105 protein-coding genes (1 of these 105 only partly in view) are annotated in these 115,343 nt (G+C 37.5%); 61 read left to right on the forward strand and 44 right to left on the reverse strand.

The window, feature by feature from the left end; translation table 11 throughout:
• A protein-coding gene (gene tilS / locus OW492_RS05905; RefSeq protein WP_290039008.1) for a tRNA lysidine(34) synthetase TilS crosses the window boundary here: on the forward strand, positions 1-553 show its 3' end. It extends 809 nt beyond the left edge of the window; 553 of the gene's 1,362 nt are visible here — the last part of the coding sequence; its start codon lies beyond the left edge, outside the window; the stop codon is at positions 551-553.
• Here tilS and OW492_RS05910 read toward each other — a convergent pair.
• Complete coding sequence (locus OW492_RS05910) at positions 533-1,426, reverse strand: GGDEF domain-containing protein (RefSeq protein ID WP_290039009.1); 894 nt, start codon at positions 1,424-1,426, stop codon at positions 533-535. The two genes, tilS and OW492_RS05910, sit on opposite strands and share 21 nt — an antisense overlap.
• A gap of 297 nt (positions 1,427-1,723) precedes the next feature.
• Here OW492_RS05910 and frsA point away from each other — a divergent pair, with 297 nt between their 5' ends.
• The 4 genes from frsA (at position 1,724) to OW492_RS05930 (ending at position 6,207) form a co-directional block, all read left to right on the forward strand.
• Positions 1,724-2,983, forward strand: a complete 1,260-nt coding sequence (gene frsA, locus OW492_RS05915) for an esterase FrsA (RefSeq protein WP_290039010.1) — start codon at positions 1,724-1,726, stop codon at positions 2,981-2,983.
• A 55-nt stretch (positions 2,984-3,038) separates the two neighbouring features.
• Positions 3,039-3,410, forward strand: coding sequence for a sigma factor-binding protein Crl (gene crl, locus OW492_RS05920; RefSeq protein WP_290039011.1), 372 nt, complete (start codon positions 3,039-3,041; stop codon positions 3,408-3,410).
• Between the two features lie 401 nt (positions 3,411-3,811).
• Positions 3,812-4,921 carry a glutamate 5-kinase gene (proB, locus tag OW492_RS05925; RefSeq protein ID WP_290039012.1) on the forward strand — a complete coding sequence of 370 codons (1,110 nt, stop codon included), beginning with the start codon at positions 3,812-3,814 and terminating at the stop codon, positions 4,919-4,921.
• Positions 4,922-4,959: 38 nt separating this feature from the next.
• Entirely contained in the window at positions 4,960-6,207 is a 1,248-nt protein-coding gene (locus OW492_RS05930; RefSeq protein WP_290039013.1) for a glutamate-5-semialdehyde dehydrogenase, read from the forward strand.
• 85 nt (positions 6,208-6,292) lie between these two features.
• Here the strand turns inward: OW492_RS05930 and xseA are convergent, their stop codons facing one another.
• Positions 6,293-7,621 carry an exodeoxyribonuclease VII large subunit gene (gene xseA, locus OW492_RS05935; protein WP_290039014.1) on the reverse strand — a complete coding sequence of 443 codons (1,329 nt, stop codon included), beginning with the start codon at positions 7,619-7,621 and terminating at the stop codon, positions 6,293-6,295.
• A gap of 178 nt (positions 7,622-7,799) precedes the next feature.
• Between xseA and guaB the strand changes: the two genes are divergently transcribed.
• The 3 genes from guaB to ampD all read left to right on the forward strand — a co-directional run bounded on the left by guaB (position 7,800) and on the right by ampD (position 11,663).
• Positions 7,800-9,266 (forward strand): IMP dehydrogenase, encoded by a 1,467-nt coding sequence (gene guaB / locus OW492_RS05940; protein WP_290039015.1) that lies wholly within the window; start codon positions 7,800-7,802, stop codon positions 9,264-9,266.
• Between the two features lie 167 nt (positions 9,267-9,433).
• Complete coding sequence (gene guaA / locus OW492_RS05945) at positions 9,434-11,014, forward strand: glutamine-hydrolyzing GMP synthase (RefSeq protein ID WP_290039016.1); 1,581 nt, start codon at positions 9,434-9,436, stop codon at positions 11,012-11,014.
• Positions 11,015-11,129: 115 nt separating this feature from the next.
• Entirely contained in the window at positions 11,130-11,663 is a 534-nt protein-coding gene (gene ampD / locus OW492_RS05950) for a 1,6-anhydro-N-acetylmuramyl-L-alanine amidase AmpD (RefSeq protein WP_290039116.1), read from the forward strand.
• 50 nt (positions 11,664-11,713) lie between these two features.
• Here the strand turns inward: ampD and OW492_RS05955 are convergent, their stop codons facing one another.
• Together OW492_RS05955 and OW492_RS05960 are read right to left on the reverse strand one after the other, a co-directional pair.
• Positions 11,714-12,634, reverse strand: a complete 921-nt coding sequence (locus OW492_RS05955) for an aminoimidazole riboside kinase (protein ID WP_290039017.1) — start codon at positions 12,632-12,634, stop codon at positions 11,714-11,716.
• Between the two features lie 52 nt (positions 12,635-12,686).
• The gene (locus tag OW492_RS05960) at positions 12,687-14,120 is read right to left on the reverse strand and encodes a sucrose-specific PTS transporter subunit IIBC (protein WP_290039018.1); all 1,434 of its coding nucleotides are present in this window, start codon (positions 14,118-14,120) and stop codon (positions 12,687-12,689) included.
• 203 nt (positions 14,121-14,323) lie between these two features.
• Between OW492_RS05960 and OW492_RS05965 the strand changes: the two genes are divergently transcribed.
• The 8 genes from OW492_RS05965 (at position 14,324) to OW492_RS06000 (ending at position 26,178) form a co-directional block, all read left to right on the forward strand.
• On the forward strand, positions 14,324-15,313 hold the full coding sequence (locus OW492_RS05965) for a LacI family DNA-binding transcriptional regulator (protein WP_290039019.1): 990 nt from the start codon (positions 14,324-14,326) through the stop codon (positions 15,311-15,313).
• Between the two features lie 131 nt (positions 15,314-15,444).
• A complete protein-coding gene (locus tag OW492_RS05970) occupies positions 15,445-17,094 on the forward strand; it encodes a glycoside hydrolase family 32 protein (protein ID WP_290039020.1) in 1,650 nt (549 codons plus the stop codon).
• Between the two features lie 408 nt (positions 17,095-17,502).
• Positions 17,503-18,252: a pyruvate dehydrogenase complex transcriptional repressor PdhR gene (gene pdhR, locus OW492_RS05975; RefSeq protein ID WP_113818860.1), complete on the forward strand. Its 750-nt coding sequence runs from the start codon at positions 17,503-17,505 to the stop codon at positions 18,250-18,252.
• Between the two features lie 193 nt (positions 18,253-18,445).
• Positions 18,446-21,106, forward strand: coding sequence for a pyruvate dehydrogenase (acetyl-transferring), homodimeric type (aceE, locus tag OW492_RS05980; protein ID WP_290039021.1), 2,661 nt, complete (start codon positions 18,446-18,448; stop codon positions 21,104-21,106).
• 57 nt (positions 21,107-21,163) lie between these two features.
• Positions 21,164-22,708 (forward strand): dihydrolipoyllysine-residue acetyltransferase, encoded by a 1,545-nt coding sequence (aceF, locus tag OW492_RS05985; RefSeq protein WP_290039022.1) that lies wholly within the window; start codon positions 21,164-21,166, stop codon positions 22,706-22,708.
• A 106-nt stretch (positions 22,709-22,814) separates the two neighbouring features.
• The gene (lpdA, locus tag OW492_RS05990; RefSeq protein ID WP_113818857.1) at positions 22,815-24,245 is read left to right on the forward strand and encodes a dihydrolipoyl dehydrogenase; all 1,431 of its coding nucleotides are present in this window, start codon (positions 22,815-22,817) and stop codon (positions 24,243-24,245) included.
• Positions 24,246-24,830: 585 nt separating this feature from the next.
• A complete protein-coding gene (locus OW492_RS05995) occupies positions 24,831-25,661 on the forward strand; it encodes a winged helix-turn-helix domain-containing protein (protein ID WP_290039023.1) in 831 nt (276 codons plus the stop codon).
• Between the two features lie 154 nt (positions 25,662-25,815).
• Complete coding sequence (locus OW492_RS06000) at positions 25,816-26,178, forward strand: YacL family protein (RefSeq protein ID WP_290039024.1); 363 nt, start codon at positions 25,816-25,818, stop codon at positions 26,176-26,178.
• A gap of 84 nt (positions 26,179-26,262) precedes the next feature.
• Here the strand turns inward: OW492_RS06000 and mgtE are convergent, their stop codons facing one another.
• The 9 genes from mgtE to kdsC form a co-directional block, all read right to left on the reverse strand.
• Positions 26,263-27,624, reverse strand: coding sequence for a magnesium transporter (mgtE, locus tag OW492_RS06005; RefSeq protein ID WP_290039025.1), 1,362 nt, complete (start codon positions 27,622-27,624; stop codon positions 26,263-26,265).
• Positions 27,625-27,638: 14 nt separating this feature from the next.
• Positions 27,639-27,914 (reverse strand): HPr family phosphocarrier protein, encoded by a 276-nt coding sequence (locus OW492_RS06010; protein ID WP_290039026.1) that lies wholly within the window; start codon positions 27,912-27,914, stop codon positions 27,639-27,641.
• A gap of 6 nt (positions 27,915-27,920) precedes the next feature.
• The gene (gene rapZ / locus OW492_RS06015) at positions 27,921-28,763 is read right to left on the reverse strand and encodes an RNase adapter RapZ (protein ID WP_290039027.1); all 843 of its coding nucleotides are present in this window, start codon (positions 28,761-28,763) and stop codon (positions 27,921-27,923) included.
• Positions 28,764-28,779: 16 nt separating this feature from the next.
• Positions 28,780-29,223: a PTS sugar transporter subunit IIA gene (locus OW492_RS06020; RefSeq protein ID WP_290039028.1), complete on the reverse strand. Its 444-nt coding sequence runs from the start codon at positions 29,221-29,223 to the stop codon at positions 28,780-28,782.
• A gap of 95 nt (positions 29,224-29,318) precedes the next feature.
• Positions 29,319-30,764 carry an RNA polymerase factor sigma-54 gene (locus tag OW492_RS06025; RefSeq protein ID WP_290039029.1) on the reverse strand — a complete coding sequence of 482 codons (1,446 nt, stop codon included), beginning with the start codon at positions 30,762-30,764 and terminating at the stop codon, positions 29,319-29,321.
• 33 nt (positions 30,765-30,797) lie between these two features.
• Positions 30,798-31,529, reverse strand: a complete 732-nt coding sequence (lptB, locus tag OW492_RS06030; RefSeq protein WP_290039117.1) for an LPS export ABC transporter ATP-binding protein — start codon at positions 31,527-31,529, stop codon at positions 30,798-30,800.
• Positions 31,526-32,065, reverse strand: a complete 540-nt coding sequence (gene lptA, locus OW492_RS06035; protein ID WP_290039030.1) for a lipopolysaccharide transport periplasmic protein LptA — start codon at positions 32,063-32,065, stop codon at positions 31,526-31,528. Before lptA ends, lptB begins: the two co-directional genes overlap by 4 nt.
• Positions 32,052-32,615: an LPS export ABC transporter periplasmic protein LptC gene (gene lptC, locus OW492_RS06040; RefSeq protein WP_290039031.1), complete on the reverse strand. Its 564-nt coding sequence runs from the start codon at positions 32,613-32,615 to the stop codon at positions 32,052-32,054. Before lptC ends, lptA begins: the two co-directional genes overlap by 14 nt.
• Positions 32,616-33,164 carry a 3-deoxy-manno-octulosonate-8-phosphatase KdsC gene (gene kdsC / locus OW492_RS06045; protein ID WP_290039032.1) on the reverse strand — a complete coding sequence of 183 codons (549 nt, stop codon included), beginning with the start codon at positions 33,162-33,164 and terminating at the stop codon, positions 32,616-32,618. It lies immediately after the preceding gene.
• Positions 33,165-33,534: 370 nt separating this feature from the next.
• On the opposite strand from kdsC, the gene OW492_RS06050 reads away from it, so the two are divergent.
• Genes OW492_RS06050 through murA form a run of 7 tightly spaced genes read left to right on the forward strand, consistent with a single transcriptional unit; the run spans position 33,535 to position 38,002 of the window.
• The gene (locus OW492_RS06050; RefSeq protein WP_290039033.1) at positions 33,535-34,341 is read left to right on the forward strand and encodes an ATP-binding cassette domain-containing protein; all 807 of its coding nucleotides are present in this window, start codon (positions 33,535-33,537) and stop codon (positions 34,339-34,341) included.
• Positions 34,341-35,117 carry a lipid asymmetry maintenance ABC transporter permease subunit MlaE gene (gene mlaE / locus OW492_RS06055; RefSeq protein ID WP_290039034.1) on the forward strand — a complete coding sequence of 259 codons (777 nt, stop codon included), beginning with the start codon at positions 34,341-34,343 and terminating at the stop codon, positions 35,115-35,117. Before OW492_RS06050 ends, mlaE begins: the two co-directional genes overlap by 1 nt.
• Before the next feature lies 1 nt (position 35,118).
• Positions 35,119-35,589, forward strand: a complete 471-nt coding sequence (mlaD, locus tag OW492_RS06060) for an outer membrane lipid asymmetry maintenance protein MlaD (RefSeq protein ID WP_290039035.1) — start codon at positions 35,119-35,121, stop codon at positions 35,587-35,589.
• Between the two features lies 1 nt (position 35,590).
• Positions 35,591-36,217, forward strand: coding sequence for an ABC transporter substrate-binding protein (locus OW492_RS06065; protein WP_290039036.1), 627 nt, complete (start codon positions 35,591-35,593; stop codon positions 36,215-36,217).
• A complete protein-coding gene (locus OW492_RS06070; RefSeq protein ID WP_290039037.1) occupies positions 36,214-36,465 on the forward strand; it encodes a hypothetical protein in 252 nt (83 codons plus the stop codon). The genes OW492_RS06065 and OW492_RS06070 overlap by 4 nt, the downstream gene beginning before the upstream one ends.
• 9 nt (positions 36,466-36,474) lie before the next feature.
• Positions 36,475-36,723 (forward strand): BolA/IbaG family iron-sulfur metabolism protein, encoded by a 249-nt coding sequence (locus tag OW492_RS06075; protein WP_290039038.1) that lies wholly within the window; start codon positions 36,475-36,477, stop codon positions 36,721-36,723.
• A gap of 19 nt (positions 36,724-36,742) precedes the next feature.
• Entirely contained in the window at positions 36,743-38,002 is a 1,260-nt protein-coding gene (gene murA / locus OW492_RS06080; RefSeq protein WP_290039039.1) for a UDP-N-acetylglucosamine 1-carboxyvinyltransferase, read from the forward strand.
• 78 nt (positions 38,003-38,080) lie between these two features.
• Here the strand turns inward: murA and degS are convergent, their stop codons facing one another.
• The 3 genes from degS to OW492_RS06095 form a co-directional block, all read right to left on the reverse strand.
• A complete protein-coding gene (gene degS / locus OW492_RS06085; RefSeq protein WP_290039040.1) occupies positions 38,081-39,145 on the reverse strand; it encodes an outer membrane-stress sensor serine endopeptidase DegS in 1,065 nt (354 codons plus the stop codon).
• 190 nt (positions 39,146-39,335) lie between these two features.
• Positions 39,336-40,745 carry a pyruvate kinase PykF gene (gene pykF / locus OW492_RS06090; protein ID WP_290039041.1) on the reverse strand — a complete coding sequence of 470 codons (1,410 nt, stop codon included), beginning with the start codon at positions 40,743-40,745 and terminating at the stop codon, positions 39,336-39,338.
• A gap of 181 nt (positions 40,746-40,926) precedes the next feature.
• Complete coding sequence (locus OW492_RS06095) at positions 40,927-42,264, reverse strand: Do family serine endopeptidase (protein WP_290039042.1); 1,338 nt, start codon at positions 42,262-42,264, stop codon at positions 40,927-40,929.
• Positions 42,265-42,502: 238 nt separating this feature from the next.
• On the opposite strand from OW492_RS06095, the gene zapE reads away from it, so the two are divergent.
• The 6 genes from zapE to OW492_RS06125 all read left to right on the forward strand — a co-directional run bounded on the left by zapE (position 42,503) and on the right by OW492_RS06125 (position 46,802).
• Positions 42,503-43,612, forward strand: coding sequence for a cell division protein ZapE (gene zapE / locus OW492_RS06100; RefSeq protein ID WP_290039043.1), 1,110 nt, complete (start codon positions 42,503-42,505; stop codon positions 43,610-43,612).
• A 286-nt stretch (positions 43,613-43,898) separates the two neighbouring features.
• On the forward strand, positions 43,899-44,327 hold the full coding sequence (rplM, locus tag OW492_RS06105) for a 50S ribosomal protein L13 (protein WP_290039044.1): 429 nt from the start codon (positions 43,899-43,901) through the stop codon (positions 44,325-44,327).
• 15 nt (positions 44,328-44,342) lie between these two features.
• Positions 44,343-44,732: a 30S ribosomal protein S9 gene (gene rpsI / locus OW492_RS06110; protein WP_113820310.1), complete on the forward strand. Its 390-nt coding sequence runs from the start codon at positions 44,343-44,345 to the stop codon at positions 44,730-44,732.
• 111 nt (positions 44,733-44,843) lie between these two features.
• Positions 44,844-45,368 (forward strand): non-heme ferritin, encoded by a 525-nt coding sequence (gene ftnA / locus OW492_RS06115; RefSeq protein ID WP_290039045.1) that lies wholly within the window; start codon positions 44,844-44,846, stop codon positions 45,366-45,368.
• 353 nt (positions 45,369-45,721) lie between these two features.
• Positions 45,722-46,357, forward strand: a complete 636-nt coding sequence (gene sspA, locus OW492_RS06120) for a stringent starvation protein SspA (RefSeq protein WP_290039046.1) — start codon at positions 45,722-45,724, stop codon at positions 46,355-46,357.
• Positions 46,358-46,391: 34 nt separating this feature from the next.
• On the forward strand, positions 46,392-46,802 hold the full coding sequence (locus OW492_RS06125) for a ClpXP protease specificity-enhancing factor (RefSeq protein ID WP_290039118.1): 411 nt from the start codon (positions 46,392-46,394) through the stop codon (positions 46,800-46,802).
• Between the two features lie 220 nt (positions 46,803-47,022).
• On the opposite strand, the gene OW492_RS06130 is transcribed toward OW492_RS06125, so the two are convergent.
• The 8 genes from OW492_RS06130 to miaB form a co-directional block, all read right to left on the reverse strand.
• A complete protein-coding gene (locus tag OW492_RS06130) occupies positions 47,023-47,991 on the reverse strand; it encodes an alpha-L-glutamate ligase-like protein (protein WP_290039047.1) in 969 nt (322 codons plus the stop codon).
• Between the two features lie 3 nt (positions 47,992-47,994).
• Entirely contained in the window at positions 47,995-49,533 is a 1,539-nt protein-coding gene (locus OW492_RS06135) for an inactive transglutaminase family protein (RefSeq protein WP_290039048.1), read from the reverse strand.
• An 11-nt stretch (positions 49,534-49,544) separates the two neighbouring features.
• A complete protein-coding gene (locus tag OW492_RS06140) occupies positions 49,545-50,318 on the reverse strand; it encodes a RimK/LysX family protein (protein ID WP_290039049.1) in 774 nt (257 codons plus the stop codon).
• A gap of 484 nt (positions 50,319-50,802) precedes the next feature.
• Positions 50,803-52,377, reverse strand: coding sequence for an apolipoprotein N-acyltransferase (gene lnt, locus OW492_RS06145; protein WP_290039050.1), 1,575 nt, complete (start codon positions 52,375-52,377; stop codon positions 50,803-50,805).
• Positions 52,378-52,385: 8 nt separating this feature from the next.
• Positions 52,386-53,258, reverse strand: coding sequence for a transporter associated domain-containing protein (locus OW492_RS06150; RefSeq protein WP_290039051.1), 873 nt, complete (start codon positions 53,256-53,258; stop codon positions 52,386-52,388).
• A gap of 9 nt (positions 53,259-53,267) precedes the next feature.
• Positions 53,268-53,744, reverse strand: coding sequence for an rRNA maturation RNase YbeY (gene ybeY / locus OW492_RS06155; protein WP_290039052.1), 477 nt, complete (start codon positions 53,742-53,744; stop codon positions 53,268-53,270).
• A complete protein-coding gene (locus tag OW492_RS06160; protein ID WP_290039053.1) occupies positions 53,744-54,778 on the reverse strand; it encodes a PhoH family protein in 1,035 nt (344 codons plus the stop codon). The genes ybeY and OW492_RS06160 overlap by 1 nt, the downstream gene beginning before the upstream one ends.
• 15 nt (positions 54,779-54,793) lie before the next feature.
• Positions 54,794-56,215 (reverse strand): tRNA (N6-isopentenyl adenosine(37)-C2)-methylthiotransferase MiaB, encoded by a 1,422-nt coding sequence (gene miaB, locus OW492_RS06165; RefSeq protein ID WP_290039054.1) that lies wholly within the window; start codon positions 56,213-56,215, stop codon positions 54,794-54,796.
• Between the two features lie 225 nt (positions 56,216-56,440).
• Between miaB and OW492_RS06170 the strand changes: the two genes are divergently transcribed.
• A complete protein-coding gene (locus tag OW492_RS06170) occupies positions 56,441-57,601 on the forward strand; it encodes an FAD-dependent monooxygenase (RefSeq protein WP_290039055.1) in 1,161 nt (386 codons plus the stop codon).
• A 76-nt stretch (positions 57,602-57,677) separates the two neighbouring features.
• Here OW492_RS06170 and OW492_RS06175 read toward each other — a convergent pair whose 3' ends face one another.
• Together OW492_RS06175 and OW492_RS06180 are read right to left on the reverse strand one after the other, a co-directional pair.
• A complete protein-coding gene (locus tag OW492_RS06175) occupies positions 57,678-59,363 on the reverse strand; it encodes an NAD-dependent malic enzyme (protein ID WP_290039119.1) in 1,686 nt (561 codons plus the stop codon).
• Positions 59,364-59,480: 117 nt separating this feature from the next.
• A complete protein-coding gene (locus OW492_RS06180) occupies positions 59,481-60,389 on the reverse strand; it encodes a LysR family transcriptional regulator (protein ID WP_290039056.1) in 909 nt (302 codons plus the stop codon).
• A gap of 184 nt (positions 60,390-60,573) precedes the next feature.
• Here OW492_RS06180 and OW492_RS06185 point away from each other — a divergent pair, with 184 nt between their 5' ends.
• Entirely contained in the window at positions 60,574-61,260 is a 687-nt protein-coding gene (locus tag OW492_RS06185) for a type 1 glutamine amidotransferase domain-containing protein (protein ID WP_290039057.1), read from the forward strand.
• A 59-nt stretch (positions 61,261-61,319) separates the two neighbouring features.
• Here OW492_RS06185 and OW492_RS06190 read toward each other — a convergent pair whose 3' ends face one another.
• Positions 61,320-61,508, reverse strand: a complete 189-nt coding sequence (locus OW492_RS06190; protein WP_290039058.1) for a CPXCG motif-containing cysteine-rich protein — start codon at positions 61,506-61,508, stop codon at positions 61,320-61,322.
• 239 nt (positions 61,509-61,747) lie between these two features.
• Here OW492_RS06190 and OW492_RS06195 point away from each other — a divergent pair, with 239 nt between their 5' ends.
• The 14 genes from OW492_RS06195 to thiQ all read left to right on the forward strand — a co-directional run bounded on the left by OW492_RS06195 (position 61,748) and on the right by thiQ (position 72,769).
• A complete protein-coding gene (locus OW492_RS06195) occupies positions 61,748-62,335 on the forward strand; it encodes a DJ-1/PfpI family protein (RefSeq protein WP_290039059.1) in 588 nt (195 codons plus the stop codon).
• Between the two features lie 28 nt (positions 62,336-62,363).
• On the forward strand, positions 62,364-62,999 hold the full coding sequence (locus OW492_RS06200; RefSeq protein ID WP_290039060.1) for a LysE family transporter: 636 nt from the start codon (positions 62,364-62,366) through the stop codon (positions 62,997-62,999).
• A gap of 556 nt (positions 63,000-63,555) precedes the next feature.
• Positions 63,556-64,035, forward strand: coding sequence for a MarR family transcriptional regulator (locus tag OW492_RS06205; RefSeq protein WP_290039061.1), 480 nt, complete (start codon positions 63,556-63,558; stop codon positions 64,033-64,035).
• Between the two features lie 3 nt (positions 64,036-64,038).
• The gene (locus OW492_RS06210; protein WP_290039062.1) at positions 64,039-65,103 is read left to right on the forward strand and encodes an HlyD family secretion protein; all 1,065 of its coding nucleotides are present in this window, start codon (positions 64,039-64,041) and stop codon (positions 65,101-65,103) included.
• A gap of 10 nt (positions 65,104-65,113) precedes the next feature.
• Positions 65,114-66,166 (forward strand): DUF2955 domain-containing protein, encoded by a 1,053-nt coding sequence (locus OW492_RS06215; protein WP_290039063.1) that lies wholly within the window; start codon positions 65,114-65,116, stop codon positions 66,164-66,166.
• Between the two features lie 74 nt (positions 66,167-66,240).
• Positions 66,241-66,702, forward strand: a complete 462-nt coding sequence (locus OW492_RS06220) for a DUF3465 domain-containing protein (protein WP_290039064.1) — start codon at positions 66,241-66,243, stop codon at positions 66,700-66,702.
• Positions 66,703-66,768: 66 nt separating this feature from the next.
• Positions 66,769-67,173, forward strand: a complete 405-nt coding sequence (locus OW492_RS06225; protein WP_290039065.1) for a GFA family protein — start codon at positions 66,769-66,771, stop codon at positions 67,171-67,173.
• A gap of 390 nt (positions 67,174-67,563) precedes the next feature.
• Complete coding sequence (locus OW492_RS06230; RefSeq protein WP_290039066.1) at positions 67,564-68,007, forward strand: hypothetical protein; 444 nt, start codon at positions 67,564-67,566, stop codon at positions 68,005-68,007.
• Between the two features lie 49 nt (positions 68,008-68,056).
• The gene (locus tag OW492_RS06235; protein ID WP_290039067.1) at positions 68,057-68,269 is read left to right on the forward strand and encodes a hypothetical protein; all 213 of its coding nucleotides are present in this window, start codon (positions 68,057-68,059) and stop codon (positions 68,267-68,269) included.
• Positions 68,266-68,769, forward strand: a complete 504-nt coding sequence (gene sodN, locus OW492_RS06240; protein WP_290039068.1) for a superoxide dismutase, Ni — start codon at positions 68,266-68,268, stop codon at positions 68,767-68,769. The genes OW492_RS06235 and sodN overlap by 4 nt, the downstream gene beginning before the upstream one ends.
• Before the next feature lie 31 nt (positions 68,770-68,800).
• Positions 68,801-69,094 (forward strand): S24/S26 family peptidase, encoded by a 294-nt coding sequence (locus OW492_RS06245; protein WP_290039069.1) that lies wholly within the window; start codon positions 68,801-68,803, stop codon positions 69,092-69,094.
• A 326-nt stretch (positions 69,095-69,420) separates the two neighbouring features.
• Positions 69,421-70,422: a thiamine ABC transporter substrate binding subunit gene (thiB, locus tag OW492_RS06250; protein ID WP_290039070.1), complete on the forward strand. Its 1,002-nt coding sequence runs from the start codon at positions 69,421-69,423 to the stop codon at positions 70,420-70,422.
• A gap of 21 nt (positions 70,423-70,443) precedes the next feature.
• A complete protein-coding gene (gene thiP, locus OW492_RS06255) occupies positions 70,444-72,066 on the forward strand; it encodes a thiamine/thiamine pyrophosphate ABC transporter permease (RefSeq protein WP_290039071.1) in 1,623 nt (540 codons plus the stop codon).
• The gene (thiQ, locus tag OW492_RS06260) at positions 72,059-72,769 is read left to right on the forward strand and encodes a thiamine ABC transporter ATP-binding protein (RefSeq protein WP_290039072.1); all 711 of its coding nucleotides are present in this window, start codon (positions 72,059-72,061) and stop codon (positions 72,767-72,769) included. The genes thiP and thiQ overlap by 8 nt, the downstream gene beginning before the upstream one ends.
• A gap of 13 nt (positions 72,770-72,782) precedes the next feature.
• Here thiQ and cra read toward each other — a convergent pair whose 3' ends face one another.
• On the reverse strand, positions 72,783-73,763 hold the full coding sequence (gene cra, locus OW492_RS06265) for a catabolite repressor/activator (RefSeq protein ID WP_290039073.1): 981 nt from the start codon (positions 73,761-73,763) through the stop codon (positions 72,783-72,785).
• 264 nt (positions 73,764-74,027) lie between these two features.
• Between cra and fruB the strand changes: the two genes are divergently transcribed.
• From fruB to fruA, 3 genes are read left to right on the forward strand one after another with little or no spacing between them, the layout of a single operon-like run.
• On the forward strand, positions 74,028-75,161 hold the full coding sequence (gene fruB, locus OW492_RS06270) for a fused PTS fructose transporter subunit IIA/HPr protein (protein WP_290039074.1): 1,134 nt from the start codon (positions 74,028-74,030) through the stop codon (positions 75,159-75,161).
• Positions 75,162-75,163: 2 nt separating this feature from the next.
• Positions 75,164-76,123, forward strand: coding sequence for a 1-phosphofructokinase (gene pfkB, locus OW492_RS06275; RefSeq protein WP_290039075.1), 960 nt, complete (start codon positions 75,164-75,166; stop codon positions 76,121-76,123).
• Between the two features lie 30 nt (positions 76,124-76,153).
• The gene (fruA, locus tag OW492_RS06280) at positions 76,154-77,899 is read left to right on the forward strand and encodes a PTS fructose transporter subunit IIBC (RefSeq protein ID WP_290039076.1); all 1,746 of its coding nucleotides are present in this window, start codon (positions 76,154-76,156) and stop codon (positions 77,897-77,899) included.
• Positions 77,900-78,008: 109 nt separating this feature from the next.
• Here the strand turns inward: fruA and proB (OW492_RS06285) are convergent, their stop codons facing one another.
• Positions 78,009-79,109 carry a glutamate 5-kinase gene (gene proB / locus OW492_RS06285; protein WP_290039077.1) on the reverse strand — a complete coding sequence of 367 codons (1,101 nt, stop codon included), beginning with the start codon at positions 79,107-79,109 and terminating at the stop codon, positions 78,009-78,011.
• A 582-nt stretch (positions 79,110-79,691) separates the two neighbouring features.
• Here proB (OW492_RS06285) and ahpC point away from each other — a divergent pair.
• The 3 genes from ahpC (at position 79,692) to OW492_RS06300 (ending at position 82,687) form a co-directional block, all read left to right on the forward strand.
• Positions 79,692-80,255: an alkyl hydroperoxide reductase subunit C gene (gene ahpC, locus OW492_RS06290; RefSeq protein WP_290039120.1), complete on the forward strand. Its 564-nt coding sequence runs from the start codon at positions 79,692-79,694 to the stop codon at positions 80,253-80,255.
• A gap of 196 nt (positions 80,256-80,451) precedes the next feature.
• Positions 80,452-82,047, forward strand: coding sequence for an alkyl hydroperoxide reductase subunit F (gene ahpF, locus OW492_RS06295; protein ID WP_290039078.1), 1,596 nt, complete (start codon positions 80,452-80,454; stop codon positions 82,045-82,047).
• Between the two features lie 481 nt (positions 82,048-82,528).
• On the forward strand, positions 82,529-82,687 hold the full coding sequence (locus tag OW492_RS06300) for a YqaE/Pmp3 family membrane protein (protein WP_113818064.1): 159 nt from the start codon (positions 82,529-82,531) through the stop codon (positions 82,685-82,687).
• 90 nt (positions 82,688-82,777) lie between these two features.
• On the opposite strand, the gene OW492_RS06305 is transcribed toward OW492_RS06300, so the two are convergent.
• From OW492_RS06305 to OW492_RS06325, 5 genes are all read right to left on the reverse strand, one after another.
• Complete coding sequence (locus tag OW492_RS06305; protein ID WP_290039079.1) at positions 82,778-83,188, reverse strand: hypothetical protein; 411 nt, start codon at positions 83,186-83,188, stop codon at positions 82,778-82,780.
• 79 nt (positions 83,189-83,267) lie between these two features.
• Positions 83,268-83,678 (reverse strand): hypothetical protein, encoded by a 411-nt coding sequence (locus OW492_RS06310; protein WP_290039080.1) that lies wholly within the window; start codon positions 83,676-83,678, stop codon positions 83,268-83,270.
• 316 nt (positions 83,679-83,994) lie between these two features.
• Positions 83,995-85,215 (reverse strand): DEAD/DEAH box helicase, encoded by a 1,221-nt coding sequence (locus OW492_RS06315; protein WP_290039081.1) that lies wholly within the window; start codon positions 85,213-85,215, stop codon positions 83,995-83,997.
• 116 nt (positions 85,216-85,331) lie between these two features.
• Positions 85,332-86,936 carry an ABC-F family ATPase gene (locus OW492_RS06320; protein ID WP_290039082.1) on the reverse strand — a complete coding sequence of 535 codons (1,605 nt, stop codon included), beginning with the start codon at positions 86,934-86,936 and terminating at the stop codon, positions 85,332-85,334.
• A gap of 972 nt (positions 86,937-87,908) precedes the next feature.
• Positions 87,909-90,152, reverse strand: coding sequence for a peptidase U32 family protein (locus OW492_RS06325; RefSeq protein ID WP_290039083.1), 2,244 nt, complete (start codon positions 90,150-90,152; stop codon positions 87,909-87,911).
• Positions 90,153-90,435: 283 nt separating this feature from the next.
• On the opposite strand from OW492_RS06325, the gene OW492_RS06330 reads away from it, so the two are divergent.
• The gene (locus tag OW492_RS06330) at positions 90,436-92,064 is read left to right on the forward strand and encodes a methyl-accepting chemotaxis protein (RefSeq protein WP_290039084.1); all 1,629 of its coding nucleotides are present in this window, start codon (positions 90,436-90,438) and stop codon (positions 92,062-92,064) included.
• Positions 92,065-92,207: 143 nt separating this feature from the next.
• Positions 92,208-92,681 carry a peroxiredoxin gene (locus tag OW492_RS06335; protein WP_290039085.1) on the forward strand — a complete coding sequence of 158 codons (474 nt, stop codon included), beginning with the start codon at positions 92,208-92,210 and terminating at the stop codon, positions 92,679-92,681.
• Positions 92,682-92,750: 69 nt separating this feature from the next.
• On the opposite strand, the gene sfsA is transcribed toward OW492_RS06335, so the two are convergent.
• Positions 92,751-93,440 carry a DNA/RNA nuclease SfsA gene (gene sfsA / locus OW492_RS06340; protein WP_290039086.1) on the reverse strand — a complete coding sequence of 230 codons (690 nt, stop codon included), beginning with the start codon at positions 93,438-93,440 and terminating at the stop codon, positions 92,751-92,753.
• Between the two features lie 185 nt (positions 93,441-93,625).
• On the opposite strand from sfsA, the gene OW492_RS06345 reads away from it, so the two are divergent.
• The 3 genes from OW492_RS06345 (at position 93,626) to OW492_RS06355 (ending at position 96,734) form a co-directional block, all read left to right on the forward strand.
• Positions 93,626-93,823, forward strand: coding sequence for a hypothetical protein (locus OW492_RS06345; RefSeq protein WP_290039087.1), 198 nt, complete (start codon positions 93,626-93,628; stop codon positions 93,821-93,823).
• A gap of 122 nt (positions 93,824-93,945) precedes the next feature.
• Positions 93,946-95,574 carry an NAD(P)/FAD-dependent oxidoreductase gene (locus tag OW492_RS06350; RefSeq protein ID WP_290039088.1) on the forward strand — a complete coding sequence of 543 codons (1,629 nt, stop codon included), beginning with the start codon at positions 93,946-93,948 and terminating at the stop codon, positions 95,572-95,574.
• A 233-nt stretch (positions 95,575-95,807) separates the two neighbouring features.
• Positions 95,808-96,734 carry a D-2-hydroxyacid dehydrogenase gene (locus OW492_RS06355; RefSeq protein WP_290039089.1) on the forward strand — a complete coding sequence of 309 codons (927 nt, stop codon included), beginning with the start codon at positions 95,808-95,810 and terminating at the stop codon, positions 96,732-96,734.
• A 114-nt stretch (positions 96,735-96,848) separates the two neighbouring features.
• On the opposite strand, the gene OW492_RS06360 is transcribed toward OW492_RS06355, so the two are convergent.
• The 7 genes from OW492_RS06360 to queF all read right to left on the reverse strand — a co-directional run bounded on the left by OW492_RS06360 (position 96,849) and on the right by queF (position 107,227).
• Positions 96,849-98,144 carry an NCS2 family permease gene (locus OW492_RS06360; RefSeq protein ID WP_290039090.1) on the reverse strand — a complete coding sequence of 432 codons (1,296 nt, stop codon included), beginning with the start codon at positions 98,142-98,144 and terminating at the stop codon, positions 96,849-96,851.
• 225 nt (positions 98,145-98,369) lie between these two features.
• Entirely contained in the window at positions 98,370-100,085 is a 1,716-nt protein-coding gene (locus OW492_RS06365; protein ID WP_290039091.1) for a hypothetical protein, read from the reverse strand.
• 205 nt (positions 100,086-100,290) lie between these two features.
• Positions 100,291-101,070 carry a flap endonuclease Xni gene (gene xni / locus OW492_RS06370; protein WP_290039092.1) on the reverse strand — a complete coding sequence of 260 codons (780 nt, stop codon included), beginning with the start codon at positions 101,068-101,070 and terminating at the stop codon, positions 100,291-100,293.
• A gap of 1 nt (position 101,071) precedes the next feature.
• Entirely contained in the window at positions 101,072-102,424 is a 1,353-nt protein-coding gene (gene ppnN, locus OW492_RS06375; RefSeq protein ID WP_290039093.1) for a nucleotide 5'-monophosphate nucleosidase PpnN, read from the reverse strand.
• Between the two features lie 111 nt (positions 102,425-102,535).
• Positions 102,536-104,011, reverse strand: a complete 1,476-nt coding sequence (locus tag OW492_RS06380) for a GGDEF domain-containing protein (protein ID WP_290039094.1) — start codon at positions 104,009-104,011, stop codon at positions 102,536-102,538.
• Between the two features lie 84 nt (positions 104,012-104,095).
• A complete protein-coding gene (locus OW492_RS06385; protein WP_290039095.1) occupies positions 104,096-106,297 on the reverse strand; it encodes a GGDEF domain-containing protein in 2,202 nt (733 codons plus the stop codon).
• A gap of 72 nt (positions 106,298-106,369) precedes the next feature.
• Positions 106,370-107,227, reverse strand: coding sequence for an NADPH-dependent 7-cyano-7-deazaguanine reductase QueF (queF, locus tag OW492_RS06390; protein ID WP_290039096.1), 858 nt, complete (start codon positions 107,225-107,227; stop codon positions 106,370-106,372).
• Positions 107,228-107,332: 105 nt separating this feature from the next.
• On the opposite strand from queF, the gene syd reads away from it, so the two are divergent.
• Positions 107,333-107,884: a SecY-interacting protein gene (gene syd / locus OW492_RS06395; RefSeq protein WP_290039097.1), complete on the forward strand. Its 552-nt coding sequence runs from the start codon at positions 107,333-107,335 to the stop codon at positions 107,882-107,884.
• 145 nt (positions 107,885-108,029) lie between these two features.
• Here syd and OW492_RS06400 read toward each other — a convergent pair whose 3' ends face one another.
• Complete coding sequence (locus tag OW492_RS06400; RefSeq protein ID WP_290039098.1) at positions 108,030-108,899, reverse strand: delta-class carbonic anhydrase; 870 nt, start codon at positions 108,897-108,899, stop codon at positions 108,030-108,032.
• 191 nt (positions 108,900-109,090) lie between these two features.
• Between OW492_RS06400 and OW492_RS06405 the strand changes: the two genes are divergently transcribed.
• From OW492_RS06405 to OW492_RS06420, 4 genes are all read left to right on the forward strand, one after another.
• A complete protein-coding gene (locus tag OW492_RS06405; protein ID WP_290039099.1) occupies positions 109,091-109,972 on the forward strand; it encodes a DMT family transporter in 882 nt (293 codons plus the stop codon).
• A gap of 306 nt (positions 109,973-110,278) precedes the next feature.
• Positions 110,279-111,127 (forward strand): PA4780 family RIO1-like protein kinase, encoded by an 849-nt coding sequence (locus OW492_RS06410; RefSeq protein ID WP_290039100.1) that lies wholly within the window; start codon positions 110,279-110,281, stop codon positions 111,125-111,127.
• 39 nt (positions 111,128-111,166) lie between these two features.
• Positions 111,167-112,258, forward strand: coding sequence for a GGDEF domain-containing protein (locus OW492_RS06415; RefSeq protein WP_290039101.1), 1,092 nt, complete (start codon positions 111,167-111,169; stop codon positions 112,256-112,258).
• Between the two features lie 76 nt (positions 112,259-112,334).
• Complete coding sequence (locus tag OW492_RS06420; RefSeq protein ID WP_290039102.1) at positions 112,335-112,772, forward strand: TerB family tellurite resistance protein; 438 nt, start codon at positions 112,335-112,337, stop codon at positions 112,770-112,772.
• A 122-nt stretch (positions 112,773-112,894) separates the two neighbouring features.
• Here OW492_RS06420 and OW492_RS06425 read toward each other — a convergent pair whose 3' ends face one another.
• Positions 112,895-114,985, reverse strand: coding sequence for a hypothetical protein (locus tag OW492_RS06425; RefSeq protein WP_290039103.1), 2,091 nt, complete (start codon positions 114,983-114,985; stop codon positions 112,895-112,897).
• Positions 114,986-115,343: the final 358 nt, after the last annotated feature.

Below are 115,343 nucleotides of genomic sequence, written 5' to 3' on the forward strand. Positions count from 1 at the left end.
TAACTTATTACGGCATTGGTTAAAGTCTAATGGGTTAGATTATCCAAGTAGTAAGCAGTTAACTGTATTGTGGAAAGAGGTGGCGTTAGCAGAGCAGGATAAACAACCTTGCTTACAATTAGCTGAGTATGTCATTCAACGTTATTTAGGTAACCTCTATATCGTGCCAAATCAACGCATTACACTACTTAAAGATCCCATAGTTTGGCATGGTGAGCCTCTGCTATGGATTAGCGAAGACAATAGCATTGATGAAGGAAAATTAGCTGTAGATTTTTCATTAGTGGATACTGCCTTAGCTAAACAACATACAATAACTTGCTGTTTAAGAAAGCATCTTGATAGCAAACTAATGTGCCAGCCGATTGGCCGATACAAATCGCGATCGATTAAGAAGTTATTACATGAATTTCAGGTGCCGCCGTGGCAAAGAGAACAGGTTGTGTTTATATTTATCGATGGGCAATTAGTAGAAGCTTTAGGAGTATGGCAATGTCAACTTACTCCTAAACTACAGATACCTAGATTACAGTTATCTTTGTGCTCTAGTTAGTGCTTTATTCTGGTATAAATGCTGATCAGCTTGATCAAATAGTTGAGCAGCACTGGTTCCTATTTCCCAATGGCTAAAGCCAAAGCTAGCGGAGAAATTAAGCTCTTTTAGGAGACTATTCTTTTCTATCTCTTGTTTAATGCGTTGCTGTACTTTAGCAATTGAACAAGGTGTCGAAGGTTGTAAGATAATAACAAATTCATCTCCCCCTAAACGGAATACAAAATCCGATGTACGAATGCTTTTTGTTAATACCTGTGCAAAAGCATTTAATACCTGATCACCCTTACTATGGCCATAAGTATCGTTAATAGGTTTAAATTCATTAATGTCCAATACCATCAAAGACAAACCTAAGTTAGTACGATTACTTTGTTCAATGGCATGGAAAATGGTTTCGTCGTAATAAGCACGGTTACCAATATTAGTGAGGTAATCTTTGTATACCATTGAACTTAATTCAGAAAAACGCAATGCATGCTTTAACGTTGGTTGTAGTAACTGATGTAGTTCGGTCAGCAGTTTGTCTTCATTAGAAGTAAAAGGTGTTTCACTTTGATAGGTCATGGTGCCTAGTCTTGGTGATAATCCTGATGAGTCTAAATTAAAGTTTCGAGTAAAGTTACTTTGCTGCGACTTTGACAAGCTGAAAAAACCAAAAGCGGATTGAAAGCGAATATTAAAAGGGCGGATAAAACTTGCCACTAAAGAGGCAAAATTTTCCATCATCTCTTTTAAGTCTAGGCTTTTTTGTAAAGTTTCTAAGGTGTATAACTTCTCTTTTGTGCTTAATAACGGCTCATTGGAAAATACAGTGAATAGCGGTGATTTACTACTTGCGTAGCTGTATTCTTTATTAGGGATGGTTTCCATATAATTTCCTTTTCTGCCCATTAGCGGCATTAATTTGACGTTTATTAAATCTAATGTGATTATTTTAATAAAAGCGAAATTCGTGCCATTTATTTAAACAATAAGTGGGTAATGAACTGATTTTAAAGTAACTATATGATTTTAAATTGTATTTTACTTTAATTATTATTGAATTGATGACTTTGTTTAGTGCTAGATGGTTTGAGTTAACCATTGTTGCTTAACTAGAACATGGTATTCTTTACTGGAACACCATGATTTTATCTGACAATTCACCCCGTTTTTAATGAGAAGCTTATGTCTAAAAATTTATCTGAAGTGCTCTTTTCTCAAAAAAGCAACGCAAAAGAGACATCTACATTAATAGCAAATAGCGGTTCTAAAAAGCATCAACGACTCCACCAGTCAATGTTAGATGGTCAACAAAATGTTGGTTGGTATCGCCTTCTTAAGCTATTGCAGTGGTCATGGCAGGGAATCGATATTATTGATTGTTATGAAGTCTTAGCAAAGATCAGTGCCTCTTCTAACAAACGCAGTGATCCTAACTTGTTAGATACGGTTATTGGCTTTCGTTCGGGTAATTGGAGTTACGAATGGTCTAAGAAAGCGATGAGCTATCAAAAGAAAGCCAATCACTTTATGCAAGCGGGGAAGCAACAACAAGCAAAGCATCATTATTACCTCGCATCACAATTGTATAGTGTTGCAAGCTATCCTCATTTGAAAGGTGATGAACATAGCATTCAAGCACAAACTTTGGCTGTTAGTAACTATCGTCAATCTTTTACACACGATAAGAGTGCTTTGTTAAAGGAGATTCAAATACCCTTTGAAGGTAAGCATATTACTACTTTTTTACATTTACCCAACGACGATGTTATTCATCCTGTAGTGATTGTAAGTGCGGGTATTGATTCGTTACAGTGTGATTTATTACCTTTATTCGAAAATTATTTAAAACCAGCTGGTATTGCGATGTTGACAGTGGACATGCCCGGCGTTGGTTTTTCTAACCATCTAAAATTAACCCAAGATACTTCACAACTGCATCAAGCCGTTTTGCATTATATAAATGAAATACCATGGGTCGATCAATCTCGGGTTGCTTTGATGGGAATGCGTATGGGGGGGAATGCACTCAATCGTTTAGGTTATGTTGATCCCCAACGGATTAAGGCTGTTGTCAGTGTCGGTGCAGCAGTGGCAAGTATTTTTGATGATGTACAACGGTTCGAAAAATTATCTGTGATGACTTTGGACTGTTTAGCAAGTCGTATGCAGCTACAACAATCTGATGCAAGTTATCTTTATCAGTATTGTGTTCCTTTCTCTTTAGTGAAGCAGGGGTTACTAGGCCGTAAAAAAGTAAAAACACCTTATTTGAGTATTGGTCATAGTGACGATCTCATGTGTAGTGAACAAGATCTGAAGTTAATGGCAAGAATTAGTTACGAAAGTGAAGCTAAAATCATTGACAAGTCTCCCATATTTGATTCTTATTTGAGAACTTTAGGATATTCTGCACAATGGTTAGCAAAACATTTACAAGAGTAAGTGGTATATTAAATACAGATAAATTAACTGTATGTTACTCAAGGAGCGTAAAAATATGTCTCAGACCCTAGAAAAAGGGCCATCACGTGGTCGTTTATTTAAATTGTTTACTGAAATCGGCCCGTATTTTCGTCATTTGCAATCTGATGATAAAACATTTTTTTTTGACTGTTTAGAGATATGTGTTGATATTAAAAAAGATCCTGAAAATCGAACCTTTTTAGGCTGGTGGGTAGTGGTTAATAGACAAGAAAAGCAATTTACCTATCAACGCTTTAATGGCCTTTATAACCTGCAAGGTGAATGGGAAGAAGCTAAAATAACTAAAAAGCAGATGCAACAGTTAGATCAAGCATTTCAAGTGTTCATCGGTAAACTAAGTGAATTAATCGATGTTGAAACGGGCTTTGAACTGACGCTTGAATAATTAGTATTTAACGCATTATTTATTTTGCCCATAACATTTCTTTAAAAATGTTATACTTAAAAACAGCAACTCGTTTAGTTGCTGTTTTTTTTTAAGCTCAATAATACCAATCACATTAATTAACTGATCTATTTTGCTTGTTAAATTAACTTATTGCTTCGTTGTGATTTTTGCAAAGGAAACAACCATTTTGCTTAAATTACACCTTAAACTAAGTCATTTTTCCTCCGCAAAATTTAGAGCACTTATTTAATATAATTGGTATAACGATTAAACTGAGTATGATTTTCATCGCACTAATTAAGCAATCTATATTTCAGAAAAAATGTAGTGAACTTCTTTAATGTTATCGGGATCAGATACCTTGAGCCTTTTTATTTTTTTACATGAAGCATAAATAGATGAATGCGAATAAAAAAACAATTGTAGTTAAATTGGGAACCAGTGTTTTAACCAGTGGTACAAGTAAATTAGACCGTGCACAAATGCTTGAAATTGTACGTCAATGTGCAATTTTACATCAACAAGGTCATCCCATAATAGTGGTGACATCAGGTGCAATCGCAGCTGGTAAAGAGCACCTCAATATGCCAGATATAGCACCTACTATTGCTAATAAACAGATGTTGGCAGCGGTAGGGCAAGGGCAGTTAGTGAGAGAGTGGGAAAACCTATTTAAAATATACGGTTTACATGTTGGTCAAATGTTATTAACCCGAGCTGATTTAGGCGATAAAGGACGTTTTCTTAATGCAAGAGATACCTTACATACGTTATTGAAGCATCGTATCATCCCATTGATTAATGAGAATGATGCTGTTGCAACCCGAGAGATTAAAGTCGGTGATAACGATAACCTATCAGCATTAGTGGCGTTATTAGCAGATGCGGATCAACTTATATTATTAACCGATCAGCGTGGTCTATTTACTGCTGATCCGCGTAATAATCCCGATGCCCAATTAATTACAGAGGTGAATGAAATAACAGAGGCTATTCATGATCTAGCCGGCGGTAGTGTCGGTGGTTTAGGAACCGGTGGCATGGCCACTAAGATTGAATCAGCAACCGTTGCTAATCGTGCTGGTATTGAAGTAGTGATTGCTTCAGGGCAACGTAAAAATGTTATTTTAGATGCGGCTAACAATATTTCCGTTGGTACGCGCTTTATATCTGAAAATAATCGTTTAGAAGCTAGAAAAAATTGGATATTTGCAGGGTCGCGATCTGCAGGTACGCTAGTGGTAGACCAAGGCGCTGAACACGCCATCTTAAATGGCGGAAGTAGTTTACTGGCTAAAGGTATACAGTCCGTTGAGTCTCATTTTTTGCGTGGGTATGTAGTATCCCTATGTAATCAAAAAGGTAAAGAGATAGCACGTGGTATCGTACGTTATAAAAGCGTCGATATTGATAAGATTAAAGGTCAGCACTCAGATGAAATTGAAAAAATATTAGGTTATGAACATGGTTCCGTGGTTATTCATCGCGACGACCTAGTTATTTTATAATGAGACCCTCTCGCTGTGGGTCTACAAAAGGAGTAGAAATGAATTTACAACAAATAGGTCAACAAGCAAAAGATGCAAGTTACGAGTTGGCAATCACTGATACGACGACAAAAAACGCAGCACTAGAAGCGATTGCAATTGAATTAGAAGCGAATGTTGCAGAAATCGTAGCTGCAAATAAAAAAGATATCGAAGCAGGCAAGGCTGCTGGTCTGACTGATGCATTATTAGATCGCTTATTATTAGATGAAACTCGCTTAGCCGGTGTAATTAGCGATTTACGTAGCGTTATTGGGTTAGCTGATCCGGTGGGTGAAGAATTTGACGGAAAAATTCTAGAGAATGGCTTAACACTTTCTAAACGTCGTGTGCCAGTCGGTGTACTAGGCGTTATTTACGAAGCACGTCCTAATGTAACTATTGATATTGCAGCACTAAGTTTGAAAACGGGTAATGCAAGTATTCTACGTGGTGGTAAAGAAACGATTAACTCTAACCTAGTGTTAGTTAAGTTTATTCAAGCGGCGCTTGAGAAGGTCGGCTTACCAAAGACAGCTGTGCAATACATTGAGAATACAGACCGTGCATTGGTTGGTGAGTTATTAAAACTCGATAAATACGTGGATATGATCATTCCTCGTGGTAACTCTGGTCTACAAAACTTCTGTAAAGAAAACAGCACTATTCCAGTGATTATCGGCGGTATTGGTATTTGTCATTTATTTGCAGAAAAAACAGCAAATGTAGAGAAAGCATTAGCCATTATTGAAAATGCGAAAGTACAACGTCCAAGTGTGTGTAATGCATTAGACACATTATTAGTTGAAGCTGATATTGCAGAAACCTTCTTACCGAAAGTTGCTGCACATTTATTACCATTAGGCGTGACCTTAGTAGCGGAAGAAAAAGCAAAAGCTATCTTAGGTGATGACGCAGTTGCAGCACAAGAAGGTGACTTCTCTAAAGAGTGGTTATCTCTGAATTTAGGCGTTAAAGTTGTAGCGAATTTAAGTGAAGCATTAGCGCACATTCGTGAGCATAGTTCTGCACACTCTGAAGGTATTTTGACTAACGATTTTACTATTGCTAATAAATTTATCAGTGCTGTCGATGCTGCTGCTGTGTATGTCAATACAAGTACACGTTTCACTGATGGTAGCCAATTTGGTTTAGGTGCAGAAGTAGCTGTATCAACACAAAAGCTTCATGCGCGTGGTCCAATGGGCTTACCTGAATTAACCACCTATAAATGGGTTGGTATTAGTGATCATTTAATTCGTTCGTAAAATTAAATATTCTCTACTAAAAAAGGGCTTGTTACTGCTGGTAACAAGCCCTTTTTATTTATCTTTCTGAATGTATTCCTATAAATTAAATGACTTCAGCGTTAAATTGCCCTTTATCTAAGGTCACTTGTACCTTATCCCCAACTTTTAAGTTTGCAGGATCGGTGCATACCTTATCTGAGTCGTCTTTTACAATGGCATAGCCACGCGCTAAGGTCGCCAAAGGACTATAAGCATTTAATTGTTGTATCTGGTGATGCAAGTGTTGCTCTGATTGATTAAGTTGAGCAGCCATCGCTTGAGTTAATTGACGTTTTAATTGTTGTTGTTTTTGCGCTGCAATATTAATGTAGTGCACTGGACTTGCTTGTTGAAGCCTATTTTTTAACTGCGTGCTCACGGTGGTTTGGTGTTGCATTGTTTGGTGCATTGCGTGCTGTAGGCGTAAACTTAATTCATCAAGGTGTTGTGTTTGTTGCTGCAGCTTATGTTTAGGATCGTGCTGTAGTAGGGTCTGTTTTAGTAAAAGCTGCTTATGTGTTTTATGTTGCATGGTGTTCAACATCGCTTGTTTTAAACGATTAACTAATGTGGTTAATTGAGAAGAAACAAAGGTCTTATGTTGGCTAACTAACTCAGCAGCCGCAGAAGGCGTTGCTGCACGTAGATCGGCAACAAAATCGCTAATGGTAATATCAATTTCATGACCTACTGCACTGATCACCGGTAATTGACTATGATGGATAGCGTATGCAACATCGGGCTCATTAAAGCACCATAGATCCTCTAAAGAACCACCACCACGGCCCACAATTAATACATCACACTCATTACGTGCATTGGCTAATGCAATTTGGGAAGCGACTGAAAAAGCACTTCCCTGGCCCTGTACTTGACTTGGATAGATAATAACTTGAAGGCGAGGGTCACGGCGTTTTAAAACACTGAGTATGTCATGTAAAGCTGCCCCCGTTGATGAGGTGACAATACCAACCCGTCTAATTATCTCAGGTAAAGGCTTTTTAAGTGATTCAGAAAACAGCCCCTGCGCGGCTAGCTGGCATTTTAATTCTTCAAACTGTTGCTTTAATAGCCCATCACCTTCAGGGGCCATCGTTTCCACAATTAATTGGTAATCACCACGTGCTTCATAAAGGCTTAATTTAGCTCGGACTAATACTTGTTGGCCGTGCTTAGGGGTAAAGCCAGCTCGGCTGTTATTACCACGAAACATCGCACATTTTATTTGCGCACTATGATCTTTCAGGGTGAAATACCAATGCCCTGATACTGCGATGGTCAGGTTAGATATTTCACCAGATAGCCAAATTACGCCCAAACCGGTCTCGAGTAGGGCTTTAGCTGCACGATTTAATGAGCTTACACTGTAAATATTTTTGTTTTGAGTCGCCATAGCAAGAGTTTTTACCAAAGAAATCAGGGACTAAATATTAACACAGTAAAAACTCAGTATAAAAACATAAATAGTGTTGTACTTATTCCTGATTACGATTAAAATCCCACCGCAATATCCTACCCAAGCTAGACTTGGGTAACCCTAAAATACTCCCAACTATAAGTGAGATATTGCAATGCTAAGAATAGCAAAAGATGCGTTAACATTTGACGATGTATTATTAGTACCAGCTCATTCGACTGTACTACCAAACACTGCTGACCTAACAACACAATTAACAGAAAACATCTCGTTAAATATTCCTGTCGTTTCTGCTGCAATGGATACTGTAACAGAGGCTCGCTTTGCGATAGCTCTAGCCCAAGAAGGTGGCATGGGTTTCATCCATAAAAACATGTCTATCGAGCTTCAAGCTGAGCAAGTACGTTTAGTTAAAATCCATGAAAGTGGCGTTGTTGCTACCCCAATCACAGTTTCTCCTGCTACTACATTAGGTGAAATCAAAGAATTAACTGCAAAACATGGTTTTGCTGGTTACCCTGTTGTTGAAGCATCAGGTGAGTTAGTGGGAATTATTACTGGACGAGACGTACTCTTCGAAACGGATATGAATCGCCCTGCTTCTGAAGTAATGACACCAAAGCCTGAGCTAGTAACAGCTAAATCTGACACACCACGTGATGAAATTGAAGCATTGATGCACAAGCACCGTATCGAGAAAGTGCTATTAACTGATGATAACTTTAAATTAAAAGGCATGATTACGGTTAAAGACTTCCGTAAAGCAGAACAAAAGCCAAATGCATGTAAAGACGAATTCGGTCGTTTACGCGTAGGTGCTGCTGTTGGCGCTGGCGCTGGCAATGAAGAACGTGTTGATGCACTAGTAGAAGCTGGCGTTGATGTATTATTAATTGATTCATCTCACGGTCATTCTCAAGGTGTATTAGATCGTATTAAAGCAACACGTGCTGCTCACCCTAATTTAGAAATTATCGGTGGCAACGTAGCAACAGGCGAAGGTGCAAAAGCATTGGTTGCTGCTGGTTGTAGTGCGGTTAAAGTAGGTATCGGCCCAGGTTCAATCTGTACAACACGTATTGTAACAGGTGTTGGTGTTCCACAAATTACTGCTATTTCTGATGCAGTTGATGCGTTACAAGGCACTGGTATTCCAGTTATTGCTGATGGCGGTATTCGTTTCTCTGGTGACATCGCTAAAGCATTAGCTGCAGGAGCATCATGTGTAATGATGGGGAGTATGTTCGCAGGAACTGAAGAATCTCCAGGCGAAATCATCTTGTATCAAGGGCGTTCTTACAAGTCATACCGTGGTATGGGGTCATTAGGTGCTATGTCTCAAGGTTCATCGGATCGTTACTTCCAATCTGATAATGCCGCTGACAAATTAGTACCTGAAGGTATCGAAGGTCGTGTTGCTTACAAAGGTAAAGTAAAAGAGATTATTCATCAGCAAATGGGTGGCGTGCGTTCATCAATGGGGTTAACTGGTTGTGCTACGATTAAAGAGATGAATACAAAAGCAATGTTCGTTAAAATTACTAGTGCAGGTATGGGTGAGAGCCACGTGCATGACGTTGCTATCTCTAAAGAAGCACCTAACTACCGAACTGGTGGTTAATCTGGCTATTTAGTGAGGTAGCTAAGTTTAGCCTTTTAATGACTTAACTGTTTAATTAATAAAGGCTTAATAAATACTTAGTTAAGCTTCATCACATAATTACTTAAAAGACGATTTATATCGTCTTTTATTCATTTTTAGAAACAAAAAAATTAGGACAGCATAAAATGAGTAAGAACATTCATGACCAACGTATTCTAATACTAGATTTTGGCTCTCAATACACACAGCTAATTGCACGCCGTATTCGTGAAATTGGTGTTTACTGTGAATTATGGAGCTGGGATGTTGATGAACAAGACATCAAAGAGTTCAATCCAAACGGTATTATCCTTGCTGGTGGCCCTGAAAGTGTTATCGCAGAAGGATCTCCTCGTGCCCCTGAATATGTATTTACTGCTGGCGTACCAGTATTAGGTATTTGTTACGGTATGCAGACTATGTCTCACCAATTAGGTGGCGCTGTTATTAAAGGCGAAGGTGAAGGCGAATTTGGTTACGCACAAGTTGAAGTTCAAGCTGAATCTGCTTTCTTCAAATCAATTCAGGACGCTGTTTCAGAGCAAGGCAAAACGTTATTAGACGTATGGATGAGTCACGGTGATAAAGTATCAGCTATTCCTGCTGATTTTACTACCGTCGCTAACACAGCAACTTGTAAGTTCGCTGCTATTGCCAACGAAGAAAAACGTTTTTACGGTGTTCAGTTCCATCCTGAAGTAACACACACGACTCAAGGTGAAGCAATGTTACGCAACTTTGTTGTGGACATTTGTGGTTGTGAAACATTATGGACTCCAGCATCAATCATTGATGATGCTGTTGCACGTATGAAAGAGCAAATAGGTGATGATGAAGTTATCTTAGGCTTATCTGGTGGTGTTGATTCATCTGTAGTGGCGATGCTTTTACAACGTGCCATTGGCGACAAACTAACTTGTGTATTTGTTGATAACGGCTTATTACGTTTAAACGAAGGCGCGCAAGTAATGGAGATGTTTGGCGAGAAATTTGGCCTAAACATAATTCATGTGAATGCTGAGCATCGCTTCTTAGAGCAAATGGCTGGTGAAAGTGATCCAGAAGCGAAGCGTAAAATCATTGGCCGTGTTTTTGTTGAGATCTTTGATGAAGAGTCTAAAAAGCTATCTAACGCGAAATGGCTTGCTCAAGGAACTATCTACCCAGATGTTATTGAATCTGCGGCATCTAAAAATGGTAAAGCACACGTTATTAAATCTCACCATAACGTAGGTGGATTACCTGATGATATGGCAATGGGACTAGTAGAGCCATTACGTGAATTATTTAAAGATGAAGTACGTAAAATTGGTTTAGAACTAGGTTTACCATACAACATGCTTTACCGTCATCCATTCCCAGGGCCTGGATTAGGTGTTCGTGTATTAGGTGAAGTGAAGAAAGAATACTGTGATTTATTACGTCGTGCAGATGCTATCTTCATTGAAGAGTTACATAAAGCTGACCTATACCATAAAGTAAGCCAAGCCTTTGTAGTATTCCTACCGGTTCGCTCAGTAGGTGTTATGGGCGACTGTCGTAAATATGATTGGGTTGTTTCGTTACGTTGTGTTGAAACTATCGATTTCATGACAGCGCGTTGGTCACATTTACCTTACGAGTTAATCGGTCATGTTTCTAACCGCATCATCAATGAAATTGATGGCATCTCACGAGTTGTGTACGATGTGTCAGGTAAACCACCTGCAACGATTGAATGGGAATAATTATTCCTGATTAAATACATAAACTGATATGTAATTAATTGATGAGAAGGTGGCTTATTAGCCACCTTTTTTGTAAGTTTATTTTGTCAAAGCTAAAGGAAACTCCGTGATTGATATGACTGGCTTATTACAAGATGCTGAATTTATTAAAAGCCCTTTCTTTAACGAACGTCCCGTGAATACCGATATTAGTTTATTAGTTATTCATTGTATTAGTCTGCCTGAAGGGCAGTTTGGTACCGAACATGTTAAAAATCTTTTTACTGGTGAGCTAAATTGTAAAGCACATCCTAGTTTTGCTTGTTTAGAAGGGTTAGAAGTCTCTGCTCATTGTGTGATTCGCCGCGATGGTAAAGTAGAGCAATACGTGCCATTTGATAAACGTGCTTGGCATGCTGGCATCTCTCGTTTTGATGGTGTAGAGGGCTGTAATGACTTTTCCATTGGTATTGAGTTAGAAGGGACAGATTGCACCGCTTATAGCGAAGCACAATATCGATCATTAGTGCAAGTAACCCAACAGATACAGCAAAAATATCCGCTCATTACCCAACAGCGAATTGCTGCACACAGTGATATTGCACCGGGTAGAAAAACCGATCCTGGTAGTGAATTTGATTGGCAATATTATTTCAAATTATTAAAGTAAGTTTCAACTCATAGGTAAAGAACTCGCTTATGAGTTGATTTAGAAGCTTATTATTTCAGGTAATGGGTTAATTGTTGCATATTAGGTAATGCAGTCATTGCGCCTTTTTTAGTGACTGCCAAAGCTCCACATGCATTGGCCCATTTTACCGCTGTTAGTATTTCGTTTTGAGCAAACCAATTGTTACTGGCAGATAAGTAACGAAGTAGACCACCTACAAATGCATCGCCAGCTCCCGTTGTATCAACAGGCACCGCTGCTTTTCCCTTAATGAGTTGTTGTTCATTTCCGTTAATTACTAGCGCTCCTTTAGCCCCTTGAGTAACTAATACTAGTGTATTTTTATAGGCTTTAATCTTTAATAAAGCCTCATTTAAATCGTGACTATCAGTTAAAAATAATAGTTCATCATCGGAAAATTTAACGACATCAGCAAGCTTTACTGCATCTAACACCACTTCTTTTATCTCTTCTGGCTTTGACCATACTTCATCTCTTAAATTAGGATCAAAACTAATATATCCCCCTTCTTCTTTCATCTTTTTTATTGCTAAAAATGTACTACTTCGACTTGGCTCATTAGCAAGTGCAATAGAGCAAATATGTAACCATTGATTCTTTTCAAACTCAGGAATATCTGAAGGTTGCATAAATTGGTCTGCACTAGGCTTAACCATAAAAGTGAAGGTGCGTTCACCTAATTCATCTAAGTCAACAACCACTGTGGATGTTCGTTGTTTGGTATCGATTGTGATGCTGGTAGTATCAACCGATTCTTCGGATAAAGTTTCAAGCATGAATCTCCCCATTGGGTCATGACCAATCCGACCAAAAAAAGCGCTTTCTCCTCCGAGACGTGAAATAGCAACTGCTACATTAGCTGGTGCGCCTCCAGGACATTTTAAGTATGTATCTACACCTTCAGGAATTAAATCCACAACAGCATCACCGCTAACCCAAACTTTATTCATAAATACCTCTTATATTTAACAAAAGCCAATCTATCAATTGGCTTTGTATTTGTTATGCTGACTTTAACTGTTTAGATTTAGCTCTAGAGCCAAGCAACAGGGTAAGCACAAAAGTAGTAATAAAAGCGATAAGCATGCCAATGATATATGGAGTTACATCACCTGTTCTGATAGAAATAATACCAGGTAATCCAGCTGCACCTAGCGCACTTGCTTTAACATTAAACAGTGTAATAAATGCACTTGCTGTAGCTGCACCACAAATAGCGGCAATGAATGGGTAGCGTAATTTTAAATTAACACCGAACATTGCTGGCTCTGTTATCCCTAGTAATGCAGTAATGCCTGATGGAATTGCAATACCTTTTAGTTTGATATCCTTAGTTGTAAAGCCTACTGCTAAAGCTGCACCGCCTTGAGCAATATTAGCCATTGCAGCGATTGGGAAAATGAAAGAGCCGCCTGTCACCGCAATATCAGCGAGTAGTTGGATCTCTATGGCAATAAAGCTGTGATGCATGCCTGTGATAACAAAAGGAGCATAAATAAAACCAAATAATGCACCACCAATAAAGCCAGCAGAGTCATATAACCAATTTAATCCATCGCCTAATAAAAAGCCGATATCACGAGTGAATGGACCAACGACAGTGAAAGTTAGTATGCCAGTGATAAAAATTGCTAAGAGGGGCGTTAATAAATTATCTAATACTGATGGAATAAATTTTCTTAATCCTATTTCTACTTTAGCAAGGATATAAGTAGCCACTAGAACAGGTAATACTGAACCTTGATAGCCTACTTTTTCAATTTCATAGCCAAGAATATCCCACACAGGTATATTCCCTGAAATGGCTGCACCACTAAATCCCCAACCATTTAATAGATCTGGATGTACCATTAACATGCCTAATGCAGCAGCTAAGAATGGATTCCCTCCAAATTTTTTACTGGCTGAAAAAGCAATCAAAATAGGTAAAAAAACAAAAGGAGCATTTGCAAAGGTATTGATTAAGTTTGCTAGATCTGTGATGCCTGGGTAAGCATCAACGAGAGATTTCCCTTCGATAAATAAACCAGGGGCTACTAGTATATTGAATATACCCATCAATAAACCACCTGCTACAATAGCAGGGATAATAGGAACAAATATGTCTGATAAGCCTTTAACTGCTTGCTGTACTATGTTTTGTTTTGTAGCACCAGATGCAGCTACATCTTTGGTACTCATATCACTCATGCCAGTTATCTTAGCCATTTCCGAGTACACTTGATTAACTATTCCAGAACCAAAAATGACTTGGTATTGACCCGCTACTTTAAATTGACCTTTAACACCTTCAAGTGAGTCGATCGCATTTTCATCAATTTTTGATTCATCTTCAACAGCTAGGCGCAAACGAGTTGCACAGTGAGCTAATGCTTTTATGTTCTCTTTTCCCCCCAACATCTTGACTAATTTGATAGCAACTTGCGGATAATTCATAATTTACTCCTGAAATAGGTTTGTTGGGAACGTTTGCAATAATTGGATTTTTCTGCAATTTAACTCTATTTACAAGTTTATTTATGAAGAAGTGTGACTTCGACCATTGTTGAGAGTATAAGCATATGATTATGCTTATATTGGTTGATTTTAGGATGTTTGGTATGATTCGTTTGTAAATTATAAATATTTTAAGGGAAAATATGTCTGGGTTGCATGCCGTTGCTAAATTAGCTGGCGTATCAAAATCCACTGTATCTCGGGTTATTAATAATGAGTACGGTGTAAAAAAAAGCACAAAAGCTAAAGTGTTAAAAGCAATTGATGAATGTGGTTATATGGCCAATCAAGTTGCTCGAGATTTAAAGTCACAAAAAACACACCTGATAGGCGTCATTGCTCCAAGAATTTCATCAAACGCTGTTTCCTTAGGGTTAGAAGGTATGGCAAGTGTTTTTGAAAAGGCCGGAAAACATTTATTATTAGCGAATAGCGAACAGAATAATGATAAGGAAATTGAATACATAACGCGGTTTAACCAAAGACGTGTAGAAGGTATTTTACATTTTGCCACTCATTTAGACTCATCATTAGTAGAAGCGATTCAGGCATCTGTAGTACCCGTTGTTTTAATCGGTCAAGATGGTTCTCTTTATAATATACCTAGTGTCATCCATGATGACTTACGAGTCGGCTTTAATGCGGGTATTCGGTTATTAAATGCGGGGGCTAAAGAGATTGGGTTTATTGGAGTGAATAGCCAAGATATAGCGGTTGATAATGATCGTTTCCAAGGGTTACAACAGGCGCTAATAAGATCAAACGAAAAATTACCTCTATTTCATAGTCGTGGTGAGTTTACAATCGAGTCTGGATATCAACAGACAAAAGATTTACTCATAAAGTGGCCTCAACTTGATGGTTTATTTTGTGCGACAGATAGGATTGCCATTGGTGCTATGAAGGCAATAAGCGAAGCGAATCTAAAACCTGGTGTTAACATTAAAGTGTTAGGTGTTGGTAATGATGAGCTTGGTAAAGTCTGTACCCCTAGTTTATCTACTTTCAATTACGGCTTTCAATTATCGGGTCAAAAATCGGCTCAAATGCTACTTGAGTTAATAGAAAATAAAAGTTCTGAAGTAAGTAAATTGGTCTTGAGTTTCGAAGAGGTTTCTCGAAGTAGTTGTTAAGCAAATCAGCTTAAACGTTGAGAATATATTATTTTCTGTAACAATCCTTAGACGCTTTTATGTGAGAACACTTGCAAAGTATCTTATTTCTCGTTACATTTTGCAAACGTTCCCAGTTAAGTGAGGTTGTTATGTTGTTAGCGATGCTTGAGCAATGCGGAGGTGTTGAAAATATATCTCGTATTTTGAATCCTGATTCGCGTATTATTTTAGAGATTAAAGATCAGGATTTATTAAAAGAAGACGCTGCAATAGAAAGCTACAACCCTTGTCTGAAGCATGTCACGTTTTTAATACCTTCTTCAGCAGCGGCTGCGGACGATTCAGACTCTATTAAGCAGCAGTTGCTAGAGATAGGCAGATTAATTTCTCAACAACAATTAAAAATGGCAAGTAATTACCTTACACCTGTTGATTGCCCTCATCGTCCAAAATGGCATATTTCTCCTCCTCAGGGGCTACTAAACGATCCTAACGGTTTTATTTATCATCAAGGCGAATACCATCTTTTTTATCAACTTTACCCTTATGGGTGCGAGCATAAAGATAAGCACTGGGTTCATTTAAGTAGTTTAGATTTAGTCAATTGGCATTGGAAATCATTAGTTTTGATGCCCTCAGATTATTTTGATAGCCATGGAGTCTTTTCTGGGCACGCATTAAGTTATGAGCAAGAGCTACTACTTTTTTATACTGGAAATGTACGTATTGGTGAAGATAGAGTTAGGCAAACAATGCAATGTATAGCTTCTTCTTCGAACACTACTGATTTTATAAAACATGGACCGGTTATTACAGAGCTTCCACCCAATGTCACTCCTCATTGTAGAGACCCTAAAGTTATTTTTTATAATAACAAATGGTTGATGTTATTAGGTGCGCAAAGGGAAGACGAGGTTGGTCGTTTAGCAATTTATGAATCATTAGATTTAAAAAATTGGTCTTTTGTTAGTCTGTGTGGTGATGAATTAGGTGATTTTGGTTACATGTGGGAGTGCCCTGATTTTTTCAAGCTAAATAATCAGGAGTTCATAGTGATCTGCCCGCAAGGTATCAAATCTCCTTATGCAAGCAATACTGTCAAGCATCATAATTGCATCTTAAAAGCATTTTTTGATAATGATAATAGAGTGATTATGAGTGATCCTCAAACTTTAGATCATGGTTTTGATTTCTATGCTCCACAAACTCTAGCGTCTAAAGATGGCAGAAGGATTATGTGTGGTTGGATGGGGTTACCAGATGAAGTTAATCATGAAAGTTGTGATAATGGATGGGTACATCAATTAACTGCTTTACGTGAATTGTCATACCACAATGACCGATTAATACAATTACCGCTAGCAGAGCTAAGTTCTTTACGTGAAACTAAAGTGAGCATTGAGCCGCATCAAAAAAGCATTGATCTAAAAAGTAAATCCTTTGAATTAATTGCTACATTAGAGTGGGGAAGTTGCTTATCTTTGTATTGTTCAGAGTCTAGTTGCTGTGAGATACGTTTAAATGCTGAAAAGCAAGTTTTAGAGTTAGATAGATCAAATACATTAATTCGTGAAGGAGACACATTAAGAGAGTTAGCTTTACCGGGTTTAGAGCAAGTAAAGATACAAATTCTCTCAGATAACTCATCATTAGAAATATTCATTGATGATGGCCGAGCTGTTATGTCTGCACGTGTTTTTACGCCAGAACATGCAACGGTTATTAAAACTCAAGGTAATGTCGATATTGAAAATTGTTGGTTATTAGTTGCTGCATCGCAGCCATTCTTAAACTTCTGAAGATCATTTCTTAGTGGAAACAGGTGAATAAATATTTTATCTACCCTGTTTCCTTTCCCCCTCATTTCAGGTTTACTTAAAGTATTTAGCTACTCTATTCTCTAGTCGAATCGTTCATAATTTGATGAATAAGCATTTGATTAAATGGTCATTAAATCATACATATATAAAATGTTTTTAGAGTTGATTTCTCTCCTTTTTAATTGTTCTCTATTAAACGCATAGCTGAAGGCTTTAATTCAATAACCGCCTTAATTGAAGGGACATTAAAAAAGATAAAAATCTAGACATAAATTGTTAATTTTGTTAATTTCTATAGTTAACTATTAAATTGGTAATACCATTTTACATTCAACTGTTATTTGCTCGTAACATTAGCTTGTTACGTTTATATAATTTAAGGCTGTTATGACCTACGCAAAAATTAAACAACCTAAACTTGCTGACGTGATTGAATCACAGTTAGAAAGCATGATTTTGGAAGGGCGTTTAGAATTGGGTGAGAAGTTATTACCTGAGCGTGAATTAGCAAAACAGTTCGATGTTTCAAGACCATCATTACGTGAAGCAATTCAACGCTTAGAATCAAAAGGTCTATTAACACGTCGTCAAGGCGGTGGTACTTACGTAAAAGAAGAGTTACGCAACCAATTAACAGATCCGCTATTCGAGTTACTCAATTCGCATCCGGAATCTCAATATGATTTGCTGGAATTTCGTCATGCCATTGAAGGGTTTTCTGCTTATTATGCCGCGTTAAGAGGTACTTCTGACGATTTGCATAAAATAAAAACAACTTTCAATGCTATTGATATGGCAAATTCAGCTGGTAACATCGAACTAGAAATAGAATCGGTTGCTGAATTTTACCAGGCAGTTATCGAAGCATCACATAATGTAGTGTTTTTACACCTTGCGCGTGGCATCAAGCCACTGTTGCAAAAAAACATTTCAGATAACGTGAAACAGCTTTACTTATATCCAGAAGTTGCAAAAAAAATTCATCAACATCGCTTCCAGTTAATGGAAGCTATTTTGTCTAAGCAGCCGATGAAAGCAAAAGAAGCATCGGATCAGCATCTACATTATATTGAAGAAACACGCTTGGTTATGTTGCGTGAAGAAAGTGCATTTAAACGTGAGTTAGGTGCTTTTTAAAACGACCTCCGCTTTATAGTATGGCGGGTCAGCTGCGGCTGTTATTCATACTTATACTGATAATTATTTAGATTACTTATTGCCGAAATGGCATGCAGCGTGCTGTGAAGCAGGTAGTGTTTAATGTAAATAATTATACAAAAACGCTTGGCTTTCGAGCTGAGATTATCTAGTGATATAGAAGGAAAGTGTCATGACTGACATCTTAAAAGATATTGATGCACAAGAAACTTCTGAATGGCTTGAAGCATTAACAACCATTCTTGAAGATGAGGGCTCAGAACGTGCTCAATTTATCCTTGAGCAAGTGATGGAAAAAGCACGCGTTGAAGGTGTTAATTTGCCAACAGGCATCAACACTAATTACGTAAATACCATTGCGGCATCTGATCAGCCAGCTTACCCTGGTGACCTTAAAGTAGAACAACGTATTCGTTCAATCATTCGTTGGAATGCGATTATGATTGTTATGCGTGCTTCTAAAAAAGACTTAGACCTTGGTGGCCACATGGCTTCTTACCAGTCTGCGGCTGCGTTTTATGAAGTATGTTTCAACCATTTCTTCCGTGCACCAAACGAAACTGATGGCGGTGATTTAGTTTATTACCAAGGTCATATCTCTCCTGGTATCTACGCACGTGCTTTCCTTGAAGGCCGTTTAACAGAAGAGCAACTAGATAACTTCCGTCAAGAAGTTGATGGTAAAGGTCTACCTTCTTACCCTCACCCTAAATTACTACCAGAATTCTGGCAGTTCCCTACGGTATCTATGGGGCTAGGTCCAATTGCTGCTATCTACCAAGCACGTTTCCTTAAATACCTTGATGGTCGTGGTTTAAAACCAACTTCTGCACAACGTGTTTATGCTTTCCTAGGTGATGGTGAGATGGATGAGCCTGAATCTCGTGGTTCATTATCATTCGCTTCACGTGAAAAACTAGATAACCTATGTTTCTTAATTAACTGTAACTTACAGCGTCTAGATGGCCCAGTAATGGGTAACGGTAGCATCATTCAAGAACTAGAAGGCCTATTTACAGGTGCTGGTTGGAATGTTGTTAAAGTAATCTGGGGCAGTAACTGGGATGCATTAATTGCAAAAGATACGTCTGGTAAATTATTACAATTAATGGAAGAGACCGTTGATGGTGATTACCAAACATTCAAATCTAAAGACGGTGCTTATGTTCGTGAACATTTCTTTGGTAAATACCCAGAAACAGCTGCATTAGTCGCTGATATGACTGATGAAGAGATCTTTGCGCTTAAACGTGGTGGTCATGATTCATCTAAACTGTACGCTGCATTTAAAAATGCGGAAGATACAGCGGGTAAACCAACAGTAATTCTAGCTAAAACTGTTAAAGGTTACGGCATGGGTGCTGCAGCTGAGGGTAAAAACATTGCCCACGGCGTTAAGAAAATGAATGAAGATCATATTCAAAGCTTACGTGATCGTTTAGGTCTACAAGATTTAATCTCTGATGAAAAAGCGGCGACACTTCCTTACCTAACGCTTGAAGAAGGTTCTGAAGAGTACAAATACCTACACGGTAAGCGTGAAGCATTGATGGGTTACACGCCTAAGCGTCTACCTAAGTTTACTGAAAAACTAGCGGTACCAGAGTTAGATAAATTCTCTGCGCTTTTAGGCGAACAGAAACGTGAAATCTCAACGACTATGGCTTACGTACGTATCCTAAACGTCTTGTTGAAAGATAAAGGTATTGGTAAAAATATCGTACCAATCATCGCCGATGAAGCACGTACATTTGGTATGGAAGGTCTATTCCGTCAAGTGGGTATCTACAACCCACATGGCCAAGAGTACACGCCTGAAGACCGTGGTGTAGTGTCTTACTACAAAGAAGCGACTTCTGGTCAGGTATTACAAGAAGGTATCAACGAACTTGGTTCTATGTCTTCTTGGGTTGCTGCTGCAACGTCATACAGCACTAATGACTTACCAATGATTCCATTCTACATCTACTACTCTATGTTTGGTTTCCAACGTATTGGTGATATGGCTTGGATGGCAGGTGACCAACAAGCACGTGGTTTCCTATTAGGTGCTACTGCTGGTCGTACTACGCTAAATGGTGAAGGTCTACAGCACGAAGATGGTCACAGCCATATTCAAGCTAACACTATCCCTAACTGTGTTTCATACGACCCAACGTTTGCTTACGAGCTAGCGGTTATCGTTCAAGACGGTATTGAGCGTATGTACGGTGAGAAACAAGAAAACGTATTCTATTACCTAACAGTAATGAACGAAAACTACGCAATGCCGGCTATGCCAGAAGGCGCTGAAGAAGGTATCCGTAAAGGTATCTACAAGTTTGATTCATTACCAGGTAAGAGCAAAGTACAACTACTAAGTTCAGGTACTATCATGAACGAAGTACGTGCTGCTGCAGCTATCCTAAGCGAAGAGTACGACGTTGCTTCTGATATCTTCTCTGTGACTTCATTCAATGAGTTAACACGTGATGGTCAAGACGTTGAACGTTACAACATGTTAAACCCTGAAGCAGAGCAAAAAACAGCTTACATTACTGATGTTCTAGGTACTGAGCCAACAATTGCTGCAACGGATTACATGAAAAACTATGCTGAACAAGTACGTGCATTTGTACCTGCTGAGTCATACAAAGTACTTGGTACTGATGGTTACGGTCGAAGTGATAGCCGTGAAAACTTACGTCGTCACTTCGAAGTTAATGCTGGTTACGTTGTTGTTGCTGCACTAACTGAACTAGCTAAACGTGGCGATGTTGAACGTAAAGTTGTAACAGAAGCGATTGCTAAATTTGATATTGATGTAAACAAAATCAACCCATTATTTGCATAAATCAGTCTCGGTGTTAACACAAGTTAACACCGACTTTTATTGATTAGGAAAATTATTATGTCTGAATTAAAAGAATTTTTACTACCTGATATTGGTGCTGATGCGGCTGATATTACCGATATCTTAGTTGCAGTTGGCGATACTATTGCTGAAGACCAAGATGTATTAACGATTGAAGGTGATAAAGCGTCAATGGACGTACCTTCATCAGTTGCTGGTGTGGTTAAAGAGATCAAAGTAAACGTTGGTGACAGCGTTTCTGAAGGTAACCTAGTATTAATCGTTGAAGTAGCTGGTTCTGCCGCTGCTGAAGCACCTGCGGCTGAAGAAGCTCCGGCAGCAGCACCAGCAGAAGCGGCGGCTCCAGCAGCGGCAACTGCTGTAAAAGAACTTTGTGTGCCAGATATTGGTGGTGATGAAGTTGAAGTAACTGATATCTTAGTTGCTGTTGGTGATACGATTACTGAAGACCAAGATGTGATCACTGTTGAAGGTGATAAAGCATCAATGGACGTTCCTGCACCATTCGGTGGTGTTGTTAAAGAGATTAAAATCGCAACTGGCGATAAAGTATCTGAAGGTTCTTTAATCTTATTAGTTGAAGCTGAAGGCGAAGCACCAGCTGCTGCACCATCAGCGCCTGCTGAAGCTCCTAAAGCGGCTGCACCAGCAAAAGCTGAAGTTGCTGTAAACAAAGAAATTAAAGCGTCTCCATCAGTTCGTCGTATCGCACGTGAATTTGATTTAGACCTAAACGTAATTGCTGCTTCTGGTCCTAAAGGACGTACAACTAAAGAAGACGTGCAAAAATACGTTAAAGGCCAATTACAAGCGGCTAAATCTGGTGGCGCTGGCGGCTTAGCTGTAGCAGCTGCACCTAAAGTTGATTTTGCAAAATTTGGTGAAGTGGAAGTGAAAGAACTTTCTCGCATCCAAAAAATATCTGGTCCTGCTTTACACCGTAACTGGGTAACTATCCCACACGTTACACAGTTCGATGAAGCTGATATCACAGAGCTAGAAGAGTTCCGTAAAGAGCAAAATGCAATCGCACTTAAACAAGATCTAGGTGTTAAAATTAGCCCGTTAGTATTCATGATGAAAGCGGTAGCAAAAGCATTACAACAATACCCTAACTTCAATTCTTCATTATCTGAAGATGGTCAAAGCCTGATCCTGAAGAAATACTTCAACATCGGTATCGCAGTTGATACACCAAATGGTTTAGTTGTACCAGTGGTTAAAGATGTATTAAACAAAGGTATTTTTGAAATCTGTCGTGATATCGCAGAGATCTCTAAGAAAGCCCGTGCTGGTAAATTAACTGCTAAAGATATGCAAGGTGGTAGCATGACTATCTCTAGCCTTGGTGGTATCGGTGGTACGCAATTTACACCAATCGTTAATGCACCTGAAGTTGCAATCTTAGGTGTCTCTAAATCAGCGATTAAACCACAATGGAATGGTAAAGAATTTGAACCTCGTATGATGGTTCCTCTTGCTCTTTCTTACGACCACCGTGTAATCGATGGTGCGGATGGTGCACGCTTTATTACTGCTGTTAACAAGCACTTATCTGATTTACGTACATTAATCTTATAAACTTTGTTAACTAGGTCGGCAGTTATGCCGACCATTCATTTACATTCTATTAACATTTGAATAGACTAGAATTCTAATTCGAGTGTTCTTTTTTATAGAGGTCGTCATGAGTAAAGAAATTAAAGCGCAGGTTGTTGTATTAGGTTCAGGCCCAGCTGGATATTCTGCAGCATTCCGTGCAGCAGATTTAGGTCTAGAAACTGTATTAATCGAAAAGTATGACACACTTGGTGGTGTTTGTTTAAATGTTGGTTGTATCCCTTCTAAAGCTCTTTTACATGTTTCTAAAGTAATTGAAGAAGCAAAAGCATTATCTGAGCACGGTGTATTATTTGGTGAACCATCTACAGATATCGATAAAATCCGTATCTGGAAAGAAAAAGTAGTATCACAACTAACTGGTGGCCTGAAAGGCATGGCTAAAATGCGTAAAGTAACAACAGTAAATGGCTTTGGCCGTTTTACTGGTGCTAACACCATTGAAGCAACTAGTAGCGAAGGTGAAGTAACAACAGTTACTTTTGATAACGCAATTATCGCTGCGGGGTCTCGTCCTGTTAAATTACCATTCATTCCACATGATGACCCTCGTGTTTGGGATTCAACAGATGCACTAGAGCTTAAATCAGTGCCTAAACGTTTACTTATTTTAGGCGGTGGTATCATCGGTCTAGAAATGGGTACAGTATACAAATCATTAGGTTCAGATGTTGATGTTGTAGAGTTCGCTGATCAATTAGTGCCTGCAGCTGATAAAGATATCGTGCAAGTTTACACTAAGAAAGTGAAAAACAAATTTAACATCATGCTAGAAACTAAAGTAACAGCTGTTGATGCTAAAGAAGACGCGTTATACGTTTCTTTTGAAGGTAAAAATGCACCAGCTGAAGCAAAAGCTTACGATGCAGTGTTAGTTGCTGTTGGTCGTGTACCAAATGGTCTATCACTGGATGCTGAAAAAGCTGGTATCACAGTTACTGAACGTGGTTTCATTGAAGTTGATAAGCAAATGCATACTAACGTACCACATATCCACGCTATCGGTGATATTGTTGGTCAACCTATGTTAGCGCATAAAGGTGTGCATGAAGCGCATGTTGCAGCTGAAGTTATTGCAGGGAAGAAGCATTACTTTGACCCTAAAACAATTCCTTCAATTGCTTACACAGAGCCAGAGATGGCTTGGGTTGGTGTAACTGAGAAAGAAGCGAAAGAGCAAGGCCTTAACTTCGAAAAATCAGTATTCCCATGGGCTGCGTCAGGTCGTGCAATTGCATCAGATTGTTCAGATGGTATGACTAAACTGATTTTTGATAAAGATACACACCGCATCATTGGTGGTTCTGTAGTAGGTACTAATGCAGGTGAATTACTAGGTGAAATTGGCTTAGCAATTGAAATGGGTTGTGATGCAGAAGATATCGCATTAACTATTCATGCTCACCCAACGCTACATGAATCTGTTGGTCTAGCGGCTGAGATCTATGAAGGTTCAATTACTGATTTACCAAATGCAAAAGCGGTAAAACGTAAGTAATTAGATACTTAATTTGTTATTCAAAAGGCAACGTTAAGCGTTGCCTTTTTTGTTTCTGCTCAAATACCTCTCTTTAAAAAATGACATTCAATAATGTCATCTCTATTGTTTTTAGTGCTTACCTCTATAGTGTAATGACAAATAATTGCTTGTATAAAGAAATTGTAGTGATTGCTGGTGTGTTGTTATAGCTATTAACATTATTTATTGGGTTTTTATTAAGCTTTATTTGTTAGTATTCAATATTTGCTGAGTTCAAAAGTAGTTCATCAAGTATTAATTAATTAAATAACGTTGAGCGATGAAATTTATTCCTACTTAACCCTTTCTCTTAACAAGAAATCAATTTAGTAAAAATACAAGATATTTTGTTTGCAGGTTTCTAAAACTATCCTATAGTTAATTTTACTGATGATATTTTTATCAAATAATGACATGAGATGAATGCATTTGTGTTTTTACCTTAATTTGATAATATGATTGGGATTATATATAAGAGACTACCCAAGTAGTCCGCAAATAAAACAAAAATCGCCTGTCCATTGGAACTGGCACATATATTATAAATTTAAAATGGGTACTATTATGTTAGAAAAAAGCTTAGTTGTGGGTGAATTCCACATTGATACGAGTCAAAATAGTTTGATTCATGGCAATCGTAAAGTTTACTTAGGTCCTTTACGTACATCTCTTTTACATTTCTTATGCAAAAATGTTAACTCAGTTGTTACACGTGAAGACTTAGCGCAACATGTGTGGGGGCGTTTAGTAACTGACCACACAATTAACCAACATATTTCTCAATTACGTAAAAGTGTAGGTACATTAAGTCTACACGGTCTTAATATTTCTACTATTCCAAAACGTGGCTACATTGCACGTATGGAAGGTTTAACAGTTTCTGATAATACTGTGTCACCAATGACGCAAGGTGAAACTACTGCAAATGCAATAACAAGTATGAAAGTACTGATTGTTGAAGGTGCTGCTGAAGGTCGTATTCAATTAATCGAACAATTAGAAGCATTAAATGTTTCTTATGTTGAAGGCGTTGCTACTACATTAGAAGCAGAGCGTTCTATTGCACTACAAGACTTTGATCTTATTATCGTTGATGCATTACTACCTGAATACTCAGGTCTAGAGTTAATTAAATCAATTCGTACAGGTCAAACTTCAGCTTCTGCCGATATCAGTATCTTAAACTCTCATCATGACGTTCAACGTGAGCTATTAGGTCTAAACAGCTTATTAGATGTTCAAGGTTTATTGTTAAAACCTTTTGAGTCAAACCGTTTGAAACAGATGTTAATGGTCGCTAGCAAGTCAAACGTGGTATTAAAACCACAAGCAGCTTATGAACTAGTACCAACTAATGTTGTATCTGCTGAATTTAAAGTAGCTGTTAATAGTTAATCTAACGCTTAACCTTAACGCAACGACACTGACCCTTACTAACTAGTAAGGGTTTTTTTATGCCTTTTTTTGCTGATAATCAGTAAAATAGTTCTCTCAGTTATTTTGGTTAGTATTATACTTCAGTCATTAATTGAGTGCAGAGAGTGACAGTATGGAATTTGATTTTAAAAAAGACTATTTTAGCGGTAAAGCAACCGTTAAATTGTCAATGGGACATGAAGCCTTCGGTACTTGGCTAGAGCAGGAGGGCCAGGAAAAGCAGTGGGTGGAAGCATTATTAGTCGTCATCTCTGATTTACAACAACAAAAAATCTCTGAATATAAGCTGACTGGTGATGAGTTCGCTCTTTACCTAACGACAGAAGAGGCAAGTATTAGTAATCATAGTTTACATATGCATGGATCTGATTTAGATGAAGCGAATGATTTAAACTTTTATGATCAAGAGATTGAAGCTGAGTGTGGATTGGAAGACTTTTTAAATTTATTGGAATCTTGGTTGGAATTTATTTAATTGGTAAATAACCTTGTTGTTAATCCTATAACGACAATTTGTATAAGTCGTTATAGGTTTTAGATTTAAATAAGAGGACTTGAACTAGTGGCGTAATACTAAGGTCGCCATACCTAGGAATGAAAACAAGCCAATCACATCGGTCACGGTTGTTAGTGCCATACCGCCAGCCAAGGCGGGGTCAATTTTATATTTGTGCATTAACAATGGAATACAAACCCCTGCAATACCTGCAATGGACAAATTAATAAACATTGCCCCGGCAATAATATAGCCTACTTGCATATCGCCTTTCCAAAGCACCACGGCAGTCGCCACTAAAATAGCCCAGATCATGCCATTTAATAGCCCAATCGCGGCTTCTTTGCCGATTAACCAACGTGTATTACTACTACTAATATGGCCAACAGCAATACCTCGTATAACCAGCGCTAAAGTTTGGTTACCTGCGATACCACCCATGCTCGGTACTATGGTCATTAATACGGCTAAGGTAGCAACTTGTTCTAATGTCGCTTCAAACATATTAGAAACAGAGGCAGCAATAAATGCGGCCATTAAGTTAACGGATAACCAGACAGTTCGACGTTTTGCACTGGGTAAAATAGGGGCAAAGGTATCTTCATCGTCATCCATACCTGCCATACCCATCATCGAATGCTCAGCATTTTCACGGATAATATCAACAATATCATCAATGGTGATACGACCGAGCAGTTGCCTGTCATTATCAATTACTGGAGCTGAAATCCAATCATGTCGTTCAAACAGCTTGGCTATTTCATTTTCTTCCATTAATGCCTGAAGTGGTTCAGTATCATGATTCATGACATCAGCAATTAGTGAGTTCGGCTCTTCGGTAAGTAGTGTTGATAGTGAAACATCACCCAGTAACTTATTATCTGTGTCTACAACATATAGCGCATCGGTTGTATCAGGCAGTGAGCCTTTTAGACGTAAATAACGAAGCACTACCTCAATGGTCACATCTGGGCGCACTGTGGTGGTGTCGGTATTCATGATTGAGCCGGCAGTATCTTCTGGATAGGCTAATGCTAATTCAACACGTTGTCTATCTTGTGTGTCCATTTGCTCCAAAACAGCGCGGTAAACGCTATCTGGTATACCACGCAATACATAGGCCAGGCCATCAGTTTCCATCCCCTCTGTTGCTGCTACGAGGTTGTCTGTGCCCATGAGGTTGATAATACCATCTTTAGCATCTTCATTTAGTTCTTCTAGGATTTCACCGTGTTGGTCATGGTCGGTTAGATTCCATAGTACTTTACGGTAACCAGGCGGAGATGATTCTAAAAGAAAGGCAACATCGCAGGCTGGCATTTTATCTAAAATACTGCGTGCTAAAACAAACATACCACTTTCAAGGGCTTTTTTTACTTCTTGAAGTCGTAGCTGGGTATTATCGACTTTAGTGTTTTCCAGCATACCAACTCCTATAATTATTCTTCTTCTAAAAATTTATTTTCGATTAATTCGGTTACCGCTTGCATTGCTTCTTGAGCTTGCGTGCCACTTGCTTCGATTTCAATCTCTTGTCCAAAACAGGTCTCTAGTACAAGTAATCCTAACACACTACCGGCATCGGCTTTTTTGCCATTGTGTGTAATGGTGATTTGAGCGTCAAATGCATTGACAAGTTCAACTAATTTGATGGTTGCGCGTGTATGTAACCCTAATTTGTTTTTTATTGTAATTGTTTGCTTAATGATATCCAATCGGAACTACTCCTTTAAACATTTGTGTTCTATCTGTACCTGATATTTATGCTTGAAACGCGCCGCTATTTGTTCAGTGACGTATACTGAACGGTGTTTTCCGCCAGTACAGCCAATTGCGACTGTGACATAATTACGGTTGTTCTGCTCTAAGTGTGGCAACCAATTTAAAAACAGGTTTTCTATATTGGTAATCGTCTCTTTGACAATCGGAAAGGTGCTTAAATAATCTTGAATGATCTTATCTTTACCTGAAAAAGCTTTTAACTCTTTTTCCCAATATGGATTAGGTAAAAAGCGCACGTCAAACATATAGTCAGCGTCTTCTGGGTGAGCATATTTAAAGCCAAAAGATTGGAAAATAATAAGCAAGTTACTTTTTGTTGAACCCTGTAAATAGATTTTGAGGTGTTCATTTAAGTTATGTACTGATAATGAAGTGGTATCAATAGAAAAAGCAGCCATCGATTTTAATGGCAGTAACATCTCATTTTCTAGTTCTAATGCTTGGGATAAAGAGAATTTCTTTTTTGAAAGAGGGTGCAAGCGTCGAGTTTCGCTATAACGCCTAATTAATTCACTGGTTAATGCATCAATATAGATGATTTCCAATTCCACTTTCTTTTGAAGAGAGGCGATCAGTTGTTGTATCTGCTCAACTTTGGTTGGCATGTTACGGACATCTAAGCTCACAGCAACTTTATTGTCTTTAGGGTCTAAAGTATCAATAAGTTGCTCGAGTAGTTGATAAGGTACACCGTCAACGCAGTTATAACCTAAGTCTTCGAGAACATGAAGTGCAATTGTTTTTCCTGAGCCTGAGCGACCACTAATAACAATTAACTTCATACTTTCTCCTGTCTTTCTATAGTGTTAGTAATTCAAATAATTCTTGGGAATTTCCCGCACTGCGTAACTGACGTAAGAATTGTTTGTCTAATAACTTTTGGCTAATTTCTGATAGCGCCGAAAGGTATTCTTTACAAAGGTCTTCAGGTACAAAGATAGCGAATAATATATCCACTTTATTACCGTCATATGAATCGTAATCGATACCTGTTTCACATTGCAAAAAAACAGCCGTAGCAGGTAGCTCACTAGAAATTTTGACATGTGGAATAGCAATCCCAGACCCAACACCTGTTGACCCAATTTTTTCTCGTGCAATTAAGCTTTCAAACAATTCTTGGGCATCTAAATCGAGCTCCTTTGCTGCGATAAGGCTGATTTTTTCTAGAGCGCCTTTTTTGCTTGTGCAAGTAGTGTTACAGAATACCGATTGTTGATTTAATAGAGTAGATATTTTCATAATAATAGTTAACTGTATTTAATGGACGCGCGAGTTTATCAGGTTAGCATTAAATGACTATAGTTAATCCTTATTTATTTGCATTACTTCTTAGTTCAAAGTAATTGTTTACGTTGATTAGAAGGCGGAATTCCTAAGGATTCACGGTATTTAGCAATAGTACGTCTTGCTACCTTAATACCTTTTTCTTCCAACAACTGGGTGATTTTATTGTCGCTTAATGGTTTAGTTGTGGTTTCAGCTGAAACCAACTTTTTAATTAAAGCGCGAATAGCGGTTGATGAACATTCACCGCCTCCATTAGTAGCAACATGGCTAGAAAAGAAAAATTTCAGTTCATATATACCACGTGGAGTATGCATAAACTTTTGTGTTGTAACACGTGAAATAGTGGATTCATGCATTTCTACTTCAAATGCGACATCGTTTAATACCATTGGCTTCATGGACTCATCGCCATATTCAAAAAAGGCTTGTTGCTGTTGTACAATACAATTAGCCACTTTTAATAAGGTATCGTTACGATTTTCTAAGCTTTTAATAAACCACTTAGCTTCTTGTAAGTGGCCTTTGATAAACTGAGAGTCAGTTTTACTAATGTTACCTGAGCACATACTCGCGTATTGCTGGTTAATTGATAAATTAGGATCACAATCTTGATTTAGGGATACACGCCATTGCCCATTGATCTTTTTAACGTACACATCGGGAACAATATACTGCGTTTCGCTGGTTTCTACTCGGTTACCAGGGCGAGGCTCTAAGCTTTGAATTAAACGCATTATTTCAGCAAGTTGAGCTTCTTTTAGCTTACTTTTTCTGGCTAAAGTTCGGTAATCTCTATTACCTAATAGATCCATGTATTGCTCAAGGATTTGAATTGCTTCATTACGCCAAGGAGTCGTTTCTGGTAGTTGGCGTAATTGTATTTGTAAACATTCTTGGGTGGTACGTGCCGCAACCCCTAGTGGATCAAAGTGTTGAATGCGTTTAAGTACCACCTCTACTTCATCTAGTTCTAATTCTTCTAAATCTGTTTGTAAACTCTCTAAGATACTCTCACAGTCGGTGGTCAAGTAGCCTGATTCATCGATAGAGTCAATAATCGCCATCGCGATTATTTGGTCGGTATCTGTAAAAGGTGTTAATTGCATTTGCCACAACAGATGGTCTTGTAGAGAGGTTGATGACTCGCCTTGATAAAGTGTATTTTCTCCCTCATAGGCAACGGCATTAGAAGTCGTTCCTGTGATTGGGGTGGAGTTATAAGATTCCTCCCACTCTTTTTCTGCAGGGAGATCATCAGAGAACTCTTGTTGAGTAATCGCTTCAGTAGTATCTAATACGCTGCTATCGGCTTCTTTAACCGTATCTTCTGACCCAGTTTGATCATCTTGTTCGAGAAGAGGGTTAGAGTCCAAAGCATTCTGAATCTCTTGTTGTAGATCTAATGTTGAAAGCTGCAATAGTTTTATTGCTTGTTGTAATTGAGGGGTCATCGCTAATTGCTGACCCATTTTCAATTGTAAACCCTGTTTCATCAAAACATATCTTCCTGAACGTGTGGCAATAACTTAAAGTTTAAACTCTTCACCTAGATAAACGCGTTTTACATGATCGTTTGCAAGAATTTCATCTTGTGTACCTACAGCAATAATTTCCCCATGGCTTACTATATAGGAATGCTCACAAACATCTAACGTTTCTCTTACATTATGGTCAGTGATTAATACACCTAAACCACGATCTCGTAATTGCTGAATAATATTTTTTATATCAATTACTGAAATCGGGTCAACCCCTGCAAAAGGTTCATCCAGTAGAATAAATTTGGGCTCGGTTGCTAGTGCGCGTGCTATTTCTACACGGCGTCGCTCTCCACCCGATAAACTCATTCCTTTGTTATCACGAATATGAGTAATATGAAACTCTTCCAATAGTGTATTGAGCTTCTCATCGCGTTGCTTTTGCGTTAATTCTTTACGGGTTTGTAGAATACCCATAATGTTTTCTGTCACGGTTAAACGTCGAAAAATAGATGCTTCTTGTGGCAGGTAGCCAATGCCTTTTTGTGCACGAATATGCATTGGGTTACTAGAAATATCTTCGTCATCAATGACGATGCTACCTTGGTCTTGTTTCACTAAACCAACGACCATATAAAAAGAGGTGGTTTTACCTGCACCATTAGGGCCTAGTAAACCTACTATTTCACCGGTTTTTACTGTTAAACCAACACCATTTACTACAGTTCGGCCTTTATAACTTTTAACTAACCCCGTTGCGCGTAACTCTGCCATAGTTATTTGTTGCCTGTGTTTGAAGTTGAGTTAGTGTCTTTAGATTTTTCAAATTGAGCAGGTAAAAAGATGGTTTTTACACGCTCTTTTTTATTTTGGTCTGTACTAACATTAAGCTCTTGTGTTGCTAAGAAATACTCAATCTCAGCACCATTAACTTGGCTATCCAATTGCTTCACTTGTGCATTTTTAGTTAAGGTTATTTTACCTTTAGCCACATCATAGGTAATTTTTTTAGCTTCAGCATCCAATGGTTTTCCATCATCTTGAATTTGATGGAAAACAGAGGTATTACCTTCAGCAATCATTAATTCATGATTAGGTTTTTCACCTCGGATCACGGTTAATTTATCTGCTGTGATTTTAATCGAACCTTGAGTTAGTAATACTTCATCAGTAAAAATAATAGTATTGGTTTTCAAACTCGCATGCTGCTTAACTGAAGAAACATGGATAGGTTGGTTATAATCAGACTCTAATGCAATCACATTGGCATTAAACAATGAAATGCTCAGTAAGCATGCTAATTTATTTAGGTTCATTAAAGTACACCGCTTTTATATTCGAATTAAGTTTCATCTCTTCAGCTTCTATAGACGTCCACATTCCTACACCTTCATGTTTAAGTTGTGGCCCTGTCCAAGTTACTTTTAAATCACTGGTGATCACTTTAGTATCCAGCATTATCGTTGCTTGTGCAGTAGACATAGTCTGCACCATTTGATCTTCTGTTATATTTTTAATAAATACATTGCCAGATAACAATAGGTTATTCTTCTCTTTCAACGTGCCCTTTATACTGGTTAGTTGCCAGATACTGACCACACTGGTTTCTTGATCTTTATGGTAGATAACAACTTTAGGATGTTCAAATAAGGTCGTATCATCCTCTGGATAGTTAGTTGCTTTATCAGCAAATACACGATAATCATTAAAACCAGTTTGGTCGTAATGATTACTTTGCAAGTTATCGGCAATATAGCTTGGGTGATGATCTGGTAATGCAGGATACTCTGTATCCGTTGAGAAATAGACCCATACCGCACAAGCGATAAACAGGACAATAAAAGGGATGCTTTGACGTTTGTTCATTTATTCGCTTTTACCTTGTGTCATAGAAAGTTGTCCATGACATTGTAAAAATAGATCACAAATTTCGCGAACAGCCCCAAACCCACCTTTTATAGTAGTGATTAAATCTGCTTTTTGTAATACCAGTGGGTGTGCGTCATTTACTGCAATACCTAACCCTGCCAGTTGTATGACAGGAAGATCTACCACATCGTCACCGATATAAGCTGTTTGCTCAGCTGTTAAATTCAATTGAGTCAACAAGTCTTTATAAACGCTTAACTTGTCATCTTTACCTTGATAAATATGCTTAACGCCTAAGGCATTCATTCTGGTGCTAACAATGTTAGATTGGCGACCTGTAATAATAGCGACTTCAATACCTTGTTGCATAATCGCTTTAAGCCCAAAGCCATCTTTTGTATGAAATGCTTTTAGCTCTTCGCCGTCATTTCCCAGGTAAATGCGGCCATCAGAAAAAACACCATCAACATCGCATACAAAAAGTTTTATTTTTTGTGCGCGTTGAAAATTATCTTGGCTGATTTTTCCATAGGGGGTATCTATCATGTATCGACTCTTTTTTTAAATACAGCAAATCTATTATCAAAATATCAAAGTCCGCAAAGGATCGCGAGCATTGTTTATTGTTATCAATTTATGAAATCAAAATATGTGCCAATCATAACAAGACTGTTTCATATTACATAGATTAAACCGTATTAATGTTACTATTAATGTCATCCTCTAGAAACTTACAGCGATATACTTTGTCTGTAATAATGAAATAAGGTGATTGGACCTCCTAAGTTTCGCTTATTTCTGAATTTATAGGTAAAATCCAACTCAAACCGTTACTTATCTCGATTCTGACTGATTAAGTCCTTTAAGTGATTTATTAATCAGACTAAACTTTCTTTTTCTTAGAGAAAAGGTATTTATGTCAACACAACATATTGTAATTAATCAACTTAGTTTTAAGCGACAACAAAAAATCATATTTGATAATATAGATATGCAGTTTGAACAAGGCAAAATCACAGCCGTATTAGGGCCAAGTGGTATTGGTAAAACGACGTTGTTAAAATTGATTGGTGGTCAAATTCCTGCTAACAGCGGAGAAGTACTGTTCAATGGCATATCAATTCATGACTGTTCTGAAAAAGCGTTATATCAAGCTCGTAAAAAAATGGGCATGCTATTTCAAAGTGGCGCATTGTTTAATGACTTAACTGTCTTCGAAAATGTTGCTTTTCCTCTGAGGGAACATACTCAATTAGATGAAAAGTTGTTAACTACTTTAGTATTAATGAAACTTCATGCGGTAGGTCTGCGCGGTGCAAAGGATCTTTATCCATCACAATTATCTGGTGGTATGGCAAGACGAGTTGCATTGGCTCGCGCTATTGCACTTGATCCCGAAGTGGTAATGTATGATGAGCCTTTTACGGGCCAAGATCCTATATCAATGAATGTATTATTAAAGTTAGTAAAGCAACTCAATGACACGTTAGGCTTAACCTCTATTATTGTTTCTCATGATGTAAACGAGGTCTTGTCAATCGCGGATAATGTTTATGTTTTTGCGGATCAAAAAATCATTGCGCAAGGCTCTGTAGAAGAGGTGTTAGCACAAAAGGACAATGCATTGTTGCAACAATTTCTCGAGGGGGCTGTTCAAGGTCCTGTGCCTTTTCATCTGCCTGCAAGTGATTACTTAGTAGATTTACAAGAGGCCAATCGATAATGAGTTCATTTTTACAAGCGATTGGGGCTTACACATTACAGTTAATTCAACGTGCAGGTAAGTCTGCATTAATGTTTTACCGTACTTTATTTACCAAGCCTCACCCTAAATTATTTCAGCTTACTGTTGCTCAGATATTTCATCTAGGCATTTTATCTTTACCGATCATTGTTACCGCGGGTCTGTTTATTGGTATGGTGCTGAGTTTACAAGGCTATTATGTATTAGTTGATTATGCGGCTGAAGAAAGTTTAGGCAGTATGGTCGCTTTATCACTTTTACGTGAACTTGGGCCGGTAGTTGCTGCCTTATTGTTTGCCGGAAGAGCAGGATCTGCTTTGACTGCTGAAATTGGCCTAATGCAAAGTACAGAGCAAATAGCGAGCATGGAAATGATGGCGGTTTCGCCATTGAAACGTGTTATTGCACCACGCCTGATTGCTGGCATCATTGCCTTACCTTTATTAACACTGCTATTTAATGTCGTAGCAATATGGGGTGGCTATTTAATAGGCGTAAGTTGGATGGGCATAGATGGCGGCGCCTTTTGGTCTGTGATGGAAGGTAGTGTTAATTTCATTCCTGATGTTGGCAATGGTATGATCAAAAGTCTTATCTTTGCGTTAATTGTTACTTGGGTTGCTTTATATAATGGTTTCCACACTGTGCCAAATGCACAGGGAATTAGTAGAGCAACAACAAAAACTGTAGTACTAGCTTCGTTACTTGTTTTAGGAATGGACTTTTTACTGACTGTTATTATGTTTGGGGGCTAGAATGTCACAGAAAAAATTAGAAATTTGGGTTGGTTTATTTGTTGTTGCTGCTATTGCCGCATTTGCTATTTTGTCTTTCAGTGTTGCTGGGTTGTCTTTCAAAGGGGAAGGCAATAGTTATACGCTTGAAGCTAACTTTAGTAATGTGGGGGGGTTAAAACCACGTGCGCCAGTTAAATTAGGTGGTGTAGTCGTAGGGCGAGTTGAATCTATCTCTTTGGATAAAGATACTTATACGCCTTTAGTTAAGTTATCTATGTATGAAAATCAAGGTTACTTCCCTGAAACATCATCACTCGCAATCCTTACTTCGGGTCTACTGGGTGAACAATATATTGGTATTAAACCTGGGTTTGTGGACGATGGCATTGAGATGCTAGGCGATGGTGATGCGATTGAAGATACAAAATCAGCATTAGTATTAGAAGACCTGATTGGTCAGTTTATCTACTCTATTAATAAGGACGACTAACATGCGTTTATTTATTTCTATTATTGCCCTGTTATATACACTTTCGTTTTCTGCATTTGCTGCAGACACTGATGGCGGGTTAACTGATCCAAACCAAACATTAAAAACATTATCTAAGCAAACTTTTGCACGCTTAGAGAGTGAGAGAAGTAAATTAGCTGAGCAGCCTGAATACATTAAGGTGATCATTAATGAAGAGTTATTGCCTTATTTTGATTACAAATATGCAGCTTATAGTGTCGTTGGTGCAAATTTAAAAAATACAACGGCAGAGCAACGTGAAAACTTTGTTAATGCGTTCCGTACTTACTTAATTAATGCTTACGGCCATATATTAATTAAATATGATCAACAGACCTTAACAATACTCGATAATAATAACTTTAAGGGTAAGAAAATAGTCAGTATTCCTGTTAGAATGCGCGACAATAATGGACAAGTAACACAATTAAGCTTCAAGTTGCGTAAAAACAAAAAAACGGGCGAGTGGAAAGTGTTTGATGTGATTGCTGAAGGTATCAGTATGTTAGATACCAAAAGAACAGAATTTGGTTCTTTAATTCAGAAACAAGGTATCGATGAAGTGATTAAATTACTTCTAGAAAAAAATGATGAGTTTGAATCATGAGTAGTCACTTTTTATTTGACCGAGAATTATTACTTGCTGGTTTAAGCAAGCAAGTTTATCCCGAGATAAATACGTACCAGAGCGTAACGCATCTTGATTTATCACAGTTAGATAATATTGACTCGGCAGGTGTTGCTTATTTAGTGCAAATTAAAACCCAATACCCAGCAATTTTAATGATTAATGCATCAGCTAAATTATTTGTGTTAGCTGAGCTTTACGGTGTTGAAAACCTTTTTGAAAAATAGTGGTTGTATATGAATACAGAAATAATTAAAGAAAAATTAGAAAAAGCCCTTACATTAGATGTTTGTATTGTTAAAGGTGAAAGTGGCACTTTTCAAGTGATTGCTGTAAGCGAGATGTTTATCGATATGAGTCGCGTTAAAAAGCAACAAACAATTTATGCTCATTTATCTGAAGAGATTGCGAGTAATGCAATCCACGCGTTAACGATTAAAGCGTTAACGCCAGATGAGTGGCAAAAACAAAAACATTTTATTTAGTTCGTTAATAGGGATTTTCATGGGTCAATTTATTATTCAAGGTGGCTGCCAACTGAATGGCGAGGTTACTATTTCTGGGGCAAAAAATGCCGCACTACCAATCTTATTTGCTACTTTATTATCTGAAGGGGACATTAATTTAAGCAATGTTCCACTATTAAAAGATATTTCGACCACGCTTGAGTTATTACAAGAGCTGGGCGCGACAGCAAGTCAAGATAAGCACCTAGTACACATTAACGCAAAAGATGTTAAAAATTATACTGCTTCTTACGAGTTAGTAAGAAGTATGCGTGCTTCTATTTTAGCGCTAGGCCCACTAGTTGCTCGTTTTGGAGAAGCTGATATATCATTGCCTGGTGGTTGTGCTATTGGTGCTCGTCCAGTGAATTTACATATTCATGGTTTAGAGCAAATGGGCGCGACGATCAAAGTTGAAGATGGTTTTATCAAAGCACGTGTAGATGGTCGCCTAAAAGGTTGCCATTTATATATGGACCTAGTGAGTGTAACTGGTACAGGTAACTTAATGATGGCAGCATCATTAGCAGAAGGCGTTACTACCATTGAGAATGCCGCAAAAGAGCCTGAAATAGTGGATCTTGCGAATTTTATTAACGGTATGGGTGGTAAAATCACTGGTGCTGGCACTGATACTATTATTATTGAAGGCGTTGAAAAGTTGGGAGATTGTGCTTATCAAGTACAACCTGACCGTATCGAAACAGGTACTTTCTTAGTGGCTGGTGTTGTGAGTGGCGGTAAAGTACGTTGTGTGAAAACAGACCCATTATTATTAACTGCAGTATTATCTAAATTAGAAGAAGCTGGCGCATTAGTGACTACCGGTGAAGATTGGATTGAAGTTGATATGACTGGTCGTACTTTAAAATCAGTAAACATAACAACAGCACCACACCCAGCTTTCCCAACTGATATGCAAGCTCAATTTACCTTATTGAATACAGTGGCGCCAGGTACTGGTCGTATTAAAGAGAATATCTTTGAAAACCGCTTTATGCATGTCCCTGAATTGATTCGTATGGGCGCTAACATTGAGTTAGACGGCAACTTAGCGATTTGTGGGGATAATGACAAATTAAGTGGCGCAACTGTGATGGCGACAGATTTACGAGCTTCTGCGAGCCTGGTTATTGCTGGTTTGATTGCTCTGGGCGAAACGACAGTTGATGAGATTTATCACATTGACCGTGGTTATGAAGCGATTGAAGATAAGTTAATTCCACTGGGTGCAAAAATGCGTCGTGTAGAAAGCTAATACTAAATAGCCTTATTATCTAAAAAGAAAGCTTCGGCTTTCTTTTTTGTTTTGAAATAGATTATTAAATAAACCTAACTATTGTTGTAACTCACCGATACGGACATTTAATACGTGTTCTTTACCTTGCCTGATAATAGTGATTTCCGTTTCTGTTCCTGGTTTTATTTTAGCTATCTTATCCATGGTTAGAATCAAGTTGACGGCATCTTTATTGTCGATTTTTAAGATAATATCATTTTTCAACATCCCCGCTTTTTGTGCCGGACCTCCTTCTGTAATTTTCTTTACTATAATGCTGTTTTTAGCTTCTAAACCCCATAAACGTGCGACTAGGGGATCTAGGTTTTCAGCCTCAATTCCTAAAGAGCCTCGAATCACTCGGCCGTCTTTAATAATGCCTTGCATTACATGGCTGGCTAAACGGTAAGGGATGGCAAAGCTAATACCATAAGTTACATTACTATTGCCGGTATAAAATTCCGAAGTATTAATACCTACAAGTTCTCCTCGGCTGTTAATTAAAGCACCACCAGAGTTACCTTCATTAATTGCTGCATCGGTCTGAATAAAGTCTTGTCGTCCAGTACTACTCATTCCGCCACGACCAGTCGCACTGATCACGCCTTGAGTGATAGTTTGTCCTAAATTGTAAGGATTACCTATGGCTAATACCACATCGCCTATTTCAGGGGAGTACTCTGCATTTTGTGGCATAACAGGTAAGTTCTCTCCGTCTATTTGTAAAACCGCTAAGTCAGTGATCACATCACTACCAATAATATTAGCAGTAAATAAACGGCCGTCTTGCAAGGCGATGAGAATCTGGTCAGCTTGTGCAATAACGTGGTGGTTAGTTAAAATATAGCCTTTTGCATCGAGTATGATACCCGAACCTAACCCTGTTGGTTGTAGTTGTTGTTTAGTTCCTAAACTAGAATCGATATATTGTTGTGAATAGATATTTACAACAGAAGGAGCGGATTTTTTGACAGCGTCAGAATAGCTGATGATATTAGGCAACTGATCATCTTGATTAGTAAAATGCTTTAATATGGTTGGACTATAAATAATTACAGCCGCAAGAAACAATCCCCATAAAATAGGTTTCAAGAGATAGTTTGAATAATGCTTTAGTTTCATAACTTTTATTTATTCATAGCCAATACAAAAAATGGAGGTTTAGTATATAGAAAACTTTAGGCAGGCGAAAAATACTTTTTGATTTAATGCGGTAGCACAATAAAAAACATCGCCTAGAGGCGATGTTTTGAAAGGTAAATTAAAGACTAGTAATTGATAAGCATTAAAACTAGTCTCTAAGGTTAGTCTATTAAGCGATAACGTGTACTGATGAAGTATTTGTTACACCTGAATCAACTAGTGCACCAGCAACCATTACTACTTTGTCACCAGCGACAACCAAACCTTGCTCTTTCGCTAACTCCATACCTAATTTGTAGAAGCTTTCCATTGAGTCTTGTTGCTCAATCACTTTAGCAGAAACACCTTTAGTTAATGCTAATTGTTGACGAGTTTTAGCATTGCTTGTTAGCGCTAAAATAGGCGTAGATGGGAAGTATTTACGTAATGAACGAGCAGACTTACCAGCACTTGTAGCAACAATGATTAACTTCGCACCTAATTGCTCAGCATTTTTAACTGCACCGCTACAGATAGCTTCAGTGATACGTAGATCAGTTTCTTTCTCGTCTAGTTTTGGAGGAAGAATGCTGTCAGTACGTGAACAGATAGTCGCCATGATATCTACTGCTTCTGCTGGGTATTTACCTTTAGCAGACTCACCAGAAAGCATTACTGCATCTGTACCATCAATGATTGCATTTGCTACGTCGCCCGCTTCTGCACGAGTTGGACGTGGATTTTTGATCATAGAATCAAGCATTTGTGTTGCAGTGATAACTGGTTTACGCGCTTTATTTGCTTTTTCGATCATCATTTTTTGTGCAAAGATTACTTCTTCAACTGCGATTTCAACGCCTAAGTCACCACGTGCAACCATGATTGCATCTGAAACAGCTAGGATTTCATCGAAGTTATCAACACCTTCTTGGTTTTCAATTTTAGAGATAATTTGGATGTTTTCTCCACCGTTAGCTTTCAGCAGTTCACGGATCTCTAAAACGTCTTCTTTCTTACGGATAAATGAAGCTGCGATGAAATCAACATCTTGCTCACAACCAAAGATTAAATCGCCTTTATCTTTTGTAGATAAAGCAGGCAGTTGAACTTTAACACCTGGTAAGTTAACACCTTTGTTCTCGCCTAGCTCACCTGTATTGATAACAGTACAAACAACGTTAGTATCAGTGATGCTTTTAACCGTCATTTCGATTAAGCCATCATCTAGTAGTACTGTGTTACCTACAACAAGGTCTTTAGTTAGATCTTCGTATGTAACAGCAACGATTGTGTTATTACCAACAATTGTTTGGTCTGTAGAAAGAGTGAACTCCTGACCAGCCGTTAGTAGAACATCGTTACCATTTTCTAATTTTACTGTACGTATTTCAGGACCTTTAGTATCTAAAAGAACAGCTACATTTTTGCCTGTTTCTTCGCATACTTCACGGATACGTGTAATACGAGTACCGTGTTCTACAAAATCGCCATGAGAGAAGTTAAGACGCATAACGTTCATACCGTTCTCAACTAGTTTTGCTAACATTTCTTTAGATTCTGATTTTGGGCCTATCGTACATACAATTTTTGTTTTTCTCACCGTCTTTTCTCCAAGAGTGATTGTGCTTTTTTACTTACTTTTATTTACTGTTTCTATTCAAAATTATTGTTTTAATTATGTCGCATATTTTACAAGAATTTATTGAAGAAAAAATTATTTATAATCAATAAAGGTCTATTAAGTGCATGTTTATGTAAATTTATTACATTTTTTTGTGATCTTAGTTAATAATTATATATATTGGACGATTATTTCGCATAATATTCAGGGCTGTTACCATTTTTGAATCTGCCAATGCTTCGATAAGTTGTTGTTGGTTTTTCACTTGAGTACGATTTACTGCAATAATCACATCGTCTTTGAGTAAACCTAAGCGTTCAGCTTCAGATGCTTTTTCAACATTAACCACATTCACACCGGCAGTGACTTGTCCTTCATCTGCATCTTTTAATGTTGCACCTTCGAAAATGATAGCAGGTGCTTTAGCTTGTAGATTATCGCCTTCGCCGCCTAAGATAACAGTAAGTGTTTTAACTTCATCCTTTTGTATCACTTTTAATGATATTTCCTTGCCGGCACTGAGAGAGCCAATTTTAGCGCGTAATGCGGCAAAGGATTTGATATTCGCCCCGTTAATCGCGGTGATCACATCACCTGCTTTTAGGCCTGCTTTATCCGCAGCAGAGTCTGGTGTTACTTGGTAAATAAATGCACCATAATTTACATCCAGTCCAATGCTTTGAGCAAGGTCTGGTGTGACTTCTCCACCTTTAATTCCAAGTATTCCTCGGCGTATTTCACCAAACTCTAGTAATTGCTGCATCAGGTTTTTAACCATGTTTGCTGGAATGGCAAACGCGATCCCTATATTACCGCCATTAGGGCCTAAAATAGCTGTATTAATTCCGATTAACTCTCCTTTTAAATTAATCAAGGCTCCGCCAGAGTTACCGCTGTTAATGGCAGCATCTGTTTGTATATAGTTTTCTAAGTTTTGTAAGTTCAAACCACTGCGGCCTAACGCGCTAACAATGCCTGAAGTAACTGTTTGTCCTAAACCAAAAGGGTTACCGATGGCAATGGTAAAATCACCGACTTGCAATTTATCGGAGTTAGCAAATGTCATGGCAACTAAAGGTTGTTTACTGTCTATCTGTAAGAGTGCAATATCACTTTGAATATCTTGTCCTACTACTTTAGCTTGGTACTGATGCCCTGAAATCAATTTAATGAGGATGCTATTAGCATTTTTTATCACATGGTAATTAGTGATGATATAACCTTGTTCAGCATCCACAATAACCCCTGAGCCTAATCCTGAAAAAGGTTGGGTAGGAGCATTTGGTTCTAAAAACTTCAACAGATCTTGTGCATCTTTAGTTAGGATCTTACTTGCTCCCGATACTGAAATATCTACAACAGCAGGGCTCACTTTTTTAATCAAAGGGGCAAGACTAGGGACGTTGTTACCGTCGACAGTGAGTGGTAATGCTGCGTAATTAAAGGTACTTGTACAAAGCATGATAATAAGTAGAATAAATCGAAGAGGCATATTCATTGTAGTTCCTTACTCTTTAACCATGAACAATAATGGGCTTAAAAAGTTAACTATAAAAGAATATTGGTAACAGAGCAAAGCAACGACCTTTCGTGTATGGCTAAAAAATAGAGTTTAATTAAAGCTAATTTCGCGAGATATCCCGCAAAACTTATGAAACATAGTAAATGGGGCTATATAAAAGCCCTTTAAATATGCTATACAAAGGTTAATTTTACTGAATCATTAAGACATTATTGTGACACCAATTGCTCGATACCAAGAAGATTTATTAAAACCAACGTTTTTTGCTGATTCGGCACAACTACAAGCGATCACCATGTTGCAACGTTTGTATGATGAGCTATTGAACAAAGAAGTCACTCCTGCAGTGAAAACTTCTTTACTACAGCGTTTATTTAAATCCACGAATGATACAGCTAAACATATTAAAGGTTTGTATTTTTACGGCGGAGTAGGGCGAGGCAAAACCTACCTAGTTGATCTATTTTACGACAGCATCGAAAGCCCTCGTAAAAAACGCCTACATTTCCATCACTTCATGTTGCAAGTTCATAAAAAACTCACACAACTGCAAGGTCAAGTTAATCCATTAAAAGAGATTGCAAAACAGTTTGCTAGTGAAACGGATATTATCTGTTTTGACGAGTTTTTTGTTGAAGATATTACCGATGCTATGATTTTAGCAGGTATGTTTGAAGCTTTGTTTTCAGAGGGGGTTATTTTAGTAGCGACCTCTAATATCCATCCTGAATACCTATATCGTAATGGTTTACAACGAGCACGTTTTCTTCCTGCAATAGAGCTTATCAAAACTAATTGTGAAATCTTTAATCTAGATGGCGGTGTGGATTACCGATTAGGGCGTTTAATTGAAGCGGAAGTATATCATTACCCTCTAACCAGAGAGGCGGATAAACAAATTAAAAGTAGTTTTGAAACCTTTGCGAGTGGCAAGAAACACTATAACGCTGTTATTAAAATTAATGATCGTCCTTTAACGACCATTGCAAAAAGTCATGATACCTTGAGTATTGAATTTACAGAGTTATGTGATGGCCCACGTAGTGTCCACGATTATATTGAATTAGCTATTTTATATCGTACTGTCTTAGTTTCAAATATCCCACAGATGAACGACCAACATAATGATATCACTCGACGTTTTATTGCCATGGTGGATGAGTTTTACGATCGTAATGTGGTATTAATTATGTCGGCAGAAGTGAAGGTCATTGAGCTTTATAAAGGCACTCGCTTAGCTTTTGAGTTCCAACGTTGTGTTTCACGTTTATTAGAGATGCAAAGTAAAGCGTATTTGAGTAAAGCTCATCATCTAGATATTTAATCGCAAAATTAATCACTTACATTACCTGTTTGGTTATTGAACAATTTGTTAAGAATGACCAATTTATCACTTGTGAAAAACTTGTTCATAAATATGCAATAAACAGGTGATCTCCAGTGTACTTTTCTATACAATATGGCCGCCCACGTTATCCACCTCCCCTATTTTATGGTGGATCTGTTTACGCTAGACGTATTCGAAGGGATACGAAAAGGCGAAAAAATACATTTTAGATTACAAATTTGTAGTCTTACTTTTTTTAAATCATTAATTTGGGTATAACTTAATGAAAACTTTTGTTGCAAAACCAGCTGAAGTAAAACGCGACTGGTTCGTAGTTGACGCTGAAGGTAAAACACTAGGTCGTTTAGCTACTGAAATCGCTTTACGTTTACGCGGTAAACATAAAGCTGAATACACTCCGCACGTTGATACTGGCGATTACATTATCGTTATCAACGCAGAGAAAGTTGCTGTAACAGGCAATAAAGCTAAAGGTAAAATTTACTACCACCACACAGGTTTCATCGGTGGCATTAAAGCAATTAGCTTTGAAGACTTAATCGTACGTGCTCCTGAGCGTGTTATTGAAAAAGCTGTAAATGGTATGCTTCCACGTGGTCCACTAGGCCGCGCAATGTACCGTAAATTGAAAGTTTATGCTGGTTCTGAGCATCAACATTCTGCACAGCAACCACAAGTTTTAGACATCTAATAGGAATATAAAACAATGGCAAATCAATACTACGGCACAGGTCGTCGCAAAAGCTCTACAGCTCGTGTGTTTTTAAAAGCAGGTAGTGGTCAAATCACTATCAACAAACGTAACCTAGATGAATACTTCGGTCGTGAAACTGCATGTATGGTTGTTCGTCAACCATTAGTGTTAGTAGACGCTGCTGAAAAATTCGACCTAAACATCACTGTTAAAGGTGGTGGTACTACTGGTCAATCTGGTGCAATCCGTTTAGGCATCACTCGTGCATTAATGCAGTTTGATGAAACACTACGTTCTGAATTACGTGGTGCTGGCTTCGTTACACGTGATGCTCGTAAAGTTGAACGTAAGAAAGTCGGTTTACATAAAGCACGTAAACGTCCACAGTTCTCTAAACGTTAATATCGTTTCACGAACTGCAAAAAAGCCCAGTTTATACTGGGCTTTTTTTTTACTTGTTTTTTAACAAGCTGCACTTTAAGGTTAGTATACAAATCCCATTAGGAGAAGATCATGTTGAACGAAACCATGGTTCAAAAATTAAACGAACAAATTAATTTAGAGTTTTACTCTTCAAACTTGTATTTACAAATGAGCGCATGGTGTGAAGATCAAGGCTATGAAGGGGCTGCTACTATGTTACGCACTCATGCAACAGAAGAGATGGAGCACATGAACCGCTTATTCACTTATGTGAGTGAAACAGGTGCATTGCCAATTTTAGGCTCTATCGATGCTCCTCCTTTTGAATTTAAGTCTTTAAAAGAAGTATTTGAAGAAACTTATAAACATGAATGTCTTATTACTAAAGAGATTAATGAGTTAACGCACGTTGCTTTCTCTACGCATGATTATTCAACATTTAACTTCTTACAATGGTATGTTGCAGAGCAGCACGAAGAAGAGAAATTATTTAAAGGTATTTTAGATAAGATTTCTTTAGTGGGTGAAGATGGAAAAGCATTATATTGGATTGATAAAGATTTAGCTGAAATCGCAAAAACAGGCGCGACATCTATCATGGATAATAACGCGTAAGTTATTCAGACCACCTAATCTACATTTAAAAATCGATATTGATAAAGCATGGTATATAAGCCATGCTTTTTATCTATCTCATCGGATGAGTATGACCAACCACCATCTAATCTGGTATACTTCTTAGTCTACTCAGAGAATCAAATAAAATCTAAATGCTAAAACTAAGAACTACAAGTTATTGTTTCTAAAATAATCTTACTTGCACTGAGTTACTTATTTAAGAATGTATATTGGCGCGATATTTATTGATCGTCAAGGGCTTCTTTTTTATTTCTCGGCAATGGTGTCACTGTGATGTCATTGCCGTTTGTGTTTTTTAAACACTCAATTTTAACTACTAGGGGTATTCCATGGCTGTAGCTGTAAATAAACGTTCTGTAATGACGTTGTTCTCAGGACCATCTGATTTATATAGTCACCAAACACGTATCGTGTTGGCTGAAAAAGGCGTTAACGTTGACATTACTTATGTTGACCACGAAAACCCATCTGAAGAGTTAGCTGAAATAACACCAAATAACGACTTACCAACATTGGTAGACCGTGAATTAGTGTTATATAACTCACGTATCATCATGGAATATCTAGATGAGCGTTTCCCTCATCCACCACTAATGCCTGTTTACCCAGTTGAACGAGCAAAAAGCCGTTCTTTAATGCAGCGTATTGAGAATGAATGGTACCCATTAGTACCAGTTATCTTATCTGGCGATACTGCAAAAGCTGAAGCAGCACGTGCGACATTACGTTCAAAAATTCTTGAAGTAGCACCAGTATTTGATCACTTTGCCTACTTCATGTCGGAAGAGTTCACGATTGTTGATTGCTACATGGCACCATTATTATGGCGTTTACCGGAATTAAAAATTGATCTAGGCTATGATAATGTTACAGGTCTTAAAAGTTACATGGTTAAGATCTTTGAACGAGAGTCGTTTCAAGCATCAATGACTGAAACTGAACGTGAAATCCGTGTTGGTGGTTAATCTTTAGATTTTGTAGGTATTTAAAATGTCGGATATGTTAATACAACGCCCTTATTTAATGCGTGCTTTCTATGACTGGATAGTTGATAGTGAATGTACGCCTCATGTAATTGTTGATGCAACAAAACCCCATGTTGATGTACCGCAGCAGTTTGTTGAAAATGGGAAAATAGTACTGAATATAGCACCACGTTCAGTATTAGATTTTTCATTAGATGATAGTGCCTTATCGTTTAATGCACGTTTTTCAGGCCAACCAACACAGGTTTATGTACCTTTATATGCAATTGAAGGTATCTATGCGCGTGAAAATGGTGCGGGTACTATTTTTCCTGAAGAACCTGCTTATAATGATTTAGAGTTTGGCATTGAAGCTGTTGATAGTGAAGTAGAAGAAAAGCCTAAAAGTTCAGGTAAAAAACCTACGTTAACTGTTGTTAAGTAAATCTATAAGATGCTAACGTTAAATAAAAACCGAGCATTGCTCGGTTTTTTTATGCGTGATGAAAAAGCATAGAAAAATGACTTAGTCTTCTGCCAGAAAATTAACGAAAAGTTGTTAACTCTTTAATAGTTGTTCTCTTTATGCAACTTATAACGAAGAAATAAGTTATTTTAATAAGTAAAACAGATCTGTTAATGACTATAATTGATATTAATTCAGATTATGCTATTTCAACTAGTGGTGTTTCAGCAAAGTGTTTTTTAGCAAAAGCCACACGCTCTTCGACACTCATTTTCTCAGCGTCCTTGAGACTTTCAACTAATTTTAAACGCGGCAAAATACCTGTGCCATTAGCAATTTGAATTGCTAAACCAGGGCGAGCATTTAACTCTAACAGCATCGGCCCCAAATCCCTGTCTAATACCATATCAGTACCTAAATAACCCATACCTGACATTTCATAGCAACTAGCGGCTAAGTAAATTAAACGTTCCCATTTAGGAACATTAAGCAGTTTTAGCTCTTTATTTGTATCAGGGTGACGCTCAACGGGCATATCAAATTGTACGGCGTTAATCGCTTTACCAGTTCCAATATCAATACCGACGCCAACGGCTCCTTGATGAAGGTTCGCCTTACCATCGGAAGCTGCTGTTGATAAACGCATCATGGCCATCACAGGAAAGCCTTTAAAGACGATAACACGGACATCAGGCACACCTTCAAAGCTAAAACCATCAAAGGCACTATCAAATTGAATTAAGCCCTCTACAACGGCTACGTCAGCGCTACCACCAAGGCTAAATAGTCCAGCTAAGATATCTGTAACATGACGTTTAATATCAGCTAAGGTTTCTTCACTGCCATTGGGCTTGTAATAACGGCCATTTTCGATCTTAGTAATCACTAAGATACCTTTACCGCCACTGCCTTTGGCAGGCTTGATAACAAAGCCTGGTGTGTTTTCAATGAAGCTAGCTACTTTCTCAACTTCTGCTTGCATTGATATAACACCCAATAGCGCTGGGGTGGTGACGTTAGCTTCTCGGGCAATAATCTTAGTTTTTAATTTGTTATCAACCAAAGGGTATAGACGGCGTGGGTTATAACGACCAACGTAACCACTGTTACGCTGGTTCATACCCATAATACCTTTTTTTCTAAGTTTAAAAGGACTAGAGAAAAACATTGTTTACTCCTTATCCGCCAATGGTTTAAATCGGCGTAATTCTAATAAACGGTATCCAGTATAACTACCTAAAATCAATACAAAAGACATCACAACAAACTGTAAGCCGATAAAATTAAACATCAGGTGACGCGCTACTTCATTACTCATAATAAAGTAAGCAAGTACAGCAACAACTAAGCTACCACCACCTTGAGTAAACACCTCTTTAGGACCTTCTTCTTCCCATAGCACTGACATTCGTTCAATAGTCCAAGATAAAATGATCATTGGGAAGAAGGTGACCTTTAAGCCCTCCGTTAAACCAAGTTTGTAAGACAGCACACCAAATAAGGCAATCAAGAGAATTACCATGATAATCACGGTAGATATCCTCGAGACTAGTAATAAATTTAGGTGGGATAGGTAGGAACGAATAAATAGACCCACTGCAACTAATAAGATAAAGCCAATTAACCCAGTTACTAAGCTGGTTTGAATAAAGGCCATTGCAATCAACACAGGCATAAAGGTGCCAGATGTTTTTAGGCCAATTAATACGCGCATAATTACTACAATCAATACACCCAATGGGATCATTAGAATCCCTTTAAATAAAGATTGATCTTCAACTGGTAAGCTATGTATTGAGAAGTTAAATAGGTGCTCATTATCGGTTTTTTGCAGGATAGCAGCTAGGGCAGGTTGATCCTGTTGGATCATAGAAAAGCTGACTTTAGAATTAACTCCGCCGGTCAATTCTAATAAGGCTTTACCACTTTGATCCCATAATAATAGATTAGTGCGATCTACCGCTTTAACAGTTGAAGCATCAAATAATCGAGACTCAATTTTGCCATCTTTCTCTTGGAAAACTTGTACCAAAGGTTGTAAATGTTGACGGCGTCGACCATCTTCAAGGACTAATGCACCTATGCGTTTATTAGGTATTTTAGCTTCATTTAACAGCGCCATTAGTACATCAGTTTTAGTTGCTTTACCGGCGAGTACTAAGCTCACGTTTTGGTTTGGATCATCTGCATTTAATTGTTTTAACAATTCACGTGTAAAGCTAAATGCATCAGCGCTTGTTTTTAAAGAGTCTTGAATGATATCTGAACTGGCTGCTAAATCTGCAGCAACGCCTGCACCACCATATTCAATGTCTACAAGCTCCGGCATTTTACTAATTGCTTGATCTTGGCTTTCATCATCAACTAGCAACTGAATATTGTAATACAGGGTTTGCGGGCCTTCAGCTTGGCGGATAGTCCATTGCGCTTGTGGGTGGTTATCTTCATATAAAAACGATAAACCATAACCAGGAGACGCCGCATTTTGGCTAATTTGAGTAAAGCCTGCTTGTGTAAAAGGTGTCGTTAACGAAGCTAATATAGCCTTATCAGTCGCGTCAAATTCAACCTTAGCATCAATATTCCAGACCGTTCTTGTCTCGCCTGGCATCCAAGGGATATCAAAGGCCATATGGCGTTGAATAGTTTGTGTAATACCTAATACAAACAAGCCAGCCACTAAGGTGTAAAAGAAAATACGTGCGTTCATGGTGTTCCTTACTATTTATCCTGAGGTTGGTATTTTGGGTGGATATAATCTTGGCTTACATCAACTAAAATAACATCTTGTATGAAGCTACGCCCGATCAGAACTGGGAAGTCCATATGTTGGCGATCAGTTAACGTAAACTCTGATTTATGTGCCACACCACCAATACGTACATGTAATTCAACCACTGGACGGCGATCATATTCACCAGGCTCGCTTGATTGTAATATTTTTACATAACGTACCACTGGCGCTTCAATGATTTTCTTATCACCATCTTTGTTATGAGTAATATTAAATTTTACCCAATCCTTTCCATCACGTTCGAATTCTTGTATTTCAACTGCATTAATCGAAGAGGTAGTTGCACCTGTATCGATACGTGCTTTAAAGTTCTCTTTTGCTTTAGTGACATAAATCCATTCAGCTTGACCTAATACCGTTTTATCTAAGTAATCAGGTTTTTTCGTTTCCTTTACTATTTGCTTGCTACTCTTTGCTCTTGATCTTTCCATTAAGATCTTCTGTTGAAGTTCTTCATCAAGCTTCTGCTTTTCTTGTTTAAGCTGTTCTAAATTACTTTTTGCTTCGGCTAGTTCAAGTTGTTTTTGTTCGGCATCCACTTTTGATTCTGTTAAAGCCGTTTCTAATTCAGTAATTTTAGTTTCTTGGGCTTGTAGTGTTGTCTCAATTTTTTGTGTTTCCTCATCGGTCGAAATAGAGATACATCCAACGGTCAAAAATAGGGTTGAAAGTGTAATGATGGCCGTTCTCTTTAAAAGCATGAAGATTCCTCTAGTACTGGTGAAAAATAAAAATATGGTATCAGTTTGACACATAAATATCAGTTATAAATTGTCATCAAATTACCAGTATTTCCGTTTATTAACCTTTATTTAGGCTTTTTAACGCTCGTTCATCTCACAGCGCTAAATACCGCTTCAATCATCTCAATATAATATGAATTTATAGCTTATAGATTTATAAAAAGGCCCCAAGTTGTCTACTGCAAAGACAATTAATGGCTTTTTTTATAGTGCCTTATTAATAAATTGAGCGGGCATGTCTAATACGTTACTTATAGTGATAAAGTTTAAATTGATTGCTATAGGTAAAATGTTATTAATGCATGCCTTGTTGTAATAGGCATTGGAGTCAGCTTGTATAAAAAAGTTCCTTTCGGATATGATGACTTAAATTTGTGTTATTGGTTCAGAACAAATTAAGTCGCCATTAACCAGCTCAGCTAGAGTAAGGTGGATTACATTTTTATGGACGTTTAATTAAATATAGCGCACTGAGTAATGCCAATAAGCAGAGCATAAATAGAGGTGTTTGCCCAACACGCTGATAAGGTGTAAAGCCATAAGCAGGTTGTACTTCTTGGCGTAATACCGCATCAACATTTGATGGGAGACGCTCTATTTCTTGTCCTTTACTATCAAAAATAGCGGTTATGCCATTGTTTGTGCTACGTAATAGAGGTCTACCTAATTCAATTGCACGCATTCGTGCAATTTCTAAATGTTGTGCAGGGCCAATAGAATGACCAAACCAAGCATCATTACTTAGGGTAAGTATTAGTCCGGTTTTCTCATGTATATTTTCACGTAATAATTCTGGAAAAGCAATTTCATAACAAAGCGCCGCAGCCAAAGTAGTATCTGCAAATTTCAGGTTAGCTTGGTGTGCACCACCGCGTTGAAAACTTGACATAGGCAGATTGAAATAGGGCGCTAGGGGGCGTAATAAACTTTCAAATGGCACAAATTCACCAATTGGTAATAGCTGGTGCTTAGAATAACGGTTAGGGCTGGTTTGAGAGTAGCCTTGGTTACTTGGAAGCTGCCCTAACATGATGATGCTATTAAAATACTCATCTTTATTAATATCGTAATTAATAATGCCGGTTAATAGTGTTTTGTTCTCTTCTTCTAGCTTGCGTGATAAAGACTGTAAGAAACGTTGCATATCAATTTCTAAGGCCGCAATAGCGGATTCAGGCCAAATAATCAGTTCAGCTTGTTGTTTTGAATCTTCATTTTGTTCAGCGGTTTCTGTTGAAGCAACATCATTTTTAATACCTGATAAACCTAAGTATTTTAAAATAGAAGGGTAAAGCTGGTCCGGCTCCCACTTTTGATTTTGGTCTATATTACCTTGTACTAAGGCAACCTTAATAGGTGCTTGCAATTCAGTAAAAGACAGTTGTTTTAAGCTATAACCACTCATCACTATTGATAAAATCAGCAGCGAAGCAAACTTTTGAGATTGCTTTAATAGTATTAAGGTTAAGCATGCACAAATCAGCATAATGGCTAAGGTAATACCTTGCACACCTAAAATAGGAGCGAATCCGACTAATGGTGTATCAGCATGGCTATAACCTAAATAAGCCCAAGGAAATCCTGTTAAGAACCAACCTCTAACCCAATCCATAATTAGCCAGAAACTGGGGAGGATTAATAATAATCGAATCATATCTGATTGAGTTGGGATTCGATAACTGAGCCATAAAGCGAGACTAGGGAAGATAGCTAAATATGCACAAAGTAAAACAATCAGTAAGGCGCTAGCAATAAATGGCATCCCGCCAAACAGATCCATGCTGACATAGATCCAGTGTAAGGTAGCGACAAACATAGAAAGGTTAAAAACAAAGCTAACGAGGAATAATTTTTTATGGTGAAGTTTGGCTTGTTTTAATAATAAGAACAGCCCAACAAAGGAGGGATATAATACCCACCATTGTTGAAATGGAGCAAATGCAAATACTTGAATTGCCCCTAACAATGCAGCCACAATTAATTGACCATACAGAGAAGAGGTAATGTTAGTTAGCATAGGTTTACTCAATCTTTTTTAAGTTCTTTTTTTAATTCTCGAGGTACACGGACTTGAAGTTGTATTAAGCGACGATTGTCAGCATGGGTTACTTTAAACTTATGTTCACCAACAGTGATTTTTTCTCCACGACTTGGTAAATGGCCAAGCTCATGCAAAATATATCCGCCTATAGTGTCTTGAATTTCCGGGTTATATTCGGTTTCAAAGAATTCGTTAAAGTCAGCTAACGTGGTTAATGCACTAACTGCATAACTGCGTTTACCAATCTTTCGGATCTCGTCTTGTTCTTCATAATCGAATTCATCTTCGATTTCACCAACAATCACTTCTAAAATATCTTCGATAGTGACTAAGCCTGATACACCACCATATTCATCAACAACAATGGCCATGTGATAACGTTGGCTTCGGAATTCTTTTAATAATGTATCTAAACGTTTGCTTTCAGGGACAACAACAGCTTCACGCAGAATATCGTCTATTTTAAAGTCGTCAGGGTTAGAGCTAAAACCGTATTGAAGTAGATCTTTTGCTAATAATAAACCTACAATATGGTCTTTATCTTCAGTGATCACTGGGAAACGAGAATGAGCTGAATTGATAATTTCAGGTAACAGCTCTTCAACAGGTTGAGACAACCCAAGTGTTACCATTTGTGAGCGTGGGATCATAATGTCTCTAACACGCAATTTAGAGACATCAATAACGCCTTTTATCATTTCTTTAGTTTTTTGATCGATCACTTGGCGGTCTTTCGCGCTATCGATCACGTCTAATAATTCATCTTGGCTTTTAGGTTCGCCTTGAAATAGGTTACCTATTTTATCGAGCAAACCTTCTTTAGGCTGCTCGTTACTAGAATGATAATCTTCCGACATTAATTTTATTTACTCTTTTTCGCTTATATAAGGGTCACTATAACCTAACTCAATCATAAGTTCGGTTTCAATGCCTTCCATCACTTCTGCTTCTTCATCTTCTATATGGTCGTAACCTAAAAGATGTAGCGTGCCGTGAATCAGCATATGTGCCCAATGTGAAATTAACGGTTTTTGTTGTTCCGTCGCTTCCTGTTCTACTACTGCTTTACAGACTACCAGATCACCCAATAAAGGTAATGTGATCCCTGGTGGGTTCTGAAAAGGAAAAGATAAGACATTTGTTGGTTTATCTTTTCCTCGATAATCAGCGTTTAATTGCTGACTTTCTTCGCAGTCTACAATACGAACCGTCAATTCAGCAAGGTCTCGTTTATGATCGCTTACTTTGATGATAGCCGCACTTACCCATTTTTCCAGTTGTGCTAGGTCGGGTAAGGCTTGCTGGTCTTCACTAGCAAGCTGTAAATCAACATATAATTCCATTAAGCGTTTCTCGCTTCGCTTTCTGCTATTTCCGCTTTTCTGTCAAAGGCATCATATGCTTTAACAATACGAGCAACAACTGGATGACGTACAACATCATCAGCTAGGAAGAAATTAAAGCTAATACCTTCATCAACTTCACCCAACACTTCAATAGCATGGCGTAAACCAGACTTCTGATGGCGAGGTAAATCGATTTGAGTGATATCACCCGTAATAACAGCTGTTGAGTTAAAGCCAATACGTGTTAAGAACATTTTCATTTGCTCTGTTGTGGTATTTTGGCTTTCATCAAGAATTACAAAAGCATCATTTAATGTACGACCGCGCATGTAAGCAAGTGGCGCAATTTCAATAATGTTTTTTTCAATTAATTTTTCTACTTTCTCAAACCCAAGCATCTCAAATAACGCATCATAAAGTGGGCGGAGGTAAGGGTCTACTTTTTGCGATAAATCACCAGGTAGGAAGCCTAGTTTCTCACCCGCTTCAACGGCTGGTCGAGTCAATAAAATACGACGCACTTCTTGGCGCTCAAGTGCTTCAACGGCACAAGCAACTGCTAAGTAAGTTTTACCTGTACCTGCAGGGCCAACGCCAAAGCTGATATCACTACGTAAAATATTACTAACATATTTAGTTTGATTTTCACCACGAGGTTTAATTACACCACGTTTAGTCTTGATAGTAAGGCTTTTAAAACCAACTTCTTGAGATTCCACTTTCACTTCTAATAAGCGATGTTCGCTAATCAAGTTTTGTAACGCAAGGTGTACATCTTCGTCGGTTAGACGACCAATTTTTCCTTTTACTGGTTGCGTTTCAATGTACAGGTCATTAATTAACTCACTGCCAGCTTGTGCATAACGGTGCTCACCAACAATTTGAAAGTGTGCATCTTTGTAGATCACTTCAACACCTAAACGGCGTTCAATTTGTTTAATATTGTCGTCAAAAGAGCCGCATAAGACCGCTAAGCGATCTTTATCGGCAGGAACTAAATCAAGATGAATTGTGGTTAATTTTGTGCTCAAGTATAAAGACCTTATTTATGCTGGGATAAAAGTTTCAACGCCAAGTTTGTTTGTATTTTTATTTACAATGTCACTTGGACGAATCGATTCACGTAAGTTCATTTCAGACTCACCGCGTATAAACTTACCACGGATAGAGTTAGTATGGACTTCTGTGATTTCAACATCAACAAAACCACCGATAGAACGATGATCACCTTCAAAGTTTACGATGCGGTTATTTTCAGTACGGCCACATAACTCCATAATATTCTTACGAGATGGACCTTCGACTAAAATACGTTGTACAGAACCAACCATACGACGTCCAATTAATTGTGAATGTTGGTGAATACGATCTTGTAAAATCGCTAAACGTTTCTTTTTCGTCTCTAAATCTACATCATCGGGCATATCTGCAGCGGGCGTACCAGGACGTTGGCTGTAGATGAAACTGTAGCTTGTATCAAATCCAATATGGTTAATTAAATCCATCGTTTCTTGGAAATCTTGGTCAGTTTCATTTGGGAAACCAACGATGAAGTCAGAGCTAATCGTTAAGTTTGGACGTACCGCTTTTAATGCAGCAATTTTTTCTTTGTACTGCGCTACAGTATGACCACGTTTCATTAGGTTCAAGATGCGGTCTGCGCCGGCTTGTACAGGCAGATGTAAAAAATCAACTAACTCAGGTGTGTCACGATAAACATCGATAATCTCATCGGTAAAGTCGATTGGGTTACTTGTTGTGTAACGTAAGCGATCGATACCATCGATAGAGGCAACATAGCGTAATAACTCAGGGAAACTACATTCGTCTCCATCATGCATCTCACCGATGTAAGAGTTTACGTTTTGACCTAATAGATTAATTTCACGTACGCCTTGTTCAGCCAATTGTGCAACTTCTAATAAAATATCATCTAATGGGCGGCTAACTTCTTCACCTCGAGTGTAAGGTACAACACAGAACGTGCAGTACTTAGAGCAGCCTTCCATAATAGAAACAAAGGCCGTTGCACCTTCCGCTTTTGGCTCAGGCATAGAGTCAAATTTTTCAATTTCAGGGAAGCTAACATCCACGACTGTGCCTTTGTTATCTTGCACTTCTTTGATCATTTTTGGTAAACGATGCAGTGTTTGTGGGCCAAATACAATATCCACATAAGGGGCACGGCGACGAATCGCTTTACCTTCTTGTGATGCAACACAACCACCGACACCAATCACGATGTTAGGATTTTTATCTTTTAGTTTTTTCCAACGGCCAAGCTGATGAAATACTTTTTCTTGTGCTTTTTCACGGATAGAACAAGTATTTAATAAAATTACGTCAGCATTTTCTGCTTCATCAACGGAAGTGTAACCGTTACTTGCATTTAAAAGGTCCGCCATTTTTGATGAATCGTACTCATTCATCTGACAACCCCATGTTTTAACGTGTAATTTCATGCTCATATCTATTGCCTATTATGCTGACTAAATTAGTGTGTTTCTTAAAACGAGGTCGCATTTTACGCACTTCAAAGCAATCATGCTACTGTTTGTTTGCTAGCATGGCGTTTATCGTAAATGTTGGGAAAAACTAATTTTTAAGCTATTAAAAAAACTAGGTTTTTTTACCCTAAATGACATCTTTTTACGTACAATCATAAATTCAAGAAAGTGACAGTTGAGGCATTGATGGTAAATACGAAAATAATAATTGTAGGTGGGGGGATGGTTGGTGCGCTATCAGCTCTATTACTCGCAAAACAGGGTAGTACTGTGCATCTAATTGAAAAATCTACCTTTGTTATGCCTAACAACAATGATCCTGTGGATCTTCGCGTATCTGCCTTCAGCGCGCAAAGCAAACATTTACTTGAATTAGCCGGTGTTTGGAAAGATATTCCTAAAGAGCGCCTTTGTCCGTATAAAGGGTTGCAAACGTGGGAAAAAGGCAGCCAGAAACTGATTTTTTCGAGTGATGATATCGGTGCTGAACAATTGGGGTACATTGCTGAAAATAGGTGGATTCAAGCTGTATTATGGCAGGCATTACAAGGCATGCCTAACGTGCATATATATCAAGAAATGCAAGTTGCTAATGTTCAACAAGATCCAAAACAGGTTGTCGTTACCCTTCAAAACCACCAAGTTATTCAGGCTGAACTGTTATTAGCTTGTGATGGTGCCAATTCAGCAGTACGTAATCATTTACAGATGCCGATGACCAGTTGGGATTATCGCCATCACTGTCTATTAATTAATATCACCACTAACTGTGCTCAGCAGGATATAACATGGCAAGAGTTTAGAGAGACTGGTCCTTGTGCTTTTTTACCTTTAGCCGGTCACCATGCGAGTTTAGTTTGGTATCACAGCCCACAAAAGATTAAGCATTTGCAAAGCCTTAACAATCTGCAGTTAAAGCAGGTCATTAAAGATGAATTTCCTATCTTAGACTTTGAGTTTGAAGTGGATGCAAAGGGGAGCTTTCCATTAACTCGTCGCCACGCTCAACATTATTATCAGGGCCGAGTTGCTTTGCTGGGAGACGCGGCACATACCATTAATCCGTTAGCGGGGCAGGGAGTTAACCTAGGTTTTAAAGATGTGCAATGTCTAGTGGCATTATTAACTGAATGCAGTGATTTAGGCATACCCGAAATATTAAAGCGTTATCAATGTAAACGAAAACCTGCGAACTTATTAATGCAAACTGGCATGGATATTTTTTATAAAGTGAGTAAATCCGAATCGAATTTGATGCGTGTACTACGTAAAAGTTTTCTAGGTGCCGCTCAGCAATCTGGACAGTTGAAAACACGGGTTATGCGCTATGCAATGGGGATTAATTAGACTCAAATAGAAACTTAAAAATCTTCTAGGCTAATGAGGTTAACCTAGAAGATTGAGAGGAGTTTATTGTTTTAATTTAGAAAGAAGTACGGCGATAATCACGGTATTGCGGTAGCCAGAAATTAGCCTGTAAACGGCGGTGCATATTCTCGTTAGTCACCGGTAATGCTAGGTTATCTTCTATTGCTTGTAGCGCAACGGCACAGGCAATTTTCTCACTGATTTTTTGAATTGCTTTTAATGGTGGTAATAAAGCGCCAGGTGCTTTTTCATATTCCATTGAAGCGTCAGCTAATGCTTGGCTTGCTACCATTAACATATTGTCACTAATACCTGTAGCACGTGCAGCTAATACACCTAAGCCAATCCCTGGGAAAATGTAACTGTTGTTACATTGTGACACTTCAAAAGACTGTTCGTTGTACACAGTGTTCGGGAAAGGGCTACCTGTTGCAATAATTGCTTTGCCTTTACTCCAGTTAGTGATCTCTTGTGGTGTCGCTTCAACGCGAGACGTTGGGTTAGAGAGCGGTAATACAATTGGGTTTTCAGTATTTTCACACAGGGCTTCTACCACACTCTGCGTAAATAGGCCTTTCTGACCACTTACACCAAATAATACAGTGATTTTAGCTTGTTTCACGACCTGCTCTAGACCTAGTTTCTGACTCTTATCCCAGTTTTCAATATCAGTTTCTTTTTGGACAAGTGGCACTTGGAAAGGTTGTAGCTCAGTCATGTTATCTGTTAATAAACCATAACGGTCAACCATAAATACTTGTTTACGTGCTTGCTCTTCAGTTAAACCTTCACGCTGCATTTGACGGATAATATGCTCTGCGATACCACAACCAGCCGAACCAGCACCTAAAAAGGCGATATTTTGTTCGCTTAGCTTTTGCCCTTTATTCAAACAAGCAGCGATTAATGTGCCTACTGATACAGCTGCCGTTCCTTGAATATCATCATTGAAACAACATAGTTGATCGCGATATTTGTTTAATAGTGGTGTTGCATTGGTTTGTGCAAAATCTTCAAATTGTAATAATACTTCTGGCCAACGACGTTTCACGGCTTGAATAAATAGGTCAACAAATTCGTTGTACTCTTCACCATTGATACGTGGGTTACGCCACCCCATGTACATTGGATCTTCAAGTAATTGTGTATTATTAGTACCTACATCTAATAAAATAGGTAAACAGTGAGCAGGGCTGATACCACCGCAAGCTGTGTATAATGCTAATTTACCAATAGGGATGCCCATACCACCGATCCCTTGGTCGCCTAATCCTAAAATGCGCTCACCATCAGTTACTACAATGACTTTTACATTTTGCTTAGTTGCATTTTGTAGCATGTCATCAATTTTATGACGCTCAGGGTAAGAGATAAATAAACCACGTTTGCGGCGGTAGATTTTAGAAAACTTTTCACAAGCTTGACCTACTGTTGGGGTGTAAATCAATGGCATCACTTCTTCGATATGTTGCTCGATTAGGTGATGAAATAACGTTTCATTAGTATCTTGAATATTACGTAAGTAAATATGTTTATCTAAATCACTAGAGAAAGATGATAACTGTTGATAAGCACGTAAAGATTGCTCTTCAATGGTTTCAATGGTGTGTGGTAATAACCCGGTTAAATTAAAGTTATCACGTTCTTCAGATGAGAAAGCGCTTCCTTTATTTAGTAGCGGTGCTTCTAGCAGAGCTGGACCAGCAAAGGGGATATATAAAGGACGTTTATTTGGCATAATAAATTCTTCTCAGTAGACAAAAGCGTAAGGCGAAATGCTATTTAAGTGCATTATGTGAAAGTTGTGTGGATCTTATAAAAATATTGTTACTTGATCATTAAATAACTTCATTTTTTGTTAGATTAATGCAAGTTTATCTTTTTTGAAGTGATCTTTTAAATAATCTATCAATAATCTTAACTTTTTCGAGTCTGCTCCGCCTGGTGGGAACACCGCATAGACATCAATATCATTTAATTGATAATCAGCGAGTACTTGCACTAAGCTCCCTTGTTTTAATTTTGGCTGGGCGTCATAGAGAGGGATACGACCAATACCATGCCCGCCTTCTACAAAGGCAGTTCGTGCCGCAGCATTATTAGTACTTATTTTCCCGGTTAACTTTACTGTATAGGATCTTTTACCTTTTTTTAGGGTAACAGAGTGTCCTGCTAATTGATAAATAACCCATTGATGGGACGCTAATTGTGCTGGTGTGCTAGGCTGACCGTATTTGGTCAAATAATCAGGAGAAGCATATAAATGCGTAGTTAGGCTAGATAGCTTGGTTGCCTGCAACCCTGAATCTGTTAATGCAGCACCTCGAATAGCAATATCAAAGCCTTCTCTAATAATATTAACCACTTCATCACTTAGGTTGACTTCTAATTGTATGCTTGGGTAGTGCTGAGCAAAAGCATTTAAGGCAGGCACAATCGCATGTAATCCGACACTCATAGGACAACTAATTTTGATGAGTCCTGTTGGGTTTTCTTTTAAGTTTTCGATCTGTTGATTGGCAGCTAATGCGGCGTCAACAATCACTTTACAACGTTGATAATATTGTTCACCAGCCTCTGTTAAGGCGATACTTCGCGTTGAACGATTAAGTAATTTTATGCCTAATTGTGTTTCTAGTTTTTTAAGGTGATAACTCACCACAGCACGTGATAGCTTTAAATGCTTAGCCGCTGCGCTAAAGTTGCCTTGCTCAATCACTTGGGCAAACACAACCATACTTTTTAACTGTTCAAATGAGAGTTCCATAAACCTACGACGCGAATAATGACATGTAATAAGCTCTATTGTATCAATTTTTAATACAATGATGTTGATAAAGTATGCATTGTTCAGTTTTGGTGTGAGTCTATAATGAATTCAATCGCTACCGATATCGATCACTTAATCAGTATTACTAGCAATTAAATACATTTAAAATGAGGTTATTATCATGAGCAAGAAAATTTTAATGGTTATCACATCGCATGATCAACTAGGCGACACAGGCAAAAAAACTGGTTTCTGGATTGAAGAATTTGCAGCACCTTATTACGTATTTAAAGATGCTGGTTTAGACATTACATTAGCATCGCCTTTAGGTGGTCAACCACCGATTGACCCATCAAGCGAATTAGATGATTTTGTTACAGATGCCACTAAACGTTTCGATAAAGATCAAGAAACAAAACAACACTTAGCTAATACAGTGGCGCTGTCTTCAGTTAATCAAGCTGATTTTGATGCAGTATTCTATCCTGGTGGTCACGGACCTTTATGGGATTTAGCTACAGATGCTACTTCAATTGCCTTAATTGAGTCGTTCTTAGGTGCAAATAAACCTGTCGGTGCAGTATGCCATGCAAGTGCTGTATTATTAGATGTAAAAGACAGTGCAGGTGAGTTTGCAGTTAAAGGCAAAGCGATTGCAGGTTTCACAAACAGTGAAGAAGAAGCTGTTCAACTAACTGATATTGTGCCTTTCTTAGTAGAAGATGAACTCATTAAACGTGGTGCAGATTACCAAAAAGCCGATGATTGGACTGCTTTTGCCGTGCAAGATGGTTTAATTATCTCTGGTCAAAACCCTGCTAGTTCAGAGCTGGTGGCTGAAAAATTATTAGCACAACTAGACGCTTAATCTATCGCTACACTTGTTGACCGCAATGAATGTTATTCATTGCGGTTTTTAAGGATAAATCAATTATCGCTACTGACAGTTACACTTAACTCACCACTACCATCATCACAGACAAAGAAGTTAATAGGCTGACAACAGACTTGGCAATCTTCTATATATTCTTGGTCAGTATCAGAAGGGTCTAATAAGATCACTATACTCTCACCGCAATAAGGACAGTGGATATTTTCTTCTTGAAGGAATGCCATCTTGTGTTTCTCCTCTGAATACTTATTTCATTTAATAATAATGTAACTTATCTTTTTGTTTTAATATCAAGTTGCTTTTATAGTAATACCAATCTAATTGATTAATGGATCTGTTTTACTTATTACATTAAGTCGTTTTTGTAACGAAAATTTAGGGGACTTATTTAATCTAATGGAATGAGTATAGTGACTGACGAATCATGAATACTTCAATGAACCTTAATAAGGAAAAGTAGGCGATGAATATTGCGATATACATATATGACAATGCAGAGGTGCTTGATTTCTCTGGACCATTTGAAGTGTTGAGCACTGCGAAACGATTGGCTAATAAAGATTGGGATATTTTTTTAGTTTCTGAAATGTCGAATCTGGTGCAAGCGCGGGGTGGTTTCCCTGTGAAAGCGCATTATTCATTTGTAGATCACCCAAGTATTGATCTACTTATTGTAGTTGGCGGTGTACATACTGAAGAAATGCAAAAGACGAAGGTCATCAACTGGATTACCGATGTGGCAGCTCAATCATCAAAGGTATTATCTGTTTGTACTGGCGCATTTTTGTTAGCAGAAGCGGGTTTATTAGATGGTTTGAAAGTAACAACGCATTGGGAAGATATCGAAGACTTAAGAAAGACTTATCCTTTATTGCAGGTAATTAGTGGTCAACGATGGGTCGCGCAAGATAAATATATCACTTCGGGAGGGATATCCGCTGGTATTGATATGAGTTTACAGTTAGTGTCTGAATTGGATTCTTTGTCTTTAGCTGAAAAGACTGCTAAGCAAATGGAATACCACTGGCAAAAAACACCACTTAATACTTAGTAGTATTTGATATTAAAAAGGCCTACAGATGGATATTGTAAATTATCTACCCGAACTATTGTCTGTCACTGTGATTGCTATTTTTATGGCAATCAGTCCTGGTGCTGACTTTGTGATGATCACTCGTAATAGTCTATTTCATGGCAGGCAAAGTGGCCTTTATTCTGCACTGGGCATAGGGTTAGCGATCTGGATACATGTTGCTTACTCTATTGCAGGCTTGGCCATAATCATCTCTAAATCTATTCTGTTATTTTCATTAATAAAATATCTTGGTGCGGCTTATCTCATCTATATTGGTTATAAAACCTTGACTGCTAAAAGTAAACTCAATGACATGCAACAAACGGATAGCGAGCCATTATCTAACTTTGCTGCGTTAAAGTTAGGTTTTATTACTAATGCTTTAAATCCGAAAACTACTTTGTTCTTCTTAAGCTTATTTACACAGGTGGTCAACCCCTCTACGCCTGTATCGATACAAATACTATATGGGCTGATTATTTGTTTGGCACATATTGCTTGGTTTTCAATGGTCTCTATGTTTTTTAGCCACCCTGCATTAGTGAGTAAATTTAATATTCACAAACAAAAAATAGAAAAGGTTGTAGGTAGTGTATTAATTGGTTTTGGTATAAAGGTTGCTGTAACAACTAACAACTAACAACTAACAACAAGCAAAGTCGAAAAACATTGATAAGCGGATAGTAGTCTACCCAAGCATGTTTAAGGGCTATTACTGGGATACCCATAGATATTGTTTTTCTATTATGCATTTATGCATTCTTTTCATATCTGATTTTTAACAAAAACAGGAAATTTACCTTTGTTTTCTTGATCAATTTGACAAACAATATAAACCAAAATAAATAATGTTTGCTTCAAATAATAGCATTGTATTGTTACCAACTCTTACTATTCTGTTTCATTCTTGTTGTTAGTCAAATACCTTAATCTTTGCTTCTTTATTAACATAATGATCATATAACAAGCTTAACCTTTTAGGTTTTCTCGAATATGTAATCATCTAAGATCCTTTCTTAATATTCTGATTTTAAATGAAAAAACAGTTATTTTTCTTAATATCTCTACTAAGTTACCTTGCTTTTATATGGTTATTTTAAAGTAATTTTTTTGTTAAAGTATATTTACTTAGCTTGCTAACTAATGTTAAGGTGCGCGTTTTTGGTTAGCCTGCTAACTATTATTTGGAGGCCTTAATGGATAAACAAGTACCTTTTCATGAAACGCTCAATTTAACCTTGATCGGTAATATGGGGCGGGTAAACCGTTTATGCCGTGAAGCTGTGACTCATGCGGTTGAACCCTTAGGTCTGACACAATCGCGTTGGACGACTTTGATGCATATAAAAATGTTATCGGAAGGTGTGACGCAGTTAGAGATTGCGCATAGTTTATCTATCGAAATGCCATCTTTGACTCGAACATTAAAACAGTTGGAAGAACAGTCATTAATTATTCGACGTATCGATGAGCAAGATAAACGCAGCAAAAAGATTTATTTTACTGAACAAGGACGGGAAATATTAAGCACTCTGCAAGCGGAAATCGATGAAATAACACAAAAAATTTATAGTGGGTTAAATCTGCAACAGCTTGATGCAATGGCCCATACTTTAATTAAACTAGAGCAAAATGCACAAACATGTATTAAACAGCAAATGCAAAAGAAAGGCTAAGAAATGACACCAGAAGAAAAATTTACACATTACGTTAGATATTCAGTGATTGGGTTTATCTGCGTGTTTATCTATTACTTGATTGCTGATGTGTTTTTACCTGTAACGCCACAGGCGCGTGTATATCATTCAGTGGTACAAATCTCTCCACAGATTAGTGGCAGAATTGTCAATGTAGCTGTTAATGATAACCAAACAGTCAAAGCAGGGGATCTGCTGTTTGAGATTGATCCTGGGCCTTATCAGTTAGCATTACAACAAGCACAATTAACATTGGCAGATGCACGCCTTCAGAACAAACGTTTTGATAGCAATATAAAAGCAATACAGGCTCAAATTGCTGCATCTAAGGCTACGCTTCATGAGAAAAAGTTATTAAAAGAGAGAGGCGAAAAGCTATTTAAACAGAAAACAGTTTCTCAGCAAGATTTAGAAAGTCTGCTTGCTAATTATGAAGTTAGTAAGGCCAATCAAGCTGCCTTAGAGGCACAGTTATCAGAAGCAATATTAGCTCGTGGTGATAAAGGGGAAGATAACCTAGCGATTCGTCATGCTGTTAACCAAGTGTCACAGGCAGAACTTAATTTATCTTACACCAAAGTAAGGGCGTTAAGTGATGGGGTAGTAACTAACTTACAATTATTAGATGGCTCCTATGCCACAGCAGGGAAACCATTATTAGCAGTGGTCTCTAAAAAAGCAGATTTAGTGGCAGATTTCAGAGAAAAATCGTTGATGAATATGCATAAAGATAGCTTAGCAAGAGTGGTGTTTGATAGTCGCCCTGGTGAAGTTTATCAAGCTAAAATAAGCAGTTTTGAAGCGGGTGTGAGCAGTGGTCAATTAAGTGCAAATGGTTTATTGAGCACAACAGAAACTAGTACGCGTTGGGTGCGAGATGCACAGCGTCAGCGCCTTCATTTTACTGTGCTCGGTGATACTCAATTTCTCTCATTAATGCCAAGTGGAGCACGTGCAACGGTGCAATTATTACCTGATAACATTATTGGACAGTGGTTTGGGGCGTTGCAAATTCGCTTGATTAGTTGGTTGCATTACATCTATTAAGGGAGGCGTTATGACACAAATAACTAAAGCAAAGCCACCAGAATTGGATGGAAATGGGTTACGTCAAGCATTAAGGGTTGCTGGTGGTTGTACTCTTGGCTTTACTATTTGTAAGTTACTGGAATGGCCCTACGGTATCTTTTTTACGGTTTACCCAATGTTGATACTAGGTTTGGTCCCGACCATAAGTAAAAGTGTAATTGGGCAATTTTTTGGCTCAGCTTTATACTGTGCTTTTGTTGTATTAGTATTGCAGGGCTACTTTTCTCATTTACCTGTAGTCATGACCGGACTCACTTTTTTAAGTTTTTGTGTATTGTTTTTTGTAATGAGCAATGGCCGCGCTTTTTTATTTGGTGCCTTAGGCGTAGTTAGCCTGTCGATTCAATTACATTATTCTAGCTATATTGATCAAACAAGCAGCATATATCCATTAATTGTCAGCAATATAACTGCAATTACATTAACAGTAATGATTGGATTGTTAATGCATTTCATTTTTCCTGATGTAAGTCCTCGTTCCGCGAGGAGTTTACCGAGTAAAAGCAAAGAGAGTATTCGTCACGAAGTATTGTTATGTGCAAGTGTGGCAACATTATCATTTGTTGCTTTCCAAGTGCTTGATTTAAATGATTCTATTTCTGCGCAAGCGTCAACAGTTTTAATTCTTTTTTCTCTGTGTTGGAAAGCGGTTGGCACCGCAAGTTGGCGTAGAGCACTAGGGACTTTTATTGGTTGTAATATCGCCTTAGTATCACAATTACTTTTATATAATCACGCTGATGTTTTATTATTTTCTGTTTTTATATTATGGTTGTTGTCTTTTATCTTTGCTCGTTTTCATATTTTAGGAGGCGGGGCACCAGGCATAGGCTTTGGTGTGTTAACGACTTTTGGTATTTTATTTGGTCAGTATTTAGGGCCAGACAAGACATTTTTTTATAGCACTCTATATCGTTTTAGCTCTGTTTCAGTGGCTATCGTTGTGAGTTTAAGTGCTGTTTATATTATGCATCTTATCTTGAATCGTTTTAGCGTTACACGCCACCACACCTATCTATAATTTCAGGGACAGATCATGAGTATTAATTTATTTTTTATCATGGTGACAGTGTTGAACTATATTGAGTACAAACCATGAAAAACATTATCATTATTCTCATCTTTCTTGCTTTTGGCTTATACCAATGGATAAGCAATAAGAGTAAAAATAATACCAATGTAGTGCAGAAAAAAGAGACACCTGCACTGTCCATCAAGCGTGATGTAAGTGAAGATATTCAAGCTGCTTACCAAGCTAAAAAGCGCGAAATACAAGTAACAGGAAGCGGTGTTGTTGTTAAGTTATTAAAAGATGACAACCAAGGATCTCGTCATCAAAAGTTCATTCTACGACTAACCTCTGGCCAAACTATTTTATTTGCTCATAATATCGATTTAGCACCGCGTATTAATAATATTGCTCGTGGTGACCGTATTGAGTTTTATGGACAATATGAATGGAATGCGCAAGGAGGCGTTGTGCATTGGACACATAAAGATCCGAAAGGTAAACATCTAGCAGGTTGGTTAAAGCATAAAGGTGAAATATATCAGTAAAGATCGCGGTGTTTACCTTATTAGTTCTCAGGTAAAATAGTCTTTAATGTTATTTTAGGAGGCAAAATGTCGAGTATTTCTGGTAGCTGTTTATGCGGGAAAGTTTATTTTGAAAGTGAAAATGACTTTAATGATTTTCATTTATGTCATTGTGTTCAATGTCAAAAAGTAACTGGTTCAGCACATGCTGCAAATATTTTTACTCAACCTAACAATATTAAATGGCTTAGTGGCGAAAGCTTAGTTAAGCGCTTTGATGTGCCTGGTCGAGCAATCTCAACAGCTTTTTGTGGGGAATGTGGCGCCCCAGTACCTTACCTTTCCCGTAATCAAAAGGATTTAATCATTCCCGTTGGTTGTCTTAATGGTGTCCCTAACATTGCTCCACAGGACAATATTTTTTGCTCAGAAAAGGCCGCCTGGTATGATCAAGGTATTATTGCTAAGTCTTTCGATAAATTTCCTGACTAAATATCCTCAGTTCTGGATAAGCAAAATGATACGACACCATTCTTTTTACGGGTTTTTGCGTTAAATGATCTCTCAATAATCCGTCATTACTTCAATGATTTACCTTGAACTAGGCAAAACTAACGGCGCCGTATCGTCATAAAATATAATATTGTGATTTTAAATATAATTCCGCTTCCATTAACCAGAATCTAGGTTAAATAAGCTGCATTTTAGCGGCTTTTATACCCGCTGTTTTCCTACAATAAATACTAATACTGTAGTCAATTTTCCTTAGCTGGAAATTTCAATTAAATAGAAATGATAACTATTATTAAATGGTTGAGTTTTTCTTTTTTATTGTTGATAATGATTCTTATTACTTTTTATTGTTGATTAAGTGAGGGCGCCATGCAAAGCTGGGAAAATTTAACCAAAAGAGCTAATAAAGCTTATTCAAGCAATGAATTCTCTGATGCAGTTATTTTGAATCAACAAGCGCTAAACACCTTAGAAACCATTTTTCATGACAATTTTCCGCTTGATGCGGAATCTTATATTTCAGCTGCTGCCGTCAGTTTTTTGAATCTTGCTGATGCCTATAGCGCATTGGAAAACCTATTATTAGCAAACAGCCAATATGAGAACGGTATTAACTTTCTACAGGCGGTGCTGACACGCGCCGATGTTGATGGCCGACATTATTGTTTAGTCATGCATGCCATCACCCGAATTCGTTGTGAATGGGAGATGTTTAATGAAAAACAAGCTAAGCAATCACCTGACGATGAACCACAATCATTCAGTACATTTATTGGTTATGGGACTTATTCTAAAAAAGTCATCCACCATTAACTCTCTGCCTCTATAGAGGTCTTTTATGTTTACCAGAAAGGAAGTAAAGATGAAAAAAATATTAAAAAGCTCAACGGTGTTAAGTGCACTAATGGCGGTTAGCCAAGTTGCACAAGCTCACCCGGGACATGACCATTCTCATTGGGCGAGTAATTCCATTCATTTATTAACAGTATTTGCTGTTGCTGCAGTGGCTGTTGTTGGCATTGTGTATAAAAAAAATCGTGATAAAAACAGCGCAAAAAAAGGAGAGCAAGTATGATTCATCGTCTTATTAAATCGATCGATACAGCAGTTAACTTTAAAACAGTAAAAGCACACTGTGATATTCCATGTAAGATTTATGACCCATCTACAGCGCAGCTTGCTGCATTAAGCTGTGTACGTTTGATGGATTTAATCAAAGAAGTAGAGGATAAAGGTACGTTAGGTGTTACAGATTACGCACAAGTCGCACGTCTAGTTACTGAGAAAGAGTCTGCAAGTACTGAAGTGAAAGAAGCAGTACGTATCATTTGGGGGGATTACTTTAAAGCACCACGGTTTGAGCAACTACCTAATGCCCACCAATTGACTCATAGTATTATGCTACAAGCTTCGAAATGTAAGCAAAGTATTGCGCGACAAGAAGGTGAGAAACTTGTTGAATTAGTTAATGAATTTGCTGCTGCATTTTGGCTGACAAAAGGTGTGAAAACTTACACAGCTGCTTGTCCTTACCCACCAGCACTGGATGTTGTTTACCCTGATCTTAAGGCCTAAACGTGTTTATTTTAATTAAGTTAGGTTGATAATGCTAAGCGTGGTTAAGATACAAGGTATGAGCATGGCTCCTCGACTTAAGGATGGAGACTATGTGGTGATTAATCGTTTCTATCCTCGGATAAAAGTCGGTCACCTTGTGGTTGTTAACCACGCCACTTATCACCATATGATTAAACGAGTGCAAAAAATCAATAGCAATGGGTCGCTGTGGTTAACTGGTGAGAATGAAACCAGTGTTCAACCTGAAGTAATGGGGTGGATTCCGGAGGCTCGTATTTTGGGTAAAGTTATTTTTTGTATTCGTGCTAAATCGGCATCGTGAGTTATTGTTTTTTATTCTTTTAATATAGTGCTTTATTTAAATCATAAAAGCCTATTCCATTTTCAATAAACTCTTTTTCATACATCTATTTAGTAGTACTATTATGTTCATCAAAATTAAGTCAATAAAAATATTTTTTTAGTGTTGAGTGTGGATCATATTCACGAATCATTTGCGATCTAAGTGTAATAAATTTCATCTTTAGATTGCTCATAGAAATGTAATCAATCACAATGCACGCCTGTTGGCTCTAAGGTAATAATGGGTCATAGTATGCTTCGACTCAAACGTCGACTTTCTCTACTTAACTATAAATGGATGACATAGTGAAAAAGAAATTAACAACGTTATTAATATCAGGGACTTTGATGGCAACACCTACGTTGGCTGCTTCTGCTCAAGAAAAACTAACGGTTTATACTTACAGCTCTTTTGCTTCTGAATGGGGGCCTGGGCCTAAAATTGAAGCCTCTTTTGAAAAGTTTTGTAACTGTGACCTGGAGTTTATTGCCTTAGATGATGGTGTCACAATCCTCAATCGTTTGCGCTTAGAAGGTAAAAGTAGCGAAGCAGATATTTTATTAGGGTTAGACGATAGTTTAATGGCTACCGCTAAAAAAAGTAATTTACTGGCTAAGCATAATATTGACTTGGGACGAGTGAATGTAGAAGACGGCTGGAAAGATGATACGTTTGTGCCTTTCGATTATGGCTATTTTGCCTTTATTTACAACAGTGAAAAATTAAAAAATCCTCCTAAAAGCATGAAAGAGTTAGTGGAAGAACGCGATGATCTTAAAATCATTTATCAAGATCCGCGTACTTCAACGCCTGGATTGGGTTTTATGCTGTGGCTGAAGACTATTTATGGTGAAAAAGCACCAGAGGCTTGGGAAAAGCTAGCTGCTAAAACGGTAACTGTGACAAAAGGCTGGTCTGAGTCATACAGCATGTTTTTAAAAGGTGAAGCTGATATGGTGCTGTCTTATACCACATCACCTGCGTACCATATTATTGCTGAAGGTAAGCAACAATATGTAGCTGCTAGTTTTAGTGAAGGTCATTATCGTCAAGTGGAAGTCGCTGCCATTGTGAAAAATACAAAACACAAAAAATTGGCGACAACTTTTATGAGTTTCATGTTGAGTGATGCGTTCCAATCTGAAATCGCAACAGGAAACTGGATGTACCCTGTCACTAACGTACTTTTACCTACTGAGTTCGAGCAGTTAACATTGCCAGTTAAAATGTTAACTTGCGATAGTGAGCAAGTAGATAAATATCGTAAAGCATGGACAAGAGAGTGGTTAACATCTTTAACCGAATAAGCGGTTAGCTAAGGTCATCGAGTGATACTGAAACAGATTAAAAAGGTTCAAATGCCTGGGTTGTTACTCTCTTTTGGCATTTTTTTGTTTGTGTCGATGGCCGTCGGTACTTTATTAACACATTCATCTGACCTAGATCTCGCTATGATCTGGTCAGATAGCTATTACAGGCACATCACTAAATTTAGCTTTTATCAGGCATTTCTATCTACTCTGTTAAGCGTAGTGTTAGCGATACCCATAAGTCATGCTCTCTCAAGACGAACATTTTGGGGGAAAAACTTTTTACTGAAGCTACTAGCGACAACTTTAGTGTTACCTGTGCTTGTTGCTGTATTTGGTATTCTTGCCATTTACGGCAACAGCGGTTTATTAGCCAACGTGTTTGCGTATTTTGAAATAAACCTACCTTTTTCTATCTTTGGTTTGAATGGTATTTTATTAGCACATGTTTTCTTTAATTTACCCTTTGCCTGTCGTCTCTTCTTACAAGGCTTAAACTCTATCCCCGAGAAACAACATCAACTGGCTAGTCATTTAGGCTTAAAACATTGGAATAAATTTCGCTTAGTCGAGTGGCCTTACATTGCAGGGCAAATTCCCCATGCCGCCGGTTTAATCTTTATGCTTTGTTTTACCAGCTTTGCGACGGTTATGGCACTCGGTGGCGGGCCTAAATCAACCACTATCGAGTTGGCTATCTATCAAGCGATAAAATTTGATTTTGATTTACAAGCAGGAGCTTTATTGGCGCTATGGCAAATCTGTTTATGTGCGATATTAGCGATATTTATTCAAAAGATTTCTCGCTCTGCATTATTGAGTACCAACTTTCAAGGCACAACCAATACGTTTCCTCATGATACTTTTTTATCTAAGTGCTGGGATATGTTTTGGATTGTATTTATTGCACTATTAGTTGTCCCCCCTTTAGCCATGGTACTTATCTCAGGTATTAACCCCAAAATTTGGGGCGTCATTGCAGATCTAGGGTTTTGGCTTGCCTTAAAGAATTCAATTATGATTGCTGTTTTTGCTGGTTTGATTGCAGTTGTTTTTGCTTTTTTTATTCTTTTAGCAAGTCGTCAATGGCGTTTAGTTGGGCTGAATAACCGAGCAGATAAAATAGAGATGTTAGCCACTATTATCTTGGTGACTCCGGGGCTAGTGATTAGTACTGGTTTGTTTTTACTGTTACGCGAATTCTCTAGCTTTTCTTCCCTGTCTTTGTATATTGTTATTGCTGTGAACGCATTGATGGCTTTGCCTTTCACGCTTAAAAGTTTAGCGGTCCCTATGTTACAAAATGCTCAGAAGTACGAACTTTTATGCCGTAGCTTAGGTATTTTTTCGTTGTACCGTATTTACTGGGTGGAATGGAAATCACTAAAACGTCCCATCTTGCAGGCTATGTCTTTGAGCTTTGTATTATCTATCGGCGATTTAAGTGCGATTGCGTTATTTGGTAGTCATTCTTTCAGTACATTGCCCTTGTATTTATTTCAGCTTCTGGGGAGTTATCAGTTAGACTCTGCTGCTGTCGTTTCATTGGTTTTATTAATATTAAGTGTGGGGACCTTTATAGTGATTGAAAGTCTATTTAAAGAGGCAACACCCCAGACAAAAAGAGCAAAGCATGATTGAGTTTTCACAAGTCTATTATCACTATCAGCAACAAAACTTTACGTTTGATCTGAATATTAAAGAGGCCAGCATCGTCGCTATTTTAGGGCCCAGTGGTGCAGGTAAAAGTACTTTACTCAATTTATTAACTGGCTTCATTGATCCTGTTAAAGGGGATATAGCGATTAATGGAAAATCAATATTACAGCGTGCTCCACATCAGCGACCATTGTCTATTCTATTCCAAAATAATAACCTGTTTAGCCACTTATCAGCCTACGATAATATTGGTTTAGGGCTACACCCAGGGTTAAAACTCAATGAACAACATAAGAAACGTTTGCAAACTGCTGCGCTACAGGTCGGAGTTGAGGATTTATTAGAACGTTTCCCTGCGCAGTTATCCGGTGGAGAGCAGCAGCGTGTAGCGCTTGCTCGCTGTTTTGCTCAACATAAACCTATTTTATTATTGGATGAACCTTTTTCGGCATTAGATCCCATTTTACGTGTGTCAATGTTAGAGCATGTAAAATCGTTAGCCGAATCTGAAGGTGTCACTATATTAATGGTGACACATCATATTGATGATGCACGAGCTATTGCATCGGACTTTATTTTTGTAGATCAAGGCAAAGCATTAAACGTTGAAAAGATAGCAAACTTAAATACCAGCCATCAAAACATCAGTCTTGCTAGCTTTTTGAGTGCAGAGGTCAATCAATAAATCATGTTCGACTTTATCGACGGAGTATTATCTTTCTTGCTATTAATTCTACGCCAGCTTGGTAACGTTTAGCTGATGCATTCAGTGCTAATGCTAATGCACTGTCTGCAATTAACTCAAATTGTTGAGGTAATGAGTTAATTTTAATAGGTAAGAAGTCGAGTAATCGGTTATCACCAAAAGTCCCTAGTTTCAGCTTATCCATTAGTGTTGGTTGTTCAATTAACACATCCAAAATACCTTCCAATAAAGTATAAGAAGTCACAATAATTGCATCTGGCAATTTATTTTCTGCCATCCATGTACTTAAAATAGCTTTGCCTGACTCACTATTAAAGTTATCACCATAACCACTAACAGCTATTAAACCTCGCTCTTTTACTTGTGCTTCAAAACCGGCATGACGTTGTCGAGAAATATTAAGGTTAGGTAATGCCCCAATTAAACCAATTGTTTTTACATCTTTTGAAATTAAAGAAGCGGTTAACTCATAAGCGCCATCAAAGTCTTCGCTGATCACACATCCAAAATGCTCATCATCTAAAGCTCGGTCAATGGCGATGATTGGAGTGCCTTGTTGTTGAATAGGAAGATAGTAATCACTGCTATTGGCTAATGAACTAGCCACAAATAACGCATCGATACGACGGCTTAGTAATGCCTTTACCAAGTTCTTTTCAGTCTCTGGATCGTCGTCGGAACAGCCAATGAGAATTTGGTATCCAGCTTTACGGGAGTTATATTCTAATAGTTTTGCGAGCTTGGTATAACTGCTGTTTTCAAGATCTGGAATAATTAAACCAAAGGAGCGACTGCTGCCTGCGCGTAAAGAAGAGGCTGCATGATCTGGGCTATAGTTATGTTCATTAACTACAGTCATGACTTTTAATTGGGTCTTTTCACTGATTCGATACTGCTTTGCTTTACCGTTAATGACATAACTGGCAGTGGTTTTTGAAACACCTGCTAGTTTTGCAATTTTATCTAATGTCATTGTGAAGATCCTTAATTTTGTCGGTAAGATCATATTTATGACGATCTTTTTTATTAACTGGTTGCATTATACGCTGAATCGATTCAGTATAAAAGCTGAAACGATTCAGTTGTGTTTTTAACTTTTTAAAAGAGCGATTTTATAACGTGTTTTTAGCTGGTTAATTAACTTAACTGAATTTTTTTACACTATTTGCTGAATCGATTCAGTTAGGCGAAAGTGTAATGGTTAATTTTATAAATAAAAAGTGAGAGGTTCAGGTTGATGCTGAAACTAACCAATAACGACATTACCATGGCGCAGGTTGCTAAGGATAAAATAGCTGCTATTAAAGCGATTGCAAAGCAGATGAATAACCGAGATTTAGTTACTGCGGACTATGTGGACGGTATGCTAAATCGAGAGTTACAAAACTCAACATTCTTAGGTAACGGTATTGCCATCCCACATGGCACAACCGATACCCGATCTTTAGTTAATCAAACTGGCGTAGTAATTCATCACTTCCCCAATGGAGTTAATTGGGGAGATAACAACTTAGTTTATGTAGCGATTGGTATCGCTGCTAAATCCGATGAACATTTAGATATCTTGAAGCAGTTAACCAAGGTGTTATCCGTTGATGGGGTAGAAGAGAAACTAAAAGCTGCAACCAATAAAGAAGACATTATTTCGTTATTAAATGGTGACGTGCAATTTGAGGCTGATTTCAATCAACAGCTTATTCAATTAAATTTTCCAGCGACAGACATAATCGAAATAACTGCGGTTGCTGGTGGTTTATTAAAAAAACAAGGTGCTGTGGATAACCAGTTTGTTGCAGAGTTAGTCGTTAAAGAACCAACTCATTTGGGCAACGGCTTATGGCTTGTTAGCGAGAATAAAGCCGTTAAACGTTCTGCGATGGCTTTTGTGACAACGAATGAACTGTGTAATGTAAATGGTAAAGAAGTGAAAGGTTTGATTGCTATTGCGGCATGCAACCAAGCACATCATGCTTTTTTAAAGGCGCTAAGCACTTGTATTTTTGAACAACAACAAGCGCAGTTGTTAGCTAGTTCTCCAGATAAATTAATCGAATATTTTACTGTAAATGAGCACGTTGAAACCACAACTGATGGAGCATTGAGCGACACATTTAAGATCAATAATACTCATGGGTTACATGCTCGTCCAAGTGCAATGTTAGTGGCTACAGCTAAATTATTTAACGCCAATATTATGGTTAAAAACCTAGATGGTGAGCCAAAATCAGTTAACGCTAAAAGCTTGATGAAGGTCATTGGACTAGGCGTTAAATATGGAGATAGGTTGCAATTTACCGTTGACGGTGATGATGCATCGGCAGCATTAAAAGCGATCGGTGAAGCCATTACATCTGGATTAAGCGAGGGATAAAAATGAGTGGCTCAAATAATAAAGTAGTAACCATCACTTTGAACCCAGCATTAGATCTAACGGGTAGTGTAAGTGAATTGAATCTAGGGACAGTAAATCTAGCACATCAAGGTTCACTCCATGCAGCTGGTAAAGGTGTCAATGTTGCTAGAGTACTTTCAGACTTAGGTGCTGACGTTACGGTAACTGGTTTTTTAGGGCGCGATAATGACGCTTTATTTTGTACTTTATTTGAAGAAATGAATGCACAAGATCAGTTTATTCGCGTAGATGGCGCTACACGTATTAACGTGAAATTAGTAGAAGAAAGTGGTCAGGTCAGCGATATCAACTTTCCCGGTGTCAAGGTAACTGCACAAGCTATCTCTGAATTTGAAACAAATTTATGGGCGCTAGCAGAAACACATCACTTTTTTGTGTTAGCCGGAAGCCTACCGACCGGTATTACACCAGAATTGTGTGCAAGCTGGATTAAAAAGCTCCATGACATGGGTAAAAAAGTTATTTTTGATAGTAGCCGTGCTGCATTAGTTGCTGGGTTAACAGCACAACCTTGGTTAATTAAACCTAATGATGAAGAATTATCTGAATTAGTAGGGACAAAGCTTGCTTCTGCGCAGGCTTGCCAACAAGCTGCCGAGAATTTAGCGGCTAAAGGGATTGATAATGTAGTGGTTTCATTGGGAGAAAAAGGAGTGATGTGGCTAGCTAAGGACAAACAGGAACTTCAATGGCGTTTTGCCCAACCGCCTAAAATGACTGTCGTTAGCACGGTTGGAGCCGGCGATACCCTAGTGGCTGGTTTGTGCTGGGGACATTTACAGGCATGGCAGCCAGAACAGACTTTATCCTTTGCTACTGCTCTTTCAGCTTTGGCTGTTTCGCAAGTTGGCGTAGGGATAGAAAGTATTGAAACCGTTACTGAACTACAAAAAAAAGTAACGTTAAATAACCTTTTTTAATAGTTTTAGAAACTGAGTTAAGGATTGATTATGAAAAATATAGTGATGGTAACTGCTTGCCCAAGTGGTGTTGCAAATAGCATTATTGCTGCGGCTTTATTAAAAAAAGCGGCTCAAACATTAAATATAGAAGCAGTGATTGAATGCCAGTCAACTGTGTTGCCTGTTGAGGTGTTAACTGAGCAACAAATTGCTGATGCTGACGCTGTGTTGATTGTTAGTAATGGCGAAATCGATAACAGCCGTTTTCTAGGTAAAAAAGTGTATCAAGGAGATATTTCAGAATGCACTAGTGACGCAACATTATGGTTAGAGACAGCATTAACTAAATTAACGGTATTGGATGCAACACAAGTAACTGAAATTTCTGCACCTTCATCTTCACTTTCTGAAACTGATAGTGTGAAACATATTGTTGCTATTACCGCTTGTCCTACGGGTGTTGCACATACCTTTATGGCTGCGGAAGCATTAGAAGCAGAAGCGAAGCGTCAAGGTTTTAGTATTAAAGTCGAAACACGTGGCTCGGTAGGAGCAAAAAATCAATTAACTGATCAGGACATCAGTTCTGCTGATTTAGTTATTATTGCTGCAGATATTGAAGTGTCTTTAGATCGTTTTAATGGCAAACGTTTATATAAAACCAGTACAAGCCTTGCCCTAAAGAAGACTCAACAAGAGATCGATAAAGCGTTTGCTGAAGCGAGTATTTATAAAGGAACGGGTAACTCAAGCAATACTGCTACAGAAGAGAAAAAAGGTGCTTATAAACATCTAATGACAGGTGTTTCGCATATGCTGCCTGTGGTTATTGCAGGTGGTTTATTAATTGCCTTGTCCTTTGTCTTTGGTATTGAAGCCTTTAAAGAAGAGGGGACTTTAGCGGCAACACTAATGGATATAGGTGGCGGTGCAGCCTTTGCGTTAATGATTCCAGTTTTAGCAGGGTTTATTGCCTTTTCAATTGCTGACAGACCTGGATTGGCACCTGGATTAATTGGAGGTATGTTAGCGAGTCAATTAGGTGCTGGTTTCCTTGGCGGGATTGCTGCTGGTTTTATTGCAGGTTATGCGGCTAAGTTTATTGCTGACAAGGTATCACTCCCGCAATCTATGGAAGCATTGAAACCTATTTTAATTATTCCGTTTTTAGCGAGTTTAGTTACAGGTCTAGTGATGATTTATATCGTTGGTGGTCCGGTGGCTGCAATTATGGCCGCATTAACTGACTTTTTGACTAATATGGGCTCAACAAATGCGGTGCTATTAGGCATAGTACTAGGTTGTATGATGTGTTTTGACCTAGGTGGTCCAGTTAATAAAGCAGCTTACACCTTTGGTGTTGGTTTGTTAGCATCTCAGTCATATGGGCCAATGGCTGCTATTATGGCGGCGGGTATGGTACCTGCTTTAGGGATGGGCTTAGCGACTTTCTTAGCGAAACAAAAGTTTATTGCCACTGAACAAGAAGCAGGTAAAGCCTCTTTTGTATTAGGGTTATGTTTTATTTCTGAAGGTGCGATTCCATTTGCAGCTAAAGATCCAATGCGCGTGATTCCAAGCTGTATGTTAGGTGGCGCAATTACTGGTGGTTTATCTATGTTATTCGGTGCGCAGTTATTAGCACCTCATGGTGGATTGTTTGTACTACTTATTCCAAACGCAATTACACCTGTATTAATGTATTTGGTAGCGATTGCCGCAGGGACATTAGTGACTGGTTTTACTTATGCTTTTTTAAAAAATAAAGCGGATGTTAAAGCCGCTAGTGCATAATCATATTAAATAAGTGTGATTGCTATAAATTAGATTGATAAAACTAAAAAGGGGGATAACGATTAAGATCGTTATCCCCCTTTTTTAATCAACCAACTTAATGTTGCAATTAATCTGCTGATTCGTGTTCTAGTACTGCGATGTTTTTATCAGAAACTAATGGACCCGTTTGGTGATGCGAGTCGCTTTCATCTTCAGTAATATAGTTAAGTAAGCAACTACTGTAGTTTGCTTCTGCTTTCGCTACGTGTTTACCATCGTCACTTCGGATTAATATCGTATCACCCGCAGAGAATTCCCCATGAACCTCAAGGATTTCATTACTAGTTAGTTGGTCACAATGTTCATCGAGTGGGTATTCAAATCCATCTTCAATAACGACTTCGCCTTGAGCTTTTGATGTATGTGTCATCCAATGTAAGTCTTCTTCCATTGGTTTCGCATAAGGGGCAAAAATAGTACCTGGATTTTTACCTAATATTAATTGTTCAAAAGAGTGCTCTTTAAAGCCGTTAATGATGTAAGTGGTTAAACCATGTGATGTTGCTTTTTCTGCAGCTTCTATTTTAGTTTGCATACCACCAGTACCTACACTGCTATGTGCGCCACCGGCCATATCGAAAATACTTTGGTCGATAGTATTAACGTTTTTAATCATTACCGCATCGTCATTAGTATGCGGATTTTTATCGTATAGACCATCGATATCTGAGCAGATAATTAAAGCATCTGCATCCGCCGCTGCGGCTACCATTGCAGATAGATTGTCGTTATCGCCTACTTTTAATGCGTCAGTTGTTACTACATCATTTTCATTTACTACCGGTAAAATACCATGGTCAAGTAATGCAAAAATAGTTTCACGTACACTGTCGTAACGTTCACGGTCTTGGAAGTCACCGTGAGTTAATAAAATTTGTGCAGAAGGGAAATCAAAGAAACGATCCCAAGCAGCCATCATCTCGTTTTGACCCGCTGCAGCCATCGCTTTTTTTATTGGTAATGAAGGCTTGTCAATGTTGCCAAAGAAGTGAGCGCCTGCGGCTACTGAGCCTGAAGATACCAGGATGACTTCTGTGCCTCTGTCTCGGCATTGTAAAATAAATTTGGCGATATGTAATAGGTAACGAGAACTGCAGCCTTTTCTTTCAGGGGCTATTAGTGCACTACCAACTTTTAATACAATTCGATTCCACTTATGATTTTTCATATTTTCTCTTTTAGCTTTTTACTGCATTACTCTTTATTCTTATATACAACATTAATCGCAAGAGTAAGAAGCGATTAACTGCTTTAGATGACTATGTTAAATCAGCAATTTCATAGCTCTATTCGGATAATTAGTTTGTTAGATTGTGTTTTAGGAACGGGTGGATCTTGGAGGGGGAAGGTTTGTTGATATACGATAATTTCTCATGAGAGCCATTATTTTATGTCCTGCCTTACTAGGTTGATTCAAAGATTAATTACATAAAAAAAAGAGTCTTAAATATGTAATCAAATCTAGTGTAACATATTTATAACAACTTTTTGTTTAATTTTTAGTCACAGGAAATAGACTCGTTATACCTTGGAAAGTTCAGGCTTTATTATAAATCTACTTTTGATTGTCGTACTTTTATTTTATACTTTAGCGCTCACCTTCAAAAACCTATTAAAAACAAAAAATAGTCATTGGCTATTAAACTAATTGAAACTAACAATTTTACCTATTGAGATTTTTACTACATAATGCTTCTCATGGACTCGAGGAACGAGTTCAAAAAGTAAATAACCCAAACTTAATAGGAATATCAAAATGATCAATACTAAATTGAAACCATTCAACGCAAGTGCTTTTAAATCTGGTGAGTTCGTAGAAATTTCAGAAAAAGACGTACTAGGTAAATGGTCTATCTTTTTCTTCTACCCAGCTGACTTTACTTTTGTATGTCCTACTGAATTAGGTGACGTTGCTGATCACTACGAAGAATTACAAAAGCGTGGCGTAGAAGTTTTCTCTGTATCAACTGATACTCACTTCACTCACAAAGCATGGCACGACAGTTCAGAGACTATTGGTAAAATCAACTACTTCATGGTTGGTGACCAATCAGGTAACATCACAAATAACTTCAACGTTATGCGTGAAGGTCAAGGCCTTGCAGACCGTGCTACATTCCTAATCGATCCAGAAGGTACAATCCAAGCAATGGAAATCACTGCTGAAGGTATTGGCCGTGACGCTGAAGACTTACTACGTAAAGTTAAAGCTGCTCAATATGTTGCTGCTCACCCAGGTGAAGTATGTCCAGCAAAATGGAAAGAAGGTGAAGAAACTCTAGCTCCTTCTTTAGACCTAGTAGGTAAAATCTAAGTCTAAAAAGCTAAGTAACTTGTTTGTTGCTTAGCACTAAATAGACCTTAGTCTGCAAGACTGAGGTCATTTAAAAATAGATTTTTATAAAGCCTTATTGACGAGAGAGTCGATTTTTAAATTAACCAATTTGCTTACTCACGTTTTTTACTAAACGTGCACAAACACAGCTATAAAAAATTACAAAGGTGGGATTATGTTAGACCAAAATATGAAGACGCAATTAAAAGCGTACTTAGACAACTTAAAAACTGAAGTAAAACTTGTTCTTAGTCTTGATGACAGTGAAACTGCTAAAAAACTGAAAACACTGGCAACTGATATTGCATCATTGCATGATAAAGTATCTGTAGTTGAAGATCAATCTGCAAGTACTCGTAAACCAATCATGCAAGTGGTTAATCCAACGAAAAATACAGCTATCGGTTTCGCTGGTTTACCAATGGGTCACGAATTCACATCGTTAGTATTAGCATTATTGCATACTGGTGGTCACCCAATGAAAATTGATGCAGAAGTGATTGAGCAAGTACGCAACCTTGAAGGGGAGTTTAACTTTGAAGTATTCATCTCTCTAAGCTGTCAGAACTGTCCTGATGTTGTACAAGCATTAAACATGATGGCTGCAATTAACCCAAACATCAAAGCGACTATGATTGATGGTGGTGCGTTTCAAGACGAAGTTGCAGAGCGTAACATCATGGCTGTACCAAGCGTATACTTAAACGGTGAAGTATTTACACAGGGCCGTATCACATTAACTGAAATCTTAAGTAAAGTTGATACGGGGGCTGCGAAAAAACAAGCTGCGGCGTTAAATGAAAAAGAACCATATGAAGTACTCGTTGTTGGTGGTGGTCCTGCAGGTGCATCTGCAGCTATTTACGCTGCTCGTAAAGGTATTCGTACTGGTGTTGTTGCTGAACGTTTCGGCGGACAAGTAATGGATACAATGGCGATTGAAAACTTTATCTCTGTAAAAGAGACTCAAGGTCCTAAATTAGCTGCTGCTCTTGAAGAACACGTTAAAGAATACGATGTAGATATCATGAATGAGCAACGTGCTGACTCAGTTGTTGCTGCAGAAAAAACAGAAGATGGTTACATCCACGTTTCATTAGAAAGCGGTGCAACATTAAAAAGCCGTAGCGTTATCTTATCAACAGGTGCTCGTTGGAGAAAAATGAACGTACCTGGTGAACAAGAATACAGCAATAAAGGTGTTGCTTACTGTCCTCACTGTGACGGTCCATTATTCAAAGGTAAAAAAGTAGCGGTAATTGGTGGTGGTAACTCAGGTATTGAAGCGGCAATCGACCTAGCTGGTATCGTAGCGCACGTAACTGTTTTAGAGTTTGCTGATACATTACGTGCAGACCAAGTATTAGTAGATAAAGCAAACAGTATTGCTAATATCGACATTGTTAAAAGTGCACAAACAACCGAAGTGGTTGGAGATGGTACTCGTGTTACTTCACTTAAATACCTTGACCGTGTTAGCAACCAAGAACACGAAGTTGAACTATCAGGTATCTTTGTGCAAATCGGTCTAGTGCCAAACAGTGATTTCTTAAAAGATAGCGGTGTTGCTTTATCATCACGTGGTGAAATCGAAGTGAATGCAAAAGGTGAAACGTCATTACCAGGTGTATTCGCTGCAGGTGATGTAACAACGGTTCCTTACAAGCAGATTATCATTGCAATGGGTGAAGGTTCTAAGGCAAGCTTAAGTGCATTTGACCACTTAATTAGAACCCCAGCTCCAGTAACAAAAGTCGCTGAAGTCGCTTAATTTACAATAACAGTTTTTGTTATAGCCACTTAACAAAGTGGCTAATTATGACAACAGGCCAACTACTATGTAGTTGGCCTTTTTTGTTTTATATCAGTTAGACTCATTCATCGTCTTTTCGTTAATTTCCTGGCAGAAAATTAAAGAGTTAATCTTTAGAATATTTCATTTACGTCTTAAACTAAGTCATTTCTCCTGCGCAAAATTTAGAATACTTATTTAAATTGGTGTTCATCTATCCTCTTCGACGTCATTAATTCTTTAACGCTTTACTTGTTAATCACTCCAAACATAATATCAGTGCGTGTTTATAGCTAAGGCAGACTCAGTTCAAAAGTCTGGCCACAAAGAGTGCTTGTGCAATTTTAGAGTTATTTCTCTAGGTTTAGGCTTGCACTTTGATTAAAAACGAAAAATTTAGCACATAGCTGTGGTTATGATATTGTAGATAAAATGATTACTTTAAATTCAGGAGGATATTTTGAATCAGCTAATAAATATTATTATTTGTATTTTCTTACCACCACTGGCGGTATTGTTGAAGTTTGGATTAGGAAAAGATTTTCTAATTAACTTAATTTTAAGTATTTTCTTCTGGGTTCCGGGGATTATACATGCTTTATGGGTGACGACGCGTTAGGTCTAATAACTTAAGGTTAAGGTCTCGTTATAAAAATGCCTCAGTCATCTTATGGCTGAGGCATTTTTGTTTTTATATTTAGGTTTCCTATTATTTAATCGTGAACTTTACATCTGCATCGCGTAATAGGTACAAGGCAAAGCACGCAGCCCACATCGGCCAAGCTGCAAAAAACAGCAAGCTGTTAAACGGATCTGCATATTTTGCAAAAGCAGAAAGTGTTGAACCACCGTGCATTAAAAAAATCAGTCCATAAGTAAAGCGTTTCTTAATACCTGCTACAAAAGCTAATACTAAAAGCAATTGTAAGGATCCGATTAGGTAACTGATTAAGTCACTACTACCTAGTCCATAATACTTTTCAAATACCACAACTGAGTGACCGGGATTTACAAATTTATCCATGGTCCAAACAAACATAACAATGAAAACACCTAAACGCAGTGAGAATAAGCTAGTTTGTAGACGATTTATTAATACGGGGGAAATAGATTGAGACATTAAAACTTCCTTGGTTAAAAGTATCGATATATCAATAAAAAACCCAGCGTCAAGGCTGGGTTGTTATTAGTGCGATATCTTACTTAATAGTGAACTTTACATCTTCATCACGTAGTAAATAAAGTGCAAAACAAGCTGCCCACATTGGCCAAGCTGCAAAGAACAGTAGATTATTAAAGCCATCCATGTACTGGTTGTAAGCTGATAAAGTTGATGCACCATGTAAAATGAAAATTAAACCGTAAGTTAGGCGTTTTTTAATCCCACCTAAGAAAGCTAATACTAATACCAGTTGCACTGCTCCTAGTATATAAACTGCAAGTGTGCTTGAGCTTACACCGTAAAATATTTCAAATACTTTTGCACTATGAGCTGGATTCACGAATTTATCCATAGTCCACATGAACATAACGATAAACACACCTAAACGCAGTGCTAATAGAGCACATTGCAGACGACTTTTTGTATCCGTTGATAAAGCTTGTGACATTAGGTTTTCCTTAGATTTTTAAAAATTTTAGTTTGGAATTAATAAAGACCTAGCGCTATTCAATTTAATTTCACAATTTTGAAATTTAATTAGAATAAATGGGAAATCCAGTGATGATTAATAAAAGTTATATTTATTATTAAGTTATCTGCTTTGAATTATTGTTAATGGGATAGCTGACTGATTGGGTAAGTAGAGAATAGTAGTTGCGACACATAGGGGACGCAACTGATTCATATTTTGGTTAAGTCACTTTTTAAGCTACTGGTTATGAAATTATTTAACTAGATCGTGACTCAATCCCTTTCAATAAAGATTATTTATTTGGACGTTTTGATGATTGGCGACGACGGCCTTTTTGTGCTTTTTTAGGTGCATAAGCGGCATCTGAGTTAGGCACAACTAATTTAGGCTCAAATCCTTCAATCACTTCACGTTTAATAAAGTAACCTAGGTGTTGTTCAATGGCGCATAAGTTACGGAAATCATCTCGCGAGACTAATGAAATCGCTTCGCCAGCAGCCCCTGCACGACCTGTACGACCAATGCGATGTACGTAATCTTCAGCTTCATCAGGTAAATCGTAGTTGATCACGCGTTCTAAATCATCAATATCAATGCCACGTGCCGCAATACCCGTTGCCACTAAGAATTGTATTTTACCTGCTTTAAATTCCTCCATTAATTGTTCTCGCATCGCTTGGCTACGACCACTATGGAAAGATTCTGCTGCAATCTCACGCTTTTCTAGCTGGCTCACTAATTTAGCTGCACCACGTTTCGTTTCGATGAAAATCAACGCTTGTTGCCATTTATTGTCATGAATTAAATGACTTAACAATGCCGATTTAAACTCTTTATCGACGGTAATTAAATGTTGCTCAATCTTCGGCACGGTGACATTTTCAGGTGCTATTGAAATCTCAACGGCATCTGTTACTGCTGTTCTTGCAAGGAAACGGACTTGCTTTGATAGGGTTGCTGAAAATAATAGGTTTTGACGTTGCTCTGGTAACTTTTCAACCACTTTATTAATGTCGCTAATAAAGCCCATATCTAACATACGGTCAGCTTCATCGATGACTAAAATAGTGGTTTCATCAAAATGAATAGCACGGCGTGTGTACATATCCAATAAACGGCCTGGTGTAGCAACAAGTATATCTACGCCATCAATCAAGCGTTGCTTCTGTGGTTCGATGTCGATACCGCCATACATAGCCATTGAGCTAATATTGATATGTTTAGCGTAATGTTGAATGTTCTCTTCAACTTGAATAGCAAGTTCACGTGTTGGCGTCAAAATAATTGCATGAACACGTTTAGGGCGAACTATTGGCGCATCAATTAATTTTTGTAAAATAGGTAATACAAAGCTGGCTGTTTTACCGGTTCCTGTTTGTGCTGCTGCAATGACATTCTTGCCTGCTAACACTTTAGGAATTGCCTTTTCTTGAATAGGCGTTGGTGCTTGGTAACCTTGCTCGGTGACTGCTTGTACAATTGGATCGCTTAATCCAAGGGATGAAAATGACATAAATTTCTCTAATTAAAACGATAATGGCCAGTTAAACTGACCATTATAGGGTTATATTCTGTTGAATAACGGTGATTGATTCATTGAACCATCTCACCGTCTCCACTAATAGGTGATTAAGCTAATTTCTTAGCTTCTTCCTGACTTGCTAGGTATTCGTTGTATGTACCTTGGAAATCAATAACTTGTTTATCTTTAATATCGATAATACGTGTTGCTAATGACGATACAAATTCACGGTCATGACTCACAAAAATCAAGGTACCTTTAAATTCTTTTAGGGCATTATTTAAAGCATCAATAGCTTCTAAGTCCATGTGATTAGTAGGTTCATCCATCACTAATACATTGACGTCTTGCATCATTAATTTACCAAATAACAGACGGTTTTTCTCACCACCTGAACAGTTACGTGCTTTTTTGTTAGCGTCATCATCAGTAAAGAGTAGACGCCCTAAAATACCGCGCACCATTAAATCGTTATGTTTGCTTGTACGCCATTGACCCATCCAATCCATCAAGGTCAGATCGTTGTTAAAGTCTTTTGAGCTATCTTGAGGACAGTAACCGATAGAGGCATTTTCAGACCACTTAACCACACCTTCGTTATGTTGTAAGTCATTCACTAAACAACGCATAAAGGTAGTTTTACCGACACCATTCTCACCAATAATTGCCAGTTTAGCTCCAGCTTCTAAAATGATATCACCACCGCTAAATAATGGCCCTTCATCAAAGCCATGGCCTAAGCCTTCTAATACTAGTGCTTGGCGATGCATTTTTTTACCTTCGTCAAAAGATAGAGAAGGATGCAGACGGCTGGTTGCCTTCACTTCATCAAGCTTGATTTTATCCATTTTCTTAGCACGTGAACTTGCTTGTTTCGCTTTAGACGCATTAGCACCAAAACGGTTTACAAAGTCTTGTAGTTCATCTATCTCAGCGCTTTTCTTAGCATTCTCAGATAATAGTTGCTCACGGATTAATGACGATGCTTCCAGGAAGTATTCATAGTTACCTGGGTAAATACGTAATTCACCGTAATCGATATCTGCCATGTGTGTACAAACTGAGTTTAAGAAATGACGGTCATGCGAGATGATAATCATAGTACAACGGCGTTTGTTTAACTCGTCAGACAACCAGTTGATAGTATTAATATCCAAGTTATTGGTTGGCTCATCCAGTAATAGTAAATCTGGGTTAGCGAATAATGCTTGTGCTAATAACACACGCAGTTTCCAACCTGGCGCAACTTGCTTCATTAAACCAAAATGAAACTCTTCTTCAATACCTGCTGCTAAAAGGATATCACCAGCACGACTTTCTGCCGTATAACCGTCCATTTCAGCAAACTCACTTTCTAGTTCGCCCACTTTCATGCCATCTTCTTCTGACATCTCTGGCAAGCTATAGATGCGGTCACGCTCTTGTTTGACTTTCCACAGCTCTTTATCACCCATGATCACCGCGTCAATAACAGTGTATTCTTCAAAGGCAAATTGATCCTGACTTAGGGTACCCATTCTTATGCCGGGATCTAAAGAAACATTACCAGCGCTTGGCTCTTGTGCGCCAGTTAGGATTTTCATGAAGGTTGATTTTCCGCAGCCATTTGCACCAATTAAACCGTAACGGTTGTAGTTACCAAATTTGGCAGAAATGTTTTCAAATAAAGGCTCAGCGCCAAATTGCATTGTAATGTTTGCGGTAGATATCAAAATCAAGATTCCATCAGTTAAGAGTAGCGTGATACGCAAAATAGCATTATCAAGCTACAGAAATATTTAGGTCGGGCAGTATACAGATTAAGCAGCGAAAATATCGAATTATGTGATGAAAAGCAGCGTTTTTTTGGTTTATTTTTAATCAGCTTTATTTATACCTTCGTGATTAAAAATAAATGCACGCTTTTATTTTAGGAGTACTTTTATTTTTAGCTTGTTAATAGGTGTCTCTAACCGCTTAATGTAGTTGTTTTTATGGCGTTTAAATATGTTTTATGGAACACAAGTTTTTTGCTGAAAAACTGATATCCAATCAAAAGAGAAATATCTTTATGTTTTGAGTGATGGGGATATTTGTCCCCTTTTGTGTTGGGTTTTGTTTTAATGTCTATGCGGACAGTATCCTGTTGGAAAAATCCGAAATCATCATAACTGAAGAGTATATCACTATTAACCAAGGGCTGATTAAAGCTGCAGGGGGAGATTTTTAGCGAAATAGAGTCAATATATTGGGTGAAAAAAGACAGTGTATTATTAGCCTTAAGGTCAGATAAAAAGTTTATGCTTGGCTCATTATCCGACCATTGATTTGAAACGGTAATACAGCACTCGAAAATACTGTTGCTGCTAATGGTTAACGCTCATTTATCTTTATTGGTTTTTTTGTAGTGGCTGGGTACTTAGCTTGATTGGTGTGTGGCCTATCAAAAAACACGATCTTGTTGGGCCTAGATGACCGCTATGATTGGACTTTTTATTTATACCCCATTTATCTATATTTCATAGGTTTAGCGAGGATATTGGAGTTGCATAGTGCTCATAAAGAAAGAGATGAGAAAGCTTTTTTGAAAGAGTTGCTGCAAAAAGAGCCACAAAATGCAATGCAATAGACAATAGACAATTGAAAATGTTAATAAAATAAGGAGCTAAACATAAACTGTTATAAGTATAGCTCCTTACCTTTATTTACAGTCCTTGCTGATATTGTGCATTGGTCGACACAGGAATTAAATTTGTCACAGTGACTTCTGCTTGTTGATCGCCTGCTAAGAAATCTTCAAAGTATTTAATTAACTCCGCCTTATCTTGTTTCTCTTTTGAACCTGAACCTATATCCGTTAGGTCAATAAAGAATTCATCAAATAAGTTTGAGAAGTCTTTAATTGCTTCAAAGTTTAAGAATTGTTCATGGTTGTAAATACTTGGATAACCACCTAGTTGCTTATCAACAGCAAAAGAGATGCCTTTAACGTTAGTGATCGTTGTGGCTTTTTGACATTTCAACATACAACCATCTTCGATACTAGGTTTGTTACATCCAACGGTTTGTTGGAAGAAACATTGGCGACTAGTCATCATCAAAATAGGGTGGTAAATACTGTATAACATTTTGAAGTTAGCTGGACGTTTGATGTTTTTAATTTGATTACGGTTAATCTCATTTGAGATAAATGCACCTGCACAGTTTAGCTCTTCTTGCATAGTTAATAGTGCGTAAGAGTTAGTGGTGTTTAAAAATGGACCTGCTATCCATTCAATACCCATTTCAAAGGCTTTATAAGCAATACCTGTATTGTTAGTAACAATACGATTTGGCTTTAACTCTTCTAAAATACGTACGGCTTCGATGTAATCTTTACCGATCAATACTGCTGGGAACCAAGGAATAAAGCGCGGGTTACGTGCTAAAATATCACGTTGTTTATTACAGCGTTTTTTAAAGCTTTCAGGTAGTTTAAAGTAAATATCAGCCTCGGTTAGATCGCCAAGGTAGGCATCTTTTTCATCGCTGATCAACATTGATAGGGTTGGTTTTTCATTGAGTTTTGGGTGCGATGTTAATGTTGGGATAGTTACAGCAGGAATAACTTCCTTTTCACCATTAAGGTAATAAGCGACTTTATTTTTAACATCGGTTAACTCTTTAAATGGGATAGTTAAGCCTGCATCCAATTCTGAAAAGTCAAACTCGGCAACATTATAACGGCTGTTTTTGAAGCTTTTAAAGCGTTTTGCAATGGCTTCCTCTGTGACTGCAGATTGCTCAGATTTAATCAGATTAGAACTTGATTCTACGACCATGGTTTTTTGGTCTATAACAATTGTTACTGTGAATGGTTTGTTTAACTGTCCTGAAAAGCGCAGTGATAGATCACTTTTATCAATGTTTAAGGTAGCAACTTTTGCTGCTACTTCATCTACTATTTTATTTTTGTCGTCACGAAGCATGTCTTGCGCTTCTTGGATTTGTACAACAGAGATGGCATTACTCTTTTCATTGGCATGGCTAAAGCTGTTATCGCGTGGGTTATCGATAAACATATCTTTGGTTAAGTTGCCTTTTAAGAAAGAGTTAGTGAAGTCACGATTAAATACTTTATATAACGCAGAATCATCAGCTAGTAATTTACCCGTATCAACAAATTGGTTGATCTGCTGGCGCCAGCTATCAACAACGGTATGTACGTATTGTGCCCCTTTAATACGCCCTTCAATTTTTAGCGAATCGACACCTGCATCAACTAACTCAGGTAAGTCGAACCAAGCTGAATTATCTTTTAAATTAAGCGGGTACTTGTTACCTGCATTGGTTTCTTCATATTCATCACGGCAAGCTTGACTACAACGGCCACGGTTACCAGAGTTACCAACACTTACTGAGCTTGAATAACATTGCCCTGAAAAGGCAATACATAATGCGCCATGAACAAACACTTCCGTTAATACATCATTATCGTGTGCTAATGCGGTAAGGCTTTTGATTTCAGACAGATTTAATTCACGTGATAAATTGGCACGTGTTGCTCCAATTTTAGCCAGGAACAGTACTTGACCTTCATTATGTGTGGTGAGCTGAGTAGAAGCATGAATATGTAGGCTTGGAAAGAATTTTTTAACTAAGTTAAATAAGCCAAGATCTTGCACAATGATCCCATCAATACCGGTATTAACTAATTGATTTAATAGCTTGGTTAATGCTGGCAATTCATGCTCTAAAATAACAATATTTAAGGTCAGAAAAACTTCACATTGGTATTCATGTGCTAATTTAATTATTCCGACTAGCTCATCAAAAGATAGGTTTGCAGCACGGTTACGAGCATTAAAAATATCTAAGCCACAGTAGATGGCATTAGCTCCCGCGATAATGGCTGCTTTAATGGCATCAACATCACCACCTGGGGCTAACAATTCAATTTTTCTACTCATTTTATTCACCGTCTGTTTAATATATTACTTTGGGCTGGAGTTTACCTTTATATCACTACATTTACTATGGCATTAGATTGTAAGGGAGTTTGAAGCGGCTTTTACCCGGCTCCATATGTCGCAACATTTTAATTAATTCGCCATTTTAAATATTGGCGGGCGTTGTAAATAAATTAATGCTTTAAATTGTTATTTTTCTACGTTTATCTACTTTTTATTTTTATTTTTCTACTACAATATAGGTATTAATGGATGAAAAGTAATAACAGCAAGGAGAAGTACATTGTTAAATACTATAGGTAGAAGTATTAGAATTAAATTATCATTATCCATCGGGTTAGTGTTTATCTCTTTAATTCTAGTCGTTGTCGCTTACAACTCAGTCACCTCTAAGTTAACTGACGGTATTGAAACGGAAGGGCATCGTTTTATTCCGGCTTTATCGCTAGCTCTCAATGCCGATAGAGATCTTTATCAAGCTTATGTCGCACAACTCGAATATTTACATGAAAATGATCCTGCATTTAAAAAAGATTTTGAAGAAAATGCTCTGCAAACAACAGACAAAATGCAAGAGTATCGTGCGTTATTAGTAGGCTACCCTGAGATCATTGATAAATTGACAGGTTTTGATGAGAGTTATTCCATTTGGAAAAAAGATTCGGATGAATACTTTCAATTATTTGAGCAGGGTAAAAAAGCGGAAGCGGAAGCGTTATTATTTACAGTTAATCGACAACATTTTTCTGAACTAAGAGACATACTTGATACCGCTGGAGAGCTGCTTTATAAAGAGTCTCAAGTTACTATTGATAAGGTTAACGCAGAAGTTGAGAGTGATAAATTTTGGTTACTGTGTTTTATTATTTTTGTCGTTATTGTATCGGCGGTATTAACCTACCTAGTACCAAAAGTGCTAGTAGATGGTATTGATGATTTAACTACACGTATTAAGCAAATTCGTGAAGGAGATGGTGATTTAACTCAACGCATCTCTTCTCAAAGGAAAGATGAGTTAGGTGAGCTTGCTAATGAATTCGATTTCTTTGTTGATAAGTTACAGCACCTAATTACATTAATTAAAGAAAATAGTATTTCATTAAATAGTAATGCAAAAGGGCTAAGAGACATGTCTGTTTCTAGTAAAGACCTAAATGTATCACAACATCAAAAAATTGAAGCCATTGCAACAGCGGTTAACCAATTCAGTGCTTCTGTTCGCGAAGTAGCTGAAAATACTTTAAATGCATCAACAGCAACCAACGAAACGACTGAAATGACCAACAATGGTATGGTATTAATTGACCAGTCTGTGCAAGATGTGAAAGAACTATCACAGTCAATACAACGTGCCAATGACGATATAACAACACTCACTGAAGAGTCGAATAATATTGCGGTGGTGTTGGATGTTATTCGTAATATTGCAGATCAAACCAACTTATTGGCATTAAATGCTGCTATTGAAGCTGCCCGAGCTGGTGAACATGGTCGAGGGTTTGCGGTAGTAGCCGATGAAGTTCGTTCATTAGCAAGTAAAACGCAGCAGTCTACTAATGAAATCCAACAGATGATTGATAAGTTGCAGGCCGGTGTGAAAAATGCAGTTGTGTCCATCGAGGATGGTTTTGATAAAGTACATCGTAATGTAAAATCCACTGAACAAACTCAAACGATGTTTGAAAATATCAAAGATTCAACTAATTTAATTAGTGATATGGTCGCTCAAATTGCTACAGCTACTGAGCAGCAAGGTAATGTATCTGAAGATATTAATAGTAATTTAATAAACGTGAGTGATCAAAATAGAGAAAGTTTAGATGTTTCTGAAAATGTTTATAACGCATCAATTGAGCTAAATGAGTTGTCTGAGCAATTAAGTGAAAATGTTATTCAGTTTAAAGTGAATTAAGCTTGTTTAAACCTTATTTAATTATATCTATTATTTTAGTCATTGTTTGTTATTGGAGTTTAGGGCTAAACTAAGATTTCGCCCAACCCATCTATTATATTATTAAATAGATGGGTTACTTTCTTCATCTAAAGGAAAAAAATATGATTCAAGTAGGCCAAAAATTACCATCTGCAAATTTAAGCCAATTAACTGCTGATGGTATGCAAACTCATGATGTTAATGAATTATTTGCCGGTAAAAAGGTAGTGTTATTTGCTGTGCCGGGGGCATTTACACCAACTTGTTCAGAAGCGCATTTACCAGGTTATGTGGTACTTGCTGATAAGTTGCAAGCAAAAGGCGTGGATTTAATTGCTTGTGTGGCTGTTAATGATGCTTTTGTCATGAAAGCGTGGGGCGAAGTGCATAATGCCTCTGAACTTTTAATGCTAGGTGATGGCGATGCGAGTTTCACAGTAGCGTTAGGTTTAGACAAAGACACTGCAGGTTTTGGTGGCGTTCGTTCACAACGTTATGCAATGATTATTGAAGATGGTGTTGTAACTACATTAAATGTTGAAGAAGCTGGTGAATTTGAAGCGAGTAAAGCTGAAACAATTTTAGCTGCCTTATAGTGATTAATATCATGCTGTACGCGGGAGCTTACAGCATGATTGTTTAATGGCAGATTGGAAGTCTGTGTACTAAAAGTCAATGTAAGCGCTTAAATCAGGGAAGTAACAGACAATCTCAACACCTTCTTTCTTAGCTTGTTCAAATAGGGCTGTATATTTTTTATCTATAAAGCTTGCTGGCTGGACGTTTTTGATACCCGAATGTAATACTGCAAATAATAATACACTACGGTAACCTTGTTGTTTCATTTCAATTAATTCTCTGAGGTGTTTTTGCCCTCGCGTCGTAATCGCATCTGGAAAGTAACCATCTCCAGGTTGAATACGTTCATCTAATAAGGTGCAACTTTTTACTTCTACATAACAGTCTACTTTTTCTGTATCAGTTAAAAGAAAATCGATTCGGCTATTTTCTTCTCCATATTTAACCTCGGCTTTACAGTCTTGGTAATCAAGTAATTCTGGAATGAGATCTTGTGCAATTGCTTCAGCAACCAAGGTGTTAGCTTTAGCGGTATTAACACATATTAAGTGCTTTGCTGGTGTTAGTGTAAATTCCCAGGTGTGTTGGTATTTACGTTTTTTATTCTCTGAAGTGCTGTAAAAAATAGTATCGCCTGGTTGGCCACAACCTGTCATCGCACCAGTGTTTGCACAATAAATGGTTGTTTCTGACCCGTCCATTAAGGTGACATCAGCTAAAAATCGTTTGTAACGTTTAATCAAAGTCGCCTTTTGCATGGGGGTATTAAATAGCATTATTGTCATTTCCTAACAGTTTAGTAACAAGTTTGTGATTATCTATTTACTATTTAAATGATAATCATTACCATATGTTGGTTTTAATTTACTGGCACAGGGTATTATACCGATTACAGTTGATAAGTGATTAGTATTATTGTGACTTAATAAATCATGTAACGGATAACATGGAGTGATTGATAATGTCTATTCAAATCGAGATCGGCAAAGAAAAGCTAATGGAATTATTTGAGTTAGGTGTACTTTGCGCTGCTGATTTCCGCTGCCTTACCGCAGACTCAAAACAAACCGTTTCTAAGCTTTGTTTGACTAGTTGCTCTAAGCGCTTACAAACCGCAGCGGCGACTATTCCAATCTCTATTCATAAACAAACACATTAATGCGTCATTGATAGCCATAATAGGGCTAAACTAATCCCTATTTAATCTATTTATGCGATTACATTTTTTAAACAGATCACGTAAACTACGCGCTTATTTTTATGCTCAATGTCAGGTGAATCATGATACGTCTCAACCAAGTTAAATTACCGCTGGATCACAATCAAGATGCGTTACAGCAGTTTGTATTAACAAAGCTCAATATTACAGAGCAACAGTTGGTTAATATTCATGTTTTTAAACGTGGCTATGATGCGCGTAAAAAGAATCAAATCACCTTAATTTATACCTTAGATATCACTTTAACCGATGTTGATGAAGCGGCATTATTAGCAGATTTTTCAACGGATCAGAATGTTCGTATTTCACCTAATACCGATTACCAATATGTAGCATCAGCACCAGCAAATTTACAAGAGCGCCCACTTGTTATTGGTATGGGGCCTTGTGGCTTATTTGTTGCGTTGATCTTAGCGCAAATGGGTTTTAAACCGATTGTACTTGAACGTGGTAAATCAGTGCATGAGCGTGCTAAAGACACGTTCCGTTTTTGGCGTACTAGTGAATTAAATACTGAGTCAAATGTGCAATTTGGTGAAGGCGGTGCAGGGACATTTTCTGATGGTAAGTTATATAGCCAAGTGAAAGATCCTGGTTTTAAAGGCTTAAAAGTTAAACAAGAATTTGTTGCTGCTGGTGCACCTGCAGAGATTATCTATGTAAGTAAACCACATATCGGTACTTACAAATTAGTGACCATGGTTGAGAAAATGCGTCGTAAGATAATCGAATTAGGCGGTGAAATTCGCTTTGAAACACGTGTTGAAGAGATCAATATGGAAGAGCAGGGTGAGCATAAACAAGTAACAGGTGTAACTTTACATAACGGAGAGGTTATTAATTCCCGCTATGTGGTTGCAGCGGTGGGGCACAGTGCCCGCGATACTTTCCAAATGTTGCACGATAAAGGTGTTTACATGGAAGCTCAATCATTCTCTATCGGGTTCCGAATTGAACATAAACAAGAGATGATTGACCAAGCTCGCTTTGGTATTAATGCGGGTCATCCTATTCTTGGTGCTGCTGATTATAAACTAGTACACCACTGTAAAAATGGTCGTAGTGTATATAGTTTCTGTATGTGCCCAGGTGGCGTAGTGGTTGCTGCAACCTCTGAAGAACACGCCGTAGTTACAAATGGTATGAGTCAATACTCACGGAGCGAGCGTAATGCAAACAGTGCAATTGTTGTGGGTATTTCTCCTGAAGATTTCAATAACGATCCGCTACAGGGTGTAGCTTTACAGCGTAAATTAGAGCGTCATGCTTATGTGATGGGCGGCAGTAATTATGATGCACCAGCACAGATGGTAGGTGACTTCTTAGCCGCTGGTAAAGGCAAACCTTTTGAGAATGTTGAACCGTCATACAAGCCGAATGTAAAAATGACCGATTTGAGTGAGGCTTTACCGGAGTTTGCTATTGATGCGATTCGTGAAGCATTACCTGCTTTTGCAAAGAAAATTCGTGGTTTTGATATTAAAGACGCAATGTTAACCGGCGTGGAAACGCGTACCTCATCACCTGTACAAATTAAACGCGGTGCCGATTTCCAAAGCTTAAACACTCAAGGTTTATACCCTGGTGGTGAAGGTGCTGGATATGCTGGTGGTATTTTATCTGCGGGTATTGACGGAATTAAAATTGCTGAAGCGGTCGCATTAAAAATGTTAGCAGACCTCGCTGACTAGGCAAATTAAGCAACAACACTAATGAGTAGTAACAGGCGTTGCTACTCATTTACATTTTATTCCCACCTTCATTTTTAAAATGCCCTGTACATTTTTACTTCCCTCTTAAAAACCTGTATATCTATTAACCTTTATTTTTCATAAGAAAAATCCAATACCGATTATATTAACAAGCAAAATAGATTAGTTAATTAATGTGATTGGTATAACAACCGTCGAATTAAGGAACTCAAATGAAAATTGTTTTATTAGATGCACTCACGTTAGGTGATAGTGACTTATCTGTATTTGATACATTAGGAGAGTTAACGGTTTATCAAACAACCGATGCAAAACAAACTGTCGAAAGGTTAGTGGGGCAAGAAGTGATCATTACTAATAAAGTTGTGATCACAGCGCAGCATATGGCTGATAACCCACAATTAAAGTTAATTTGTATTTCAGCAACGGGTACTAACAATGTTGATTTAGAAGCAGCAAACGCAGCTGGTATCGAGGTCAAAAATGTTTCTGGGTATTCTACCGAGAGTGTTAGCCAAGCAACTTTTTCTTTGTTGTTTCAATTGATACATCAAAGCCGTTACTATGATCAATATATTACTGAGAAAAAATGGTGCGAAAGCCCGGTGTTTACTCATATAGAACGCTCTTTTTTTGAAATAAAAGGCAAGCATTGGGGGGTTATTGCAATGGGTGAAATCGGCCAGCGAGTTGCGCAATTAGCGAGTGCTTTCGGTTGTGATGTTTGCTATTACTCAACATCGGGAAAGAACAGCCAGCAATCGATTCCACAGGTTGATTTGCAAACGCTATTGAGTGAATGTGATGTTATCTCTATTCATGCGCCCCTTAATGCTCAAACAGAAAATTTGATTGGAGCAGAGGAGCTACAACAGTTAAAACCGGGTGCAATTATATTGAATTTAGGCCGTGGTGGTATTATTGATGAAAGTGCGATGGCAACAGCTTTAGATACGCAAGATATTTATCATGGTACTGATGTCCTAGCGGTAGAGCCGATGCTCGCAGAGCACCCTTATTTTTCTGTCAAAGCTGAACATCGCTTGGTCGTTACACCACACACTGCATGGGCAAGTGTTGAAGCACGTGCTAGCTTAATTGAAAAGGTAGCTAATAATATTCGCACGTTTAGCGTTTAACTAAAGTTAAGCTTAGCCTGAAACTAAAAAGGCCCGATTTTATAACTTATAAAATCGGGCCTTTTATTATGTATTAAGCATTCACTAACATTAAGTGGGTGCTATTTTCGCTATTTAACCAGGGAAGAAGATTAATTTAATTAAGAATAAGATAGCTAGGAACCACACACTCAAACTTAAGTCTTTTGCTTTACCACTGGCAATTTTGATTGCTGCATAAGCAATAAAACCAATAGAAATACCGTTAGCAATAGAGAAGGTTAGTGGCATCATGATCGCAATAATTACTACTGGTGCCGCCTCAGTAATATCATCCCAGTTGATGCTTTTAAGACCGCCAACCATTAACACTGCAACGTATAATAGTGCTCCTGCAGTCGCGTAAGCAGGTACCATTCCAGCTAATGGTGCAAAAAATAACGCTAATAAGAATAACACACCAACAACAACAGCTGTTAAACCAGTGCGGCCACCTTCAGCAACACCTGCCACACTTTCAATGTAACTTGTTGTTGTTGATGTACCTAATACTGAACCTGCCATTGATGCACCACTATCTGCTAGTAGAGCACGATTTAAACGAGGAAGGTTACCATCTTTATCTAGTAGTTTTGCTTTATCAGCAACTGCAATTAAAGTCCCTGAAGTATCAAATAGGTCAACGAATAGGAAGGCAAATACAATGCTGATCATGCCTACGTTAAACGCACCTGCAATATCCATCTGCATAAAGGTAGGTGCAATACTTGGTGGCATAGATACAATACCTGCATATTGTACGTCACCCATAATTAGACTGATGATTGTCACTAGTAAAATGGCTATCATTACACCGCCTTTAACGCGGAAATGAGCAAGTGCAATCGTAGCAATAAATGCTAATGAAGCCAGTGCTGCTGGTAATGCAGTAATATCACCTAAACTTACTAAAGTTGCTGGATTACCTACTACGATGCCGGCATTCTTTAAGGCAATTAACGCTAAGAATAAACCGATACCGGCTGCAATACCTTTGCGCATTGGTAATGGAATTGAGTTGATGATCCACTCTCGGATCTTGAATAAACTTAACAATGTGAAACACACGCCTGATAAGAATACTGCACCTAGTGCAACTTCCCAGCTGTAGCCCATGTGTAGCACTACCACGTATGAAAAGAATGCGTTTAAGCCCATACCTGGTGCTAAAGCAACTGGGTAATTAGCGTATAATCCCATAATAAAACAGCCTACCGCAGCAGCCAAACAAGTTGCTACAAATACTGCGCCTGAATCCATTCCTGTTGCAGATAGCATTGATGGGTTAACAAAGATGATGTAAGCCATGGTTAAGAAGGTCGTGAAACCTGCAACAATTTCTGTTTTAACATTACTGTTGTTTTCGGTCAGTTTAAATAATTTTTCTAACATAATTTTTCCGTTACTAGCAGGTGTAGAGGTCTGGTTCCGTGAGACCTACAAGATTAAAGATTGAGTGTAAATTTTGGTAAGCGAGTAGAATAACTGATTTTAATGTGAGTGTAATTACATTATTAAACTGGATGAGTTAATTTCAGTAGCTTGTGATTGTGCCAAAAATAAAAAACTGGCCGTAGCCAGTTTATAAAAAGAGGTGGGAAGCGTTAAAAATGAAGCTTATTTTACTGCTGCTTTATGATTCATTGTTGAATCTAAACGAATACCTTGGTCATTAATATCGACGTTAATATTCATACGCGTATCGTAATCTTTTAGGAACATCGCCTCTTCAGGAATTATTTCACCTGCTAATTCAACGGCATCAGCGATTGGCGTTAAAATTTTCTTAGTATCGAAAGATAGTTGATATACCCCTTCAGCTGATAATGTCTCAAGAGATAATTTCTCAGCTTCTTGTAATCCTTTGTTGCCATTGTAGATCACAAAGTGATCTCCTTTAATTGCCATTTGTGGATTTAAATTTAACCGTGAAGAGATAGGAATGACTTTATTAAGCGATACTGCAGGCCCATTATTAGTTAAATCAATTTGCTGTAATTCAGGTACAAACATCTTAATTGAATTAAATAAGTTAACAGGGTTTGTGACATGAATCGCCAATAATGCATCTAAACTTTCTAAGCGAGGTTGGTCATTATCTTGCGAGACAGCATAATCAAAAATAGCAGTACTGATGCCTTTCACATTAGCTGCCATGCTTGAACCCATACCTAGCATTGCTAGGGATTCACCGCTGGCATCTATCTGATATTGAATATCTGCTAAAGGCCCACATTGGAAACGTGGTGTTTTTAAATTCGCCCAAATATCAGTTAAAGCGCTAGATAGTTGACCAACATCTAAACCAATCGATGTTGCTATGACATTATCGTCAAAGTTTTGTGTGTAATTAGGGATGTAACCACGTAACGTTTTTAGAGCATTTAAGATCGGTTGATTTTTACTTTCAAGCACAGCTGCAAAACCTAGTGTTGATTGTTCTTTACTGATATCCACCTGCGTGTAACCAAAAGCAGTACGAGGCCAGTTTTGCGCAATACCTCGTAACTCTTCTTTACAGGCTGCGCTATGTAATAACTGAAAGGCAGTATCTTCATCTTTAGTTAGTTCTGTTAACTGTCTTGCCAGTTGGTTATCATCTTCACTGGTTAAGCCTTTGATGATTTCCACATGATTAACAAAACCAACACTGTTATTCATAAATTGATGTTGTTGCATAATATCTTCGAGCATGTGTGTATCAGCTAATGATTTGCTTGGTTTTTTTATCCCTAATGCCATGGCCAGTAAATCTTCTGATACAAAACTACTTTGAATAGTGGCTGTTAACATGCCATTTGATTGTGCAACGATTAGGTTAATAGGCTTACCTTGGTCATCTTCAACCATTGGATAAATTCTGTATTTAAGTCCTTTTAACTCACCTTCAGTATGCGTAAAGTCAGTTTCTTGTTCATTTTTATCTAACAAGTCCCAAATTGCTTGTGGGTTTTCAACTTCTACTTTGAGCACGGGTAATAGCCCTAGTGTATAAAAATAAGCGCGGATCTCATCTGCTAAACCAAAGTTCTTAGTCAGTAAATCGGCATCCTTTAAGCTATCTTCATAAGTACTTAGTAGATTCGTTAAAAAATGTATTGAGGGAGATTCTTCACCGTATAAGGATTCAATATGTGTCGGGTTTTTAGGGTCAATCAGGTTCGGTGCAGAGGCGATATAATCTTTAATAGGAAATGGTGTTAATTGACCTGTGAAAAATGGTGTATCGGCAGGTACGTAGCTCAATACATTATCATTTTCTGCTTGTTGCTGGTACCAGTAAGCAGAAGCGCCAGCGGCTATTACCGCAATAGGAATTAATATTTTTTTCACAGTTGAAACTCCATAATCTATGACGAATAAAGCGACCTAATAAGGCGCGCTTTATAAAAGGCTTTATACCCTTTGTAAGTAACCAGTGGGTTAGTACATGAGGAGTAATATAATATATAAGACGGATAAATTTATTAGTCAGCTAAGTTGAGTATTTGTTCATTCAAATCTTAGACTTTTCACACTTTTCTCAATAGCTTGTGTATTAAGTTTTAGGATATCTCAAGTCTTTTAAATTAAAGCCCAGTTGAATATCTATTTTTAAGGAAACCAGTTGTTTGGAGAGTAAGGCTTCTTGTTGCTGTTGTTGCACTTTTAATAAACGTTTATCGCTATTATTTTCAGCTTGGAACATTCTCTGTAGGCTGGAGTACTCCTGCAATAAAGCCATAGCTCCTTTATTACCTACCCCTTCAACCCCTTTAATGTGACTACTGCTAATGCCGGTAATCGCCCAATAGTCTGTTAGTTGATCTATTTTCATGTTTAGTTTGTGTTCTACATAGTAACTATCCATGTGTAGAGATTGAAAATAGTCATAGATACTCGTGTAAGCATTCAGTAACTGATAAAACCCTTTATCTGTCGAGACTATTGTACAGCGCTGTTGACGTGCGGTGACTTTGTGGGCCAAGGTGGCAATCAGATCATCGGCTTCATCTTGCTCAGTAACTAAAGACTCAATACCCATTTCATAAAAGGCATCTTGAATATGTGGTAAGTAAGCTTTTAAATCACTAGGAATTGGCTTTCTGCTTTGTTTGTATTCAGGTAAAAGCTGATGTCGCCAACTAGCTTGATGACTATCAAATACACAAATGACATGACTGGGTGTATGTGCCCTTAATAATTTCTGTAAGGCATTACAGGCTGTATTGTTGGTGGCACTTAATGCAAATTCTGATTTTGCATTTTGTTTTTCTTGTATTGCATAGATGCGACGAATTAAGTTCATCGCATCTATGATTAGTAATGACGCGCCCATTCTAAGTAGTTATCTTATAACAAGGAGTGTAAACACTGCCAGGTAACTTCATACGGCCTTGGTCGATAAAGCTTTTCAATAATTTATCTACTCTTAACATTAATTCTTTTTCTCCGGTCAGCAAGAATGGGCCATTTTCTTCAATGGATTTTATTCCTTCATCTTTCACGTTACCACCAACTATACCTGAGAAAACTCGGCGTAAGTTTGATGCAAGTTGCTCTTTGGGTTGGTCGTGATGTAGCACTAAGTTTGCCATGTTTTGATGGTTAGGGATGAAAGGCTCCTGAAAGGTTCGGTCTATTTTTAATGCCCAATTGAATGAGTAAGCGTCACCAATAGCTTTACGGTACTCTTTGACACGATGCATCGATTTTTTGATTATTTTAGCGACTGTTGGGGCATCATCAATAATGATTTGATAATGCTCTTGGGCTTCAGGGCCTAAGGTGTGTACGATGAAGTCATCGATTGCTTCAAAGTAATCAACACTGCTTGCTGGCCCTGTTAATATAATGGGCAGAGGCTGGCGTTTATTTTCTGGGTGCATCATGATACCAAGAATATACAACAACTCTTCTGCAGTGCCTGGGCCGCCTGGGAAAATGATAATACTATGAGTAAAACGCACAAAAGCTTCTAAACGCTTTTCAATATCAGGGAGGATCACTAATTCGTTCACAATTGGATTTGGAGGCTCTGCAGCAATAATACCCGGCTCAGTTAAACCAATGTAACGGCCCGGCGCAACACGTTGTTTAGCATGCCCCACAGCGGCACCTTTCATTGGCCCTTCCATAGCACCAGGGCCGCAACCAGTACAAATATTGAGTTCCCTTAAACCAAGTTGATTACCCACTTCTCGTGTATAAGAAAACTCTGTTTTATTGATCGAATGACCGCCCCAACAAACGACCATATTCGGGTCAATGCCGGCTTTTAAAATATTGGCATTACGTAAAATAGAAAACACTAAGCTGGTGGATTCTTCACTATTAAATTCTGTTGATTCATGAGGCTGTAGCTGAGTGTTAACATACAAAATATCACGTAATACTGAGAATAAGAGGTCTTGCATTCCTTTAATTAACTCACCATCAATATACGCATCTTCAGGGGGATTAATGAGCTCTAAAATAACGCCGCGTTCTTGATGTAATACATTAACTTGAAAGTCTTTATGTTTTTCCAGGATCTCTTTACTGCTGTCAGTGTGGCTACCTGACTTTAAGACGGCTAACGCGCAATTTCTGAATAACTGGTAAGTTTCGCAAGAGGCACTGTATTTTAGTTGGTTGACCTCTAGTTGAGAAAGTAACGCCATACTGCCAACGGGACTGATATGTGAAATCATAGCTTCTCCTTTTAACTTTTTATTAGATTAACTGAGTTAGATGGAGAAGCCACGTAAAAGCACTGATTTTTGATAAATAATTAAAATAAAAAAGGTTATATAACTATATTTCTACTGATTTTCTGATTTTTGCTCATTTTTTGTAAGCTGAAAAACCTGATCTCTACCCTGACGTTTTGCTTGGTAAAGAGCAGTATCTGCTCGCTCAAAAACATCGTCACTTTCATCTGAAGGAGTAAATGCAGTAAAACCAACCGAAATAGTAATAGTCAGGTGCTCCTGTTTAAACTGGAATGGAATAGACTTAATGCGGTCACGTAATTTATTTAAAGCAAGCTCAGTTTGTGTTGGTGAAATCTCTGGTAATAATAATGTAAATTCTTCTCCACCAAAGCGTGCAATATAATCAGCATTACGAATAGATTTTTGTAATGTTTGGGCAATAACGTTTAGTACTTTGTCTCCGGCAAGGTGGCCAAATCTATCATTAATTGATTTAAAGTTATCGATATCAATAATCGCCAGGTTGAGGGGAGTTTTATAGCGTTGATAGCGAGTGACTTCTGTTTTTAAGCGTTCACTCCAAGCGGCTCTGTTAGGTATTTTAGTTAAGAAATCAATATGTAGTTGTTTATTCTGTTGCTTTAAGGTCTTTTGATAGCTTTGGGTCTCGTTCTGTAACTCCTTGATTTGCCTTACCATACTTTGGAATTTAGTACGGTATTTCTCTTCTTGTTGCTCTTCCTGTAAAGCCATCGCTGCTTTTACATTCGTTACGTAATCTGAGATTGAAGCTTGCAATTCTTCTAGGGTTTGATTTTTGCTGTTTGCTTGAAGCTGATCTGCACCTTGATGAATTGTTTTATAGGTTTCTTTTTGTTTTTCAAAGTCTTCTTCACTAAGCTTAAGGGTCTGCGCAAAATTTAAATAAAACTGCGTTAAGCTATCATTAAGCGTATATAAGAAATGACGGGAAGTTCGGCGTTCTTCTCGGGTGCTATCAATAATAATATTAATCACTTGTAGACAGTATTGAGGTAGCTGAAACGGATCTGGATCGTTAGAGATATCAATACGTACTTTTTCTAGTTTTTTAGCAAAAGCTTGGCCTACATCTAATTCCAAAATCAGTAGTTGTAACTCATCGTTAATAAAAGAGATGTCAGCTTTGGTATCTACTTCTGATGGGGTACAGCTTTTGTTTAATTCAATGACAGCATGTTGATAAATTTTAACTAGATCTTTTAAAGCACAGTGATGTTCAGTAATAGTGTAAGGCTCTGGTGCATCTTGCATCTCAGCAATTTTATCTTTTACTGCTTCTGAGAGTGAATTTATTTGTTGCAGTTGTGCTTGTGATTGACGTGCAACTAATTTACCTTCAGATAATTTATCTTCAAGCGTATAAGGGGTGCTTTCAAGTTGTTGGCTATACTCATCAAATAACTGATTTTCATCTTCAACAGTTTCTGTTGATTGCAATTTTTTTAAAAATTTAAACTGATATTTATCGATTGCTTTGTCTTGTCGATAACTCCGTTTTAATAATTGCTGCAATAATCGAGTTATTGCCTTAGATGACGCCATCTGCTGATTCCTTTTTATTATTTTAGCGTTCTGAAGTATCGATTAGTTTCTATGTAAGCACAAGCTAAGACACCTCAAATTTACCTAACGATTTAATTCTGGCCATGAGATCGTAGTGCCAGGATGGCTACTTTTTTGTTTCACTATACCTTTATCAATACCTGCTTGGCCTAATATCCACAAATCCCCATCAAAGAATGCGGGTTGAATTTTTTCAATAGCATACAACTCTAGCCAAGTATCGGTATTAAGTTGGTCACGCATCTGACAAGCCCCATATAAAGCGAGACTGGTTAAATTTAACATTCTTTCAGGGGCAATTGCCCGAGACACATTGTTTAAGAATGGGAAGGCAACAACGCCACAGGCAATATTTCCTTCTAGAGAATAACTATCAGCAAAGAATTTAAAAAAGGATTCAATTTCTAGTGCAAATTGTTTTGCTTCTTCATATTGTTCTTGTTCGGAAATGAATAACAGCTGATTATCACGTACTTGAGTGATTTGAGTGCGCTGGTAGAAATGCGTAGTCAATGCCTGACCTAAAGCTGCTTCAATTTTTTCTGCATTAAACAAGCCTTTTGTACCATTTAAGTTGTTAAGAAACGGAATATTTACTAGTGCATAAAATAGTGGGGTACCTTGATATTGTAATTCATTTTCTTGTATTTGCACTTGGTGAGAAGGCAATTTTGAACGTGGGTGTAGCTGCAATCTTTTACGCGTAGTTAGTTCTGATTCAACTAGTTTTTTATTGCGTCTAAAAATACCTAATACCATTAATAAAGCAATTAATAGTAATAATACCGCTATGTAAGCTACATTTTTAAAACGATTATTCTTCAACAATAACTCGTTATTTTTTGTTTCTAATTGGATTTGTTGTTGTGTTTGCTCAATAAGTTGAAATTGCTCATTGATTTTTAATTGTTGCAAAGCAAACAGCTTTTCCTTGATTGCATTTTGTAAGGAATGGAAGTTTTTAAAGTGAAAATTTGCCTGTTGATGGTCACCAGAGAGTTCATAACTTAAGGCTAGCATTTCAAATGCTTTTACTCTGAGTTCTGGAAACTTGTCTTTTGCTAAAGTTAATACATTTTCTAACTGTAAAATGGCTAACCCGGTATCTTGGCTACGAATATTAAGTTGCGCCAATAATAAGATAGTTTCGGTTTGTTGCTCAAGCCTATTCAACTTTTTAAAGTGGTAACGAGCATTTTGCAAATACTTCTGTGCTAGGTCAGTATTTTTATCCAGGTCATAGGGCATTGATGCATAAGTACGACCTAATTCTAAATAAATATAAGCTAACAGTGTTTTATGCTTTTTCTCTACTAATTCCATCGCATTGAATAGGTAGATTAAAGATTGATTAAACTCTTTATTTTGACGCTTTAAAATTGCAAATTTCAGTAAGCTATCAGCTTGTTGTACATAGTTTTCTGTGGGTAATAATAATTCAACGCGCTGACTAGCAAAGTCCATTGCACGCTTATAGCGATGCTTCTGCTGATAAAGATTAGATAGGCTAGCTTTGATTAAACTATTTAATTTAATCAATTGGAGTTGATCAGCCATTGCATTGGCAGTTTGAAAGTTTGAAACCGCCAGTTGTTGCTGGTTAATTTGGTCATAATAATGCCCATAGTAATAAGCTAACCAAGCTAATAGCTCTGTTTTTTTGCTATTCTTAAGGCTTTGTTTCACTTTACCTAGGGATTCATTTGCTAATTGGTATTGGTGTGTTTCTAAAGCTAATTTAGTGACAGTTAAGTTGACTATTTCAGGTAAGTTAGCGAAGTTGGTCTTTTTATTATCTGCCATTACTTGTAAAGAGTGCTGCATCATATTGATCAGCGTTTCATTACTCAACTGTGGACGTTCTGGCTCAGGTATTTCACTGGCAATCAGGTTTAAGGTTCTAATCTCATCCGGGCTTTCACTCGGGTTTTTTAATAGTGGCATTAATAACGATAAGCTTTTTTCGTAGTTTTCTAATTCGATGTAACAAGAAGCTAATAAGTGCGTTGGGGCATTATTAGGGATACGTTTGGTTGTTAAACGTGAGTTTTTATTAATGAAGTTGTCTTGTGGTGGTGGCAATGCAGCCACCTTATCCATAAATGCAGTAACATTATTAATACAAGAAACAGGTTCAAGTTCACGGGTTTTATAGCTTTCTTTAATAGATGCTGGGATTAATGCATCACCTAATTCTATTGCGAATACTGAATGGCTCATCACCACTAGTAAGCAACCTATCAATGCACGTGAAAAAAAGCTCATGAATACTTAAAACCTTATATGAAATTCGCACCTTACTTTTGTTAAGGTGCGGTTATTGTAACAAATTTAACGTTACTGTCTTACTAAACGAATATTGTGTATCTCTGGTAATACACAAGTACTGCGTAATGGATTGATATCTAAGCCACCACGACGTGTGTATCTAGCATAGACAGTTAATTCACTTAATGAGCCGTGTGCCATTAAATCACAAAATATACGCTCTACACATTGCTCGTGAAATTCATTGTGTTGACGGAAAGAGATTAAATAGCGTAGTAATTTTTCGTGATCTAAGCGCTTACCTGTGTAAGTTATCTCTACACTTCCCCAGTCAGGTTGGCTGGTGATTAAACAGTTAGACTTTAGTAGGTTAGAGTGAAGTGTTTCAGTGACTGTATCATCTAAACTAATGCCGTTTAACAAACTTGGAGATAGTTGATATTGATCTACTTCGATATCAAGCTCATCGATATTTATACCAGACAGAGCCCCTAACTCATCTATTACTTTATCTAATTTTGTATTAAGCGTCACTTCTACCGGTTTTTTAGCACAGGCAGATAAGTCATTGCTGAGAATGGTTTGAACTTCTTCTACAGAGTCAAACTTACTTTGGTTAAAGCTATTAAGGTAAAGCTTAAATGATTTTGATTCGATTAAAAATTCACTATTGTAGGGAACTTTAACCACGCCAGTTGCCACTATTGGCTTACCTTTACTATTTAACCAAGAAAGCTCGTAGATATTCCATAAATCAACACCGTAAAAGGGGAGTGAATCAGCTTCTAAAGAAAGTTCATTACGATTTAAACTACGCGGAACACCCTGTAATAAAGTATTGTCATAATGGCATTTATATTCAGTGATTTTACCTAGTGATAGGTCTTTTAAAGCTGAATCGTGGTCGTATAAAGTTGAATGTGACATTGAGTTTCTCATTTTTAAATCAGAGGGTGCTATAAATGCAAGACAAAGCAGCCCGAATCGTTACAATAAGCAGTATTGTAACTAAAAAGAAGAATTATTCGAGCTATGAATACAGATATCCAAACTGAGTTATTGGCGTTACAAGCACGTCACCTTAAATTATGGGAAGTTAAAAACGGTACGCTTCCTACGCAAGCCTTTGATGCAGAGTGGCTGTCTCCTTGCCAAGTTGGTGAAGTATTTGAAGATAAAATTACTTGGAAAGCACAAAAACGCACAGAACAAGTTGATTTAAAAAATATTGAAGATGCACTTGAAGTAAAGCTTCATCCCGCAATAGAAGCCTTATTTTGTAGCCATTATTGTGATCATATACCTTGTGAATTTCATGGTCATCCTATTGAATTAATTCAGGTATGGAATGATCAAGATTTTTTAGGTTTGCAAGAAAATATGATTGCACACTTTATGATGCAGAAACGTTTAAAGAAACCTGCCTCTATGTTTATTGCGACTTGTAGTGATGAAATGCAAGTTATCTCGATATTAAATGAGACTGGGCAAGTGCAATTAGAGACGTTAGGTAAAAAACAAGAAGCAGTATTGGCAGAGTCACTGGCAGAGTTTCTAAGTAAACTAAACCCTATCATACTGTAATTTATAATCGCTCTTATATATTACAGCCAAGTAATCGTGCATAGAAAGTTAGGTTAACATTTACTCTTATTATTTAGTCAACTAGGTGAGGCTTAACACTCACCTATATTTTTGCTATTAACACCAAACTATTTTCAGTAAGTGCTTAATAAGCGGATAATAATAATGGATTGGTAACTAGGTTTCTCACACCATGGGCATGATTTTCATTGTATTGATTGTCTTTGAACCATGTCGCAACGGTATTAATACTAACCTTTAATACTTGAGGGCGAACACTCCATGTAACCTGAAATGGTGAGCCTTGTTGGTTGTAAGCCGGCCCGGTGGTTGACCCTAAATATTGTATTGGTTGTCCTGAGTTATCTGGAATATTGATAGCCTGCGGACGATCACCTTTCACTGAGTGCTTGGTTAACTCTACAAAATCTAGAGCTTCTTTATCATTTACTAACACAAACACTTGAGACTCTACGCGAAGAGCCGGGTTTTTAGTTGAGTCACTTAAACATGAACCCAGTGTCGGTCCTGGTTTTACGTTTGCTGTTGAATAAACATAATGAACTTCAATAGTATCACCCGGAAATAATTGATGATGCAGCTCTTTAGATAAAGGCACAGAAATTGGAGTTAGTTCTTCCTTAGTTAATTGTCCTGCATATAAATATCCACTATTGTTACCCTTACCATCTCCATTACCAGCATAACGAGTAAATTCACCACCTTTATGCTCTGCATTTTTATGAAAATGAATATTACATAGGTTCATATCCGTGGTGTTTGGCGCATATGAAAATAACTGAGTATTGTTCCCTGCAATATTATCTATATCTCGTGGTGATTGAGGACCAAATCCTTTATCTAGGGTGTTTTGTTGTAATTCAGCTCTTTGTTGCTCAATAATCTGATCTGAGACTGGTTCTGATTGAGTTACTGTCTGTGATGCAAAAACCGATAATGGAAGTGCAGTCGTGGTACACAGTAGTAATAAGTGTTTTTTCATTAAAATTTTCATAGCTATCCTTGCTAGTTATTATTAGTAGCTACGTTATTGTAGCTAGCTTAAGTTTTTGCTTATTTGTTATGTAAGCTTCTGATGTAATTAGGGTTGTTATAATAGATGAATCAAGTGTTTAAATAAATAACAGATAGGGGAAGAATAAGATAAACTATATATTCCTTGTTCTTAATCACATTAATGCCAATATGTTACAAAACTTCTTTTTATCTATTCCAATCAGTTTACGTTTTATGCTGTTATCTGCATTTTCATTTGCATTAATGACAGCCTGCGTAAAGTTGGTAAGCACACACAATATCCCCGTTTTTGAAATTGTTGCTGCAAGAGGCTTGGTCTCTTTGCTGATAAGCTATGTTGATATTAAGCGTAAAAAAATCGCAGTGTGGGGAAATAATAAGGCGTTATTAATATCGCGAGGAGTGGTTGGCACGTTAGCGTTAATTTGTGTTTATTACGCAGTTACTACTTTACCACTAGCGGAAGCGACACTATTACAATATTTGTATCCTGTTTTTACCGCTTTATTAGCTTTTTTCTTTTTAAAGGAGCGAATTCAACGATCGACCTTAATATGTATTGGCTTATGTTTAGTTGGCTTACTTGCAATGGTTCAACCTAATCTGGCTTTAAATGGTGAAACGGTTTTACCTTGGTTTAGTGTGTTTGTTGCGCTATTAGGTGCATTAGGCAGTGGTACTGCGTATGTGATTGTTAAACGCTTGAGTAAAACAGAAGATAGTTCGGTGATTATCTTTTACTTCCCGCTGATTGCATTACCCTTGTCTTTAGCTTTATTAGGGAATGATTTTGTGATGCCAGATGGTGAAGCGTTAATTTTATTATTGTTTGTGGGGATATTCACGCAAGTTGGACAGGTTGGCTTAACAAAAGCGATGCAAACAGAAGTGGCGGGAAAAGTAAGTGCTTTCTCTTATGTGCAAGTCGTCTTTTCTACTATCTTAGGCGTGTTAATATTTAACGAAATCCCATCTGTTTGGACATTGATTGGCGGTATACTAATCATTTTAGGAGCATTGGTTAATGTCTTTGGCGGTAAGAAAAAATAATCACTTTTAGTCAACTATAGTCTCCTCGTTGGTGTTTATACTGAGTAAACTCTTACCTTTAGGGTATTGGTGATGAGAGGGTTGATTAATAAGCCCTATTTTCTTGAAAATAGATTATTTTATACATTATTTATAGTTCAAATATGAACTATTATTGCTTTGTTGCGTCTATAATTGAGCGAAAAAGAAACAATTTTTGTCTGTTTACTTGTAGTATTATGCGGCAGAGTATTGCTACTTAAGCTGCTGACTAACATCAATAGCGTCCACTTAACCAAGATATTATTAGATAATTTAATCATATAAATGAAAATACCTAAAAGAATTCAGCCATTAATCGATGATGGCATTATAGATGATGTGTTACGCCAGTTAATGAGCGGCAAGGAAGCCACAGTATATGTTGTGCAATGTGGTGATCAAATACGTTGTGCCAAGGTTTATAAAGAAGCGAGCAAACGTAGTTTCAAGAATGCTGTTTTATATAATGAAGGGCGTAAAGTGCGCAATGGGCGTAATGCCCGTGCAATGCAAAAAGGCTCGAAGTTCGGTCGTGAACAGCAAGAAGAAATTTGGCAAAACACTGAGGTTGATACCTTGTATAAGTTTGCGGCAGCAGGCGTAAGGGTTCCAACCCCCTACGGGTGTTTTGGTGGCGTGTTAATTATGGATTTAATTACTGATGATGACGGTTACGCTGCTCCACGTTTAAATGATGTCGCTCTGTCGGAAGAGCAAGCACTAAGCCATCACGCTAAAATGATGGATTATGTGGTGCGTATGTTAAGTATTGGCATTATTCATGGTGATTTATCAGAATTTAATGTGCTGGTGGATGAACAAGGCCCTGTAATTATCGATTTGCCACAAGCGGTCGATGCAGCTGGTAATAACAATGCTAAAAAAATGTTGTTACGTGATGTAAACAATATGACTCAGTATTATTCTCAATTTGCCCCAAGTTTAGCGACTACACGATATGGTGAAGAGATTTGGGCTATTTTTGAAACTGGAGAGCTTTCGGATAAAACGGTATTAACCGGTCAATTTGTTGACTCTGAAGTCACTGCGGATGTGGATAATGTATTAAACGAAATTAACGCTGCACGTGAAGAAGAGTTAGATCGTTTGGATCGAATGACTAATCATGACTAGTCATATTCAGCACCATTAATTGGTCAGAGCCTTAATATTATGTTTTCTCGTTTTTATTCCATAATGAATGTCGGCATCCAAGATGAGCCTCCGAGTAAAGTAGAAAAAATGCGTATGTTAAACGTGTTAAACCTACTCACTTTACTTGTCTCTTTTGTTTACACTGCTAACTATGTCTTTGTTTTAAAAGAAGACTGTGCTGCATTATACAATGTAATGTTAACAGGTGGGTACGTTCTTGTTTTTTTACTCAGTTATTTTCATTGTCACAAGGTCGCTAAAATAACCTATTTTAGCTTTGTTCTTCTGCATCTTTTTTTCTTTACTAATTTATTTTTTACGAAGGATAGTGGGTTTCATTTTTACTATTTCTTAGTGCCGATGGGAGTTCTGTTACTATTTGAATTAAAAGAGATATCTCTGAAAATTGTGTTTAGTATAGCGGCTGCATTATTATTCTTATACTCAGAGAATACACTCAATCCAAACCCGTTAGTTGTTTTAAATTCCGAGACTAACCATATACTGTATCAATCTGTTTTTTTAGTGAATATGTTTGCGATTGTTTTAGCATTAACCTTGTTTAGTAAACAGATAGAAAAACATGAATTAGAGTTAGTAAAGCAGGCAACCACTGATATTTTGACTGGTATTAAAAATCGCCGTTGTTTCTTTGAAGAAGGTGAACAGTTATTAATTGAAGCTAACAAAGCAAAGCAGCATGTGACGTTACTGTTATTAGATTTAGACTTTTTTAAAAGTATTAACGATAAATACGGACACTCAGTAGGTGATGATTGTTTAGTCGGAGTTGCTAGTACTTTACAGAGGTTAGATTTTAAAGATAAAGTTTGTGCTCGTATTGGCGGTGAAGAGTTTGCTTTATTGTTACCTAATTGTAGTTTACAACGCGGCATGTTGATTGCTGATAAACTTAGAGTGCAAATTGAACACTTAGTGATCACCAATAAGAAAGGCAACGTAGTGAAATGTACAACAAGTATTGGTGTTAGCTGTAACATCACCCAGCAAGAAAATTTAAAAGCGTTACTTGAAAAGTCAGATATTGCCCTATATGAAGCAAAAGGGAACGGACGTAACCGTGTAGCTTCATACTCTGAACATGGATGAACCTTTTTAAATCCAACATCCTAGGATGTTTCAACTAATCGTTATCCGCACCAAGAAATTACTAATAGGTTTTAATATGATTGCAAAAATTAAACAGTTTTTAAATTCGATGATCCCTCCTGATAGCCCTGAATTTGATAAGTCTTTAGCTATTGTTTGTTTGCTTTGCGAGGTTTGTGTCGCTGATCATCAAAGTGCTTCTGAAGAAGAAACTGCCGTTGTCCATACTTTACAGAAGCTGCTGAATATAGATGCAAATAATGCAAGTCGCTTGTTACAAGAGGGAATGAAAGAGGTGAGCGCGAGTAATTCAGTATTTGATTTTACTTCGCAATTAGGCGAGTTAGATAGTGATGCTCGTATTGATGTCATTAAAGCAATGTGGGAAATTGCTTATGCAGATGGACACTTAGATGAAATGGAAGAGGCATTGATTCGTAAAGTTGCTTCATTACTTTATGTTAATCACAGTGATTTTATTAAAACTAAATTATCAGTTGTACCAGCTCACTAACAATGAGCAGTTGTATCGAGCTGCTATTATCAATAAAACTAAATGGTTGTGATAGCAGTTTTATAAAGATGGGAGTGATTTAATTTGTTATTGTATTTAGCTGGTCTTTGTCACTTTTTTGTTTACCCATAAGCTCTTCTTTTCTTAACTTTCTTAATATAGGAAAAGACCTTTTCTGGTAAAATATTACCTATATATCTTCGTCTAAAACCTACTTTCCATAAAGATGAATAATAATGTTTTTTAAACTTAAATGGAGATGTAAAAGCACTCCATGAGCCAGATGTTTTAGCTAAATGCCTTTCATAATTATAGTTTCCTACATATTCTGAATGAGTCAAATTACCAAATTGTACAGACTCTTCATAAGTAGGAGTGGTTAATAACCTTGAAATTGGGTTTATTGAAGTTTCAGGTGAAATTTCCATTTTCCAGCAATCACTTTCTGTTTTCATAAAGTCTTTAATAAAGTCTAATGTACCTTCTTGAAACTCATTTATGATCTCTGTTGTTCTATGAGAAGATATATGTTCTTCACAGACGGGGGTAATCCCTTCTTTATCTGATTTAAAGTTAATGACCGAGCCGTGGGGGGCAGAAAAGATAAATTCGAACAAATGTACACAGCTAATAACTACATCGTAATTCTTTTGTGGCTGAGAGAAGTTACATATATATCCTGACATTGGTAAACCCTTTGATACATAACGCTTTGCAGTATCAAATGTGCCTAGGTAATAGCCTTTAACATCTAGTTTTTTATTTAGTATACGGCTTAATTTATCTATTGAATTTTGCATTGTACCTTGCCAACCTATGTCAACAATCGCTATTTTACCAGCTCTCAGAAAATCAATTTGTTGTAAGTAGCTTGTTAAATTTTCACGTTCATTAGCGGAAACTTCACATACTTCTTTGGTTAATAATTGGAAAAGAGTCGCTAATTTTTTTTGATCTGATGGGGAAACTATTTTATCGTTTTTATCAATAAAACCTGCTGCCTTTATTTTAGCTATATGCTGATCTGAGTTGATATCTACTCTGTCTAGATAGTGCCTTACACTTAAATTAGGAAAAATATTACATAGTAACTTTAGTGATGACTCGTCTATATTATCACATATAGTGGGTATATTAATTGCTCTTCGAGAAGCATACATATACTGACTAGGTGGCACTGCTTGGCCTTGATTCATTAAGTTATAAACTTTATGCATCATGTATCCGTCACGTGCGAGAAAAAATGCTTTTTCAACTTGCTGTTCAACAAGCTTATTGGTTAGCCACCGAATAAACCCTAAATAGATAATGCCGCAATATATATAACCAAAATCGTACCACAGGTTTACATTATTATTACCTCTGCGAGTAAACACTTTATTGATAACAGTTGCAAAGTAAATAGATTCGTCAATCGATAAGTTCTTATTATATAGCTCTTTTAATATTTTAAACTCAGGCCGTTGGAATGCGTATTCACTAGGTTTTTCATAATAGTAGGTTTTGATCCCTTTTTTCATCGCATTGATAATATCGGCATAAAAATAATCACCTACATGAAGAATGCTAGAAGGCGGGCAGGCTAGCTCATTTAAAATATGATTGAATAAAGTGCCTTTAGATTTAGACTTACGAATAGTGGAAGATAGGTAAAGTTTATTAAAGGTAGTATAACCATTGTCGTGGAGGATTTTGGTTATAACACTTTCTGGTAAGTACATATCTGAGGTAAAAATAACTTTTTTACCGTTATCTATACAATATTGATAAAACTTATACATATATTCATTTCTGATACAAAATTTTTGCTCTATCTCTATTTCTAACGTTTTCAATCTCTCTGTTATTTCGTTATCGAGGTTTTGCGTTGTTTGGATATGATGGTAAATCTCGTCTAGATTGAGGGATTGAACACCACTTATTTTAGTCGCTATCTTAGTGGCCTCAGGTTCCGCTTTAGTGCGTACCTTTTTGAATTTAAAACTAAGTTCTCCATATTTCTTAATATATAAATTTTCTACAATAGTAAAGATATCTGCAGGATCAAGTACTTTTCTAACAATAACCGTATCGAAAATATCAAAGGAGATGACATCGCTTTTATCAATTAACTTTTTAAAATCATTATTACGATATAATCGTTTTGTTAACGTGATGCATCTATTGAGGATTTTTAACTTAACTTTTTTAAATTGCTGCTTTTTTAATATCATAATTAATCATCCTCAATACCGTGTATAAATTCACAAACTTATGAATTACATTTACACGATATGTTTGAAGTAAAGCATCAGATTGCTATTTCCATAAGAAAACAAATAAATACTGTTTCTAAGTTATCTGATGATGTCCATATACCTGCTTTAAGATTTATACTGATTCAATTATTTTATTATTTAGACATTGTTAATTAGGGGTAGCCTTTGTGTACACGGCCACTTCAAATTTTAAGTGGTTACTTTTCGATGTTTTCTATATAAACACATATATATTACTGAAAAATTATAGGTGCTTTAAAGAGGAGGTTGTTTTGGAGAAGCATCTAAAGCAAATTTAATATTAATCCTATAA

The sequence above is a fragment of the Psychromonas sp. 14N.309.X.WAT.B.A12 genome (assembly GCF_030397575.1).
Lineage (GTDB): Bacteria > Pseudomonadota > Gammaproteobacteria > Enterobacterales > Psychromonadaceae > Psychromonas.

Excerpts from the sequence above, each read along its gene's own strand:
- OW492_RS05910 (WP_290039009.1), bottom strand. The coding sequence starts at position 1,426 with ATGGAAACCATCCCTAATAAAGAATACAGCTACGCAAGTAGTAAATCA.
- frsA (WP_290039010.1), top strand. The coding sequence starts at position 1,724 with ATGTCTAAAAATTTATCTGAAGTGCTCTTTTCTCAAAAAAGCAACGCA.
- crl (WP_290039011.1), top strand. The coding sequence starts at position 3,039 with ATGTCTCAGACCCTAGAAAAAGGGCCATCACGTGGTCGTTTATTTAAA.
- proB (WP_290039012.1), top strand. The coding sequence starts at position 3,812 with ATGAATGCGAATAAAAAAACAATTGTAGTTAAATTGGGAACCAGTGTT.
- OW492_RS05930 (WP_290039013.1), top strand. The coding sequence starts at position 4,960 with ATGAATTTACAACAAATAGGTCAACAAGCAAAAGATGCAAGTTACGAG.
- xseA (WP_290039014.1), bottom strand. The coding sequence starts at position 7,621 with ATGGCGACTCAAAACAAAAATATTTACAGTGTAAGCTCATTAAATCGT.
- guaB (WP_290039015.1), top strand. The coding sequence starts at position 7,800 with ATGCTAAGAATAGCAAAAGATGCGTTAACATTTGACGATGTATTATTA.
- guaA (WP_290039016.1), top strand. The coding sequence starts at position 9,434 with ATGAGTAAGAACATTCATGACCAACGTATTCTAATACTAGATTTTGGC.
- ampD (WP_290039116.1), top strand. The coding sequence starts at position 11,130 with ATGACTGGCTTATTACAAGATGCTGAATTTATTAAAAGCCCTTTCTTT.
- OW492_RS05955 (WP_290039017.1), bottom strand. The coding sequence starts at position 12,634 with ATGAATAAAGTTTGGGTTAGCGGTGATGCTGTTGTGGATTTAATTCCT.
- OW492_RS05960 (WP_290039018.1), bottom strand. The coding sequence starts at position 14,120 with ATGAATTATCCGCAAGTTGCTATCAAATTAGTCAAGATGTTGGGGGGA.
- OW492_RS05965 (WP_290039019.1), top strand. The coding sequence starts at position 14,324 with ATGTCTGGGTTGCATGCCGTTGCTAAATTAGCTGGCGTATCAAAATCC.
- OW492_RS05970 (WP_290039020.1), top strand. The coding sequence starts at position 15,445 with ATGTTGTTAGCGATGCTTGAGCAATGCGGAGGTGTTGAAAATATATCT.
- pdhR (WP_113818860.1), top strand. The coding sequence starts at position 17,503 with ATGACCTACGCAAAAATTAAACAACCTAAACTTGCTGACGTGATTGAA.
- aceE (WP_290039021.1), top strand. The coding sequence starts at position 18,446 with ATGACTGACATCTTAAAAGATATTGATGCACAAGAAACTTCTGAATGG.
- aceF (WP_290039022.1), top strand. The coding sequence starts at position 21,164 with ATGTCTGAATTAAAAGAATTTTTACTACCTGATATTGGTGCTGATGCG.
- lpdA (WP_113818857.1), top strand. The coding sequence starts at position 22,815 with ATGAGTAAAGAAATTAAAGCGCAGGTTGTTGTATTAGGTTCAGGCCCA.
- OW492_RS05995 (WP_290039023.1), top strand. The coding sequence starts at position 24,831 with ATGTTAGAAAAAAGCTTAGTTGTGGGTGAATTCCACATTGATACGAGT.
- OW492_RS06000 (WP_290039024.1), top strand. The coding sequence starts at position 25,816 with ATGGAATTTGATTTTAAAAAAGACTATTTTAGCGGTAAAGCAACCGTT.
- mgtE (WP_290039025.1), bottom strand. The coding sequence starts at position 27,624 with ATGCTGGAAAACACTAAAGTCGATAATACCCAGCTACGACTTCAAGAA.
- rapZ (WP_290039027.1), bottom strand. The coding sequence starts at position 28,763 with ATGAAGTTAATTGTTATTAGTGGTCGCTCAGGCTCAGGAAAAACAATT.
- OW492_RS06020 (WP_290039028.1), bottom strand. The coding sequence starts at position 29,223 with ATGAAAATATCTACTCTATTAAATCAACAATCGGTATTCTGTAACACT.
- OW492_RS06025 (WP_290039029.1), bottom strand. The coding sequence starts at position 30,764 with ATGAAACAGGGTTTACAATTGAAAATGGGTCAGCAATTAGCGATGACC.
- lptA (WP_290039030.1), bottom strand. The coding sequence starts at position 32,065 with ATGAACCTAAATAAATTAGCATGCTTACTGAGCATTTCATTGTTTAAT.
- lptC (WP_290039031.1), bottom strand. The coding sequence starts at position 32,615 with ATGAACAAACGTCAAAGCATCCCTTTTATTGTCCTGTTTATCGCTTGT.
- kdsC (WP_290039032.1), bottom strand. The coding sequence starts at position 33,164 with ATGATAGATACCCCCTATGGAAAAATCAGCCAAGATAATTTTCAACGC.
- OW492_RS06050 (WP_290039033.1), top strand. The coding sequence starts at position 33,535 with ATGTCAACACAACATATTGTAATTAATCAACTTAGTTTTAAGCGACAA.
- mlaE (WP_290039034.1), top strand. The coding sequence starts at position 34,341 with ATGAGTTCATTTTTACAAGCGATTGGGGCTTACACATTACAGTTAATT.
- mlaD (WP_290039035.1), top strand. The coding sequence starts at position 35,119 with ATGTCACAGAAAAAATTAGAAATTTGGGTTGGTTTATTTGTTGTTGCT.
- OW492_RS06065 (WP_290039036.1), top strand. The coding sequence starts at position 35,591 with ATGCGTTTATTTATTTCTATTATTGCCCTGTTATATACACTTTCGTTT.
- OW492_RS06070 (WP_290039037.1), top strand. The coding sequence starts at position 36,214 with ATGAGTAGTCACTTTTTATTTGACCGAGAATTATTACTTGCTGGTTTA.
- OW492_RS06075 (WP_290039038.1), top strand. The coding sequence starts at position 36,475 with ATGAATACAGAAATAATTAAAGAAAAATTAGAAAAAGCCCTTACATTA.
- murA (WP_290039039.1), top strand. The coding sequence starts at position 36,743 with ATGGGTCAATTTATTATTCAAGGTGGCTGCCAACTGAATGGCGAGGTT.
- degS (WP_290039040.1), bottom strand. The coding sequence starts at position 39,145 with ATGAAACTAAAGCATTATTCAAACTATCTCTTGAAACCTATTTTATGG.
- OW492_RS06095 (WP_290039042.1), bottom strand. The coding sequence starts at position 42,264 with ATGAATATGCCTCTTCGATTTATTCTACTTATTATCATGCTTTGTACA.
- rplM (WP_290039044.1), top strand. The coding sequence starts at position 43,899 with ATGAAAACTTTTGTTGCAAAACCAGCTGAAGTAAAACGCGACTGGTTC.
- rpsI (WP_113820310.1), top strand. The coding sequence starts at position 44,343 with ATGGCAAATCAATACTACGGCACAGGTCGTCGCAAAAGCTCTACAGCT.
- ftnA (WP_290039045.1), top strand. The coding sequence starts at position 44,844 with ATGTTGAACGAAACCATGGTTCAAAAATTAAACGAACAAATTAATTTA.
- sspA (WP_290039046.1), top strand. The coding sequence starts at position 45,722 with ATGGCTGTAGCTGTAAATAAACGTTCTGTAATGACGTTGTTCTCAGGA.
- OW492_RS06125 (WP_290039118.1), top strand. The coding sequence starts at position 46,392 with ATGTTAATACAACGCCCTTATTTAATGCGTGCTTTCTATGACTGGATA.
- OW492_RS06130 (WP_290039047.1), bottom strand. The coding sequence starts at position 47,991 with ATGTTTTTCTCTAGTCCTTTTAAACTTAGAAAAAAAGGTATTATGGGT.
- OW492_RS06135 (WP_290039048.1), bottom strand. The coding sequence starts at position 49,533 with ATGAACGCACGTATTTTCTTTTACACCTTAGTGGCTGGCTTGTTTGTA.
- OW492_RS06140 (WP_290039049.1), bottom strand. The coding sequence starts at position 50,318 with ATGCTTTTAAAGAGAACGGCCATCATTACACTTTCAACCCTATTTTTG.
- lnt (WP_290039050.1), bottom strand. The coding sequence starts at position 52,377 with ATGCTAACTAACATTACCTCTTCTCTGTATGGTCAATTAATTGTGGCT.
- OW492_RS06150 (WP_290039051.1), bottom strand. The coding sequence starts at position 53,258 with ATGTCGGAAGATTATCATTCTAGTAACGAGCAGCCTAAAGAAGGTTTG.
- ybeY (WP_290039052.1), bottom strand. The coding sequence starts at position 53,744 with ATGGAATTATATGTTGATTTACAGCTTGCTAGTGAAGACCAGCAAGCC.
- miaB (WP_290039054.1), bottom strand. The coding sequence starts at position 56,215 with ATGAGCATGAAATTACACGTTAAAACATGGGGTTGTCAGATGAATGAG.
- OW492_RS06170 (WP_290039055.1), top strand. The coding sequence starts at position 56,441 with ATGGTAAATACGAAAATAATAATTGTAGGTGGGGGGATGGTTGGTGCG.
- OW492_RS06180 (WP_290039056.1), bottom strand. The coding sequence starts at position 60,389 with ATGGAACTCTCATTTGAACAGTTAAAAAGTATGGTTGTGTTTGCCCAA.
- OW492_RS06185 (WP_290039057.1), top strand. The coding sequence starts at position 60,574 with ATGAGCAAGAAAATTTTAATGGTTATCACATCGCATGATCAACTAGGC.
- OW492_RS06190 (WP_290039058.1), bottom strand. The coding sequence starts at position 61,508 with ATGGCATTCCTTCAAGAAGAAAATATCCACTGTCCTTATTGCGGTGAG.
- OW492_RS06195 (WP_290039059.1), top strand. The coding sequence starts at position 61,748 with ATGAATATTGCGATATACATATATGACAATGCAGAGGTGCTTGATTTC.
- OW492_RS06200 (WP_290039060.1), top strand. The coding sequence starts at position 62,364 with ATGGATATTGTAAATTATCTACCCGAACTATTGTCTGTCACTGTGATT.
- OW492_RS06205 (WP_290039061.1), top strand. The coding sequence starts at position 63,556 with ATGGATAAACAAGTACCTTTTCATGAAACGCTCAATTTAACCTTGATC.
- OW492_RS06210 (WP_290039062.1), top strand. The coding sequence starts at position 64,039 with ATGACACCAGAAGAAAAATTTACACATTACGTTAGATATTCAGTGATT.
- OW492_RS06215 (WP_290039063.1), top strand. The coding sequence starts at position 65,114 with ATGACACAAATAACTAAAGCAAAGCCACCAGAATTGGATGGAAATGGG.
- OW492_RS06220 (WP_290039064.1), top strand. The coding sequence starts at position 66,241 with ATGAAAAACATTATCATTATTCTCATCTTTCTTGCTTTTGGCTTATAC.
- OW492_RS06225 (WP_290039065.1), top strand. The coding sequence starts at position 66,769 with ATGTCGAGTATTTCTGGTAGCTGTTTATGCGGGAAAGTTTATTTTGAA.
- OW492_RS06230 (WP_290039066.1), top strand. The coding sequence starts at position 67,564 with ATGCAAAGCTGGGAAAATTTAACCAAAAGAGCTAATAAAGCTTATTCA.
- OW492_RS06235 (WP_290039067.1), top strand. The coding sequence starts at position 68,057 with ATGAAAAAAATATTAAAAAGCTCAACGGTGTTAAGTGCACTAATGGCG.
- sodN (WP_290039068.1), top strand. The coding sequence starts at position 68,266 with ATGATTCATCGTCTTATTAAATCGATCGATACAGCAGTTAACTTTAAA.
- OW492_RS06245 (WP_290039069.1), top strand. The coding sequence starts at position 68,801 with ATGCTAAGCGTGGTTAAGATACAAGGTATGAGCATGGCTCCTCGACTT.
- thiQ (WP_290039072.1), top strand. The coding sequence starts at position 72,059 with ATGATTGAGTTTTCACAAGTCTATTATCACTATCAGCAACAAAACTTT.
- cra (WP_290039073.1), bottom strand. The coding sequence starts at position 73,763 with ATGACATTAGATAAAATTGCAAAACTAGCAGGTGTTTCAAAAACCACT.
- fruB (WP_290039074.1), top strand. The coding sequence starts at position 74,028 with ATGCTGAAACTAACCAATAACGACATTACCATGGCGCAGGTTGCTAAG.
- pfkB (WP_290039075.1), top strand. The coding sequence starts at position 75,164 with ATGAGTGGCTCAAATAATAAAGTAGTAACCATCACTTTGAACCCAGCA.
- fruA (WP_290039076.1), top strand. The coding sequence starts at position 76,154 with ATGAAAAATATAGTGATGGTAACTGCTTGCCCAAGTGGTGTTGCAAAT.
- proB (WP_290039077.1), bottom strand. The coding sequence starts at position 79,109 with ATGAAAAATCATAAGTGGAATCGAATTGTATTAAAAGTTGGTAGTGCA.
- ahpF (WP_290039078.1), top strand. The coding sequence starts at position 80,452 with ATGTTAGACCAAAATATGAAGACGCAATTAAAAGCGTACTTAGACAAC.
- OW492_RS06305 (WP_290039079.1), bottom strand. The coding sequence starts at position 83,188 with ATGTCTCAATCTATTTCCCCCGTATTAATAAATCGTCTACAAACTAGC.
- OW492_RS06310 (WP_290039080.1), bottom strand. The coding sequence starts at position 83,678 with ATGTCACAAGCTTTATCAACGGATACAAAAAGTCGTCTGCAATGTGCT.
- OW492_RS06315 (WP_290039081.1), bottom strand. The coding sequence starts at position 85,215 with ATGTCATTTTCATCCCTTGGATTAAGCGATCCAATTGTACAAGCAGTC.
- OW492_RS06325 (WP_290039083.1), bottom strand. The coding sequence starts at position 90,152 with ATGAGTAGAAAAATTGAATTGTTAGCCCCAGGTGGTGATGTTGATGCC.
- OW492_RS06335 (WP_290039085.1), top strand. The coding sequence starts at position 92,208 with ATGATTCAAGTAGGCCAAAAATTACCATCTGCAAATTTAAGCCAATTA.
- sfsA (WP_290039086.1), bottom strand. The coding sequence starts at position 93,440 with ATGCTATTTAATACCCCCATGCAAAAGGCGACTTTGATTAAACGTTAC.
- OW492_RS06345 (WP_290039087.1), top strand. The coding sequence starts at position 93,626 with ATGTCTATTCAAATCGAGATCGGCAAAGAAAAGCTAATGGAATTATTT.
- OW492_RS06350 (WP_290039088.1), top strand. The coding sequence starts at position 93,946 with ATGATACGTCTCAACCAAGTTAAATTACCGCTGGATCACAATCAAGAT.
- OW492_RS06355 (WP_290039089.1), top strand. The coding sequence starts at position 95,808 with ATGAAAATTGTTTTATTAGATGCACTCACGTTAGGTGATAGTGACTTA.
- OW492_RS06360 (WP_290039090.1), bottom strand. The coding sequence starts at position 98,144 with ATGTTAGAAAAATTATTTAAACTGACCGAAAACAACAGTAATGTTAAA.
- xni (WP_290039092.1), bottom strand. The coding sequence starts at position 101,070 with ATGGGCGCGTCATTACTAATCATAGATGCGATGAACTTAATTCGTCGC.
- ppnN (WP_290039093.1), bottom strand. The coding sequence starts at position 102,424 with ATGATTTCACATATCAGTCCCGTTGGCAGTATGGCGTTACTTTCTCAA.
- OW492_RS06380 (WP_290039094.1), bottom strand. The coding sequence starts at position 104,011 with ATGGCGTCATCTAAGGCAATAACTCGATTATTGCAGCAATTATTAAAA.
- OW492_RS06385 (WP_290039095.1), bottom strand. The coding sequence starts at position 106,297 with ATGAGCTTTTTTTCACGTGCATTGATAGGTTGCTTACTAGTGGTGATG.
- queF (WP_290039096.1), bottom strand. The coding sequence starts at position 107,227 with ATGTCACATTCAACTTTATACGACCACGATTCAGCTTTAAAAGACCTA.
- syd (WP_290039097.1), top strand. The coding sequence starts at position 107,333 with ATGAATACAGATATCCAAACTGAGTTATTGGCGTTACAAGCACGTCAC.
- OW492_RS06400 (WP_290039098.1), bottom strand. The coding sequence starts at position 108,899 with ATGAAAATTTTAATGAAAAAACACTTATTACTACTGTGTACCACGACT.
- OW492_RS06405 (WP_290039099.1), top strand. The coding sequence starts at position 109,091 with ATGTTACAAAACTTCTTTTTATCTATTCCAATCAGTTTACGTTTTATG.
- OW492_RS06410 (WP_290039100.1), top strand. The coding sequence starts at position 110,279 with ATGAAAATACCTAAAAGAATTCAGCCATTAATCGATGATGGCATTATA.
- OW492_RS06415 (WP_290039101.1), top strand. The coding sequence starts at position 111,167 with ATGTTTTCTCGTTTTTATTCCATAATGAATGTCGGCATCCAAGATGAG.
- OW492_RS06420 (WP_290039102.1), top strand. The coding sequence starts at position 112,335 with ATGATTGCAAAAATTAAACAGTTTTTAAATTCGATGATCCCTCCTGAT.
- OW492_RS06425 (WP_290039103.1), bottom strand. The coding sequence starts at position 114,985 with ATGATATTAAAAAAGCAGCAATTTAAAAAAGTTAAGTTAAAAATCCTC.